Annotated in this window: 120 protein-coding genes (2 of these 120 only partly in view); 50 read left to right on the top strand and 70 right to left on the bottom strand. The window is 57.8% G+C overall.

Annotation, left to right across the window (positions count from 1 at the left end; all coding sequences use genetic code 11):
• Window positions 1-248 carry the 3' portion of a tetratricopeptide repeat protein gene (locus ACR3EG_RS21035; RefSeq protein WP_480498343.1) on the top strand. Its footprint begins 1,084 nt before the window's first position, so the window shows 248 of its 1,332 coding nt (coding positions 1,085-1,332); its start codon lies off the left edge, out of view; it ends in the stop codon at window positions 246-248.
• Window positions 249-740: 492 nt separating this feature from the next.
• On the opposite strand, the gene ACR3EG_RS21030 is transcribed toward ACR3EG_RS21035, so the two are convergent.
• Both ACR3EG_RS21030 and ACR3EG_RS21025 read right to left on the bottom strand, forming a co-directional pair.
• Window positions 741-1,397, bottom strand: a complete 657-nt coding sequence (locus ACR3EG_RS21030) for a helix-turn-helix domain-containing protein (RefSeq protein WP_480498345.1) — start codon at window positions 1,395-1,397, stop codon at window positions 741-743.
• Between the two features lie 22 nt (window positions 1,398-1,419).
• Window positions 1,420-1,602 carry a hypothetical protein gene (locus ACR3EG_RS21025; protein WP_480498347.1) on the bottom strand — a complete coding sequence of 61 codons (183 nt, stop codon included), beginning with the start codon at window positions 1,600-1,602 and terminating at the stop codon, window positions 1,420-1,422.
• A 182-nt stretch (window positions 1,603-1,784) separates the two neighbouring features.
• On the opposite strand from ACR3EG_RS21025, the gene ACR3EG_RS21020 reads away from it, so the two are divergent.
• The 4 genes from ACR3EG_RS21020 (at window position 1,785) to ACR3EG_RS21005 (ending at window position 5,856) form a co-directional block, all read left to right on the top strand.
• Window positions 1,785-2,342 (top strand): amidohydrolase family protein, encoded by a 558-nt coding sequence (locus ACR3EG_RS21020; protein WP_480498349.1) that lies wholly within the window; start codon window positions 1,785-1,787, stop codon window positions 2,340-2,342.
• Between the two features lie 42 nt (window positions 2,343-2,384).
• Entirely contained in the window at window positions 2,385-2,576 is a 192-nt protein-coding gene (locus tag ACR3EG_RS21015; protein WP_480498351.1) for a hypothetical protein, read from the top strand.
• On the top strand, window positions 2,563-3,003 hold the full coding sequence (locus ACR3EG_RS21010) for a DUF3299 domain-containing protein (protein ID WP_480498353.1): 441 nt from the start codon (window positions 2,563-2,565) through the stop codon (window positions 3,001-3,003). Before ACR3EG_RS21015 ends, ACR3EG_RS21010 begins: the two co-directional genes overlap by 14 nt.
• A gap of 210 nt (window positions 3,004-3,213) precedes the next feature.
• Window positions 3,214-5,856, top strand: coding sequence for an AsmA family protein (locus ACR3EG_RS21005; RefSeq protein ID WP_480501812.1), 2,643 nt, complete (start codon window positions 3,214-3,216; stop codon window positions 5,854-5,856).
• Between the two features lie 11 nt (window positions 5,857-5,867).
• Here the strand turns inward: ACR3EG_RS21005 and ACR3EG_RS21000 are convergent, their stop codons facing one another.
• The 4 genes from ACR3EG_RS21000 to ACR3EG_RS20985 form a co-directional block, all read right to left on the bottom strand.
• The gene (locus tag ACR3EG_RS21000) at window positions 5,868-6,368 is read right to left on the bottom strand and encodes a hypothetical protein (protein ID WP_480498356.1); all 501 of its coding nucleotides are present in this window, start codon (window positions 6,366-6,368) and stop codon (window positions 5,868-5,870) included.
• A 669-nt stretch (window positions 6,369-7,037) separates the two neighbouring features.
• Window positions 7,038-7,574 (bottom strand): hypothetical protein, encoded by a 537-nt coding sequence (locus tag ACR3EG_RS20995; RefSeq protein ID WP_480498358.1) that lies wholly within the window; start codon window positions 7,572-7,574, stop codon window positions 7,038-7,040.
• A complete protein-coding gene (locus ACR3EG_RS20990) occupies window positions 7,558-8,328 on the bottom strand; it encodes a hypothetical protein (protein WP_480498360.1) in 771 nt (256 codons plus the stop codon). Before ACR3EG_RS20990 ends, ACR3EG_RS20995 begins: the two co-directional genes overlap by 17 nt.
• A 73-nt stretch (window positions 8,329-8,401) precedes the next feature.
• A complete protein-coding gene (locus ACR3EG_RS20985; protein WP_480498362.1) occupies window positions 8,402-8,917 on the bottom strand; it encodes a DUF805 domain-containing protein in 516 nt (171 codons plus the stop codon).
• 570 nt (window positions 8,918-9,487) lie between these two features.
• Here ACR3EG_RS20985 and ACR3EG_RS20980 point away from each other — a divergent pair.
• Window positions 9,488-9,787, top strand: coding sequence for a hypothetical protein (locus tag ACR3EG_RS20980; RefSeq protein WP_170355748.1), 300 nt, complete (start codon window positions 9,488-9,490; stop codon window positions 9,785-9,787).
• A gap of 124 nt (window positions 9,788-9,911) precedes the next feature.
• Window positions 9,912-11,456, top strand: coding sequence for a ShlB/FhaC/HecB family hemolysin secretion/activation protein (locus tag ACR3EG_RS20975; protein WP_480498364.1), 1,545 nt, complete (start codon window positions 9,912-9,914; stop codon window positions 11,454-11,456).
• Window positions 11,457-13,135: 1,679 nt separating this feature from the next.
• On the opposite strand, the gene ACR3EG_RS20970 is transcribed toward ACR3EG_RS20975, so the two are convergent.
• A complete protein-coding gene (locus tag ACR3EG_RS20970) occupies window positions 13,136-13,408 on the bottom strand; it encodes a hypothetical protein (RefSeq protein WP_480498366.1) in 273 nt (90 codons plus the stop codon).
• A 25-nt stretch (window positions 13,409-13,433) separates the two neighbouring features.
• Here ACR3EG_RS20970 and ACR3EG_RS20965 point away from each other — a divergent pair, with 25 nt between their 5' ends.
• The gene (locus ACR3EG_RS20965) at window positions 13,434-13,976 is read left to right on the top strand and encodes a GlxA family transcriptional regulator (RefSeq protein ID WP_480498367.1); all 543 of its coding nucleotides are present in this window, start codon (window positions 13,434-13,436) and stop codon (window positions 13,974-13,976) included.
• Between the two features lie 128 nt (window positions 13,977-14,104).
• On the opposite strand, the gene ACR3EG_RS20960 is transcribed toward ACR3EG_RS20965, so the two are convergent.
• Both ACR3EG_RS20960 and ACR3EG_RS20955 read right to left on the bottom strand, forming a co-directional pair.
• A complete protein-coding gene (locus ACR3EG_RS20960) occupies window positions 14,105-14,548 on the bottom strand; it encodes a hypothetical protein (protein ID WP_480498369.1) in 444 nt (147 codons plus the stop codon).
• A 37-nt stretch (window positions 14,549-14,585) separates the two neighbouring features.
• Entirely contained in the window at window positions 14,586-14,981 is a 396-nt protein-coding gene (locus tag ACR3EG_RS20955) for an antibiotic biosynthesis monooxygenase family protein (protein WP_480501810.1), read from the bottom strand.
• 76 nt (window positions 14,982-15,057) lie between these two features.
• Here ACR3EG_RS20955 and ACR3EG_RS20950 point away from each other — a divergent pair, with 76 nt between their 5' ends.
• A complete protein-coding gene (locus ACR3EG_RS20950) occupies window positions 15,058-15,528 on the top strand; it encodes a MarR family winged helix-turn-helix transcriptional regulator (RefSeq protein WP_480498373.1) in 471 nt (156 codons plus the stop codon).
• Window positions 15,529-15,734: 206 nt separating this feature from the next.
• Entirely contained in the window at window positions 15,735-16,466 is a 732-nt protein-coding gene (locus ACR3EG_RS20945; protein ID WP_480498375.1) for an NAD-dependent epimerase/dehydratase family protein, read from the top strand.
• Between the two features lie 491 nt (window positions 16,467-16,957).
• Here ACR3EG_RS20945 and gyrB read toward each other — a convergent pair whose 3' ends face one another.
• Both gyrB and ACR3EG_RS20935 read right to left on the bottom strand, forming a co-directional pair.
• Window positions 16,958-19,375 carry a DNA topoisomerase (ATP-hydrolyzing) subunit B gene (gene gyrB, locus ACR3EG_RS20940; protein ID WP_480498377.1) on the bottom strand — a complete coding sequence of 806 codons (2,418 nt, stop codon included), beginning with the start codon at window positions 19,373-19,375 and terminating at the stop codon, window positions 16,958-16,960.
• 102 nt (window positions 19,376-19,477) lie between these two features.
• A complete protein-coding gene (locus ACR3EG_RS20935) occupies window positions 19,478-20,050 on the bottom strand; it encodes a TetR/AcrR family transcriptional regulator (protein ID WP_480498378.1) in 573 nt (190 codons plus the stop codon).
• 100 nt (window positions 20,051-20,150) lie between these two features.
• Between ACR3EG_RS20935 and ACR3EG_RS20930 the strand changes: the two genes are divergently transcribed.
• Window positions 20,151-20,717 carry a carboxymuconolactone decarboxylase family protein gene (locus ACR3EG_RS20930; protein ID WP_480498380.1) on the top strand — a complete coding sequence of 189 codons (567 nt, stop codon included), beginning with the start codon at window positions 20,151-20,153 and terminating at the stop codon, window positions 20,715-20,717.
• Here ACR3EG_RS20930 and recF read toward each other — a convergent pair.
• From recF to ACR3EG_RS20895, 7 genes are all read right to left on the bottom strand, one after another.
• The gene (gene recF / locus ACR3EG_RS20925) at window positions 20,714-21,808 is read right to left on the bottom strand and encodes a DNA replication/repair protein RecF (protein ID WP_480498382.1); all 1,095 of its coding nucleotides are present in this window, start codon (window positions 21,806-21,808) and stop codon (window positions 20,714-20,716) included. The two genes, ACR3EG_RS20930 and recF, sit on opposite strands and share 4 nt — an antisense overlap.
• A gap of 34 nt (window positions 21,809-21,842) precedes the next feature.
• On the bottom strand, window positions 21,843-22,964 hold the full coding sequence (gene dnaN / locus ACR3EG_RS20920) for a DNA polymerase III subunit beta (RefSeq protein WP_170743073.1): 1,122 nt from the start codon (window positions 22,962-22,964) through the stop codon (window positions 21,843-21,845).
• A 227-nt stretch (window positions 22,965-23,191) separates the two neighbouring features.
• Window positions 23,192-24,577: a chromosomal replication initiator protein DnaA gene (gene dnaA, locus ACR3EG_RS20915; protein WP_480498384.1), complete on the bottom strand. Its 1,386-nt coding sequence runs from the start codon at window positions 24,575-24,577 to the stop codon at window positions 23,192-23,194.
• 562 nt (window positions 24,578-25,139) lie between these two features.
• On the bottom strand, window positions 25,140-25,403 hold the full coding sequence (gene rpsT, locus ACR3EG_RS20910) for a 30S ribosomal protein S20 (protein ID WP_170351928.1): 264 nt from the start codon (window positions 25,401-25,403) through the stop codon (window positions 25,140-25,142).
• A 223-nt stretch (window positions 25,404-25,626) separates the two neighbouring features.
• The gene (locus tag ACR3EG_RS20905) at window positions 25,627-26,403 is read right to left on the bottom strand and encodes an enoyl-CoA hydratase (RefSeq protein ID WP_170353745.1); all 777 of its coding nucleotides are present in this window, start codon (window positions 26,401-26,403) and stop codon (window positions 25,627-25,629) included.
• A 66-nt stretch (window positions 26,404-26,469) separates the two neighbouring features.
• Window positions 26,470-27,321, bottom strand: a complete 852-nt coding sequence (gene mutM, locus ACR3EG_RS20900; protein WP_480498386.1) for a bifunctional DNA-formamidopyrimidine glycosylase/DNA-(apurinic or apyrimidinic site) lyase — start codon at window positions 27,319-27,321, stop codon at window positions 26,470-26,472.
• On the bottom strand, window positions 27,279-27,872 hold the full coding sequence (locus ACR3EG_RS20895) for a hypothetical protein (protein WP_480498388.1): 594 nt from the start codon (window positions 27,870-27,872) through the stop codon (window positions 27,279-27,281). Before ACR3EG_RS20895 ends, mutM begins: the two co-directional genes overlap by 43 nt.
• Window positions 27,873-28,124: 252 nt before the next feature.
• Between ACR3EG_RS20895 and ubiE the strand changes: the two genes are divergently transcribed.
• Window positions 28,125-28,877, top strand: coding sequence for a bifunctional demethylmenaquinone methyltransferase/2-methoxy-6-polyprenyl-1,4-benzoquinol methylase UbiE (gene ubiE, locus ACR3EG_RS20890; protein WP_480498390.1), 753 nt, complete (start codon window positions 28,125-28,127; stop codon window positions 28,875-28,877).
• Window positions 28,878-30,407: a 2-polyprenylphenol 6-hydroxylase gene (ubiB, locus tag ACR3EG_RS20885; protein ID WP_480498392.1), complete on the top strand. Its 1,530-nt coding sequence runs from the start codon at window positions 28,878-28,880 to the stop codon at window positions 30,405-30,407.
• A 96-nt stretch (window positions 30,408-30,503) separates the two neighbouring features.
• Here the strand turns inward: ubiB and ACR3EG_RS20880 are convergent, their stop codons facing one another.
• Complete coding sequence (locus ACR3EG_RS20880) at window positions 30,504-31,679, bottom strand: acetyl-CoA C-acyltransferase family protein (protein ID WP_480498394.1); 1,176 nt, start codon at window positions 31,677-31,679, stop codon at window positions 30,504-30,506.
• Between the two features lie 119 nt (window positions 31,680-31,798).
• Between ACR3EG_RS20880 and ACR3EG_RS20875 the strand changes: the two genes are divergently transcribed.
• Window positions 31,799-32,368 carry a helix-turn-helix domain-containing protein gene (locus tag ACR3EG_RS20875; RefSeq protein ID WP_480498396.1) on the top strand — a complete coding sequence of 190 codons (570 nt, stop codon included), beginning with the start codon at window positions 31,799-31,801 and terminating at the stop codon, window positions 32,366-32,368.
• A gap of 44 nt (window positions 32,369-32,412) precedes the next feature.
• Here ACR3EG_RS20875 and ACR3EG_RS20870 read toward each other — a convergent pair whose 3' ends face one another.
• Window positions 32,413-32,733, bottom strand: coding sequence for a hypothetical protein (locus ACR3EG_RS20870; protein WP_480497798.1), 321 nt, complete (start codon window positions 32,731-32,733; stop codon window positions 32,413-32,415).
• Window positions 32,734-32,927: 194 nt separating this feature from the next.
• Between ACR3EG_RS20870 and ACR3EG_RS20865 the strand changes: the two genes are divergently transcribed.
• The 5 genes from ACR3EG_RS20865 (at window position 32,928) to ACR3EG_RS20845 (ending at window position 37,886) form a co-directional block, all read left to right on the top strand.
• Window positions 32,928-34,115 carry a glycine C-acetyltransferase gene (locus ACR3EG_RS20865; protein ID WP_480497800.1) on the top strand — a complete coding sequence of 396 codons (1,188 nt, stop codon included), beginning with the start codon at window positions 32,928-32,930 and terminating at the stop codon, window positions 34,113-34,115.
• Window positions 34,112-35,062 (top strand): PLP-dependent cysteine synthase family protein, encoded by a 951-nt coding sequence (locus ACR3EG_RS20860; protein WP_480497802.1) that lies wholly within the window; start codon window positions 34,112-34,114, stop codon window positions 35,060-35,062. The genes ACR3EG_RS20865 and ACR3EG_RS20860 overlap by 4 nt, the downstream gene beginning before the upstream one ends.
• Window positions 35,063-35,081: 19 nt before the next feature.
• Entirely contained in the window at window positions 35,082-36,110 is a 1,029-nt protein-coding gene (tdh, locus tag ACR3EG_RS20855; RefSeq protein ID WP_480497990.1) for an L-threonine 3-dehydrogenase, read from the top strand.
• 63 nt (window positions 36,111-36,173) lie between these two features.
• Window positions 36,174-37,055, top strand: coding sequence for a tryptophan 2,3-dioxygenase (locus ACR3EG_RS20850; protein ID WP_480497804.1), 882 nt, complete (start codon window positions 36,174-36,176; stop codon window positions 37,053-37,055).
• Window positions 37,056-37,058: 3 nt separating this feature from the next.
• Window positions 37,059-37,886: an alpha/beta hydrolase gene (locus ACR3EG_RS20845; RefSeq protein ID WP_480497806.1), complete on the top strand. Its 828-nt coding sequence runs from the start codon at window positions 37,059-37,061 to the stop codon at window positions 37,884-37,886.
• Window positions 37,887-37,960: 74 nt separating this feature from the next.
• Here ACR3EG_RS20845 and ACR3EG_RS20840 read toward each other — a convergent pair whose 3' ends face one another.
• From ACR3EG_RS20840 to pip, 7 genes are all read right to left on the bottom strand, one after another.
• A complete protein-coding gene (locus ACR3EG_RS20840) occupies window positions 37,961-38,725 on the bottom strand; it encodes a caspase family protein (protein ID WP_480497808.1) in 765 nt (254 codons plus the stop codon).
• A 309-nt stretch (window positions 38,726-39,034) separates the two neighbouring features.
• Entirely contained in the window at window positions 39,035-41,509 is a 2,475-nt protein-coding gene (infB, locus tag ACR3EG_RS20835) for a translation initiation factor IF-2 (protein WP_480497810.1), read from the bottom strand.
• A gap of 8 nt (window positions 41,510-41,517) precedes the next feature.
• Window positions 41,518-42,141 (bottom strand): RNA-binding protein, encoded by a 624-nt coding sequence (locus ACR3EG_RS20830; protein ID WP_170353758.1) that lies wholly within the window; start codon window positions 42,139-42,141, stop codon window positions 41,518-41,520.
• Between the two features lie 24 nt (window positions 42,142-42,165).
• A complete protein-coding gene (gene nusA, locus ACR3EG_RS20825) occupies window positions 42,166-43,776 on the bottom strand; it encodes a transcription termination factor NusA (RefSeq protein ID WP_480497812.1) in 1,611 nt (536 codons plus the stop codon).
• On the bottom strand, window positions 43,776-44,366 hold the full coding sequence (gene rimP, locus ACR3EG_RS20820) for a ribosome maturation factor RimP (RefSeq protein WP_480497814.1): 591 nt from the start codon (window positions 44,364-44,366) through the stop codon (window positions 43,776-43,778). The genes nusA and rimP overlap by 1 nt, the downstream gene beginning before the upstream one ends.
• 158 nt (window positions 44,367-44,524) lie before the next feature.
• Window positions 44,525-45,343 (bottom strand): ABC transporter substrate-binding protein, encoded by an 819-nt coding sequence (locus ACR3EG_RS20815; RefSeq protein WP_480497816.1) that lies wholly within the window; start codon window positions 45,341-45,343, stop codon window positions 44,525-44,527.
• Window positions 45,340-46,317 carry a prolyl aminopeptidase gene (gene pip, locus ACR3EG_RS20810; protein WP_170755384.1) on the bottom strand — a complete coding sequence of 326 codons (978 nt, stop codon included), beginning with the start codon at window positions 46,315-46,317 and terminating at the stop codon, window positions 45,340-45,342. Before pip ends, ACR3EG_RS20815 begins: the two co-directional genes overlap by 4 nt.
• Before the next feature lie 48 nt (window positions 46,318-46,365).
• Here pip and ubiG point away from each other — a divergent pair, with 48 nt between their 5' ends.
• Together ubiG and ACR3EG_RS20800 are read left to right on the top strand one after the other, a co-directional pair.
• The gene (ubiG, locus tag ACR3EG_RS20805) at window positions 46,366-47,112 is read left to right on the top strand and encodes a bifunctional 2-polyprenyl-6-hydroxyphenol methylase/3-demethylubiquinol 3-O-methyltransferase UbiG (protein ID WP_480497818.1); all 747 of its coding nucleotides are present in this window, start codon (window positions 46,366-46,368) and stop codon (window positions 47,110-47,112) included.
• A gap of 1 nt (window position 47,113) precedes the next feature.
• Window positions 47,114-47,599: a hypothetical protein gene (locus tag ACR3EG_RS20800; RefSeq protein WP_480497820.1), complete on the top strand. Its 486-nt coding sequence runs from the start codon at window positions 47,114-47,116 to the stop codon at window positions 47,597-47,599.
• Window positions 47,600-47,608: 9 nt separating this feature from the next.
• Here ACR3EG_RS20800 and ACR3EG_RS20795 read toward each other — a convergent pair whose 3' ends face one another.
• Genes ACR3EG_RS20795 through ACR3EG_RS20780 form a run of 4 tightly spaced genes read right to left on the bottom strand, consistent with a single transcriptional unit; the run spans window position 47,609 to window position 49,886 of the window.
• Window positions 47,609-48,049, bottom strand: a complete 441-nt coding sequence (locus ACR3EG_RS20795) for a MarR family winged helix-turn-helix transcriptional regulator (RefSeq protein ID WP_170353764.1) — start codon at window positions 48,047-48,049, stop codon at window positions 47,609-47,611.
• Window positions 48,050-48,065: 16 nt separating this feature from the next.
• Complete coding sequence (locus ACR3EG_RS20790) at window positions 48,066-48,896, bottom strand: carbon-nitrogen hydrolase family protein (protein WP_480497822.1); 831 nt, start codon at window positions 48,894-48,896, stop codon at window positions 48,066-48,068.
• A complete protein-coding gene (gene grxC, locus ACR3EG_RS20785) occupies window positions 48,893-49,150 on the bottom strand; it encodes a glutaredoxin 3 (RefSeq protein WP_170353766.1) in 258 nt (85 codons plus the stop codon). The genes ACR3EG_RS20790 and grxC overlap by 4 nt, the downstream gene beginning before the upstream one ends.
• 37 nt (window positions 49,151-49,187) lie before the next feature.
• Window positions 49,188-49,886 carry a ComF family protein gene (locus tag ACR3EG_RS20780; RefSeq protein ID WP_480497824.1) on the bottom strand — a complete coding sequence of 233 codons (699 nt, stop codon included), beginning with the start codon at window positions 49,884-49,886 and terminating at the stop codon, window positions 49,188-49,190.
• Between the two features lie 46 nt (window positions 49,887-49,932).
• Here ACR3EG_RS20780 and ACR3EG_RS20775 point away from each other — a divergent pair, with 46 nt between their 5' ends.
• Entirely contained in the window at window positions 49,933-50,763 is an 831-nt protein-coding gene (locus ACR3EG_RS20775; RefSeq protein ID WP_480497826.1) for a methyltransferase domain-containing protein, read from the top strand.
• A gap of 56 nt (window positions 50,764-50,819) precedes the next feature.
• Entirely contained in the window at window positions 50,820-51,869 is a 1,050-nt protein-coding gene (gene hemH / locus ACR3EG_RS20770; RefSeq protein ID WP_480497828.1) for a ferrochelatase, read from the top strand.
• A gap of 83 nt (window positions 51,870-51,952) precedes the next feature.
• On the opposite strand, the gene ACR3EG_RS20765 is transcribed toward hemH, so the two are convergent.
• Window positions 51,953-52,135, bottom strand: coding sequence for a hypothetical protein (locus ACR3EG_RS20765; protein ID WP_037313128.1), 183 nt, complete (start codon window positions 52,133-52,135; stop codon window positions 51,953-51,955).
• Between the two features lie 139 nt (window positions 52,136-52,274).
• Window positions 52,275-52,871: a L,D-transpeptidase gene (locus ACR3EG_RS20760; protein WP_209195548.1), complete on the bottom strand. Its 597-nt coding sequence runs from the start codon at window positions 52,869-52,871 to the stop codon at window positions 52,275-52,277.
• A gap of 168 nt (window positions 52,872-53,039) precedes the next feature.
• Here ACR3EG_RS20760 and dalA point away from each other — a divergent pair, with 168 nt between their 5' ends.
• Entirely contained in the window at window positions 53,040-53,555 is a 516-nt protein-coding gene (gene dalA / locus ACR3EG_RS20755; protein ID WP_480497830.1) for a divisome-associated lipoprotein DalA, read from the top strand.
• Window positions 53,556-53,629: 74 nt separating this feature from the next.
• On the opposite strand, the gene ACR3EG_RS20750 is transcribed toward dalA, so the two are convergent.
• From ACR3EG_RS20750 to ACR3EG_RS20720, 7 genes are all read right to left on the bottom strand, one after another.
• Window positions 53,630-54,094: a PTS sugar transporter subunit IIA gene (locus ACR3EG_RS20750; protein WP_209195550.1), complete on the bottom strand. Its 465-nt coding sequence runs from the start codon at window positions 54,092-54,094 to the stop codon at window positions 53,630-53,632.
• 60 nt (window positions 54,095-54,154) lie between these two features.
• The gene (hpf, locus tag ACR3EG_RS20745) at window positions 54,155-54,718 is read right to left on the bottom strand and encodes a ribosome hibernation-promoting factor, HPF/YfiA family (RefSeq protein ID WP_209195551.1); all 564 of its coding nucleotides are present in this window, start codon (window positions 54,716-54,718) and stop codon (window positions 54,155-54,157) included.
• 252 nt (window positions 54,719-54,970) lie between these two features.
• Complete coding sequence (lptB, locus tag ACR3EG_RS20740) at window positions 54,971-55,729, bottom strand: LPS export ABC transporter ATP-binding protein (protein WP_170755376.1); 759 nt, start codon at window positions 55,727-55,729, stop codon at window positions 54,971-54,973.
• Window positions 55,729-56,163, bottom strand: a complete 435-nt coding sequence (locus ACR3EG_RS20735; protein WP_480545910.1) for an LptA/OstA family protein — start codon at window positions 56,161-56,163, stop codon at window positions 55,729-55,731. The genes lptB and ACR3EG_RS20735 overlap by 1 nt, the downstream gene beginning before the upstream one ends.
• Before the next feature lie 60 nt (window positions 56,164-56,223).
• Window positions 56,224-56,823, bottom strand: coding sequence for an LPS export ABC transporter periplasmic protein LptC (gene lptC / locus ACR3EG_RS20730; protein ID WP_170353775.1), 600 nt, complete (start codon window positions 56,821-56,823; stop codon window positions 56,224-56,226).
• 12 nt (window positions 56,824-56,835) lie between these two features.
• Window positions 56,836-57,804: a KpsF/GutQ family sugar-phosphate isomerase gene (locus ACR3EG_RS20725; RefSeq protein WP_480497833.1), complete on the bottom strand. Its 969-nt coding sequence runs from the start codon at window positions 57,802-57,804 to the stop codon at window positions 56,836-56,838.
• Entirely contained in the window at window positions 57,801-58,415 is a 615-nt protein-coding gene (locus ACR3EG_RS20720) for a ribonuclease D (protein WP_480497835.1), read from the bottom strand. The genes ACR3EG_RS20725 and ACR3EG_RS20720 overlap by 4 nt, the downstream gene beginning before the upstream one ends.
• A gap of 180 nt (window positions 58,416-58,595) precedes the next feature.
• Between ACR3EG_RS20720 and ACR3EG_RS20715 the strand changes: the two genes are divergently transcribed.
• The 7 genes from ACR3EG_RS20715 to ACR3EG_RS20685 all read left to right on the top strand — a co-directional run bounded on the left by ACR3EG_RS20715 (window position 58,596) and on the right by ACR3EG_RS20685 (window position 65,386).
• The gene (locus ACR3EG_RS20715) at window positions 58,596-59,828 is read left to right on the top strand and encodes an MFS transporter (RefSeq protein ID WP_480497992.1); all 1,233 of its coding nucleotides are present in this window, start codon (window positions 58,596-58,598) and stop codon (window positions 59,826-59,828) included.
• Between the two features lie 34 nt (window positions 59,829-59,862).
• Entirely contained in the window at window positions 59,863-60,291 is a 429-nt protein-coding gene (locus ACR3EG_RS20710) for an Lrp/AsnC family transcriptional regulator (protein ID WP_480497837.1), read from the top strand.
• 73 nt (window positions 60,292-60,364) lie between these two features.
• Window positions 60,365-61,054 (top strand): lytic transglycosylase domain-containing protein, encoded by a 690-nt coding sequence (locus tag ACR3EG_RS20705; protein ID WP_170724750.1) that lies wholly within the window; start codon window positions 60,365-60,367, stop codon window positions 61,052-61,054.
• A 69-nt stretch (window positions 61,055-61,123) separates the two neighbouring features.
• On the top strand, window positions 61,124-63,151 hold the full coding sequence (gene flhA / locus ACR3EG_RS20700; protein ID WP_480497993.1) for a flagellar biosynthesis protein FlhA: 2,028 nt from the start codon (window positions 61,124-61,126) through the stop codon (window positions 63,149-63,151).
• Window positions 63,148-63,921: a flagellar biosynthetic protein FliR gene (locus ACR3EG_RS20695; protein WP_480497839.1), complete on the top strand. Its 774-nt coding sequence runs from the start codon at window positions 63,148-63,150 to the stop codon at window positions 63,919-63,921. The genes flhA and ACR3EG_RS20695 overlap by 4 nt, the downstream gene beginning before the upstream one ends.
• Complete coding sequence (flhB, locus tag ACR3EG_RS20690) at window positions 63,918-65,006, top strand: flagellar type III secretion system protein FlhB (protein WP_480497841.1); 1,089 nt, start codon at window positions 63,918-63,920, stop codon at window positions 65,004-65,006. Before ACR3EG_RS20695 ends, flhB begins: the two co-directional genes overlap by 4 nt.
• A complete protein-coding gene (locus tag ACR3EG_RS20685; protein WP_480497843.1) occupies window positions 65,003-65,386 on the top strand; it encodes a hypothetical protein in 384 nt (127 codons plus the stop codon). The genes flhB and ACR3EG_RS20685 overlap by 4 nt, the downstream gene beginning before the upstream one ends.
• Before the next feature lie 7 nt (window positions 65,387-65,393).
• Here the strand turns inward: ACR3EG_RS20685 and ACR3EG_RS20680 are convergent, their stop codons facing one another.
• The 9 genes from ACR3EG_RS20680 to ACR3EG_RS20640 are packed head-to-tail and all read right to left on the bottom strand — an operon-like array spanning window position 65,394 to window position 69,944.
• Window positions 65,394-65,906: a flagellar basal body-associated FliL family protein gene (locus ACR3EG_RS20680; RefSeq protein WP_480497845.1), complete on the bottom strand. Its 513-nt coding sequence runs from the start codon at window positions 65,904-65,906 to the stop codon at window positions 65,394-65,396.
• Window positions 65,907-65,915: 9 nt separating this feature from the next.
• The gene (gene flgH / locus ACR3EG_RS20675; protein WP_480497846.1) at window positions 65,916-66,647 is read right to left on the bottom strand and encodes a flagellar basal body L-ring protein FlgH; all 732 of its coding nucleotides are present in this window, start codon (window positions 66,645-66,647) and stop codon (window positions 65,916-65,918) included.
• Complete coding sequence (gene flgA / locus ACR3EG_RS20670; protein ID WP_480497848.1) at window positions 66,647-67,063, bottom strand: flagellar basal body P-ring formation chaperone FlgA; 417 nt, start codon at window positions 67,061-67,063, stop codon at window positions 66,647-66,649. The genes flgH and flgA overlap by 1 nt, the downstream gene beginning before the upstream one ends.
• Window positions 67,063-67,848 carry a flagellar basal-body rod protein FlgG gene (gene flgG, locus ACR3EG_RS20665; RefSeq protein WP_170755363.1) on the bottom strand — a complete coding sequence of 262 codons (786 nt, stop codon included), beginning with the start codon at window positions 67,846-67,848 and terminating at the stop codon, window positions 67,063-67,065. The genes flgA and flgG overlap by 1 nt, the downstream gene beginning before the upstream one ends.
• A gap of 21 nt (window positions 67,849-67,869) precedes the next feature.
• A complete protein-coding gene (locus ACR3EG_RS20660; RefSeq protein ID WP_480497851.1) occupies window positions 67,870-68,580 on the bottom strand; it encodes a flagellar hook-basal body complex protein in 711 nt (236 codons plus the stop codon).
• On the bottom strand, window positions 68,580-68,852 hold the full coding sequence (locus ACR3EG_RS20655) for a flagellar biosynthetic protein FliQ (protein ID WP_170353788.1): 273 nt from the start codon (window positions 68,850-68,852) through the stop codon (window positions 68,580-68,582). The genes ACR3EG_RS20660 and ACR3EG_RS20655 overlap by 1 nt, the downstream gene beginning before the upstream one ends.
• Window positions 68,853-68,856: 4 nt before the next feature.
• A complete protein-coding gene (gene fliE / locus ACR3EG_RS20650; RefSeq protein ID WP_480497853.1) occupies window positions 68,857-69,147 on the bottom strand; it encodes a flagellar hook-basal body complex protein FliE in 291 nt (96 codons plus the stop codon).
• An 11-nt stretch (window positions 69,148-69,158) separates the two neighbouring features.
• Window positions 69,159-69,545 (bottom strand): flagellar basal body rod protein FlgC, encoded by a 387-nt coding sequence (gene flgC, locus ACR3EG_RS20645; RefSeq protein WP_209195564.1) that lies wholly within the window; start codon window positions 69,543-69,545, stop codon window positions 69,159-69,161.
• A 12-nt stretch (window positions 69,546-69,557) separates the two neighbouring features.
• On the bottom strand, window positions 69,558-69,944 hold the full coding sequence (locus ACR3EG_RS20640; protein ID WP_480497855.1) for a FlgB family protein: 387 nt from the start codon (window positions 69,942-69,944) through the stop codon (window positions 69,558-69,560).
• An 87-nt stretch (window positions 69,945-70,031) separates the two neighbouring features.
• Here ACR3EG_RS20640 and ACR3EG_RS20635 point away from each other — a divergent pair, with 87 nt between their 5' ends.
• From ACR3EG_RS20635 to ACR3EG_RS20610, 6 genes are all read left to right on the top strand, one after another.
• Window positions 70,032-71,372: a FliI/YscN family ATPase gene (locus tag ACR3EG_RS20635; RefSeq protein WP_480497857.1), complete on the top strand. Its 1,341-nt coding sequence runs from the start codon at window positions 70,032-70,034 to the stop codon at window positions 71,370-71,372.
• 83 nt (window positions 71,373-71,455) lie between these two features.
• Window positions 71,456-72,292 (top strand): flagellar motor protein MotB, encoded by an 837-nt coding sequence (locus ACR3EG_RS20630; protein ID WP_480497859.1) that lies wholly within the window; start codon window positions 71,456-71,458, stop codon window positions 72,290-72,292.
• Window positions 72,293-72,390: 98 nt separating this feature from the next.
• A complete protein-coding gene (locus ACR3EG_RS20625; RefSeq protein ID WP_209195567.1) occupies window positions 72,391-73,686 on the top strand; it encodes a flagellar hook protein FlgE in 1,296 nt (431 codons plus the stop codon).
• A gap of 33 nt (window positions 73,687-73,719) precedes the next feature.
• Complete coding sequence (flgK, locus tag ACR3EG_RS20620; RefSeq protein WP_480497861.1) at window positions 73,720-75,171, top strand: flagellar hook-associated protein FlgK; 1,452 nt, start codon at window positions 73,720-73,722, stop codon at window positions 75,169-75,171.
• Between the two features lie 2 nt (window positions 75,172-75,173).
• Window positions 75,174-76,181, top strand: coding sequence for a flagellin (locus ACR3EG_RS20615; protein ID WP_480497863.1), 1,008 nt, complete (start codon window positions 75,174-75,176; stop codon window positions 76,179-76,181).
• Window positions 76,178-77,272: a flagellar basal body P-ring protein FlgI gene (locus ACR3EG_RS20610; RefSeq protein WP_170755354.1), complete on the top strand. Its 1,095-nt coding sequence runs from the start codon at window positions 76,178-76,180 to the stop codon at window positions 77,270-77,272. Before ACR3EG_RS20615 ends, ACR3EG_RS20610 begins: the two co-directional genes overlap by 4 nt.
• 53 nt (window positions 77,273-77,325) lie before the next feature.
• Here the strand turns inward: ACR3EG_RS20610 and ACR3EG_RS20605 are convergent, their stop codons facing one another.
• The 8 genes from ACR3EG_RS20605 to ACR3EG_RS20570 form a co-directional block, all read right to left on the bottom strand.
• Window positions 77,326-77,973, bottom strand: coding sequence for a DUF1523 family protein (locus tag ACR3EG_RS20605; RefSeq protein ID WP_170353798.1), 648 nt, complete (start codon window positions 77,971-77,973; stop codon window positions 77,326-77,328).
• 11 nt (window positions 77,974-77,984) lie between these two features.
• On the bottom strand, window positions 77,985-78,251 hold the full coding sequence (locus ACR3EG_RS20600) for a hypothetical protein (protein ID WP_170353799.1): 267 nt from the start codon (window positions 78,249-78,251) through the stop codon (window positions 77,985-77,987).
• On the bottom strand, window positions 78,252-79,589 hold the full coding sequence (locus ACR3EG_RS20595; RefSeq protein WP_480497865.1) for a DUF6638 family protein: 1,338 nt from the start codon (window positions 79,587-79,589) through the stop codon (window positions 78,252-78,254).
• 241 nt (window positions 79,590-79,830) lie between these two features.
• Window positions 79,831-80,127, bottom strand: coding sequence for a hypothetical protein (locus tag ACR3EG_RS20590; protein WP_170353801.1), 297 nt, complete (start codon window positions 80,125-80,127; stop codon window positions 79,831-79,833).
• Window positions 80,124-80,459 carry a hypothetical protein gene (locus tag ACR3EG_RS20585; RefSeq protein WP_480497867.1) on the bottom strand — a complete coding sequence of 112 codons (336 nt, stop codon included), beginning with the start codon at window positions 80,457-80,459 and terminating at the stop codon, window positions 80,124-80,126. Before ACR3EG_RS20585 ends, ACR3EG_RS20590 begins: the two co-directional genes overlap by 4 nt.
• On the bottom strand, window positions 80,456-82,387 hold the full coding sequence (locus ACR3EG_RS20580) for an AAA family ATPase (RefSeq protein WP_480497869.1): 1,932 nt from the start codon (window positions 82,385-82,387) through the stop codon (window positions 80,456-80,458). Before ACR3EG_RS20580 ends, ACR3EG_RS20585 begins: the two co-directional genes overlap by 4 nt.
• Window positions 82,388-82,443: 56 nt before the next feature.
• A complete protein-coding gene (locus ACR3EG_RS20575) occupies window positions 82,444-83,568 on the bottom strand; it encodes a hypothetical protein (protein ID WP_480497871.1) in 1,125 nt (374 codons plus the stop codon).
• Between the two features lie 317 nt (window positions 83,569-83,885).
• On the bottom strand, window positions 83,886-84,965 hold the full coding sequence (locus tag ACR3EG_RS20570; RefSeq protein ID WP_480497873.1) for a hypothetical protein: 1,080 nt from the start codon (window positions 84,963-84,965) through the stop codon (window positions 83,886-83,888).
• A 249-nt stretch (window positions 84,966-85,214) separates the two neighbouring features.
• Between ACR3EG_RS20570 and ACR3EG_RS20565 the strand changes: the two genes are divergently transcribed.
• Complete coding sequence (locus tag ACR3EG_RS20565) at window positions 85,215-86,690, top strand: NAD-dependent succinate-semialdehyde dehydrogenase (protein WP_170353808.1); 1,476 nt, start codon at window positions 85,215-85,217, stop codon at window positions 86,688-86,690.
• A gap of 123 nt (window positions 86,691-86,813) precedes the next feature.
• Window positions 86,814-88,997, top strand: coding sequence for an esterase-like activity of phytase family protein (locus tag ACR3EG_RS20560; RefSeq protein ID WP_480497876.1), 2,184 nt, complete (start codon window positions 86,814-86,816; stop codon window positions 88,995-88,997).
• 124 nt (window positions 88,998-89,121) lie between these two features.
• Here ACR3EG_RS20560 and ACR3EG_RS20555 read toward each other — a convergent pair whose 3' ends face one another.
• The 7 genes from ACR3EG_RS20555 to ACR3EG_RS20525 form a co-directional block, all read right to left on the bottom strand.
• Window positions 89,122-90,222 (bottom strand): Hint domain-containing protein, encoded by a 1,101-nt coding sequence (locus ACR3EG_RS20555; RefSeq protein WP_480497878.1) that lies wholly within the window; start codon window positions 90,220-90,222, stop codon window positions 89,122-89,124.
• Window positions 90,223-90,530: 308 nt separating this feature from the next.
• Window positions 90,531-90,998 (bottom strand): Hsp20 family protein, encoded by a 468-nt coding sequence (locus ACR3EG_RS20550; protein ID WP_209195578.1) that lies wholly within the window; start codon window positions 90,996-90,998, stop codon window positions 90,531-90,533.
• 120 nt (window positions 90,999-91,118) lie between these two features.
• The gene (locus ACR3EG_RS20545; protein ID WP_480497880.1) at window positions 91,119-91,931 is read right to left on the bottom strand and encodes a trypsin-like serine peptidase; all 813 of its coding nucleotides are present in this window, start codon (window positions 91,929-91,931) and stop codon (window positions 91,119-91,121) included.
• Complete coding sequence (locus tag ACR3EG_RS20540) at window positions 91,928-92,719, bottom strand: trypsin-like serine peptidase (RefSeq protein ID WP_480497882.1); 792 nt, start codon at window positions 92,717-92,719, stop codon at window positions 91,928-91,930. Before ACR3EG_RS20540 ends, ACR3EG_RS20545 begins: the two co-directional genes overlap by 4 nt.
• A 118-nt stretch (window positions 92,720-92,837) precedes the next feature.
• Window positions 92,838-94,160 (bottom strand): glycolate oxidase subunit GlcF, encoded by a 1,323-nt coding sequence (gene glcF, locus ACR3EG_RS20535; RefSeq protein WP_480497884.1) that lies wholly within the window; start codon window positions 94,158-94,160, stop codon window positions 92,838-92,840.
• A gap of 4 nt (window positions 94,161-94,164) precedes the next feature.
• On the bottom strand, window positions 94,165-95,265 hold the full coding sequence (locus tag ACR3EG_RS20530) for an FAD-binding protein (protein WP_480497886.1): 1,101 nt from the start codon (window positions 95,263-95,265) through the stop codon (window positions 94,165-94,167).
• 22 nt (window positions 95,266-95,287) lie between these two features.
• The gene (locus ACR3EG_RS20525) at window positions 95,288-96,736 is read right to left on the bottom strand and encodes an FAD-linked oxidase C-terminal domain-containing protein (RefSeq protein ID WP_480497888.1); all 1,449 of its coding nucleotides are present in this window, start codon (window positions 96,734-96,736) and stop codon (window positions 95,288-95,290) included.
• Window positions 96,737-96,817: 81 nt separating this feature from the next.
• Here ACR3EG_RS20525 and ACR3EG_RS20520 point away from each other — a divergent pair, with 81 nt between their 5' ends.
• Window positions 96,818-97,516, top strand: coding sequence for a DUF599 domain-containing protein (locus tag ACR3EG_RS20520; RefSeq protein ID WP_480497890.1), 699 nt, complete (start codon window positions 96,818-96,820; stop codon window positions 97,514-97,516).
• A gap of 35 nt (window positions 97,517-97,551) precedes the next feature.
• The gene (locus ACR3EG_RS20515; protein ID WP_480497892.1) at window positions 97,552-97,899 is read left to right on the top strand and encodes a hypothetical protein; all 348 of its coding nucleotides are present in this window, start codon (window positions 97,552-97,554) and stop codon (window positions 97,897-97,899) included.
• A gap of 2 nt (window positions 97,900-97,901) precedes the next feature.
• Here ACR3EG_RS20515 and ACR3EG_RS20510 read toward each other — a convergent pair whose 3' ends face one another.
• The 4 genes from ACR3EG_RS20510 to ACR3EG_RS20495 all read right to left on the bottom strand — a co-directional run bounded on the left by ACR3EG_RS20510 (window position 97,902) and on the right by ACR3EG_RS20495 (window position 100,768).
• Window positions 97,902-98,387: a flavodoxin family protein gene (locus ACR3EG_RS20510; protein ID WP_480497894.1), complete on the bottom strand. Its 486-nt coding sequence runs from the start codon at window positions 98,385-98,387 to the stop codon at window positions 97,902-97,904.
• Between the two features lies 1 nt (window position 98,388).
• Window positions 98,389-98,859: a 23S rRNA (pseudouridine(1915)-N(3))-methyltransferase RlmH gene (gene rlmH / locus ACR3EG_RS20505; protein ID WP_480497896.1), complete on the bottom strand. Its 471-nt coding sequence runs from the start codon at window positions 98,857-98,859 to the stop codon at window positions 98,389-98,391.
• A 44-nt stretch (window positions 98,860-98,903) separates the two neighbouring features.
• Window positions 98,904-99,263 carry a ribosome silencing factor gene (rsfS, locus tag ACR3EG_RS20500; RefSeq protein ID WP_170353820.1) on the bottom strand — a complete coding sequence of 120 codons (360 nt, stop codon included), beginning with the start codon at window positions 99,261-99,263 and terminating at the stop codon, window positions 98,904-98,906.
• A gap of 155 nt (window positions 99,264-99,418) precedes the next feature.
• Complete coding sequence (locus ACR3EG_RS20495) at window positions 99,419-100,768, bottom strand: mechanosensitive ion channel family protein (RefSeq protein WP_480497898.1); 1,350 nt, start codon at window positions 100,766-100,768, stop codon at window positions 99,419-99,421.
• 90 nt (window positions 100,769-100,858) lie between these two features.
• Here ACR3EG_RS20495 and ACR3EG_RS20490 point away from each other — a divergent pair, with 90 nt between their 5' ends.
• The 6 genes from ACR3EG_RS20490 (at window position 100,859) to ACR3EG_RS20465 (ending at window position 105,850) form a co-directional block, all read left to right on the top strand.
• Entirely contained in the window at window positions 100,859-100,966 is a 108-nt protein-coding gene (locus ACR3EG_RS20490; protein ID WP_480497900.1) for an isopropylmalate isomerase, read from the top strand.
• A 43-nt stretch (window positions 100,967-101,009) separates the two neighbouring features.
• Window positions 101,010-102,413, top strand: a complete 1,404-nt coding sequence (leuC, locus tag ACR3EG_RS20485; protein ID WP_480497902.1) for a 3-isopropylmalate dehydratase large subunit — start codon at window positions 101,010-101,012, stop codon at window positions 102,411-102,413.
• A gap of 37 nt (window positions 102,414-102,450) precedes the next feature.
• A complete protein-coding gene (locus ACR3EG_RS20480; protein WP_209195589.1) occupies window positions 102,451-103,020 on the top strand; it encodes an HdeD family acid-resistance protein in 570 nt (189 codons plus the stop codon).
• A 42-nt stretch (window positions 103,021-103,062) separates the two neighbouring features.
• On the top strand, window positions 103,063-103,668 hold the full coding sequence (leuD, locus tag ACR3EG_RS20475; protein WP_353390852.1) for a 3-isopropylmalate dehydratase small subunit: 606 nt from the start codon (window positions 103,063-103,065) through the stop codon (window positions 103,666-103,668).
• A gap of 326 nt (window positions 103,669-103,994) precedes the next feature.
• A complete protein-coding gene (locus ACR3EG_RS20470) occupies window positions 103,995-104,825 on the top strand; it encodes a hypothetical protein (RefSeq protein WP_209195591.1) in 831 nt (276 codons plus the stop codon).
• Window positions 104,822-105,850 (top strand): endonuclease/exonuclease/phosphatase family protein, encoded by a 1,029-nt coding sequence (locus ACR3EG_RS20465; protein ID WP_480497905.1) that lies wholly within the window; start codon window positions 104,822-104,824, stop codon window positions 105,848-105,850. Before ACR3EG_RS20470 ends, ACR3EG_RS20465 begins: the two co-directional genes overlap by 4 nt.
• Before the next feature lie 91 nt (window positions 105,851-105,941).
• Here ACR3EG_RS20465 and ACR3EG_RS20460 read toward each other — a convergent pair whose 3' ends face one another.
• Window positions 105,942-106,469: a redoxin domain-containing protein gene (locus ACR3EG_RS20460; RefSeq protein ID WP_170755330.1), complete on the bottom strand. Its 528-nt coding sequence runs from the start codon at window positions 106,467-106,469 to the stop codon at window positions 105,942-105,944.
• Window positions 106,470-106,560: 91 nt separating this feature from the next.
• On the opposite strand from ACR3EG_RS20460, the gene leuB reads away from it, so the two are divergent.
• Window positions 106,561-107,664 (top strand): 3-isopropylmalate dehydrogenase, encoded by a 1,104-nt coding sequence (leuB, locus tag ACR3EG_RS20455; protein WP_480497907.1) that lies wholly within the window; start codon window positions 106,561-106,563, stop codon window positions 107,662-107,664.
• A gap of 60 nt (window positions 107,665-107,724) precedes the next feature.
• On the opposite strand, the gene ACR3EG_RS20450 is transcribed toward leuB, so the two are convergent.
• Window positions 107,725-109,911, bottom strand: coding sequence for a transglycosylase domain-containing protein (locus ACR3EG_RS20450; RefSeq protein WP_480497909.1), 2,187 nt, complete (start codon window positions 109,909-109,911; stop codon window positions 107,725-107,727).
• A 258-nt stretch (window positions 109,912-110,169) separates the two neighbouring features.
• Between ACR3EG_RS20450 and ACR3EG_RS20445 the strand changes: the two genes are divergently transcribed.
• Window positions 110,170-110,508: a P-II family nitrogen regulator gene (locus ACR3EG_RS20445; protein ID WP_058273036.1), complete on the top strand. Its 339-nt coding sequence runs from the start codon at window positions 110,170-110,172 to the stop codon at window positions 110,506-110,508.
• 32 nt (window positions 110,509-110,540) lie between these two features.
• Window positions 110,541-111,571: the 5' portion of an ammonium transporter gene (locus ACR3EG_RS20440; RefSeq protein ID WP_480497911.1), read on the top strand. The gene runs 274 nt beyond the window's last position; only the first 1,031 of its 1,305 coding nucleotides appear in the window; its start codon is at window positions 110,541-110,543; its stop codon lies beyond the right edge, outside the window.

The raw sequence follows: 111,571 nt of genomic DNA, 5'->3' as shown, positions 1-111,571 counted from the left end.
CAGTATCCACCTTCGAACACGTGGCCGAAAAGGGAGGCCCGGTTGGGCCCGTCTCGGTCGCTTACTTGATGGCGGCACATCAGATGCTGGGCAACGTCGCCGAAGCGCAGACCCTGTCAAAAAAGCTTTCGCGCGAATGGCCCGAAAGTCGCGTTGATTTGCTTTTTCAAAGACTGTTCGCTGATCCCAAACACGGCGAGGAACTCGGGCGGGCAATGAAAGACGCTGGTTGGGAGCCAAAAGGCTGACGGCTGAGTCCTAAACATTCAAGCGAATGTAGCCATGGTAAAATATTGGGCGGGAAAGGGAGCCAATTCGCTTGGATCCTCGTTCTATGCCGTTCGCTGCTGATGGCATGACAAGTCAGCCGCAGCAAAGCTGCGCCCCTGGCGATCTGCCACCCTAATCGTCCCTCGTTCTAATGTAGAGTTTGCTCAACCTTTTGAAGAATCAAACGGATGCGAAAGAGCTATTTCACGGAACCGCAGGCCGTCGGCACGATCAAAGAACAGGACGCTGGGAAGTCGACGGCGTCGTGCAAACCACTCAAATAAAATCGTTATTTTCCAATCAAAAGTGCACTTCGATCAACGAAATTCAAGCCCAACAAGAAGGATGCGAGGTTACTGACAATTGCTTGGGATTGGTTCAGCGATCTTCCTGCCGAGCATTTAAGACCACTAATTGGTGCAATCTTGTGGTGAGCACAAAAACCTCGATCAACATTGGCACCGAGATGGTCAGGCCCGCCCCTTCACCAAATTCCTATAAGCTGACGACGACATTCCAGACCATTTTCGGAAGGCCCTCGAAAACGCAGTGGAGTCTGCGTAGCCAAGCCGCAGTGCGGTCTCACCAACGGACCTCCCTACCGGACCCAGCAGCTTCTTTGCTTCTTCCAGTTTGACGCCAGATATGACCTGAGAGGCCGATTGCCCGTAAGGGGCTAGCCGATTGTTCAATGTCTCCCGGTGGAAACCGCATAGGCGCGACAGTTCGTTTACACCAAATCCCGGCTCGCCAAGATGAATTCGGATCAGGCCCTGAAGCCCGGTTAAGAAGTCTTGAGGCGCATGCTGGTCGAGGGTAACGCTTGTCAGGTTTGACGGGTTTTCCAACGTTCCCGAGAGCAACTGATGGCTCAGCCAGATTGAGGGAAACCGGATCGAAAAACCCTGTGGGCTGCACTTGATGGCTTGAACACCATGAAAGTGCCTAGGTAGCACGTCTGGTTCGCTTACCCGTAAATGATTTGGCTCGGATCCCACCTGAAATCCATAACCCGGTGCAGTAGTTATATCCAAATGCTCGCCAGAAATGCGTCGGTCTGTCCGGGGGAAACCGAACAAGGTCAATTGATTGACCAACTTGTGCGCAGAAGCCCGGTGCTGTTGCATCAGCAGCGGCTTTATGGATTTTTTAGATCGTCTCGTGTGGCAAGAAATTCTGGCGATCCATCACTTGGGATTCGCTTACGCCCAGAGAGGCCAGAACGAAGGAGGGTTCAACACCGGCGCCGCGCAAAGCAGCGGCCACGGGTGCAGCAACCGATGCCCGAACCAACGGCAAGGCCATCTTTGTGTTTTGGTCAAATGCGCCCATGTCGCCCTCAAATATCATGAAGGTAACGACAGAAAGACAGAAAACACACAAAAAGGCGCCAAAAGCTTGCAGAATGCCAAATCAGCTTGGCGGAACCTGCCATACTGTCAGGCAATACTCGGCGATCACTCTAAAATCACATTCAGAAATATCCATCTGTGATTCGCATTTGGAGAACTTCGATGACGCCGAAACTCAAACGCATGGTGGCCACGACAGCCTTTTCTGCAAGTCTGGCAATCGCGGGCCCAGGTTTGGCGCAGGAAGAGAGCTTTCCGATCCTCTTTACCAACATCCACGTGTTTAACGGTGTTGATGAACAGCGAATTGAGAACGCAAACGTTCTGGTCGTGGATAATCTGATCGCAGAAGTGACATCAGAACCGTTGGCCGTCGCCAATGCTCAGATCATTGACGGCGGAGGTCGAACACTGATGCCGGGCTTGATCGATGCTCACGTGCATATGGCAATCACCGAGCCCGTCGCAGATTTGAGGGACAACTTTGACTGGATGTACTGGGGCGCGGTTTCCACAATTGAAGCCGAGAAAATGCTGCGGCGTGGGTTCACAACCGTTCGGGACGCGGGCGGCCCGGCAATTGGTCTGCAAAAAGCTATAGACCGCGGTAAGGCCGTGGGGCCAAGGATTTATGCATCAGGTGAAGTCATTTCGCAGACTTCCGGACATGGCGAGCATCGGGTCTACACCGAACCCCACCCGAACTTCATGGGGGCGTAGCAGTCTTCCTTCAACCAGCACGTCGAGTTCCTGGCCGATGGCGTGCCCGAAGTACTGCGGGCAACGCGAGAAGCGCTGCGCATGGGCGCGGTGCAGATCAAGGTAATGGCAGGCGGTGGCGTGTCATCTTCGGTTGATCCGTTGCACACCGTTCAAGGATTGCCGGAAGAGTTAGTGGCATCGGTGCGCGCGGTGGCTGATTTCCCAACGCTGGGTTGTGATGGAAAGACGTGAGAAGGCGGGCACGGCCGACAACATCTACATCGATGGCATGACCGTTTCATTGGGCGGATTTGTTATCCCTAGGCCCCGCGACGATGATGGTTCCCAAATGGCAAATATCGTGCCGGAACGTGGAATGTGCAGCCACGTACCGCCTCCGCCACCAAACCAGATGGTGCGTTTGCACCTAAGCGTTTCATGGACGCCATCGACGTTCTACGAACCCATCGTTGTAACTGGTCAAATCAGGATCGAGCCGACGCAGAAGGAAATGTTGGTTGTTGATGGTACAGTCCTCATGAAGGCTGCGTTCACTTTAGAGGTCGATAACGTTCAAACTTTTGGACCAATCCAGACTTCCGAAGAGTCTTCGACAAATAGGGAACGTGTATTGATGGGAAGGATCAAGGCGACTGGCGGAGCTGCTAGAGACGATTAGTGACACGAACCAATTGATCAGAATATGTTTCAGAACGAGCGTTCAAGCTGGTGGGCTAAATTGCTGCTCGTGAAAGATTGAACGGCGAAAGCGACGATAGGGGAGCGCATGAGGGTTTGGCTTATTAGAATAATTGGGCTTGTCGCAATTCTCGCTTTCACAACGGTCGCATTTGTTTGGTTGTTGCTTGCTGCTCCGATGTTCTCGGACATGCGACGCGACCTTGTGGAAAGAGTTCTTTCGGAACAAATTGGTCGGCCACTTCTTGTCAACGATGATGTAAGCGTCGCACTTGGCCGTACGAGTTACATTTACGTCGGTGGTGTGGTCATCCCGAGCCTGACAATGCCGGAGTCACCTCTTGTAGAATTGGACCTGTTAGAACTGGAGCTCGATATTATTGCCTTGACCAACGGGCGTCTGCATTTTGACAATCTCGTCGTGGAAGGCCTCCAAGCAAATATTCTTACAGCCGAAAACGGCACCACAAGCTGGCGAAAAGACAGGCCAACACCCAAGCCAACTTCAGAGGAAACTGTATCAGCGGATGATCAAAAAGACGTCGCGAGCGCTGATGGTACCGATAAGACCGACACGGAAAGCAGTGGAATTCTGAACTTCCTGAGCGACAAGAACGTCAGCTTCAGGTCAATCGGGTTAAACATCGACGACAAGGTCTCGGGCTTCTCATTTGTGTTTGACCTTCAAGCCCTCACGCTCGAACAATTAGATAAGGGACAAAGAACAAAGGTCTCTGGTTCCGGCTCCGTCAACGGTCAGGTTTTCGAAATCGAAGGCGACTACCCACACGCCGCACCGTTTACGACGCGCGCCAGTTTCGGCGAAATGACCGTAAGCTACGATGGCGAGTCCTTCTCGGCAGATGAAGGGGGCGGCTATCGCGCAGTCTTGGAAATGGACACAGGTGAATTCGGTGATTTTCTGGACGTCATCGGGCTGGAACGCGTTCTGGAAGGCAATGGTCAGCTGCAAGCAGAACTCTTGTCTCAGGACGCTCTGAAGATCGAGGCGTTTACAACCATCATAAGTCTGGAGGATGGGCAGAAACTCGAAGCTGAAGGTTCAATAGATGACCTCTACACCGCTCAGGGCGTTGATCTGCTCTTCAACGCGCGACTTCATCCCGAAGGACAGCCGCCGCCTGCAGCAAAACGTATCCAAGAGCTGAAATTCACCGGCTTTGAAATGCATATGGTCGGATCCTTGGCTTCCTTCGAATTTGAGGAGTTGCTGTTCCAAACCAATGCATTTGACCAAGGGCTGGACGTAATCGGCCCAGCCTCAATCGAAAGTATTCGCCGCATGCCAGACGGACGGCTCGCCATGCTGGGCATTGCGCTGCAAGCCGGGCCAATGGAAGAGCCTGTCCTGACAGCCGAAGGGGAAATTCTCGATCTGCTTCAGCTTCAGGACGTGACTTTCGATGGGGAGCTAAACGGGCCCGCCAAGTTGATTTTGCCCAACCTCGATGAAGACTACGTTGACCAGTTTGGCGGCATCAAAGCCGACTTCAACGTATCCAATGCGGGCGGGCCGGTTGCTCTCAACAGGTTTAACGCGACCACTTACGACACCGATCTATGGGCGCTTGGTCTTGCACTATCCGTCAACGAGCTAAAAGGGCTGGCCGGTCTCGATTTTGATGTGGAATTGGATGTCGACGACAGCGTCGAGTTTCTGACCGCAGTGAATCTACAACCTGTCGAGCTCGGAGCACTAACTATCGATGCTGAAACCTCCAAACAGGGCGAAGACTTTGATGCCGCAATCCAGTTCGAAGCCGGGTCTTCGCATCTCCTTGCGGCTTTGAACGCAAGTTTCCCCAAGGGCACTTCTGTTGTTCGGGGCAACATCACGAGCGAAAAGCTCGATCTCAACGACCTGAAGAACCTGACTGCCGTGCTGAACCAGCTGAAAAGTCTGGTAGGGGAGACCTCAAAAGAACCTGAAGCCGAAGCGCAACCTTTAGTTTTACCGAAGGAGACAGACGTGCAGCCCTTGGTTTTGCCAAAGGAAAAAGGGAAACCTGCCGATCTTCTGGATGTGCAGCGCGTGCTACGAGAAGCTGACGTCGAGGTACAGATCGAATTCAAAGAGATTGTAGGCCAGCAAGGTGTAACGTCTGTTTCAAGCCAATTGTCAGCAAAAGAAGGAACCGTAGATTTCGGCCCCCTTCAGATGGCTTACGGTGGCGGAAACTTCAGCCTTCGGGCGGTCATGGATCTGGTTGATTCACCCGATTGGCTTTCATTGTCGGGATCAACCTCGGGATGGGAGTTCGGTGAGATCCTTGATGAATTGGGAATTGGTATTGATGCCTATGGCCGTTTGAGCGGAGAGTTCAACGTTTCTGGCAGCACCACCTCTGGCAAAGCCTTCATCAACTCGATGCGCGGCAACGCGTCTTTGTCGATGTCGCGGGGCTATATCAGCACCAGCCTATTGGAACTGGCGGGGCTGGGCATTTTCCCCTGGCTGTTTTCAGAGGAATTCAGACAAGGCTACACCGACATCACTTGCGTGGTTGCCCCGGTTGATATCCAAGCAGGGCGAGTCAGTTCAAACCCTATCGTCATTGAAACGGGATCGGTTCAATTGGTGGCCAGGGGACAAGTGGACTGGCTGAACGACAGCATTGCGATCAGAGCTGAGCCGCGGCGCGTTGGCAAACCCTTATCCAGAAGCGCTTGGCCCTTTGATGTGACTGGCCAGCTTTCGTCGCCAAAGTTCAAGCTGGATGTGGGCGGGTCCAGAAACAAGGCCCCAGTGGGCGCCGATGCTTTGCCTGTCGACAGGCAACCCTGCGTGCCTGATATCAACCAATTGCAGTGATCTGACGCGACCTAGTTCTTTAGTGGTTCCGGCTGTTCGGCCTGACACGTCAGAACGGCCTCAATGGCTTTGGCAGACCCGCTGAGATCTAGTTCAACCTCGGCCCCGCTTTCGCCAATAATCGTGACGCTTTGGCGTTTTCCAAACTCGGTTACAAATGCCGGGTTGTCGAAAAAGGCGTAACCACCGGGCACGCCATTCTTGTAGACACCCACCGCTTCGCCTTCGAATCTCGCATCACCAAAATCGAACTGTACGAGACCGGTCGCACCTTCTTCGATTTGCACCCAGGCCGGATTAAAAGCGGCAAAAAAGCCGCCGGCCTGATTAGGTGCTGCGCCGATTTCAACGGTCATGTCATTTTCAAAGGGCTTCCACGCAAGACAGCCATTGCCCCTTTCGACATCAATCAGGATTGTCCAGTCGCCGGATTCACCCCACCGTTCCATACCGGCGGCCCACACCGCGCCAGTGGAGATCAATGCCATACCTGCCAGCGCCCACTTTTTCATACAAAGCTCCACACATGTTCCGCCAATCCTTAGATGCAATCAAACTATCGCGCTGGTTCAGTCAAAGACAACCATTCGATTTCTGGAATGTTGACCCGCACCAACGCGCCTTTGCCTGAGAAAGAAATCATCATCGGCCTCCGCCAGATAAGCTGTGGCGCTCTACTCCTCTAGAAATTGCCAGAGTTGTTCCAGGTCTCTGTCGGGCCGATCTGTTCTTGCACATCCCAATGTTCGACGATCTTTCCACCCTTTAGCCTGAACAAGTCAAAGACGGCCCAATCGCCCTCGTCTTGTTTTACATGGCTTAGAGCAACCACGAAATTTCCCTGGCCGAGTAGTCGGTGAACTTTGACGTATTTCGCAGTTTACCCAAACAAATGCGTTGTCGCGAGGGCGATGGCAGACATGAAGATGATAAACTATTGGCAAACTACGCAAACTTATGAGGTGCGCGAAATACGATGCGCGCACCTACACTGCTGTAGGTGCGCTCATAACGCTGCATTCCCAACATTGATTTCATTGAAGAAAATCTTGGAAGATTGCCCATAACTCTGCGCAGTATTTGCGTATAACTTTGCACGATTTGCCCAAAAGTTTGCATGCTACAGAGAACCTATCGAACAAACCAGCTCCTATGGCTTATCTGCAATTCTCAAATGCAGCTTACTCCCAATCGCCAGCAGACGAGCGCCACGTTTTAGCTTCCGCATCCCAAACACTAGCCGTGACGCAAGGCGTTGGGTTTATTCCGTCGCAATTGGATCCATGAATATCTGCCACCACAACGCGTTGGCGCCCAAAATCAACGACCGCCCAGCCTTGATTGAGCAAGGAATGCACCTCTTCACCAACCCAAAAATGCGACATGCATCCGCCAGTTCCGCAATAAAGAGATGCGGCGCTTGAACACGCGAAACCAGACTCATTCAGAACCCAGTCGCGTCGTAGGTCTCCGTCGAGATCGACCCTCTCAACCGCACCCCAATCTAAGTCAAACTGACCGTTGTTGAACTCCGCGCAGGCCTGTGCCGCCAGATCAACCTTCGCCTGCAAACCGGGCGGAAGTTGCGATACAACAGCCGCGACAGCTGGTGAGTTCCATACTAGACCAGAGACCAGCACAAACCTGGAAACTAGACCTTTCAATTGACGCACTACTTGGGAAGGTGTTCGGAAGGCAGCATCAATTGCACTGATCATATCTGTAGTCCCCGTATTCCAGCCAGTTTACCGAGCCTTCGCTAAAAATCATAAACTCGGACCTGTCTTCCCCAAGTAGGGCTACGACAAATCCGGCCGGCGGCTCAGAGTTTCCGAAGTAACTGTAGGCCGTCATGGCTTTGATCGACTCGCCGTTGACCGTTACCCTTGCGTCCCACTCCCCCTCCGGATTGTCCAAAATTGCGGGTTCGATCACGCGTTTTTTCGCTCCACCACCACAATAGACGATACCTTCAGGTGCTTCGTATGACGCCCCCTGACTAGCATCCGAGTTGCACGCGGAACGAAGGGACCGAATTGCCGCGCCGGAACCTCTCAAGTCAAAGATTCCATAGCTGACATCTTGATCAATCATCGACAGATTAACCGATGCATTGGCCGCAAGCTGGTCCAGTACAAAACCATAGTCCTCTTGACTATTGAAACTGACCTCGACGGGATAGTTGTCGACGATCTGCACGGCAGCGTTTTCTGCGCCAACCTGAAATGCCCCAACTTCGGTGGTGCCGTTCTTTAAAAACCGAATGGAGAGCCCCTGCTTTTCCACAATGTCCTGGCTGTCCTCATATCCAGCCGGAGCAAAGCGGACACGGTCACACTGAAGTTCCAGCGTCATGTTTCCGGTTTGAATAAATGCATTGGGATTAGGGCCGGAGTTGATCGACCACTCCGCCGGTGCTGAGGTCGCCATTGCCATCATCAACGCTCCAATGGTGATCGCTTTAAACCTCATTTTTTCTCTCCATGGTGTTGCGGTTCGGACTTTCATCCAGCAGGGATTCCGGCTTGTTTCCGGGAAAATGAGGTCAGGAAACAGGTGCGCCGTATTGGTTTGCGCCTTCTTGGGAAGGCCGTGTCAGCCACCAAATCATCAGAATGGATAGAACCAATTGAAGAATTGAGACAACAACAATACCGGTCACGCCCAGGACGGCCGCAGGTCCTCGCAATGCATCGGGGTTTTCGGTCCCTTGCTCCAATACCGAGAAGAACGCCACCCCACCCAGCATAACAAAAAGCGTTGTAATGCTGAGCGCCATCGGCAGCAGCAAATACCAGCCAGGTCGTCCTGTATCATGCAGCCTCCGCCAACCGACGGCCAGCATGGGTATGAGAACGGCCAGTTGGAAAACAGAGGACAGAACCCGAGATCCCTGCCCCGTTTCAGGGTTGGTCCCGAATATGATCGTATCCAGCACAGCTAAACCAGCACTCACGAGAACCACAAACAAGAAGAACCACCAGTATTCGGAGCGAATAGCCCGACCGGAGAACTGGAAGTATTTCGAGAAACACGTTTTAACGGCTTCACCAAATCCCATTTTTCACTCCTTTGTTGACTTTCTGTACGCCGAAAAACGTTTCGCCGCTCAGAAGAACTCACGCGCCCTTATTGATGCGCCCACTAACCTTTTTGTTTGAGGGCAGACGCCTATCGTACGAGAGCGTAAAGAAGTTTACGCGCGGAAAAAATGTTGATTTATTAAAAATTAGATTCAAACATGTGAATTTGACACAACTTTCATTTTACCTCCGTTGTTGTCGTTGTTGCCCGATGTCTCGGGCCCTTCCGACTGCTAGAGTGAGTGCTGGCGGTCGGAAGGCACTTTACGCTGATTGAGCCTTGGGAGGACGCGATGCCCAGACTTAACGTACTCGCCCTCTCTCCAAAGCTAGCTCTAGCTCTTGCCATCGACATCATTCGACCATCACGCGTTATTGGCGACCCTAGTAGTGAACGAAATGTCGTTCCACCGACCAAGCCCCCCGCGGCAAGTTTCGGGAAAGGCAGTCACAGGATCAAGGTATGTTCTATTGGCTGCCCAGACGCGAGAGCTTCAAACTAGTGCACCCAATTTCACAAATTTTAAGGGAACCAGAGGGAGAAGAAAATGACCAACAAAATGGTGATGATTGCGAGCGCAACTTGTTTCGCACTGCTTGCGGCCTGCGACGATACGAGTACATCAAGCGCGTCCGCCGAACTCACGCCGGCTCAGCAAGCATGTTTGCGAGATGTAGCCAGCACGACGAACAATTCGCAAGTCGTGGTGCTCTCATCGGCATTCAGCGAGGCGGGAACACAGGTCACAGTCGGCGTTGGCGAGGATCGCGCTCCTTGGAATTGCATTGCTTACAGTGATGGCGCGACAGCTGGTATCGAGTTCCTGGGCGACGAAGGCGCATTGTAACCTGTTCGCTGTGTATCTCGAAAGCACCAGTCGTGATCAAACTCGAATATCGGCAAGCTCAGACATTCAAACATCGTAATAGTATTGGGCTTTAACATTCTCAATCATGCAAAGGTTGTAGAAAATGCCTGTAACCAACTCGGTTGTACTTGCGATTATTTGCACTTTTGTGGCCATTGTTTCGGTTCCAAAATACAGCATTGCTCAAACCTGGGACATAGCATCACAGCACTCTGTCAGCGGCGTAACAGTGTATGATACGGACGAGCTGCTAACTTTTGCCGGTCAGTTGGCCTTTGATCGGTCAGGGCGCATTACAGCGGTGGAGGTCGCATCAACGATCACTCAGATCTACCGAGAAGACGGCTACTTCTTGGCTGAGGCGTGGCCTGGTCCCGATGGGCAGAGCATAGTTGTTGATGAGGGGCGTATTCAAACCATCGAAATAGAAGGTGTAGATACGCGCACGTTCCAAACCCTAGAAAAGATCTTTCGCCCCCTCACCACCGCATATCCAATAACTCTCAAGCAATTTGAGCGGGCGGTTATGCTAGCCGAGGACATACCCGATTTGGACGTGTCGACCGAACTTGATTACCCGGATCAGGCTGGTGCTCGGCTGAGAGTATTGGGAGAGCCACTGCGCAAACAAGCCGGTAGTGCGACACTCGACAACCCTCCGCGTGAGCTTGGGGAAGCGCTCAGTTTCTATGTCGTACAAGAGTTTTATTCAACGCTGACCGTCGGGGATCTGCTGCGATTTGAGGGATCAGGCATTTACAATTGGGACAAAGACGATGAACACTCTTTATGGGGCGCTCTTACCTATCGCGCACCGTTGAACAGCAATGGCCTGTATGGTGAGATTTTCTACGGAAACATAAACGCAAAACGTGACCTCTCGGGGGATTTTGCGAGAACAGATGTTGATGGCGAGAACTTCACCGTCGCGTTGGGTTACCCAGTGATCCGCGATGTGGCCCGTTATGGATATCTTCTGCTGGACTATCGCCTTTCAAAAGCGGATTCAGTCAGTGGTGGCGTTCCACTATCCAGTGACGCGAGTGTCGTTGGCCTGACATATCTTTACGGGCAAAACTATCCAAAGGGACAAGCTCTGGAAGCGGGGCTAACCTTATCTTTTGGTGACAATGACAACGACACGACAGACGCGAATTTTGACGACGGGGACTCTTCGTTTTGGCATCTACGAGGCGGCGTCGGATACGAAAGCCCGCTAACGGGCTTGTCTCCCAACACAGCTTGGCGCACCGAGATCTGGGGGCAGTACACAACAGACCGGCTGCCCTCAGTCGAAGAGTACTTCCTTGGTGATCGTTATGCTTTGCGCGGATATCGGTTTGACGAAGTGGATGGTGATTCCGGAATTTCCGCGATTTTCGAAGTGTCTCATTCCTACTTCCCCAGTTCCCAGAGCATTCATCGCTTAACGCCCTTTGCCTTTTTCGACGTGGGTTACATCTCGAACAATGACCCTGCGAGTTTTGAAGTTGATAATACAACACTGGCGTCGACAGGTCTGGGTTTGGACATTGAGTTTAAGCAAAATCTATTCCTGTCCGGATATGTAGGGGTCCCTTTGAGAGACGGCCCTTTGACCGACTCTGGCGATCCTGGCGCGTATCTTGCTCTGACAACAAGTTGGTGAGGATGTTATGAAACTGAACCGAATTGCTGTACTTACCGCAACTTGTCTAATTGCAGAACTGGCCGCTACTCAGGTCTTTGCCCGCGGAAATCACTACGGGTGGTGCCGAGGCGTAGGGAACCCACACCAGTCGAGCCAAGGGTGCGGGCAGGCTGGTGGGCAAGGGGCAGGTAATCAAGTTACTGGCCCAACGCAGCCGGTGGCAAATCAGTTGCCGCCTAAGGGAACGCAGCAAACGCCCACGTCCGTTACTGTTCCAGTCCTTGCGCCGGGCGCGGTCCCGAACGCAATTCCCGGTCAGGTTCCTATTGCGACACCGATAGCGGTTCCTGGTCAGGTTCCCACGCCGGTAGTAGCGCCGAACCTAACTCCGCCTTTGGCACCAAACGCGACACCAAACCGGGTTCCGACAGCTGTTCCAAATCAGGTTCCGCCATTGGCTACTGGTCCCACCGCGGTGCCCCCGCAAGTCCCGACTGCAACTCCCAATCAAGTTCCGATAGCTATCCCTGGCCAGGTTCCGCCTCAACCTACCGGACCCACAGCGGTGCCGCCACTTGTGCCCACCGCAACACCAAACCAAATACCAGTCGCAGTTCCTGGTCAGGTCCCACCTCAGCCCACCGGTCAAACTGCTGTGCCACCGCTCGTCCCGACTGCAACACCAAACCAGATTCCAGTCGCAGTGCCCGGCCGTGTTCCGCAACCCAGCGGTAATACAGCGACACCACAGCTTGTCCCAACGGCAATCCCCAATCAGGTTCCCACGGCGGTTCCTGGCCAGGTTCCACAGTTGACACCAAAACCTACGGCAACTCACGTGGCAGTCCCAGGACATCCGAAACCTCAAGGCGTCGTGACAATCATGCGCCCCAAGCCGAGGCCGACAACCGGTTCTGTCCAGCAACCTGGCACAACACAAGTGACCCACCATTTAACCCACCAAAGCAATGCGAAGAAACACGATCACGTGGCAGCAACACCTGGGCGGCATGATCCGCACGACCTACCGAGGTTCCGCAACGAGGCCGCCAAGGAAAACTGGGAATGCGTTGCCAGCGGATTTGGACAGCGCCGTTATGATGCTGGGCGAGGCGTGTTGCTGAACAACGGAGCGTTGCGGCACCTCGGAAACGTGGACGCAATGGCACGGGATGTACCTGCTCGGCATCCAAAACATTCTGGATGCATTATTTCGGTTAAACGAAAGCAGCGCTGAAGCTCACTTGGTAGGTTTTGCTCGGACAATGAGATTAATTGACCAAAAGTTCCTCAATTGTCATCTGGATAATTGAAATTCGTATTGCCCTTATTCCCTGGTGTTTACGTTGGCTGACTTAGCCCGACAATGCTCCGCACCTAAATTTACTTAAAACAGGCCAACAATCTATACTGCCGCACTTCCACGAAGAGCCTCCGACCATCTGGGCCGGTCAGGTTAGGCACGCGAAACTTTGCAAAGTCAGCTTTCTGCGCATCTCTGACCTTCGCGAGAATCCAAGCAAAAAGGCCGCATGGAATCCAAGGGGCCTTGGGAGGCCCTTTGCGGGATTGAGCAATGCAAAGGGCCATAGCCGCGACGACTAAGCCATAAACTGATTGAATTCGTCGCTAATGCAGACAAGCGCGCAGCGCAAACCTATGGGCGAACTACGCAAACTTATGGGGTGCGCGAAGTGTTAACCCTTGTTGTCCAATGCACCCATTTGCCCGAAGAGTTCATCCAGATCTGCTCCATAGCCAGTGGCGCAGATCACTACGTCAGGGTAGATTTTTCGACCGCTGGCCAGTTCAACGGCGTGGGGCGAAAAGCCGCCGGTTTCGCTGGCGGCCGCAAACTGACCAGATTTCAGCGCAGAAACAAAACCATCATCCGGAGCGAAAGTACTCGCGGCGGCAGGCTTGCTGGATGGGCTTGATGCCACCAGCCATTGGAGTTTTTGTGATGTCATCGCCCGGAAATTCCCGGATGTCCGCGTGCGTCGTGAACGGATCCTGATACCTGCGGGTGAAGGGCATCGGATCGTGACGGCAGGCGGTGCGTCTGCGTGGGGTGATCTGGTACTGTATCTGGTCGGCCGAGTCGCTGGCCAGGATGAGGCCCGACGCCTCGCCAAGATTTACCTGCTCCAACCCCAAACTGAAGGACAGTTGCACTACGCTTCTTTGACTGCGGCGGCACAACATGAAGATGCGCTGGTTGCAGATGCCCTGGTTTGGGCGGCGGATAACTATGCCCTGCCAACCCCGGTTGCCGCCATGGCCGCCCGAAGCGGTCTGACCGAGAGAAGTCTGTTGCGGCGGTTTCGCAAAGCCACCGGGCAGACGCCGGTCGAGTTTATTCAGACGCTCAGGGTTGAGGAGGCTAAACAGATGCTGGAGACGACCGACATGCCTATCGACGAAATAGCCGCCGCAGTAGGTTACACAGAGCCATCAAGCTTCCGAAATGCGTTTCGAAGATACGTTGGCATGCCTGCACCAGCATACCGCAAGAAACGCTTACTATCCCATCAGTGATCAAGGGCAGCCCAAGGCGAACCTTCAAAATCGTACTTTGCAAACTTCGAGTTGCGGACATAGCACCAATTCGCCGCGTTTGCTCGAATGTCGGCAATTTAGCCAATGCTTGGGTTGGAACCACGTCTTCAGCGCGGCCTTCGAATTTTGCCGGTCATTCGCAAACCATCACGAATGTTCAGTCCCATCATCGTGAGGTTGGCCGCCCCGGCGACTAGTTCAATCACCTGAACCATGTAAAAGGTGTTGTCGAATTCGCCAGCGGCGGCTTTGCCTGCAAGAAACCAGGCGGCCGGTACGAGGATCAGCAAGCCGTTGAGCGCAATGATCGGCATACGGGTCTTCTTTGCTCTCGTCAGTGCATCTTTGCGTTTCCGACCCATTGCCATGCCCGATCCGCCAGCAATCGCCATTGCCGGGATGAGGATGAACATGCCTTTCAGGATCAATGCCTTGACGGTCGCGACTGTTTCATGGCTTGCAAAGAGTTCGCTGATGGCCGTTGATGTCCAGAAGAGGAGGATCATAACAAAGCCGATGCCGCCCGCGATGGCGTGAATCTTTGTTTTCATGGCGGTTCACTCAAATTGGCTTTTGGAAAGGATTTCGTCAGGCCGTGCAGCAATTCGGCACGGCAACCTTCTCGAACAGATGAGGGGCGGTCACAGCGCTTGAGGGATAGTGGCTGAGCTGCTGCTGAAACTCGGGGTTTGAAAACGCAGCGCGGAAGTCCGAAACAGACTCCCAGACCGCGTAGTTCAGATACATGCTGCCGTCACCAATTGCCTTATGCAGCTGAGTGCTGATGTAACCAGGCTGCATTTTCATCCATTGGGCATCGCTCTTCCAGGCTTCAACCAAGTCGACTTGGTCAACGGGATCGACTGTGAAGAGATTGACGAGAACGACGGGTCCAGCGTCGATGTCCAATTGCCGTTCAATGGGAAACTCCGGGTCGAGAGGTTTGAAACTTACCATTTCGGTGCTCCTTGAAAGTGGCTTCATTTTGGTGTCATGTTGTCATATTTGGGAAGCATCAAACATAATGACAACGCGTTGTCAAATGAAATGAGGAATCGACATGCCGGATGCGCGAAGGACTGAAGAAGGAGAAGCCGTGACAGCCTTGATACTGGATGTGTTTCGGTTGAACGGTCGATTGCAGCTTGCCGGTGATCGCCTCGTATCAGAACTCGGTCTAACAAGTGCCCGATGGCAGATTCTTGGTGCCATCGCCTATTCTGATCGACCGGAATCCGTTGCCTGGCATGCACGGACGATGGGCGTTCACCGGCAGGGCGTACAACGGATCATCAATGAATTGAGCAAAGAAGGCATGGTGGAGTTTCAGCCGAACCCACACCACAAGCGGGCGCACCTAGTCGTACTGACCCAAAAGGGGCAGGAGTTGTACGAAGCCGCGATTGCAAATCAAATCCCATGGGTGAATGAACTCTCGGAAGGTCTGTCGCCAGATGATATTGCGACAGCGCAAAACATTGTTGACCGTCTCAAAACACGCCTTGAAGAAGCCTCAACGCGACAAGATTAGAGTTCGACCCAAAACTGACACTCGTACAGGGTGCAGCATCGAACGTTCTGGGTTCGGAGCAGACATTCGAAGTTCACAATAAGGAGCCAACGTCTGCGTTGCGGACAAAGTTACCGAAAAGCAGACCGAACTGAATGTCTGCTTTCCTTCGGCTTACGGTCGCTTTAGAGCTAACCACCGTGTCGCAGAGGTTGGGGGGACAGACCATGCAGAAGGTGCTTGTAACTGGTTCGTCGGGTCGGATTGGGCGGGCATTTTTTGCCGCATATCAAGAGCGGTATCAGTTTGTGCTGACTGATTTGAATGAACCCACGTACCCTGTTTCAGATCAGCACCATTTCGTGCGCTCTGATCTTACGGACGCAAGTGCCGCTGCGGATTTGTGCCAAGGCGCGGATGCCGTTGTGCATCTCGCAGGCGTACCCGATCCGAACGCAGAATTTGACGATGTGCTGCCTGCCAACATATTGGCGACAACCTATTTGATCGAATCAGCTCGTCAGGCAAACGTCCGCCGCTTCGTCTTCGCCAGCAGCGCGCAAACCATCGAAGGATACCCCGTAGACCGGCAAGTCGTTCCGGGAATGGCTGTTGCCCCGGCCAATCTCTACGGCGTCTCCAAGTGCTATGGGGAAACCTTGTGTTCGCTTTATGCGACGCGGCACGGCATGTCCTGTGTCTCATTGAGAATAGGTGCGTTTGAGCCAGCGGACGGCCCGCCGCTTGAGACCCTGCGTGATCTCAGCGCGTGGCTCAGTCATCGCGATGCGACGCACTTGATTGACAGGGCGATTCAAGCCGAAATCAAAGGGAGCTTTATAGCGCACGGCATCTCTAACAATCGATTTAAGAGGCTTGATCTAACCGAGACTTGCAAAGTGCTTGGATACGCACCGCAGGACGACGCCTTTTCGACCTTTCCAATACCATCCGCCTAAAGCCGGCATCAGTTCGTATCGCAGCATCGAGTAGTTTGGGCTCGCTCCAGACCTTAGCTGCAAGGCCGATCAAAGCGGAAAGCGGGACTTTGCGGCCATCCGCATTTTTGCTCTAAAGGACCGTAGTCAGCCCAAACCGGACATCCATCGCTGGGCTTTGCAAACTCCCAAATGAGGTAAAAACCTGCCTCTTGACACTTGGTGCCCAATATCTGGTTCCTGCTTCTCGCGATGCTGCCAAAATTATTTCAGCGCTGAATCAAAGCTCTTCTTCGACGAGAGAATACAATTCGATTGGATGAACAAGGCCACGAACTTCGTGAAACCTTTACAAGAACTACGAAGTTGGCGTGGAGTCGGCCAAGATTTGGGCCTTTAGATAAGGAGATTCGAGGTCCAGAAACAATTGAGAGTTACTGCGCCCAAGGTTTTGGGCCAAAGATGCAAATCTTTAGGCGAAATGCAAAGCTATGGGCGCACCTACAACTGCTTTAGAAATCCAGATTTTCAACGCTCAGGGCGTTTTGCTGGATGAATTCGCGGCGCGGTTCGACCACATCACCCATCAGTTTGGTGAACAGATCATCCGCTTCGACCATGTCATCCACACGCACCTGCAATAGGGTACGCGCATCCGGGTCGAGCGTTGTTTCCCACAGCTGATCGGGGTTCATTTCACCCAGACCTTTGTAACGTTGTAGCGACAGGCCCTTTTCGCCCTCTTCCAGAATGGCGCGCAGCAGGTCCAGCGGGCCGTGGATCGCCTGCATCCGGTCGCGGCGCACCAGCGCGGCGGGGGTGTTGTAGACCTCTTGCAGGCTTTGCGTGAAGCTGCCGGTTTTGCGGGCCTCGCCCGAGCGTAACATGGGGCCGTCCAGAGTGCGGACTTCTTCCACACCGCGCAGGATGCGGGCCAGACGAATGCCGTGATCCTGTGTGATCCGGCCCTGCCAGCCGCGCTCATATTCCAGCGCGATCAGGTCCAGACGGGCAGCAACCTTGTCGGCCACGCCCTGCAGGTCGGCATCGACCGCACCCGGCACAAAGGCCCCCGCAACAGCGGCCTGTTCCAGAATGTGGCGCGGGTAATGCGTTGGGAAGGCGTCCAGAACGCGTTTCAACTGGCGCGCTTCGTCAACGACGCGCGTCAGGTCTTGCCCTATGATCTCTTCACCAGAGCCGAGCTTCAGCACCGCGCCCTCAACTCCCTGATTGATCAGGTAGTCGTCCAGCGCTGCCTGATCCTTCAGGTAAACCTCTGATTTTCCACGCGAAACCTTATAGAGCGGTGGCTGCGCGATATAGAGATACCCGCCCTCAATCAGCTCCGGCATCTGCCGGTAGAAGAAGGTCAGCAGCAGCGTCCGAATATGCGCGCCGTCCACATCCGCGTCGGTCATGATGACGATCTTGTGGTAGCGCAGCTTTTCGATGTTGAACTCATCCCGGCCAATCCCGGTGCCCAGCGCCATCACCAGATTGCCGATTTCCTGCGACGACAGCATCCGGTCAAACCGCGCCCGTTCGACGTTCAGGATTTTGCCGCGCAGCGGTAGAACCGCCTGTGTCAAACGATCCCGACCTGTTTGGGCCGACCCACCAGCCGAGTCCCCCTCGACCAGAAAGACTTCGGTCTTGGACGGGTCTTTCTCGGAACAGTCTTTCAGCTTGCCGGCCAGATAGTTCACATCCATTGCCGTCTTGCGGCGCGTCAGTTCGCGCGCCTTGCGGGCGGCCTCACGGGCCAAAGCGGCCTCGATGATCTTGCCGACGATCCCTTTGGCCTCGTTCGGGTTTTCCTCGAACCATTCGGCCAGCTTTTCGTTCATCAGACTTTCGACCGCCGGGCGCACTTCAGACGACACCAGCTTGTCCTTGGTCTGGGATGAGAATTTCGGGTCGGGCACTTTGACCGACAGAACACAGGTCAGACCTTCGCGCGCGTCATCGCCGGTAAAGCTGACCTTTTCTTTCTTCGCGATCCCGCTGGATTGCGCATAGTTGTTGATCGTCCGGGTCAGAGCGCCGCGGAAACCGGCAACATGCGTGCCGCCATCCCGCTGCGGGATGTTGTTGGTGAAGGGCAGAACCGTCTCATGATAGCTGTCATTCCACCACATCGCGATCTCGACCCCGATATCGTCGCGCTCGCCCCTGATATAGATCGGCTCGGGCATTGCGGGCGACTTGGATCGGTCGAGGTATTTGACGAATTCCTTAACACCACCCTCATAGAACAGCTCAGTCTCAAGCTGCTCAGCCGGGCGTTCGTCGATCAGGATAATCCGCACGCCCGAGTTCAGGAAGGCCAGCTCGCGCAGGCGCTTTTCCAGCGTATCGAATGAATATTCAAGGTTCGAGAACGTATCGGTCGAGGCCAGAAAGCGCACCTCGGTCCCCGTGCGGTCGCCGCAGTCCTGAACCACCTTCAGGTGTTCCGCCGTTTCACCGCCCTCAAAGCGCGCAACGTGTTCCTTACCACTACGCCAGACGCGTAGCTCCAGCCAATCAGACAGGGCGTTCACGACCGACACACCCACACCGTGCAGACCGCCGGACACCTTGTACGAGTTGCTGTCGAACTTACCGCCCGCGTGCAGCTGGGTCATGATGACCTCGGCGGCGGACACCCCCTCTTCGGGGTGAATATCCACCGGAATTCCGCGCCCGTTATCGCTGACCGAGACACTGGAATCGGCGTGGATTTTCACCGTCACATGGTCGGCGTGACCGGCCAGCGCCTCATCAATACCGTTGTCCACGACCTCATACACCATGTGGTGTAGACCCGAGCCATCATCCGTATCACCGATATACATACCGGGACGTTTGCGAACAGCCTCTAAGCCTTTGAGAACCTTAATAGAATCAGCGCCATATTCTTGTGGTGCCTGTGCGTCTTCGGACATGCGGTTAGTACCTATATTATTTTGGTAACTTATACGTTTTCTGGTGGGGAATGTCACGCCATCCCCCAACATTTTGTGCTGTCACGGGTTGTCTTCAGCTGATCAAAGCCGATCCAGATCCGCCGCGATATCCTCGGCAATTTCAGCCGCGTTCACATCCCTGCGTTCGGCCGACAAACGCAGGCCCAGAATGTCCGACTGATAGCGCGCAGCAAGACGGTCAGGGTCGTGATCCGGCCCGATCTCTCCGGCCTGTTGGGCGCGGCGAAAGAGGGTGGCGAAACAGTCCTTCATCTCGGCCATGTGGAACCCGGCTTTGTCGGCCAGATCATGCCCTTTGGACTGCAACTCGGCATAGGTTTTGGCCAGCATACAGGCCCGCGCGGGCATCTCGCGTTCATCAATCACCACATGGGGCTGCGCCTTCAGCGCCCGCAGCGGACCCATTTCATCGGCCATCGCCATCAGACGCGCCACGCCGTCCTGCGCGTATCGCTCCAATGTCAGCGCATAAAGCGCGTCCTTCGAGCCAAATGCCGCATAAAAACTGCCGGGCTTCAGATTCAGCGCGTGTTCGAGATCCTTCAACGAGGTTCCCGCCCAGCCTTGCTGCCAGAACAAATCCCGCGCCTGCGCGATCAGCGCGTCACGGTCATATGAGGGTTTGCGGGGCATCGGCTTCACCAATTCTTGAGCGTCCGCTCAAATATATACTTGAGTGATCGCTCAAGAAAGCCTAAATGTGATTCACCTCGCCAGAAACAGGAGTTTTGATATGGCAAACTTCCCGTCCCACGACCTCGAATCCGCCCCCGAAGGGTCCAAACCGCTGCTGGAAAAGTCGCAAGCCGCCTTTGGGCGTCTGCCCGGCCTGCACAAGGTGATGGCGGAAAGCCCGCAGCATCTGGAAGCCTATCAGGTTTTGCACGGCCTGTTCATGCAGACCGATTTCGACAATGACGAAAAGACCGTCGTCTGGCAGACCATCAACGTTGAAAACGAGTGCCACTACTGCGTGCCCGCCCATACCGGCATCGCCAAGATGATGAAGGTCTCGGACGAGATCACCGAGGCGCTGCGCAATGAAACCCCGCTGCCCTCGCCCAAGCTGGAGGCGCTGCGCACCTTCACCCTGCAAGTGATGGAAAGCCGCGGCAACCCGACCGAAGAACAGCTGCAGGCTTTCTTTGACGCCGGCTATTCGCACCGCGCGGTTCTGGATGTGGTGCTGGGTCTGGCGCAGAAAACCATGTCGAACTACGTCAACCACATGGCACACACGCCCGTTGACGAGGTGATGCGCGGCTTCCTGTGGGAGCGCAAAGTCGGCGAACCCGCCTAAGCCACGACCGAGCCCGCGTCGCTGTCGTTGACCGTCAGCGTCTGGGCCCGGTCCCCTAATTCGGAAAACAGCTCAGGCCCGGTGCCCGTCATCCAGGCCTGAGCGCCCAGCGCGCAAATCTCATCATAAAGCGCAGCCCGCCGCCCGGCATCCAGATGGGCGGCCACCTCATCCAGCAGCACAATCGGCGGCGCGCCCACCATCCCCGCCAGTGCCCGCGCATTCGACAGGATCAGGGACACCAGCAACGCCTTTTGCTCTCCGGTCGAGCAATCCTTGGCCGGGACACCCTTGGCTGCGAAAACGCCGTACAGGTCCGACCGATGCGGCCCGACCAAGGTCCGGCCCGCCGCCAGATCGCGAAACCGGCTTTCATTCAACGCCTCGCGCAAATCATCCGCCGTGTCGGGCATCGCGCCCTCAGATTGCACCAGTTCCAGATCAGCGGACGGAAACGCGGTTTCGGCCTGCTCCTGCGCCGCGCGCAAATGATCCAACGCCGCCAGACGCGCCGCGTGGATGCGGTGCCCGGTCTCGGCCATCTGCCCTTCCAACGCGGCATACCAATGGGCATCGCGCACCTGTTCTTTCAGCAGGCGGTTGCGTTCGCGCATTGCCTTTTCATAGGTCAGCGAAGCCTCGGCATGGGCGGGATCAAAACTCAGCGCGATACGGTCCAGAAACCGCCGCCGCCCCTCGGCCCCTTCGATCCACAGCCGGTCCATCGACGGGATCAGCCAGACCACCCGCGCCAGCTTGCCCAGATCAATCTGACTGGCCGCCTTGCCATCAATCCGAACCTGCCGCGCGGCGCCGCCTTCGGACCATGTCTCAATCTCGTAATTCTGCCCCTGCGCGTTCAGCAGGCCGGATAGCTTCCAGCCCAGCGCCTCGGGGCGGCGGGTCATCTCAGCCGCACTGGCCCGGCGCATGCCGCGACCGGGCGAGAACAGCGATACCGCCTCAAGAATGTTGGTCTTGCCCGCTCCGTTCGGCCCATGAATGGCCACGGGTCGCCCATCCAAAGCCAGCCGCGCCAGCTTGTGCGAGCGAAAATGCGAGACCGTCAGTTCGGTCAGGGCCAAACCCATGACCCCTCCCTTTCGTCAGAAGGTTTCCGCGCGATCAGACGCGCATCGGCATGACTACATAGACTGCGCTTTGGTCATTTCCTTCGCGCATCAGAGTCGGGTCACCGGCCGAGTTGAACAGGAATACCGCGTTCTCACGATCGACCTGAGACGCGATCTCCAGCAGGTATTTCGCGTTGAACCCGATCTCCAGCCGCTCATCGCCATAGGCTACGGCCAGCTCTTCCTCGGCGGCACCGCTGTCGGGCGCGTTGACCGACAGAACCAATTTATCCGCATCCAACTGCAGCTTCACCGCGCGCGAGCGTTCGGACGAAACAGTCGCCACCCGGTCCACGGCCTGCGCGAATTCGGCGGCATCCACTTCCAACTGGCGGGTGTTGCCCTGCGGAATAACACGGGTGTAGTCGGGGAAGGTGCCGTCGATCACCTTGGAGGTCAGCGTGATATCGGGCGTGGCAAAACGCACTTTGGTTTCGCTGACCGACACGGCGATGTCCATCTCGTCATCGTCCAGCAGCTTGCGCAGCTCACCCACGGTCTTGCGTGGCACGATCACGCCCGGCATATCCGCCGCGCCATCGGGCAGGTCCGCGTCGATGCGCGCCAGACGGTGCCCATCGGTGGCCACGCAGCGCAGCACCTTGCCGCCCTCGGACCCGTCGGCCACATGCATGTAGACGCCGTTCAGATAATAGCGCGTCTCTTCGGTCGAGATCGCGAATTTGGACTTGTCGAACAGCCGCCGCAGCAGTGCAGCCGACGCGGTAAAGTTCGACTGATATTCCGAGGACGCCATCACCGGAAAATCCTCTTTCGGCAGCGTCGCCAGCGAGAAGTTCGACCGCCCGGCCTCGACCGTCAGACGGCCCGCTGCACTGTCAGCAGTCAACGTGACCAGCGCACCATCGGGCAATTTGCGCACGATCTCATGCAGGGTCGTTGCAGCCACGGTGGTGGCACCGGCCTTTTCAACCTGCGCCGGGGCCTTGTCGACCACTTCGATATCCAGATCGGTGGCGCGGAACATGGCCTGATCGCCTTCGGCCTCGATCAGCACATTGGCCAGTATCGGAATGGTGTTGCGACGTTCAACAACAGATTGGGCCTGAGAGACGGCCTTGAGAAGGGTGCCGCGTTCGATGCTGATCTTCATACCCTCAATTCCTCTGACTTGCGTGCCGAAATGGGCGGGACTGGCACGTTAGCGGTTCCACCCTGAGGCACAAGGATTTTTTATGGATTTCTGAGTCGGATTGCCCAAGGCGTCAAGGGCCGCGTGGCCACGTGGGCACAGTTCATGGCCAACCGTGGAGATTTTCGCACAAGAAAACGCCCCGGGCGTGAGGATCCGGGGCGTTTTGATGTTCATGCAGATGTAACCTACGCTTCGAGTGACCGGCGCAGCATTTCCACGTCTTCGGCGATCTGGCCGTCGGTGGTTTTCAGCTCTTCGATGCGCTTCACACCATGCATAACGGTGGTGTGGTCACGCCCGCCAAAGCGACGACCAATCTCAGGCAGGGACCGGCTGGTCAGCTGTTTACACAGATACATCGCGACCTGACGCGGACGGGCGTAAGATCGCAGGCGCTTGGGGCCAATAATATCGCTCAGACGGATATTGTAGTAATCCGAAACCTTACGCTGAATTTCCTCGACGGTGATCTTGCGCTCGGACGCGCGCAGTACGTCGGCCAGGCAATCCTGCGTCAGCTCCATATCGATCTCGCGCCCTACGAGTGAGGCAAAGGCAAACAGACGAGTCAGCGCGCCTTCAAGCACCCGCACATTGGTCGAGATACGGTGGGCCAGAAACTCCAGCACGCCATCAGCGATCTGCAGATCGGGATAGGTGGTGCTGTAATGCTGAACCTTGTTCTGCAAAATGCCCAGACGCAGCTCATAGTCGGTGGGGTGCAGGTCAACGACCAGACCACATTGCAGTCGCGACTTCACGCGGTCTTCCAGATCCTTGATCTCACCCGGAGCGCGGTCGGCAGAGATAATGATCTGTTTGTTCTGATCCACCAACGCATTGAAGGTGTGAAAGAACTCTTCCTGCGTGGAATCCTTGCCCGCGATGAACTGCACGTCATCGACCATCAGCACATCGACCGAACGGAACAGATGTTTGAAATCCATCATTCGACGTTCACGCAGCGCCTGTACGAACCGGTACATGAACTGTTCCGCCGACAGGTACAGAACATTCAACTCGGGGCGTTTGGTTTTCAGTTCCCAGGCAATCGCATGCATCAGGTGCGTCTTACCCAGACCGACACCGCCATACAGAACCAGCGGGTTGAAAGTTACAGGCCCACCTTCCGAGACACGGCGCGCCGCTGCATGCGCCAACTCGTTGGGTTTGCCGACCACGAAGCTGTCAAAGGTGAATCGGGCATCCAAAGGCGCCGCTTGCAGTGATTCCAGTGCCTCGCTTGATCGCACGGACATTCGAGGTTCCGGTGTTTGTGCGATCTCTACCGAATTAGTTTCAGCAACATTCGCGGGCCGTGCGGTCGAATTGGCGGCAACCCGAAAGGCCAGTCGCTGGACGGTTTCCCCCGCAGTGTTCATCTCATACAGGATGAGATCTGCAAAATTCTGGCTCACGTAATTGCCCATGAAATTGGTCGGCACCGAGAAAACAGCGACACCGTCCTGGACCTCTTGGAACTGCAGAGGTTCAATCCATGTGGTGTAATTGTTCTTTCCGATCGCCTTGAGCAGTTTGTTTTGCAGTAGTCCCCATTTCTCTTGTGTCATTCAGCGCCTCACGCATCCCATTCTTTATTGGCCTGTCGGCCTTATTTCTGTGTCCGGTCCCCCGGTATGCGCGTTCACTCGGACAAAGGGATCCCACCCACCGAATCAAATAGATTCGGCGCTTTCGTCCTTGACGGCGTGCATAACCCGGCAATCAGATGCCCCACAGCAGGGCATCCCTTTTTCAGGTTGCGCAACGCAATCTCAATTTTCGACAGGGCTGGACTCCTGGTCGTGCCAGGTCCCACAGCAGATCAGCAAATCGGTTGTCCCCGAGTTACCAACATTCGCCTCCCGATCATCCTGATGCCCGTCAGTCTGACCAAGGAAACAGCCTGTCCCCCCAAGCGAGTGAATCGCTGAGTTAGTGGTAACAAGAGGTCGGCAGTCGCTTCAACGAAACTCTGATATTGACTCGGGTCTGAGCGCGAAAGAATCTCTCGGTTTCGTGAGGACGCGGTATTCTGGCAACAGCAAAAAGGGCGCCGCATTGCGCGACGCCCTTGAAAATAGATCAGCCTTGCTTACGTGACCCAAGGTCAATCAAGTCTCAATACGCGACTCAGCCCAGCGCTTTGACGCGAGCCGACAGACGCGACATTTTGCGCGATGCAGTGTTCTTGTGGAAAACGCCTTTGGTGACGCCGCGCATCAGTTCGGGCTGGGCAGCGCGCAGAGCTGCGGTTGCAGCGTCTTTGTCGCCGGATGCGATCGCTTCTTCGACTTTGCGCAGATAAGTGCGGATGCGCGAACGACGTGCTTTGTTGATTGCAAAACGCTTTTCGTTCTGACGTGCGCGTTTCTTTGCCTGGGGCGAGTTAGCCATGTGTCTCTGACCTTTGTTCGGTACGGTTATCTAGGGTTGCGCGCCACGGAATTATCCGCACCGGATCAGAAATCACGAGTGTGAGTCGGGCCAAGCGGGCCGCACGCGCATGTATAGCGGCGTGTACTATCCAAGTTGCAGGGGTTTGCCAAGCAGATTCTTAGCCGGGCACAGCAGGTATGAAACAGGCGGGCATACGCCCGCCTTTCCCCACCTTGATTGTTTATTTGTCGCGGAACTGCGCCGCGCGCTTTTCCAGAAAGGCTGCCATACCCTCTTTCTGGTCTTCCGTGGCGAACATCGAGTGAAAGACACGGCGTTCGAACAACAGCCCTTCGCTTAGCGACACTTCGTAGCTGCGGTTCACGGCCTCTTTCGCGGCGATCGCGCTCAGCTGTGATTTCTCGGCGATCTTTTGGGCTGCGGCCATTGCCTCTTCCAACAGCTTTTTGGCAGGCACGACGCGGCTGACAAGCCCGGCACGCTCTGCCTCTTCTGCGTCCATGAAGCGGCCGGTCAGGTTCATATCCATCGACTTGGACTTGCCCACAAAGCGCGTCAGGCGCTGGCTTCCGCCAAGGCCCGCAATAACGCCAAGATTGATTTCCGGCTGCCCGAACTTTGCGGTATCTGCCGCGATGATGAAATCGCAGATCATCGCCAATTCGCAACCGCCACCCAGCGCATAGCCCGCAACAGCCGCGATTACAGGCTTGCGGATGTCACTGACCCGGTCGTTGATATCCGCGAAAAGGTTCGTGGTGTAGACATCCACAAAACTCATCTCGGACATTTCCTTGATGTCCGCGCCAGCGGCAAAAGCCTTGTCCGAGCCCGTAATGACGATGCAGCGCACCTTGTCATTCTTGTCGGCGTCTTCCAGCGCTTCGCACAATTCAGCAATCAACTGGCTGTTCAGCGCATTCATTGCGTCCGGCCTGTTGAGTTTCACAAGCGCGACGTGGTCTTCGATTTCGACGATGATCGTCTCAAAAGCCATGAGGTGTAAGCTTCCGGTTGTTCCGTTCAGATACGATTCATTATCACGCGCAAAAGCTGGATCAAGTTATCTTTGGCATTGCGCGCAATAGAAGGATGAGCGACCGGACTGAGTGATTCTTTTTATGGCAGCACCGCAACCTTCGGTGCGGCAGGGTTCGCCTTCGCGGCCATAAACGTCAAAGCTGTGCTGAAAATATCCAAGTTCTCCATTGGCTTGACGGAAATCGCGCAAGGATGACCCCCCGGCCCGGATGGCGTCTTGCAGAACCTGCCGGATGATCGGAACAAGGGCCGCAACTCGGTTCGCCGAAATCTGCCCGGCTTTGCGACGTGGCGACACACCGGCGCGATAAAGCGCCTCGCACACGTAGATATTCCCCAATCCGGCAACGATTCCCTGATCCAGAAACGCTGATTTGACCGGCGTGTTCTTGCCTTTGAACGCATCAACCAGGTGCTGTTCGTGGAAGTCGTTGCCCAAGGGTTCCGGCCCCAGAACCGACAGCAACTTGTGGTCCTCGGCCGTTGCAGTGGGCAGCAGATCCATCGCACCGAACCGGCGCGGGTCATTAAATGTCACCCGTGCGCCATTGGCCATGTGAAATACAACATGATCATGCTTTTCCGGCATGGGATGATCGTGAACAAATTGTCCAAGCGGGTCTCCGGAAACTGTCATACGCCCGGACATCCCAAGATGGATCAACAGGGTTTCGCCACTGCCAAGATCAGCCAGAATGTACTTTGAACGCCGCCGCAACCTGTCCACGCGCTGGCCTGTCAAACGTTCGGCCATTCGATCCGGAAAAGGCCAGCGCAGGTCCGGACGGTTCACGTCCGCCCGTTCGATCACCACGCCTTCCATCGCGGGGCTCAGCCCACGGCGGACCGTTTCGACTTCGGGAAGTTCCGGCATGTGCTCTCCTGATTTGCTGCCAGCGCTTGTTCCAGCGCCTGCACCATTTCATCATGTCCGGTAACATATTTCAGAATACGCGCTGTCTTCCCATCTGAAAAACGCAGCACGTAGTTCCCATTGTGCCTCAATCTGATCTGGCAGAGCTTATTCAGGTCATAGGTCCGACGCTGAAACAGCGGACTCATAGTCGTCAGCTCGGCCCCATCGATCGAAGTCGAATTGGCCAGATGATAGATCAATGTGTAGATCACCAACCCAACAAGTCCCAGCTTGATCAGCACCGCAGTTTCAGCATCCTTGACGGGGATGAAGATCTCGTTCGGAGCCAGCTCGGGCCTGATGAACCCGATAAAGAACAAAACGGCCAACACCAAAATCGTAACAACGATAACGCCCGGCGTCGTGCGAAATGTCATACGGGTCAGAGAATGTTGTGCAGGTCTTTCGCTGCCGGCGCGCAGCATTGATTCTTCCAATATATCGTTGGGGAAATGACGTGCTGCGGCATCCATCTTGTCACCGAACCCTTTCGCCCGATGGAATCGCATGAAAGTTTGAAAAACGGCACGAACGCGCCAGATAATAAAGGCAAATGACAGGACCACGCCTGATACGGCTACTAAACTCGAATAATTCGACATTTGAATCTAACTTCTTCTAAAACTATCTGCATCTTACACCGCGACTAAGGAAAATATGTGGCACGCCGGACGGTTCCGTGCACCTGCTACCTTTTCGCGCGATTGTCTTCCCCGCCGCGCGGCCTATAAGGATGAGCAACACAGACAAAGGCGTCTTACATGTCCGACTCCAACGACAAAACCACACATTTTGGATTCGAAACCGTGCCCGAGGCGGAAAAAGCGGGCCGCGTGCAGGGCGTGTTCAATTCGGTCGCGTCGAAATACGATGTGATGAACGATGTCATGTCGATGGGCATCCACCGTGTCTGGAAAGACGCGATGATGGATTGGCTGGCCCCGCGCCCCGGTCAACGGCTGCTGGATGTGGCGGGCGGCACCGGAGACATCTCGTTCCGCTTCCTCAAACGCGCGGGCCACGGCCACGCCACCGTACTGGACCTGACCGAGCCGATGCTGGTCGAAGGCCGCCAGCGCGCCGAGGCTGATCAGATGTCGGACAGCCTGAACTGGGTGGTGGGCGACGCAATGTCCCTGCCCTTCGAGGATAACACCTTTGACGTCTACACGATTTCCTTCGGCATCCGGAACGTGACCCGCCCGCAAGAGGCGCTGAACGAAGCCTACCGCGTGCTGAAGCCCGGCGGTCGCTTGATGGTGCTGGAATTCAGCCAATTGCCCAATGACGGGCTGCAAAAGCTCTATGACCTCTACAGCTTCAACGTCATCCCGCGCATGGGCAAGCTGATCGCCAATGATTACGACAGCTATCAGTATCTGGTAGAATCAATCCGCAAATTCCCTGATCAGGAAACATTTCTGGGCATGGTCCGCGCCGCCGGGTTCGAAAACGCCAAATACCGCAATCTCAGCATGGGTATCGCCGCGCTGCATTCCGGCTGGAAGATCTAAATGCGTGGTCCTCACAACATTATTCGCCTGATCCGCACAGGCGCCACGCTAGAGCGCACGGGCGCCATGAACGTGGTTCTGGACGCGTTCGAAGCCCCACGCGCACTACGCTTTGTGGCCCACGCTCTGGGCAAGCCGTTCCAGTGGCTTGGATACAAGGGCGATCCGGATATGCCACCCGCCACCCGCGCCCTGACGGCGCTGGGTCCGGCCTATATCAAATTCGGTCAGGTGCTTTCGACCCGCCCCGACGTGGTCGGTAACGAGCTTGCAGAACAGCTGCGGGTTCTGCAAGACAAGCTGCCGCCTTTTTCCAAGGCCGAAGCCATGGCCGAGGTCGAAAAAGAACTGGGCCAGCCCGTATCCGAGATCTTCGACGATTTCAGCGACCCGATCGCCGCCGCCTCAATCGCGCAGGTCCACAAGGCGAAACTGTCCAGCACCGGCGAAGACGTCGCCGTCAAAGTCCTGCGCCCCGGCATCGAGCGTGCTTTCCGCAAGGACGTGGATGCGTTCTATTTCGCCGCCCGCATCGTACAGCTCTGCGCCCCCGGCGCGCGCCGCCTGCGCCCGATGGAGGTGGTCGAGCATTTCGACGGTGTCGTGCGCGGCGAACTGGACCTGCGACTGGAAAGCGCCGCCGCCTCAGAATACGCCGCCAACACCAAGGATGACGAAGGCTTCTGGTTGCCGCCGGTGGTGTGGTCCCTGTCCGCGCGCCGGGTGATGACGCTCAGCTGGGCCGACGGCATTGCTCTGGGCGACAATGACGCGCTAGATGCAGCCAGCCACAACCGCCGCGATCTGGCCGAACGCGTTCTGCGCCTGTTCCTGCTGCACGCGCTGCGCGATGGCTTTTTTCACGCCGATATGCACCAGGGCAACCTCAAGGTCGCCGCCAATGGGGATATCATCGCCTATGATTACGGCATCATGGGCCACATCGACGAATACACCCGCCGGGTCTACGCAGAGATCCTCTTTGGCTTCATTCGACGCGACTATAAGCGCGTAGCCGAGGTGCATTTCGAGGCCGGCTATGTCCCCGCCAACCAGGACGTCGACGAATTCGCCCGCGCCCTGCGCGCTGTAGGAGAACCCATCTTCGGCATGGATGCCACCCATATCTCGATGGGCCGCCTGCTGAATTACCTGTTCGAAGTGACCGAACGCTTCGGTATGGAAACCCGGACCGAGCTGATCCTTCTGCAACGCACAATGGTTGTGGTTGAAGGCGTCGCGCGGTCACTGGACCCGCATATCAATATCTGGGAAGTCGCCCGCCCCGTGGTCGAGGATTACATCAAGAAATCCATTGGCCCGCGCGCGGCCCTGCGCGATTTCGGCAAAACCGCAATGGTCTTGGCTCGTTTCGGCCCCCGTCTACCCGCTCTGGTCGAAAACGCGCTGATCGCGCAAACCCAGAAAGACGAGCCTAAAGGTTCACGCCTGTGGTCTGTCGCACTGCCCGTAACCCTCGGCGCAGCCGCAGGCGCGGGTCTTGTCCTGATCCTAACGGCGCTCAGCTAGACCTGATCCGCCTCTTCATCTGGCTAAAAATATCTTCGGGGGGAATCGTGCCAAAGGCGCGATGGGGGGCAGACAGCCCCCCACCAACATCTCAACTCAGAGACGCTCAAAGGCAATGGCGATACCCTGACCACCGCCGATGCACATGGTGACCAAACCTTTGGATCCACCAATCCGCTCCAGCTCGTACAGAGCTTTCAGCGTGATGATCGCCCCGGTTGCGCCAACAGGGTGACCCAACGCAATCGCGCCACCATTCGGATTCACCTTGGCAGCGTCCAGACCTAGCTCTTTGTTCACGGCCAGCGCCTGCGAGGCAAAGGCTTCGTTGCTTTCGATCACATCGAAATCTTCGACCGACAGACCAGTGCGGGCCAGCAGGTTCTGCACCGCAGGCACCGGACCAATGCCCATCACCTCGGGGCGCACTCCGGCGTGGCCGTACCCCAGAATACGCGCTTTCGGCTTCAACCCGGCCTTCTCGGCCGCGTCGGCCGTGGCCAGAACCATGGCCGCCGCCCCGTCATTGATGCCCGAGGCGTTGCCCGCCGTCACCCGACCGTCCTTTTTGAACGCAGGGCGCAGACCGGCCAGCGCCTCGATCGAGGTCGCCTTGGGATGCTCATCGACCATGAAATCGACCATGTCGCGCTTGACCTTGACCTGAACCGGCGTGATCTGGCTTTGGAAATACCCGGCCTCAATCGCCGCAGCAGCACGAGTCTGGCTGGTCATTGCGAACTCATCCATCTGCTCGCGCGTGACCTGATGCTCATCCGCGACATTCTCAGCCGTGACACCCATATGGCCAGTGCCAAACGGGCAGTTCAGCGCACCCAGCATCATGTCCAGCGATTTGATATCGCCCATCTTTGCACCCCAGCGCGCCTGCTGCAGGATGTAGGGGCTGCGCGACATGCTCTCGGCACCACCGGCAACGGCAAATTCCGCATCGCCCAGCATCAGCGACTGCACCGCTGACACAATCGCCTGCGCGCCAGAACCACACAGACGGTTCACGTTCATCGCAGGGGTTTCAACTGGGATACCCGCCTGTTTGGCTGCTGCGCGCGACAGGTACATGTCGCGCGGTTCGGTGTTGATCACATGGCCGAACACGACATTGCCGATCTGGCCGCCTTCAACACCCGACTTCTCCATCGCGGCTTCGGTCACCACGGTCGCCAGATCGATCGGCGCGGTCGAGGCCAGCGCCCCGCCAAATGTCCCAACAGCCGTGCGGGCCCCATTCAGAATGACGATATCTTTCATGTCTCTTCTCCCAATTGGATTTGGCGGCACTATGCATCTGTGCCGTCAGGCTGTCCCATTGGACGTCCCGTCACAAGCGGAATTGACAACCCATCGTGAAAGGCGCATCAGATTCCGCCATGACGGAAAACACAGACGATATCCTGACACGCCTGCCCGCCCGCCTGAAAGAGGCGCGCCGCTCCAAGGGCCTGTCTCTGGAAGCCGTGGCCAATCTGAGCGGCGTGTCCCGATCCATGGTCAGCCAGATCGAACGCGGCGAAAGCAGCCCCACCATTGCGACATTGTGGAACCTGACACGTGCGCTGAACGTAGACTTTGCAGGGCTTCTGGATGAAGAGGTTCAGGGCGACACAATCGAAGTACTGAAACAGTCCGATGTGCCCAGTATCGACAATATGGGGTATGGCTGTCGGATCGGAATCCTTTCCCCGCCAGAAGATGCTGGTGGGCACGAAGTGTACGATATCTGGTTCGAGCCGGACGGAAAACTGATCAGCCAACCGCATGCAAAAGGCTCTCGTGAACATTTGACTGTTTTGATGGGATCGGTCGAGATTGAATCCGGCACTGCAACTGAGGTTCTGCATCAAGGCGACACAGGGCGTTATGCAGCGGATGTTGCGCACTCGATCATTGCGCATAATGGAACGGCACGCGTTTTTTTAATTGTAAAAACAGGTCTATGAGACCGACCGGCCGCCTGAAAAGGCGGCCGGTCGGTATTTAGAAGCTATTCCTCGTCGGGAAGGTCGTTTGCGCCGCGGGTTCCTCCACGGTTGGAAACCTGACCGTCTGTACCGGTAATGCTGCTGAGGCTGCTTCCAACATTGCCCCAACCGCCGTTTCCGCCGCCGCTCACCGCCGAAGCGGTTCCTTTGCCTTTGCTTCCAAAGTCTCGACCGAGCGTGGCCGCGCCACCTGAAACAGCCCCGGCCATCGACTGAGCAAGCCCACTGTTACCACCACCGGTATTGCCTTTGCCAGGCCCCGCGAAAGCCGCTGTTGCACCGAACATCAGAGCCAGCGCTGCGGCTGTTGAAATCTTAATCATATCGTTTCCCTCCCAGTTGATATGCAAATGAATACGCCGCGTGGAAAAAAGTGGATCACATTGAGTTCAGCCAAAAGTTATCACTTAAAGCTCCGGCCTATCCGTAATGTAAGAAAATTTTCCGCAATACTGTATTTCTTCTATTTCGGAAATGTATCCGTTATGATAGACACTAGGGAGCTATGGAGGCCCAGATGGCAAATGCATTCCTATTACACATCACGGACACGCTTTCGCAGATCGAATCCGAGGGTCTGTATAAACGCGAACGCATGATCACCTCGCCTCAGGGCGGTGAGATTACGGTGGGCGAGCGGCAGGTTATCAACCTGTGCGCCAACAACTATCTGGGTCTGGCCGATCACCCGGCCCTGATTGCCGCGGCCAAAGGCGCGATGGAACCCAAAGGCTTTGGTATGGCCTCGGTTCGGTTCATCTGTGGCACGCAGGATATCCACCGTGAGCTGGAGCAGAAGCTGGCGCATTTCCTGAACAAGGATGACGCAATCCTGTTTGCTGCCTGTTTTGACGCCAATGGCGGGCTGTTCGAGCCGCTGCTGGGCCCCGAGGACGCGATTGTCTCGGACAGCTTGAACCATGCCTCGATCATTGATGGCGTGCGGCTGTGCAAGGCGAAACGCTATCGCTATGCCAACAATGACATGAAAGAGCTGGAAGAGACGCTGAAACACGCCCGTAACGAGGGCGCGCGCCATGTCATGATCGCCACCGACGGCGTGTTCTCCATGGACGGCTATCTGGCGAACCTGCCCGAAATCACACGGCTGGCCAAGGAATACGACGCGATTGTCATGGTGGATGACTGCCACTCGACCGGCTTCATGGGGCCAAATGGGGCGGGTACGCCGGATCATTTCGGTGTCGATGTGGACATTCTGACGGGAACTTTGGGCAAGGCACTTGGGGGGGCAATCGGCGGTTATATCGCTGCTCGCCAACCAGTGATCGACCTGCTGCGGCAGCGGGCGCGGCCCTATCTGTTCTCGAACTCGCTGCCGCCGTCGATTGTCGCTGCCGGGCTTGAGGCCATTCACCTTGTCGAAGAAGGTGCGGACCTGCGTACCCGGCTGTTTGAAAACGCAAATTACTGGCGGGAAGGACTGGAAAAACTGGGCTTTGACCTGCTGCCCGGCGAACACCCGATCATCCCGGTAATGCTGGGCGAGGCGACACTGGCGCAGGACATGGCCAACAGGCTGTTCGACGAAGGCGTCTATGTCTCGGGCTTTTTCTTCCCGGTTGTCCCGCGCGGACAGGCCCGGATCAGGACACAAATGAACGCAGCGCTGACCCGCGTCGAGTTGGACCGCGCCTTGGCCGCCTTTGGCAAGGTCGGCAAGGAACTGGGAGTGATTTCGTGATCCTGCCCTCAGTAATCGACGCGATTGGGAATACACCGCTTGTTGACCTGTCGCGGGTTTGTCAGCACCTAGGTCTGGAGGGCCACATTCTGGCCAAGCTGGATTATCTGTTGCCGGGGTTCTCGAAAAAGGACCGCGCGGCGCGATCCATCATCGAACTGGCCCGCGCCGACGGCACCCTGTCACCGGGGCAGACAGTGGTCGAGCTGACCTCGGGCAATATGGGCACCGGGTTGGCGATTGTCTGCGGTATTCTGGGTCATCCTTTTGTGGCGGTGATGAGCGCGGGAAACTCGGTCGAGCGCGCGCGGATGATGCGCGCCCTTGGGGCAGAAGTCGTGATCGTGCCGCAAGCCGAGGGCAGCAAACCCGGCGAGGTTTCGGGCGCGGATTTGGCGTTGGTGGATGAGGCCGCGCAGCGCATCACGGCCGAGCGTAACGCCTTTCGGGCCGATCAATTCGGCCATTCCGGCAATCCCAAATCCCACGCAACCGGCACTGGACCCGAAATCTGGGAGCAATCCGGCGGCACCGTCACGGCCTTTTGCGATTTTGCGGGCTCTGGCGGTACTCTGGCCGGGGCCGCGGCTTTTCTCGCACCACATGCCGTGCGCTGCTACGCCGTGGAACCCGAAGGCGCGCGGGCCATCGCAGGCGAGGCCATCACCAATCCCGAACACCCAATTCAGGGTGGCGGATACGCAATGGGTGATCTGGTTCATCTGAACGGCACCTCCCTGGCAGGGCATCTGTCCGTGTCCGGCGATGCGGCGCGGGATGGGGCGCGGCTATTGGCCCGGACCGAAGGCATTTTCGCGGGCTACTCGGCAGGTGCGAACCTCGCCGGCGCGATCCAGTTGCTGAGTGGCCCGGAAAAGGGCGGCTGCGTCGCAATTGTGATGTGTGACAGCGGGCTCAAATACCTGTCGACCGATTTGTGGGAGTGATCTGATGCGACCCAACACAATGAAAGCGCTTGAGAAATCCAAACCCGAAGAGGGCCTGTGGATGGTACAGGCCCCGGTGCCCGAGATCGGCCCGGATGAAGTTCTGATCCGCATCAACAAGACCGGCATCTGCGGCACCGACATTCACATCTGGAACTGGGATGAATGGGCCTCGGCCACGGTGCCGGTTCCGATGATCACTGGCCATGAATTCGCCGGTGAGATCGTGGAATTGGGGCGGAATGTAACCGGGCTGGAGGTCGGTCAAAGATGCTCGGGCGAGGGGCATCTGATCACCAATGACAGTCGCCAAAGCCGCGCGGGCAAGTTCCATCTGGACCCCGGCACGCGCGGGATCGGGGTGAATGAACAGGGCGCGTTCGCGCAATACCTGAAACTGCCCGCCTTTAACGTGGTGCCGCTGCCCGATGATATCCCGGATGAGATCGGGGCCATCCTCGATCCGTTGGGCAATGCTGTTCACACCGCGCTCAGCTTTGATTTGCTGGGCGAGGATGTTCTGATCACCGGCGCTGGCCCCATCGGCATAATGGCGGCAGCCGTGGCCCGCCATGCCGGTGCGCGCCATGTGGTGATCACCGATATCAATCCCGACCGCCTGAAACTGGCCGAACATGTGGTGCCAACCGTGCGCAGCGTTAATGTCTCGAAGGAAGGCCTGCAAGATGTCATCGCGGATCTCGGCATGACGCAGGGCTTTGATGTGGGGCTGGAAATGTCCGGTTCGCAAGCCGCGCTGGACCAGATGGTCGAAGCGCTTGTGATGGGCGGCAAGATCGCTCTGCTGGGGATTCCGCCGGGCAAATCGCCCGTCGACTGGTCGCGGATCGTGTTCAAGGCCATCACCATCAAGGGCGTCTATGGCCGTGAGATGTTCGAGACCTGGTACAAGATGATCGCCATGCTGCAGAACGGTTTGGATGTCAGTCGAGTGATTACGCACCAGATGAAAGTCGACGACTTTGCCAACGGCTTCGCCGCGATGAAATCCGGCCAATCGGGCAAGGTGGTGCTGGACTGGACCTGACGCGCTGGATAGTTGCAAAATGACGCCGTAGACAGGTGCGAAATACCGCATCAAGGGGGCGTCATGAGCGACAAGACTGACAGATATCTGGAACGTGGGATCGAACCATCCCTTGTGACCGATTTCACCCGGACCCACCGCAAAAGCTATGGCGACTTCCTTCAGCTCAAGACACTGCTGAACCTGCAGAAAACCTTTCAAGACCCGGCCCAACCCGATGAGATGCTTTTCATCATCATCCATCAGGTCAGCGAGTTGTGGCTGAAGCTGATGCACCACCAACTGGTCGAGGTGCGCCACTTTCTGCAACAGGACGACTTCGGCCCGGCAATGAAAAACCTTGACCGGGTGAAGGCAATCCAGCGGCAGTTGATCGCCGCGTGGGAAACCCTGCTGACCATGACCCCGGCCGATTACATGACCTTCCGGCAGGCCCTCGGCAGCTCGTCCGGGTTCCAAAGCTATGGCTACCGCCAGATCGAGTTCATTCTGGGCAACAAGGACGCCGCGACCCTGAAAGTGCACGCCCATGACCCCGAAGTGACGGAGATGTTGAACGCCGCGCTGACCAAACCTTCGCTCTATGACGAAGTGCTGCAGATGATGGCGCGGCAGGGATTTGATGTTCCCGATGACCTGCTGAACCGCGACTATGCGCAGCCCTATTCAGGTGATCCGCGTGTTGTGAAACTGTGGGTGCAAGTGTTCCGCGATACGGGCAAGCATTGGGATCTCTATGCGCTGGCCGAAAAACTGATGGACGTGGAATCCCTGTTCCAACGCTGGCGCTTTGACCATGTCACCGCGGTCGAGCGGGTGATCGGCGACCAGCCGGGTACCGGAGGCTCAAGCGGCGTGTCTTTCCTGCGCAAAGCCTTGGATTTGAGGTTTTTCCATGATCTCTACGATGTGCGCACCGAATTGATGTATGCGGATCAGGAGTAGCCCATGCTGTACCGAGGTTTCACCCAAGCCGAGTTGGATCGGGAATACTCTCCCCGGTCGATGATCGGCGGCGACTTGACACCCTATCTGAACAGTTACGCCGCGCTCAGTGCGCAGTACCGGGCGCAGATGGATGTTATCGGCAACGTTTCATACGGGGACAGTACCGCACAGGTTCTGGACTTCTTCCCCGCGAAAGGCGCAGGTGCGCCACTGCATGTGTTCATCCACGGAGGATACTGGCAAGCCCTCAGTCAGCGCGAATCGGCAATGATGGCCCCGTCGTTGGTTGAAGCCGAGTACTCTTTTGCGTCTCTCAATTACACGCTGGCCCCTGATGCGCGGATTGGCGACATGATCGAGGAATGCCGTAACGCCCTACTTTGGTTGGCCGCCAACGCGCCTGACTTGGGATTTGATCCGTCACGTGTCACCCTGTCCGGCCACAGTGCAGGGGCGCAACTGGCGAGTATGGTCATGGCCACCTCAGCCGATGCGCTGGCCCGCGCAGGGCTGCGGGTGCGCGACGTGATCCTAATCAGCGGCGTCTATGATCTGGAACCGATCAGTCTAACGTCTGTGAACGAACCCTTACAACTGACACCAGTTGAGGTGCACGACCTGTCGCCCATCCGGCACCTCCCGGCCCCCGGCCCCCGCTATCGCGTGACCGTGGGTGAGCGCGACACACCCGAATTCATCCGTCAAAGCCGAGACTATGCCGAGTTGCTTCGAAAGGCCGGGCATTCGGTCAGCTTCGATCTGCAAAACGGGGTGCAGCATTTTGACATCATCATGCATCCGGCAACGTTCTTGGCAGCACCGCGTTAGGGATACGGTCGGGGTTTGGGACAAATTCGGTATCTATCTGCCTTGCCCTGACGTGCTGATCACGGCTGTTTTCCCTATTGCGACGCTGTCGGGTCTTTCATACCGATCGTTATATTCAACGACGACCGTGCCCAAGGGGTCTGGATGCCATCCGTTTCACTGATCACATCCGTGCGCACCTGTTCGAAAATCTGTTCCAAAGGCCGGCCCGAGGTTCTGATGGCACGCGCAATCGCGGCGGTGTAAGGGCTGTTTGTTCCGGTCCCGTCCAAGGCAACTTCGCCGGGCCCTGTCGCATACGCGATCAGATTGTTGGTGCGCGCAGTCATACGTGCAAGCCCGTCACCCACATCCAGATTCACGTCCGATTGGCCACCAAACGGATTGTCGCGACAGGCATCCAAAATCATAACGCTAACCGCCTGTGGTGTATGAATGCGGTCCAGAACCCATTCTGCCGGAACAGCTTGGCCTGCAATGTCGGCCTCGGACTGAATGTTTACATCAAGGGGAAGAAGGTAGTTGAAACCATCACTGCGTACGCCGTGCCCCGCGAAGTAAAACACGGCCAACGCCTCGGAACCCGCCGCACGTACCTTGCTGGCAAACGTATCAACTTCACCCGTCATCTCATCAAGGCTCACATCCGTCAGCGTCGTGACCTCAAATCCTGCGCCCCGTAACTCATCGCTCATCAGGCGCGCATCGTTCACAGGATTATCAAGTGCCGGGACACTTGTGTAACCGGCATTGCCGATCACCAAAGCAAACCGTTCGTGCGCAGCAGACGGCCCAACGGACAGCGCGATGAAGAAGAGGAATACCGCAAGAAAACGCATCAATTAAATCTCCGAGTTATATCAAACCAAAGACGTCAACCGATCTCTTCCTGGCCGATAGCAGTTGCACGGTCTCCCGGTCTTTATGCGTAACAAATCAGACCCAAGCATCCAGTGTCTATATGTTTAGGCCAACTATGCCTCGCCCTGTCGAATTCAGGTGAGTGTTGATTGGAACGAGAGCAAGGATGCTTTGCTTGAGTGCATTAAATGTACCCAGAAAGCCCCGAATTTCTTCGCTGTAACCCCCCAAAAGAAAAACAGCGGCCCCAAAGGACCGCTGTTTTCTGATTTCTTTACCGTAGCGGATCAATCCAGCGTCCGCGTAACCTCTTCGCGCTCGAAGATTTCGATCACGTCGCCTGCGCGGATATCGTCGTAGTTTTCGAACGCCATACCGCATTCCTGACCTGACTGAACCTCGGCCACTTCGTCCTTGAAGCGCTTGAGCGTCTTCAGCGTACCTTCGTGGATCACTACGTTGTCGCGCAGCAGGCGGACGCCCGCGGAACGACGGGCCACGCCCTCGGTGACCAGACAGCCAGCAACCTTGCCGACGCCGGTGACCTTAAAGACTTCGCGGATCTCGGCGTAACCGATGAACTTCTCGCGGATCTCGGCGCTCAGCAGGCCCGAGGCTGCCGCTTTCACGTCATCCACGAGGTCATAGATCACCGAGTAATAGCGGATTTCCACACCCTTCTGGTTCGCAGTGTTCCGCGCCGAGGCGTTCGCACGGACGTTGAAGCCGAGGATAGGTGCACCGGATGCTTCGGCAAGGCCGACATCAGTCTCGGTAATCGCACCAACGCCAGAATGCAGCACGCGCACGCGTACCTCATCGTTGCCGATTTTCTCCATCGCCTGAACGATGGCCTCAGCCGAGCCCTGAACGTCTGCTTTCATCAGAATTGGCAGTTCGTTGACGTTCTCGTCTTCCTTGGCCTTCTGCATCAGCTGCTCAAGGGTCGTTGCGGCGCCAGCGGCGGCGCGTTTGTCCTTGGCGGCCTGTTCGCGGTATTCCGCGATCTCTCGGGCCTGTGCTTCGGTCTCGGTCACGTTCAGAACGTCGCCTGCTTCGGGTGTGCCGTTCAGACCCAGAACCTCGACCGGAACCGAGGGGCCAGCTTCCTTCACGCGGTCGCCCTTGTCGTTGATCAGCGCACGGACCTTACCGTATTGCTCACCCACAACGAAGATATCGCCCTGACGCAGCGTGCCGGTCTGAACCAGAACGGTGGCGACGGGGCCACGGCCCACATCCAGCTGCGCCTCGATCACGGCACCTTGGGCGGCGCGGTCGGGGTTTGCTTTCAGTTCCAGAATCTCGGATTGCAGCGCGATGGCCTCCAGCAGCTCATCCAGACCCTGACCGGTGATGGCGGAGACTTCGACGTCCTGAACCTCACCCGACATTTTCTCGACGATCACTTCATGCTGCAGCAGATCGGTCCGCACCTTGTCCGGATTGGCATCCGGCTTGTCGACCTTGTTGATCGCCACGATCATCGGCACTCCGGCCGCTTTGGCGTGGTTGATCGCCTCGATGGTCTGGGGCATCACGGCGTCATCCGCCGCAACCACCAGAACCACGATATCCGTGACCTGAGCCCCGCGCGAACGCATGGACGTAAACGCCGCGTGGCCCGGAGTGTCCAGGAAGGTCAGCGTGGTGCCGCCTTCGGTTTTCACCTGATAGGCGCCGATATGCTGGGTGATGCCACCAGCCTCACCGGCCACAACGCGCGCGTCGCGGATTGCATCCAGCAGCGAGGTTTTACCGTGGTCAACGTGACCCATGATGGTAATGACCGGCGGACGCGGCAGCAGATCATCATCACTGTCTTCGACCTCTTTGATGACGTCTTCTACGTCCGAGTCCGAAACACGAGTGACCTTGTGGCCAAACTCTTCGATGATCAGTTCCGCAGTGTCGGCGTCGATGGTTTGGTTCTGCGTGACCATCATACCCATCTGCATCAGCGATTTGACAACGTCAGCCACACGCTCGGCCATACGGTTGGCCAGTTCCGAGACCATGATCGCCTCGGGCAACTGAACGTCGCGGATCACCTTTTCGCGTTCAACCGAACCACCCATGGCTTTCTGACGCGCGCGCTCTTGCTTGCGCTTCATCGCGGCCATCGAGCGTTGGCGGTTGCCCTCGCCACCAGTGGCCTGACCCAGTGTCAGCTTGCCCGAACGGCGGTTGTCGTCGCGGCCTTTGCCACGACCACGCTGATCACGCTCGCGGTCCTGCTTGCGCGGAGCAGCCGCAGGCGCAGGCTTGCTGGCCGGGCTGCGGGCGGCTTTGGGTTCTTCCGGAGCAGGCGCGGCAGCGGCACGTTTGGCGGCTTCTTCCGCCTCTTTGCGCTTGCGCTCTTCCTCTTCGGCCTTGGCGCGGGCTTTCTCTTCGGCCTCGCGCTGTTCGCGTTCCTTGGCTTCCTGCTCGGCACGGCGACGGGCGCGTTCTTCTTCACGCGCTCTTTCAGCAGCCTCGCGGGCGGCGGCCTCTTCGGCCTCGCGCGCCTTGGCGGCCTGCAGCGCCTTCATCCGGCGTGCCATTTCGGCGTCGGAAATCCCGGCAGGACGGCGCGACGGATCGCCCGAGGGCGTTGCTCCGCCACCCGGCTTTCCGGCACCCGGCTTGGGGACCACCACGCGTTTGCGTTTGGTTTCCACCACGACATTCTTGGTGCGTCCGTGGCTGAAACTCTGTTTCACATTTCCGGGGCGTGCCCCGCCACGAAGACCCAATGTCTTTTTGCCGTCACTATCGCTCATAAAGCTTCTTACCCTTCCGTGCGGCCCTTGCCGCCGTCATCCGTTTCGCGCAAGCCACGCAGGCGCTGCGCTTCCTCTACAACACGTTTGGCGAGTCCGCCAGAGGCCAGCGCCGCATGAATCACGGTTTGGCGCCCAAATGCCGCCCCCAATTCGTCCGCTGTCAGCCATCCGATGTATTTTCCGAAGTGCGGCGTGCTGAGTTTCGACTTGCCGCGCCCCGATCCATCGCTGGCCTGAATCAGTACCTGAGCCTCTTCCCGGTCCAGCCACGTCTTGACCTTTTCATACCCGGCGACCGCGTCACCGGACTTGCGCGCCAGACTGATCAACTCGATCACCCGCCGCGCGACTTGCTTTTCAACCTCGTCCGCCAGGTCCGTTTGCGCAGTCGCCTGCGTTTTGAACCCGCGCGAGAACAGCTTTTTGCCAACGGCCTTGTCCAGCGCGGCGCGATCCGCCGCCACATAGACCCCGCGCCCCGGCAATTTCGCCGCAACATCGGGAAAGACCTGACCGTCCGGCCCCATCACAAAGCGGATCAGCCCGTATTTGGGCTGAACCTCGCCCGTGGCGATGCACTTGCGTTCGGGTCCGTCCGACCGATCCTTATGGACGCCACCGCGACCCATGTCAGCAACCCCGAGGCCCTGAGATCAGGCCTCGGCCTCCTCTTCGGTTTCGGCATCCTCGTCCGCCTGCTCCAGCTCGGCCGGATCAACCCAGCCCAGCATGATGCGTGCCGTCATGACCAGATCCTGCGCCTCTTCCAGCGTTACGCCGAAAGGTTCCAGAACACCATCATCCTTGATACGCTCGCCGTCGACCGTGGTCCAGCCACCGGCCAGTTCCCAGTCGGCGCAGGTGGCGAAGTCTTCCAAAGTCTTCACGTCATCCTTGGCCAGCGCCTCTACCATCTGGGGTGTGAGGCCTTCGAATTCAATAAGGCTGTCCTCGACGCCCAATGCACGGGCTGCGTCCAGAGCCGCCTTGGCCTGTGCTTCCAGGAATTCACGCGCGCGGGTCTGCAATTCCTGCGCGGTGCCTTCGTCAACACCGTCGATGACCAGCAGCTCGTCGATCTCGACATAGGCCACCTCTTCGAGGTTTGTGAAACCTTCCGAGACCAGCAATTGCGCGAAGAATTCGTCCAGATCCAGCGTCTCCATGAACAGCTGGGTGCGGGCTTCGAATTCTTTCTGACGACGTGCCGATTCTTCGGCCTCAGTCATGATGTCGATGTCCAGGTTGGTCAGTTGGCTGGCCAGACGCACGTTCTGACCGCGGCGACCGATTGCCAGCGAGAGCTGCTCCTCAGGCACCACAACTTCGATTTTGCCGGCTTCTTCGTCCAGAACCACCTTGGAAACCTCGGCGGGCTGCAGCGCGTTCACCAGGAAGGTCGGCTGATCTTCGTTCCACGGGATGATGTCGATCTTTTCGCCTTGCAGCTCGTTCACAACGGCCTGAACACGGCTTCCGCGCATACCGACGCAGGCACCAACCGGGTCGATCGAGCCGTCATACGAGATCACAGCGATCTTGGCACGCGAACCAGGGTCGCGGGCCACGGCCTTAACCTCGATGATGCCGTCATAGATTTCCGGCACTTCCATCTTGAACAGTTCAGCCATGAATTCCGGCGCGGTGCGCGACAGGAAGATCTGGTGGCCACGAACCTCGCGACGCACTTCTTTGATATACGCGCGCACGCGGTCATTCGGGCGATAGCTTTCGCGGCCGATCTTGTCATTGCGGCGCAGAACGGCCTCGGCCCCGCCCAGATCGACGATGACATTGCCGAATTCCTCGCGCTTGACTGCACCGTTGATGATGGTGCCTGCGCGATCCTTGAATTCTTCGTACTGGCGGTCACGCTCGGCTTCGCGGACCTTCTGCAGAATCACCTGTTTGGCGGATTGCGCCGCGATACGGCCCATTTCAACCGGGGGAACTTCTTCCACGAAGACGTCACCGACCTCTGGGTTTTCCATATACTGCTTGGCCTGCTCGACGGTGAACTCGGCCTGATAGTTTTCCAGCTCTTCATCCTCGACCACGGTGCGCACGCGGGTAAAGGTCGCCTTGCCGGTCTTGCGGTCGATGGACACGCGGATGTCCATTTCCGCGCCGTAGCGGCTCTTGGCGGCACGGGCGAGCGATTCCTCCATCGCTTCGACAACCAGACCGGGGTCGATCATCTTTTCGCGGGCCACGGCCTCGGCGGTCTGCAGCAGCTCCAGCTGGTTGGCTGAGGTGATTGCCATCAGTTCGTCTCCTCTTCGGACCCTTCGGTCTCAATCTCGTCGAAAGCGTTTTCGTTCAGGGCACCGGCGTCTTTGCGCTGGCGCAGCATTTCCTTGATCAGATCATCGGTCAGGACCAGCTTGGCGTCGCTCAGCCAGTCGAATTGCAGACCGATGGTGATCGTCTCAGACCCTTCGGGGATGTTGATCAGAACCTCGTCCCCTTCAATGCCGGCCAGCTCACCCTTGAACCTGCGGCGGCCGTCGATCAACTCGGCGGTCTCAACCTTGGCCTCATAGCCTTCGAACATCTCAAAATCCTTGAGACGGGTCAGAGGCCGGTCGATACCGGGGCTCGACACCTCAAGCGTATAGGCGTCCAGAATCGGGTCCTCGACATCCAGCGAGGCGCTGACGGCGTTGGAAATCTCGGCGCAGTCATCCACTTCGATGCCGCCATCGGGCTTATCGGCCATGATCTGCAGCGTGGTGGTCTTGCCGCTCATCAGGCGAATACGGACAAGCTCATACCCCAGATCCTCGATCACGGGGGTGATGATCTCGGCCAGTCGCCGGTCGATGGCAGCTTTGGCTATCAGGTCGTTTGTCATTCAGATCTCTACCCTTCAATCGGGCACAAAAAAACGGGCGCGCGGCCCGTCGAAATTTCCGGTGGAGCCTTGGACCAGAAGTCCAACGCGCCGCTGTTGCAACTGCATATACGCAGGCTTTCCCGAGTCTGCAACCCCCGGCGTGAAACGTGATCAGATCAGGCCAGCCACCATCGTTCGGCGATGCGCCCATCGTCCAGCGCGCGGCCCCCGATCTGGCGTGGCATACCCACCTGTCCGGCCACCGCCAGCGCCATATCGTCCTGACTGGGGTGGTACCGCAGGCCGCGCTGATCCTTCAGGCCATCGCTGTCGGGCAGCGCCGCCACGTCCACATAACCGTCGCGTAACGCCTCGGCTCGAACTTTGGCGTCAGGGATCACGATGATCTCAAGCGCATCGGCCCAACCTGCTTGTCCATCCTTGTAGTGATCCGCCACCCGGCGGCCAAGAAAATGCCGATCATCCTCGGCCCGTTCCACCCGGTAGCATCCGGTGCCATTGGCAGTGTGCAAGGGCGTCACGCCCTGCCCATCGCGCGTGATGACGAACCGCGTATCGGCCAACAGGAAAGGAAGGCCGGGATTCGCCTCGGCCAGCTCCAGCCGCACCGAATCCGGCGTCAGAGCTTCGGCCCGTCCGACCTGTTGCAGCACCGACACCACATCCGCCACATTCAGCGCCGCACCGTCATGAAATGCCACATCATCGCGCAGATCAAAGCTCCAGACCCGCGCATCCGCATCCGTGTGCCACCCGGTCGCCAATTCGCCGCGCAAGGTGCCATCGGGCGCTATCTCGGTCAGGGTATCAAAGACAGCCCCGCGCGCCACTTGTTCCAAACTGTCATCGCGCGGCACGGCAAGTCGCAGCGTTCCGCCCTTTTTGGGCGTATCCGCCAGCGAGGCCCCCGTGGCCGCCAGCAATGCCGCCGCAGCACCCGAGGCGAATAAAGCACGACGGTCCATCCGGGTCATGCGATCCCCTCCGCCACACGGTCCATGATCCGCACCAGCTCGGCGCTGATGCCGGGTTCGGACAAGGCATGACCTGCTTGGCGCACCATCTTCAGCTCGGCATTGGGCCAGCGTTCGGCCAAAGACCAAGCGGCCTGCGGCGGGCAGATCATGTCATAGCGCCCCTGCACGATATGTCCGGGGATATGGGCGATTCGGTCCATCTGATCCAGAATCTGCCCGTCTTTCTCAAGAAACGCGCCATGGGTGAAATAGTGATTCTCAAGCCGCGCAAAGGCGCGCGCGTATTCTCCGGGGCTTTCACCTGTAGACCCGTGCGAATGGATCGAGGCCAGCGCGTTCTCCCACGCCGACCAGGCCCGCGCATACAGGATTTCCGTCGCCCGATCGCCCGAGAACAGTCGTTTGTGATAGGCGCCTATCGTGTCCGACAGCTCATCCTCGGTCAGCAGAGCGGTGAATTTCGCCCATTGCTCGGGCCAGAACTTGCCCGCGCCGCCGCCATAGAACCAATCCAGCTCGGCCTGCGTGGCCAGAAACACGCCGCGCAGCACCAGCCGGTTCACCCGGTCGGGATGCGCCTGCGCATAGACCAACGCCAGCGTCGCGCCCCAGCTGCCGCCAAACACCGTCCAGTCGTCGATATCCAGCAACGTCCGCAGACGCTCGATGTCATCCACCAGATCCCACGTCGTGTTGTCCACCACCGAGGCATGCGGCCGCGACCGCCCGCACCCGCGCTGATCAAACAGAATCACCCGAAACACACGCGGATCAAAATAGCGCCGCATCGCCGGGCTACACCCGCCACCGGGGCCGCCATGCAGGATCACAACTGGCAGCCCTTCGGGATTGCCGCATTGCTCCATATAAATACGGTGCCCGTCGCCCACATCGACCATCCGCTGATCGAACGGGTCGATCGGCGGGTACAGATATTGAACTGCGCGCTTTTGGTCCGGGTACTTATCCATTAGGGCCCTATATAGTCTTTAAACGTAAAAGAGCACACGGAGACAGGAATGCAAGCGCATCCGAACACGGTGGACCCGTCCGAGATCGCAAAATTCGAGGCGATGGCCGCCGAATGGTGGGACCCCCATGGGAAATTCAAACCCTTGCACATGCTCAATCCGTGCCGTCTGGACTATATCACACAGCAGATTGCGGGGGAATTTGACCGCGATTTGACGGCCGCAAAACCGTTCGAGGGCCTGCGCCTGCTGGATATCGGCTGCGGTGGCGGCTTGCTGAGCGAACCGATGGCGCGCTTGGGCGCAACGGTCGTGGGTGCCGATGCCGCCGAGGGCAACCTGCCCGTCGCCCGCATCCATGCCGAGCAGTCGGGGCTTGAGATCGATTATCGCCACACCACCGCCGAGGACATGGCCGCCGCAGGCGAGCAATTCGACGTGGTGCTGAATATGGAGGTGGTCGAACACGTGGCCGACCCTCTGGGTTATCTCACCGCCACGCAGCAATTGCTGAAACCCGGCGGGCTACAGGTGTGTTCAACCATCAACCGCAACCCTAAATCCTACGCGATAGCCATTTTCGGGGCCGAAGTCGTCATGCGCTGGCTGCCGCGCGGCACGCATGAGTGGAACAAGTTCATCACCCCCGATGAGCTGTTCGACCTGCTGCGTCAGGCCGGGCTGGAGCCGGTGGACCGCAAGGGATTCGTGTTCAACCCGATCTTGTGGAGCTGGTCGATCTCGGACCGGGATTTGAGCGTGAATTATGTGACGGCGAGTGTGAAGCATTCTTGATATGAAGTACTTCTTTGACGTGCCCGTCTACCGGCTTCCAAAGGCGGAATATCAATCTGCGCTTGATGCAGAAAGAGACAGCGCGTTTGGTGACCCAATCTGGAACGAAGTGAGCTCAGAGATCATTGAGCGGTCGCGAAAGCAACGTGGTCAGCACTTGCACGACACATACGGGCCGTGGGTCTTTAATGAGATCGTCGGCTACATTCGGTTGTACTTTTTGGGCACTCAAGTTCGCGGAGAGTATTTCACTTCGGAGAAACGCCGAACGCGAAGAACCAGAAAAAAGGTGTTCGCTTTTCGAGACTACAAACTTGCCGCCGAAATTAATTTTCGGCACGACGCCGATAGCGCCGAGATTTACGAGAGCATTCTAGAATATGTCGATCGATGCAGACGTGAAATTCCATCTTCACGTTTCATTGACACCAGCCGTTTAACTACAATTGGCCCTCATACCGATTGGCGGGCGATTTGGGAAAGTTAGAGTTGCCATCTACTCCCCTTCCAACTGCAACCGCAAATCCCTCAACACGGGCAACGTGCTGCGAACGCGCTCCAGCCCCAGCTCTCCGACCACGCGGTTGATCAGCGGGGCAATCGAGGAAATCGCCTGATCGCGCGCGCGGCGACCGGCGGGGCTGATGGCGACCATTTTGCGGCGGGCGTCGTCCCAGTCGGGGCGGATGTGGATGTATCCGGCCCATTCCAGCTTGGCCAAAGTGTTGGTCATCGCCCCGCGCGTGACGTGGAAGGTACTGGCCAGTTGCGCGGGTGTGCGCTCATCGCCGACAAAAACCAGATGGTTCAGCACCGAGAAATGCGAGATTTCCATGCCCTTGGGCAGCACCCGGCTGAGCCGATTACGCAATAGCTGGTCGGCGGTCAGGATCTCGCTGAACAGCGTGACCGCAAGGGCATTGGTGTCGTCCGTCATTGGGTCCGGCTCTGGATCAGGGGCCGTCAAAAGCCCGCAGGTGCGTCAATGAGGGCACGCGGCGGCGTGCCTCTGTCACAGAACTATCATCCAAATCGAAAATGTGAATGCCCGGATCGGTGCCTGCGTCGATGACGACCTCTCCCCATGGGGCCACAACCATGCTGTGACCATGGGTGTGGCGGGTCTTGCCACGGGTTTTCGGATGCGCGCCGGTTTGCGCCGGGGCTAGTACCCAGGCTCCGTTTTCAATCGCCCGTGCGCGCAGAAGCGATTCCCAATGCGCCTTGCCCGTAACCGGCGAAAACGCCGCCGGAACGGTCAGAATCCGCGCCCCGCCCTGCGCCAAGGCGGCAAAGAGATGCGGAAAGCGGATGTCGTAGCAGATGGCCATGCCGACCTTGCCGAAATCGGTGTCAGCAATCACCGCCCGGTCGCCGGGGCGGTAGTTTTTCGATTCGCGGAAGGTCTCAGTCTCCGAGACCTGCACGTCGAACATGTGAATTTTGTCATAGCGCGCCACGATCTGGCCCTGCGGGTCGATTATGTAGGATCGGTTGGCAAAGCGCCCATCGGCGTCATGCGTCTTGATCCCAAGCGAGCCGATCAGCAGCCAAACGCCCAGCGCGGCGGCCTGATCGCGCAGGCCCGCCAGCGTCTGGTCATCTTCCTCGTGCTGCAGAACCTCGCGCTGGCGCGTGGTGGAATTGGACACGCAATTCGTCACCTCGGGCGTCAGAATGAACTGCGCGCCCTGCCCGGCGGCCTCGGCCATCAGGGCGCGCACCATGTTCAGATTGTCAGACGGATCATCCGACGAGGTGATCTGAAGCAGCGCAGTCTTCATGCCGCCAGCAGACGGTCCAGCTTGCCCTGACGGTCCAGTTCGTACAGGTCATCGCAGCCACCCACGTGCTGGGTGCCGATGAAGATTTGCGGCACGGTGCGTTTGCCGCCCGCACGTTTGATCATCTCGGGCTTGCGCTTGGGGTGCATCAGAACGTCGACCTCTTTGAACTCGACGCCTTTCTGTTTCAGCAGGCGTTTGGCGGCGTGGCAGAAGCCGCACAGAGGCGATGTGTAAATCTCAACCGGTTTCATAAGTCGTCCCTTCGGGTTTCGCGTAATCCTGCGCGAATTAGGTATCCTTGGCAACGCGCGCTAGGGTCAACACGAAAATATGATTTGCGCCCGACGCAAGACAGACTCGCGCACAAGCCGCCAGCGTCGCGCCCGAGGTCATCACGTCATCCACTAACAGCACATCCCGCCCGTGCATCCGGTTTAAGCGTTTGGGATGCGGCGCAATGGCGTTTTCCAGCGTCTCGGCCCGCTGCGCGGCGGTTTTTCCATCCAGAACCGGGGTTTTAATGCGTCGGATCAGCAGGTCGGGGCAGACCTCAAGCCCCGTGTGCCGCCCCAGATGCTGCGCCAGCAGGGCCGACTGGTTATAGCGCCGTTTCAACAATCGGGACCAATGCAGTGGCACCGGGGCCAGCAACATATCGTCGCGGAACAAATCTCGACCCGCCTGCGCCATCCACCGCGCCGCCGGACGTGCCAATTCCGGCCTGTCGCCATGTTTCAACGCAAGGATCAGCCCCCGTGCCTTACCATCATACAACAGCGCCGAGCGTCCATCCTGCCATGGCCGGGGCGTTTTCATACAGTCGTCGCATTCAATCCGGTGGCCATCCGCCTCACCGGGCAGAGGCATGCCGCAACTTTCGCAGACCACCCCTCCAATAAAGGGCGTGTCGCGCCAGCAGGGGCCGCAGAGGCCGAAATCGGACTCGGTCAGCTCTCCGCATCCCATGCAGCGGGGTGGATAGATCATCTGAAGGGCGGTTTGAATCCGCGGCCAGATGCGATACTTGCGCCCTATGAAACTGCCTGCTTCCAACGCACCCTCTCTGTTCGACCGCAAGGCCCTGACCCTGCATCGCGCCCGCGCGCGGGATGAAGCGCTGTTCCTGCACCGCGCCGCCGTGGACGAGGTTCAGGATCGACTCAGCATGGTTAACAAAACCTTTACGGCCCCGGCTGTGGTGACGCCGTTTGCCAATATCTGGCGGGATGTGATGCCAAAAGCGCAGATCGTGACGGATGATGAGGTGCTGAACCTGACCCCCGGCGCGCATGATCTGGTGATCCACGCGTTGGCGCTGCACTGGGCCAACGACCCTGTCGGCCAACTCATTCAATGCCACCGGGCCCTGCAGCCTGACGGGCTGTTGCTGGTGGTCTGTCTGGGCGGAGAAACCCTGCACGAGCTGCGCGCCGCATTGGGCCAGGCCGAGATCGAAATCTCTGGCGGGCTCAGCCCACGCATCGCACCGATGGGCGAACTGCGTGATCTGGGCGGCTTGCTGCAACGGGCCGGGCTGGCCTTACCGGTGGCAGATACGGCGCGGCTGACGGCGGAATACCGCGATCTGCGGCACCTGATGCAGGACTTGCGCGCCATGGGTGAAACCAACAGCCTAACCGATCGCATCAAACGCCCCACTCGGCGGCAGGTCTTTGACCGCGCCCAGCAGATATACGCCGATCACTTTGCAACGCCCGAAGGGCGGCTGAACGCCACCTATGAATTGATTTGCCTGACCGGCTGGTCCCCTGATGACAGTCAGCAAAAGCCCCTGCGCCCTGGATCGGCCCAAACCCGCCTTGCCGAAGCGCTGGGCACAAAAGAGGGCAAACTGACCGATTGACGACTGGACAAATCCGTTTATCTCAGCCCGGTACAAAGAAATTCAGGAAGCCCCTCATGTTTGACGCCACTCGCCCCGCCCATGCCCCTGCCGACCACCCGAAGGTGAAAATGGGCCGCGTCGGCATTCTGCTGGCCAATCTGGGCACGCCGGACGACTATACCTATTGGCCCATGCGCCGTTACCTGAACGAGTTCTTGTCGGATCAGCGCGTCATCGACTATCCGAAATGGAAATGGCAGCCGATCCTGCAGGGGATCATTCTGACCAAACGGCCCTTCAGCTCGGGCGAGGCGTACAAGTCGATCTGGAACCACGACAAGGGCGAAAGCCCGCTGATGACGATCACAAAGGACCAAACCGCTAAGATGCGCGATGCGATGCAGGCGCGCTATGGCGATCAGGTGATGGTCGATTTCTGTATGCGCTACGGCAACCCCTCAACCAAATCCAAAGTGCGCGAGATGGTGGCAGCGGGTTGTGATCGCATCTTGTTCTTTCCGCTCTACCCGCAATACGCGGGCGCAACGACCGCTACTGCCAATGACCAATTCTTCCGCGCCCTGATGGAGGAGGCTTGGCAACCCGCCAGCCGCACGGTTCCGGCTTATTTTGATGAGCCCGCCTATATCGACGCTTTGGCCGGGTCGGTGGAACAGGCCTACGCCGCGATGGAGACCAAGCCCGACATTCTGGTCTGCTCCTATCACGGAATGCCGGACCGCTATCTGCAGCAGGGCGATCCCTATCACTGCCAATGTGCAAAAACCTCTCGCCTGCTGAAAGAACGGCTGGGTTGGGCGGATAATCAACTTGTCTCAACCTTCCAGTCGCGATTCGGCCCCGAGGAATGGCTGAAGCCTTACACGGTCGATCACGTGGCAGAGCTGGCACGTCAGGGGAAAAAGAATATCGCGGTGATCGCGCCTGCGTTTTCGGCCGATTGCATCGAAACGCTGGAAGAGATCAACGAAGAGATCAAGGAAAGCTTTGAAGAGGCCGGCGGCGAGAGCTTTACCTATATTCCCTGCCTCAACGACGACGATTCGCACATTGCTGCTTTGGGCAAAGTAATCGAGGACAATTTGAAAGGCTGGCTGGACTGACCAGCTCTGTCAGGGCCGGCGAACAGACACAAAAAAGGCGGTGGATTTCTCCACCGCCTTTTTCTTGGATAATTCGTATCGAATTAGCTTGCTGCAACAGCTGCTGCAACAACAACCAGCAGGATCAGCGGCAGGATGATGCCCTGCGACGAACCCTGAGTTTCTTCGACAACAACAGGTGCTTCAACAACCGGCTCTTCCAGGTTGCCAGCAAAAGCGGTCGAAGCAGCAGCAGTCAGTGCAGCGGCGAGAACGAGTTTCTTCATATTAACCTCCAGAATAAGCACGGTTTCAGATAGCGAAACCGCACACCCAAGACTTACCTCGTGTTTTTTTCTAACCAGCTATCCAACTGGAATGCAAATGGAAGTTGCTTCGCAAGCGACTTCATGCGCGGATTTGTCGTCAAATTAGCAACACTTGAGTGCCAACCTTCGCCATCGAAAACAGTTCGGCGATATCTTCGTTGAAAAGACCGATGCATCCGTTCGAGGACCGACGCCCAATTTTGCGCGTATCGTGGGTTCCGTGGATTCGGTAGTACTTCCAGCTTAGATACAAAGCGTGCGTTCCCAACGGGTTATCTGGACCCGGCGGGATATAGTCCGGCCATTCGGGGTTTCGCTTCTTCATCGAAGGTGTCGGCGCCCAGCTGGGCCCTTCGACCTTGCGAATGACGCTTGTGCGACCGCGACGCGTGAGTTCTTCGGTCAGCGGAACCGATGATGGGTAGAGTTTATACACGCTTTGATCGTCTGACCAATAATGCAGCGCCCGTGAAACGGTATCGACCAGGATTGCGCCATTGCGCGTGTTGTCAAAATAGGGCTGCCACTCCAAAGCGCGGAACCCCGAAATGTTTCGCCGCACCTGTGGTTCGGGTTCGGGTGCCGGACGCAGAGGATCGCCCGGAATGTACTGAGCAATCGCCGGAGTAGACAGAAAGGCGGACGCACCGACCAGAAATCCGCGGCGCGAGGAAGGAATGAGTTTCTTGACCATTTGTGACGGCCCTTTGCTAAACCAGAAAAGGAATTTGACGCATTTTATTGCCTGAATACGTCAATCGCAAATCAAACCGGCAAAATCACGCGGGAATCAGCCATTGCAGGTTTGCCCAAGCCCGTTGGTCGCGCTATTGCGTAAGATGACACAAAAATCAGGTCGACCATGACGCGTATTATTACACTTCTGTTCTTATGTTTTGCTGCTGTGGCGGCTTGCACCCCAAGCTCAACCACAACGATTGGTGCGGATGGCCGTCCGCTGCCCACCGTTTACAAGATTCGCGGCAATCCCGAAAAGCTGCAGTTCCGCATGCTTGATTCGGTTAACGCACTGCGGCAGGCTTCGAGCCTGCAGCCTGTGCAACTGAATTCACAGCTCAATGCTACGGCCGCCACACATTCCAAGGATATGGCACGCCAGAACCGGCCATGGCATTTTGGGTCCGATGGATCATCCCCAATAGATCGGGCCGCCCGCGTTGGGTATTTCGGCACATTCCTGGGCGAAGCTATTTCGGAGACCTTCGAAACCGAAACCGAGACATTGGCTGCCTGGATGCAGGAACCCGGTCCACGATCAGTGATACTGGATCCTCAAGCCACGCAGATGGGATTTGCTTGGCATCAAGAATCGGGTGGAAAAATCTGGTGGACGTTGGAAATGGGAACGGGCGGCTGACCACCGCCGTAGCCTGGAAAAACAAAGCCCCCGATCATCGGGGGCTTTTTCGTTAGTACGCTTCAAGCGCAGGATCAGGCCGCTTGCATCGATTGCGCCTCGGTCAGGATCGCATAGAGCTTGACCGGGTCAGGGTTGGCCCGCAGCTTGGCGCAAACCGCCGTGTCACGCAGGGTACGAGACACCAGCGCGAGCGCTTTCAGATGGTCTACACCCGCTTCTTCCGGTGCAAAAAGCGCGAAGGCGATATCGACTGGCTGACGATCAACCGAGCCAAAATCGATGGGCTTTTCCAGCATGACAAACGCGCCAGCGACCTGTTCAATTTCGGTCAGACGCGCATGGGGAAGCGCAACGCCATGGCCCACACCCGTGGGTCCAAGGCTTTCACGTTCGAGCAGACCATCAACGACAGTTTGCACGTCCAGGCCCAGGGTTGCCGCAGCAACATCGCCAATTTCCTGAAACAGCCGCTTCTTGCTGGAAGCGGCTGACAATACACGTACTGCTTCGGGCTTCAGAATGCTCGAAAGCTCCATGATTTTGCTCCAATGGCAAGCCCCCGCTGATACAGGGGCACGCCTTTCTAGTCTTGCCTGTTATGGATCGATCCAGCCGATGTTACCGTCTTCCCGACGATACACGACATTCAATCCATCCTTGTTCTCATTCCGGAACACCAGCACCGGAGCACCAGCCAATTCCATCTGCATAACGGCTTCACCGACACTCAGCGATGGGATCTTGGTTTCCATCTCAGCCACGATCATCGGCTGCAGAGTTTCAGGCTCATCCGCCGACTCAGATTCGTCAGAGGCGAGGATATAAGAGGAAGCTCCGAAGAGTTCAACCGGCTCAACCCGATCCTTGTGGTGATCCTTGAGGCGGCGTTTATAGCGGCGCAATTGTGTTTCCATCTTGTCACAGCACCCCTCGAATGCCGCGTAAATCTCGGTTGCATGGGCTTTGGCCTGCGCCGTCAGACCGGTCGAAAGATGTACGGTGGTCTCGCACACATATTCATGCGCAGAACGGGAAAAGACGACATTGGCGTCGGTCGGTCGCTGGGCGTATTTGCCCACAACCTCGCCAAGTTCGGTCTGCACATGGGTCTGAAGTGCTTCACCGATGTCGATCTGTTTTCCGCTGATTTGGTAACGCATGTGATCTCCTTCACAATTCACACCCATTCTGACGCTGCGTAACACAGCGCGCTTCTTTTTATCGGGTGGGGGATATCGGCATGTTCCGCGGTAGCCGGAACTTGATCCCTTCCAAGAAGGGGCATCGTGATCCAGACTGGAACCGAAAAAATGCCATGACCCAATTGAGGCAAGAGACGGCGGAAGAGTCAATCAAAACAGGCGTGTATATACGAGATTTCCGCCATGCATTCGGCGCAATACCGCGCAAACCTATGAAATACGGAAGTTTTCACCCAGATAGACGCGCCGCACGTTTTCGTTTTCAACGACTTCGTCCGGTGTGCCGGACATAAGCACCTGACCATCATGCAAAATATAGGCGCGGTCCACGATCTCGAGCGTTTCACGTACATTGTGATCTGTGATCAGAACCCCAATCCCGCGCTTCTTCAAATCTGCGACCAGATGACGGATGTCACCCACACTGATCGGGTCGACCCCGGCAAAAGGTTCGTCGAGCAACAGGTACTTTGGATCGGCAGCCAGACAACGCGCAATCTCGACCCGGCGCCGTTCGCCACCTGACAAGGCCAACGCGGGCGCACGGCGCAGATGCTCAATCGAGAAATCGGACAGCAGCTCTTCCAGGCGCTCTTTGCGGCGATGGGCGTGACCCACCGTGATATCCAGAACAGCCGAGATATTGTCTTCAACGCTCATCCCGCGAAAAATGGACATCTCTTGCGGCAAATATCCGATCCCAAGCCGCGCCCGGCGATACATTGGTAGGGTCGTCACCACCTGCCCATCGATGGTTACGCGACCAGCTTCGGGAAAAACCAACCCTGCAACAGAATAGAAAGTGGTGGTCTTGCCGGACCCGTTCGGCCCCAGCAAAGCGACCACTTCAGATCGGTCCAACGTCATTGACACATCTCGGATGACGGTCTTTTTCCGATAAGACTTTCGCAGCTTTTCGATCCTGAGCCCCGAACTGCCCTGAGCCAGTTTTAGGTTCGGTCCAGCCATCAGTTGGCACCCTGCTGCAAAATGGTTTTAACGTTGCCCGTCATGGTCGCCGTCCCTGTCGTCAGGTTGGCGTTCATCTGATCCCCGCTGATCGTACTTGGCCCCTGCGTCAGCAGAACGTTGCCGCGCATGACGATCACGCCCGAATCGATGGTATATTCGGCCCAATCCCCTTCAGCTGCATCTGGCGGGCTGACCAGAACCACATCCTCGGTCGCTTCCATACGCTCGATGCCAGACCGATCCGCGTTGTAGATGACAAGCACGCGCTCGGCCGTCAGGCGCATTTCACCCTGAATGACAATTACATTGCCAATGAACTCGGCCGAGCCATCTTCCTGATTCACGTTCAACGATTCAGACGTGACTTCGACTGGCAGGCTGGGGTCAGCTTTTTGTGCGCCAAACGCCACTTGTGTTTCCTGAGCGGACACGGAAAAAGTGCTGCTCAACAAGGCAATTCCGACAAGGGCAATTCGAAAATCGAACACAGGCTATCTTTCTGCTCTTTTCGGCTCGTATATCAGTTTCACGCCGTCTGTAAAAATAATATGGACCGGGCCGTCCTTTTTTTCGGTCCCAAAGGTCATGCGACCTGCTGAAAAATTTCCGATAACCCCGGTCCCATTGACCTGACCCGGAGTGTCTCCGCGTATTTCGTCCAGCGCGGTGTTCAGCAAATTCGTGGTCACTTCGATTCCGTCAGTGGTCGTGATCACCACATCCCCGATGAAGGTCGCAGTGTTCTTGTCAGGACGGATCATGCCCGAGTTCGAATCCAGAGTGATGATACCCCCGTTAGACAGCCCCAGCCGCCCACGGAACTCGGATGCTGTAGGGACCGAGTTTTCGGTACCTTGTGTGGCCTGGATTGCTTCGATCTGAACTTCTTCGCCCTTGCGCGTGGTTCCGCGATAATTGGGCCGAGTCACGATCTGATCCGCCAGACGTTCTTCTATATCGCGTTGTGTGAAGGGAACTTTGACGTCGGTTTCGATGCTGCGGGACAGAAGGAACACGGTGGACAGCATCACGATGGCCACCAACGGCAGCAGCACTTTGAGGAATTGCACCATGCGTGAATGGCTGTCCACGGTCGCGCCCTCTTAACCCAGTCCAACGCGCAGGCAGTCGTGGATATGCAAGATCCCTTCGGCCTGCCGATCGGACTCAGGGTCAACTACGAAAAGGCATGTAATCTTGGGTGTTTGCATAGTCATCAACGCAACAGCACTTTCGGCCAGTTCATCTGGCCCAATGGTACGCGGGTCAGTGGTCATAACCTGATCGACTGAGTATCCCAGAAGCCCATCCATATTTCGTCGCAGATCGCCATCTGTCACGATACCCAATAGCCGCCCGTTATGATCGGTGACTCCGACCACACCGAAGCCTTTTTGGCTCATGACCAATAGCGCTTCGCCCATAGGTGTTCCTGATGAAACAACTGGCGTGTCAGTGTGCATCAGGTCGCGCACCTTGCTTAACTGCGCTCCAAGTTTGCCACCGGGGTGGAAGTCTCGAAAGTTCTCAGGCTTGAAATCTCGATATTTCATAAGCGCAATCGCCAGCGCGTCCCCCATCGCCAGCGTCAGCGTGGTCGAGATGGAAGGCACCATTCCAAACCCGCACGCCTCACCCATCGACGGGATCAGCAAATGCACGTCCGCTTGTTTCATCAGCGTGCTTTCGGGTTTACTGGACAAGCCGATCAGCGGAATGCCAAAGCGGCGCGTGAAAGCCAGAAGGTTTGCCAGTTCAGGCGCTTCGCCCGAATTCGAGATCGCAAGAACAACGTCCCCTTTGGACACCATTCCCAGATCGCCATGACTCGCCTCGGCCGGGTGAACAAAATAAGCGGGTGTTCCGGTGCTCGCCAATGTCGCCGCTATCTTATGGCCGATATGCCCCGATTTGCCGATGCCACTGATGATGATACGGCCCGTCGCCTGCAGGATCAGCTGCACGGCCTCGGCGAAATCTTCGTTCAGGCTATCGGCCAGCACGTCAAGCGCGCGGGCTTCGTCGGTGACGACCTGTCGGGCGGTTCTCAGGAAAGCTTCGGTATCGGTCATGAGTGCGCAAAAATATCCGTTTCGGGCCAACCGGCGAGGTCAAGTTTCGCACGCATCGGCAAGAAGTCAAAACAGGCCTGAGCCATTTCCGTTCGGCCTTCGCGGGCCAGCCGCTCGTCCAGCGCCTCGCGCAGGCGGTGCAGGTACAAAACGTCCGAGGCAGCATATTCCAACTGTGCGTCGGTCAGGGTTTCGGCGCCCCAATCGCTCATTTGTTGCTGTTTCGAGATGTCGACGCCGATCAGCTCCTGACACAGGTTTTTCAATCCGTGACGGTCGGTATAGGTGCGCACCAGACGGCTGGCGATCTTGGTGCAATAAACCGGCGCGGCCAGGGCACCAAAGGCATGGTACATCGCGGCGATGTCAAAACGGCCAAAGTGGAACAGTTTCAACACATTGGGATTTTCAAGCATCGCACACAGGTTCGGGGCGTTGGTCTGACCCTTTTCCACTTGCACGATGTGGCTGTTGCCGTCGCCACCCGACATCTGGATCACGCACAGGCGATCCCGATGTGGGTTCAGACCCATGGTTTCGCAGTCGATGGCCACGACAGGGCCAAGGTCCAACCCGTCCGGCAGGTCGTTTTTATAGAGATGGTTGGCCAACGAGCTTGTCCTTTTGTGCGATTTCGCCTCCGAGATAGGCGGTTTGATCCCTAAACTCAACGCCATCCGTGGAACGCGGCCTATATGCGCGGGTTTCTTGACCTCGCGTTCCAGTGCTGGAAAATGGCGGCCACCCCCGTGTCGTTGATATCGCGCTTAGGAAACCCCGAGGTATCGCAAATGCTGAGCGTGCTGCGCAACCGAACCTACCGCCACTTGCTGGCCGCACAAGTCGCGGCCTTGACCGGAACCGGGTTGGCAACAATTGCCTTGGGTTTGCTGGCCTATGACCTCGCACAAGACACTGCAGCATTGGTGCTTGGAACTGTTTTGACAATCAAAATGGTAGCCTATGTCACCGTAGCACCACTGGCTGCGGCCTTTGCCGAGCGCGTCGATCGGCGCAAAATGCTTGTTGTGCTGGATATCGTGCGCGCAGCCGTCGCGGTGTTCCTGCCCTTCGTAACCGAAGTCTGGCACGTCTATGTGCTGATCTTCATCCTGCAATCGGCGTCTGCCGGTTTCACTCCGGCCTTTCAGGCCACCATCCCCGACGTGTTGACCGACGAACAGGATTATACCAAGGCCCTTTCGCTGTCCCGGCTGGCCTATGATATGGAAAGTGTCCTGAGCCCATCCTTGGCTGCAGCTTTGCTGACTATCGTCAGCTTCGACAGCCTGTTCTGGGGCACCGCCTTGGGTTTTGTCGCTTCTGCTCTGCTGGTCGTTTCGGTCGCCTTGCCTTCGCCCACGCCGACACGGCCCCGCGGGATCTACGACCGCACAACCCGTGGCATTCGTATCTACCTGAACACTCCGCGTCTGCGGGCGCTACTGGCCCTGACGTGGACCGCTGCCGCCCTCAGCGCGATGGTCATCGTGAACACAGTCGTCATCGTGCGCACCGATATGGGGTTACCGGAAAGCGCAGTCGCACTGGCTTTGGCCGGATTCGGAGGGGGATCAATGCTGGCAGCCATCACTCTGCCCTCTTTGCTGAACAGGTTTCGGGACCGCTCGGTTATGCTGTTCGGGGCCACCACAGGCACAATTTTCATGGCCATGGCTGCTTATCTGTTTGCCAGTTTCCCGATGACACTCACTACACTCGCCTTGATCTGGGTCTGCGTTGGGTTTGGCTATTCGTCCACCCTGACACCGTCCGGGCGCTTATTGTCCCGGTCCGCGAAACCAGAAGACCGCCCGGCCGTTTTTGCCGCGCAGTTTACACTGTCACATCTATGCTGGCTGATGCTTTATCCATTGGCCGGTTGGCTGATGACAACGAAAGGCACGGCAGTGACGCTGACTTGGATGACTATTGCTGCGTTTTCCGGTCTTGTCATTGTCAGTGTGCTGTGGCCGGAAAAATCGCCCGAGGGGACCGCAGGTAAAGATGCGTCCAAGCCTTGAGGCTGTGCCCCACTCTGCCTTACACCTTGACGTTATGGATCAACTGGACCGTCGTATCATCGCTGCCCTGCAACACAACGCGCGGGAATCAACCACCAAGATCGCAGCCAAACTTGGGTTGGCACGCACAACCGTGCATGAGCGGATCAGGCGGATGGAGGAAAGCGGAGTCATCGCAGGGTATTCCGTTGTGCTGAACAAGGCTGAAGACACCCCGCGTGTTCAGGTCGTGGTGTTGCTGGAAGTCCAACAGAAAGAGACGACCCGCATCATCAAACGGCTTGAGGCTTACCCCGAGGTCAAGCGGTGTCTGTCAATCAATGGCGAGTTTGACCTACTTCTGTCCGCCGAAGCCCCCAGAATCGAGGACCTGGACATTCTGGTTGACGAATTGGCTAAGATCCCCGGTGTTCTGCGCACTAATACCAGCGTTGTTTTTGGCCGCAGGATCGACCGGAAATGATTGGGCGCTAACCCTCTGTAAACCCTGCCGCAGCTAACCTGACCCGGATTGATCAGAATCCCGGACCGGCAGAATGCCCCATCGAACGATATCAGGACTTTTGGCGCTTGCGCTTTGCGTGGGTCAACAGGCGCTCGCCATACCCAACCTCCGCACTGCAGACATATGCGACCGGGCCGCCCAGCGTGCGGCTACGTCCGAAGGCGTCCCGCTTGAGGTGTTGCACGCCATAACACGGGTTGAAACAGGCCGCGCCATTGACGGACAGCTTTCGCCTTGGCCGTGGGCCATCAATGTCGAAGGAAAGGGCTTTTGGTTCAAATCCGAGTTTGAGGCAAAGTCTTATGTTTTCAATATCTTCAAGGCAGGAAAACGCAGCTTTGACATCGGATGCTTCCAGATCAACTACCGCTGGCATGGCAAGGCGTTCCGGTCCATCGACGCAATGTTTGACCCCGATGAAAACGCCACTTACGCCGCACGATTCCTGAAAGATCTTTATGCTGAGCTCGGCTCGTGGACCGCGGCCGCGGGGGCATACCACTCGCGCACACCCCATTTGGCACAGACCTATTCTGATAGGTTCCAGCGTGTCTTGGCGCAGTTGGATCACAGCGAAACACGCGCCATCGCCTCACGCGATCCGTTTACCGGATCGGCGTCTCCGCTGATCCCGCTGCGGGCTGATCAAGCGCCCGCTGGCGCGCTTGGGTCGCTGATGCCGTCGACCGGATCTGCCTCTGCCTTCATTTCCTTCAACTAGGAGCCTCGCGTGCCCAAGATCGACGCCCGTTCCCTATTTTCCCCGACTGTTCTGCTGGCAGTGGCTCTGATGACGGTCATCGTGATGATGATCCTGCCGATGCCAGCCTGGGTGCTGGACGTTGGGTTGGCGGCCTCGTTCGCGTTGGCCATTTTGATTTTTACGCTGACCCTGTTTGTCGAGCGGCCGCTGGATTTCTCATCCTTCCCGACGATCCTGCTGACCTCACTTATGTTGCGGCTATCGCTGAACGTGTCCTCGACCAAGCTGATCATCGGTCAGGGCCATACCGGCCCCAACGCCGCGGGCGACGTGATTGAGGGGTTTGCCAACTTTGTCATGGGCGGCAGCATCTTTCTGGGTCTCGTGGTATTCGGCGTGCTGCTGATCGTGAATTTCATGGTCATCACCAAGGGCGCCGCCCGCATGGCCGAAGTCGGCGCGCGCTTTGCGCTGGATGGGATGCCGGGCAAGCAACTGGCCATCGACAGCGACATGTCCGCGGGTGCCATCGACCATCAACAGGCCAAGGAAAGGCGCGAACGGGAACAGCAAGAGACTACCTTTTTCGGCTCACTTGATGGTGCATCGAAATTCGTCAAAGGAGACGCGGTTGCGGGCCTGCTGATCACGTTGTTGAACCTTGTGATGGGACTGATCATGGGGGTGATCGTCCATGGAATGCCGATTTCTTCGGCGTTTGAAACCTATGCGATTCTCACCGTAGGCGATGGTCTGGTTACGCAGATTCCGGCCGTGATCATCTCGATCGCGTCCGCGCTGCTGCTGGCGCGTGGCGGAACGCATGGCGCAACCGACAGCGCGTTGTTCTCGCAGCTTGGCCGCCACCCGGCGGCGCTTGGCACCGTTGCAGTTCTGATGGTTCTGTTTGCGCTGGTGCCGGGGTTGCCGTTCCTGCCCTTCATCATAGGTGCCGGGGTTTTGGGGTACACCGCGTACAACGTCTACCGAAAGCAAAAAACGGCTGACGATGCGGCGATGGCTCCGACACCGGATACAGACGCACCCGTTTCACAGGCCATTGGGGACATTCTCGACCTGGACGATGTGCATTTGGAATTCGCGCCCGACCTTGTCAGCATGGTTCTGAACCCCGGTACCGGTCTTGATGCACGGATCGCCAATATGAGGACCTATGTCGCCTCGACCTTCGGGTTGATCCTTCCCGACATTCGGCTAACCGATCGGGCGGATCTGCCGATGGGGACCTATGTAGTGAAGGTTCAAGGCGTCGAACAGGCACGCGGGGTTCTGAACCCCGATCTGGTTTTGGCGCTGGTACAAGATGGACATGACCTGTTGCCCGACGGCAATGACGTGACCGAGCCGGTTTATGGCGCACCCGCCCGCTGGATTTTGCCCAAAGATCAAGAAGCCGCTGCAATGAGTGGTGCCACCATCGTCTCTCCACCCGAGATTCTGGCGACTCATTTGCTTGAGATCATCAAGCAGAATTTCTCGCGCCTGCTGACGCTGAAATCCCTGCGCCGCCTGCTGTCTGAAATGACCAAGCTAAGTGATCCTGTGCGGGCCGAGGCCAACCGCAAACTATTGGATGAGTTGATACCGGATAAAGTGCCCATCGACACGCTGCACGCGGTGTTGCGGCTGTTGCTGGACGAGCGGGTTTCGATCCGCAACATGGCCCTGATTTTGGAAAGCGTGGCCGAGGCGCGCCTGACCACCACCCAGCCCGAAGGTATCTGCGAACTGGTTCGGCAACGCTTGGGCTTTCAACTGGTCGCCGAAATGAAGCGCGAGGATGGATCGATTCCCCTGATTCAGCTGGCGCCAGAATGGGAGGACACGTTCGTCACCTACCAGATCGACGCACCCAATGCCGGTCTTGACGTAGCTTTGCCGCCAAACCTGTTCAACAAACTGGCCGATGGTGTCGTGGACAGCGTCGCGCAATCTGCCGATCACGGGCTGTTCCCAGCAGTTGTGACCTCGACCCGGCGACGCAGGCTATTGCGCACGATCATGCACGCCCGTGGCATATCCAACCCGGTCCTGTCTTTTGAAGAAATCGGTCTGGAAGCGCGACCGGCCCTTGTTGGAACGGTTCCCGCGTGATCGCCCTTCCGCCCGAGCTATTGCCCCAGTTGGGGGACGGGCTTTGGCACCTTTTTGCCGTGTTTCTTAGGGTATCGGCACTGGTCTCTTTGCTGCCGGCATTTGGAGAGCGAAGCATCCCAACCCGCGTAAAACTTGCCATCGCGGTTGCCTTTACATTGGTGGTCAGCCCAGCCGCGCCGTCCCCTGAAGGTGGAACAGGCTTGCTGCCTCTTGTCCGACTTATCGGAACGGAAATTCTGGTCGGCATGATTCTGGGGTTGGGGCTGCGTCTGTTCGTGCTGGCCCTGCAAACTGCGGGATCTATTGCAGCGCAGGCCACCTCCCTTTCCCAAATTCTTGGAGGAGCCGCAGCCGATCCTGTTCCGGCCATGGGATACATGCTGACGCTTGCCGGGTTGACCCTTGCGGTATTGCTTGGTCTGCATGTCCGTGTAGCCGAGTTTCTGATCCACAGCTACATGCTGTTTCCAATGGGCACCGCGCCTGCGGCATCGGATCTCTCGCACTGGGGCGTTCGCAACATCGCCCAGAGCTTTGCGCTGGCCTTTAGCCTGGCAATGCCATTTGTGATTGCATCGCTGATCTATAACCTCGCGCTTGGGGTCATCAACCGCGCCATGCCCCAACTCATGGTCGCTTTCGTCGGTGCGCCTGCGATCACATTTGCAGGCCTGTTTCTTCTTTTTGCCGGAACACCCTTGATCCTGTCTGTGTGGTCGGACGCCCTGTTTGCCTTCATTGCCAATCCGTTGGGGGCCACCAGATGAGCGCAGGTGACGACGAAAGCGACAAGTCCTTTGAACCAACCCCGCAAAAGCTGCAGAAGGCACGCGAAAAAGGCGAGGTTGCAAAATCCAATGACCTGTCCGTCGTTGCCGCATATTCCGGATTTCTTTTGGCAATGTTGGCCGCGGGCCAATACGGTGTGCAACAGCTTGGGACGGTCTTTGTCGTTCTGATTGATCAAGCAGACGACCTTTCAGGTCTGTTGGTCCAAGGCCCTTCCGTCAACCCTGTTGGCGGGATGCTCAAGACCACCCTCGCCGCAGTTTCCGTTCTGTTTGCGTTACCTGCTGCGGCCGTTCTACTTAGCCTGATCGCCCAACGCGCGCTGATCTTCGCACCGACCAAGCTCAAACCCAAACTGTCGCGCGTTTCGGTGCTGTCCAACGCCAAGAACAAGTTCGGGCGAGGAGGCCTGTTCGAATTCGCCAAGAGCTTTGTAAAACTGGCAATTTATGGAACCTGCCTTGCCTTGTTTTTGCGTGCAAACCTGGACGATATCCTGTCGGCAAGCGCTGCACCGGTGCAATCATCCTTACTGCTGATGATGAACCTGCTGCTTCGATTCCTTTTCATCGTCGTAGTGATCGCCCTTGTGATCGGAGCCGTAGACTATTTCTGGCAATATGCCGAGCACATCAGGAAGAACCGCATGTCGCGCAAGGAAATCCAGGACGAAACCAAAGATTCCGAAGGCGATCCCCATGTTAAACAACAACGGCGGCAGAGAGCTCAGGACATTGCCACAAACCAGATGATGGCTGACGTTCCGAAGGCAGATGTGGTGATCGTGAACCCAACCCACTTTGCGGTAGCGTTGAAATGGTCCCGCAAAACAGGATCTGCCCCCGTTTGTGTGGCCAAAGGTGTGGATGCGGTTGCGGCCTCGATCCGGTCGGCTGCCGGGACGGCAGGTGTTCCCATCCATTCTGATCCGCCAACCGCAAGGGCATTGCACGCCACCGTCGAGATCGGTCAGGAAATCCCGGAGGAACTCTACCGCCCGGTCGCCGCTGCCATTCGCTTTGCCGAAACCATGCGTAAACGCGCGAAGGAACAGATCAGATGAAATCAACGAAATATGCGGATATCAGCGCGGTGACCCAGGCCGCTTTTCAGAAGGAATACCAAAACCTGAAACCTGTGCTCGAAGAGGAAGCGCGGATCAAGCAACAGCTGTCACGGCTGGACGGTCAGATCCAGAAATCGCGCGTCGACGCGGGACAAACCAAAGGATACCAAGTGACCGGCACTGACGTCTTGTGGAGTGGATGGGAGTCCCGGACGCGGCGCCAACTGAACATGGAACTTGCTCGCGTCACGGCGCAAAAGCTTGCCTCGATGGATGCCTTGCGGTTGGCATTCGGGCGGCAACAAGCCGTAGAAAGACTTTCCGAGATGCAAAAAACCGAACGCCGTTTGGCGCTCGGCAAGAAGCAGACATACTAGTCCGGTTTCAGATGTCTTGTCGGTTGACGCTCGTAATCAGCACGTTTTGAACGCTTTTCCCAAGATCCTTCTGCGCCACCTCAAGCAAAGCCTTGCGCAATACATCAAGATTATCAGAGGTGGTGAAGTTGCCATCAAATCCACCCATGTTGGCGTGATCGAACAAGACCTGCAGGAAACGATCCCTCAGCTTGGGCTCAATCGCATAAAAATTGTCGGATATCCCGCCATCCGCTTCAAGGCTCAGTGACATCGTAACCATGCCCGAGATCCGTTCGGCTTCGACAACCGGAATTACGAATTGTTTGGTAAGCTTCAGATACTCCATCCCGCCTGACTTGTCTTTCTTGTCAGCCGATTTGGATTTGGCGTCTTTCTTTTTTTCTTTTGCTTCGGTCTTGTCCGCTTTTTTCGCGTCGCTTGGCTTTACCTCGTCCGACGGTGACAGAACAACGCCTGCGCCGATACCGCCACCGAGACCAACCAACAGAAAAATAACGGGAAGAAGTTTCTTAATCAAAGCGCGACCTCAGAACGGCAAAAGTGTATCAAGGACCTGCTGCCCGTAGCGGGGCTGCTGGACGTCGGTAATCTGGCCACGGCCCCCATAAGACACGCGCGCCGAGGCGATTTTGTCATAGGTAATTTCATTCTGTCGCGAGATATCCTGCGGGCGCACATAGCCTGTGACCAGCAGCTCTCGCAGTTCGAAATTCACTCGCAATTCTTGTGAACCGGAAATGGCCAGCACGCCGTTGGGGAGCGCATCGATAACAGTCGCGGCGACTCGCAATGTCAGCTTTTCCTTGCGCTTAACCGAGCCCTTCCCACGACTGGACGACGCCGAATCGATTGAAACCGCTTCATCCAGCGACGCCCCTTCGGGCAGTTGATCCAGCGCCCGCTGCGGCAGGCCAAACAGACCCGGTATCTCAAGATTTTCAGACCCGGATCGAGACCGGTTCGTGTCGTTCGAAATTTCAGCTTTTTCGTCAAGTTCGATGACAACAGTTAAAATATCGCCCTTTTTGATGGCGCGCTGATCCCCCAAAAGCGATTTCTGCCCCCCGGTCCAAAGCGATGATTGGTCAACAGGCCGCTGCGGTTGAGTATGCAGTGGCAAACCCGGCCAGAGCATCGCGACATGTTCCGGAGAATCCTCGTTCGGAGTAAAACTGGGCGGTTTGCCCAGATGATCCACGCGGCCACAGGCCGACAGAGCGAGCGCGCCCAAAAGAAGTGTTTTGGCAAGTCCTGACATCATTTTACCTCGATTTGACCGTCGAGCCGAATGAAACCGGTCACGGTGGTTCGGGACGACAGATTCATCACTCGGATCCGATCGCCGACAGCCCCACGCCCCAGCGCGCGTCCTTCGGCAGTGATTGACAGAGGCTGGCGGTCAAAAACTAGAACCACCAGGTCGTTGCGATCCACGAGTGCGGGTGGGCCGAAGTCACCCGCGCTAATAGGGCGACCGGGATAAAGCGCCACCCTCGCTTCCTGTCCCACCAGAATATCCGGGGTCGCAACCGCTCCGGGAACGTCCTGCTCCTTGGTGACAAGGTCGGTGGGCGCGATGATCTCTTTCGCGCGAATTGTGCGGGTTGGTACGACGATATCGGAAAGCGCCGCAGAGGGCCCTGCCAGGGCAAGGATCAAAAGAAATGTCCGCATCAGCGCACCTGTGTCGTCGCGCCCATCATCTGATCAACAGCAGAGATGACTTTGGCGTTCATTTCATAGCCCCGCTGGGCCTCGATCAGTTCGGTGACCTCACGCACGGCGTCCACCGAACTGTCCTCGAGGTAACCTTGCCGCAACGTGCCCAATCCGTCCTCACCCGGAGTGCCGACTACGGGCGCGCCCGAAGCCTCAGTTTCTTTGAACAGATTGCTGCCGATCGCCTCCAGACCTTTGGCGTTCGAAAAGCTGGCTAATGTGAATTCGCCCAACAACTGACCTTCGGGCGCGTCGTCGAAATAGGCATAGACCTCGCCCGATGCGTTAATCGAGATTGATCTTGCATCGTCTGGAATGGTAATTTCGGGCGCAACAGCGAACCCGTCCGAGGTGACGATCAGCCCCTCAGCTGATCGCTTCAAACTGCCATCGCGGGTAAATGCCGATTGGCCATTGGGCAACGTGACTTCTAGATAGCCGCGCCCTTCCACAGCCACATCGAGATCGCTGCCGGTCGCAGACAAAGCGCCCTGCGCCAATTGTACGGTGACGGCAGCAGGCCGCACGCCAAGGCCAAGTTGAATGCCCGTAGGCAGAACTGTGCCGTCATTAGCGTTCACAGACCCGGCGCGCGCCATCTGCTGATAGTGCAGATCGGCAAATTCAGCCCGCCGCGCGTTGTAGCCGGTGGTGTTCATATTAGCGAGGTTATTCGAGATCGTCTCAACCCGCATCTGCTGCGCGGTCATACCCGTCGCTGCGATTTTCAATGCCCGCATGTCAAATCCTCCGTTCTAAAGTCAGCGCATCAGCGCTTTGAGCGCGCCCCGCACCCGTTCGTCTTCGGTTTCAAGAAAGCTCTGGCCCAGCTCATAGGCGCGCTGGATTTCGACCAGCCGTGTCACTTGTTCGATCGCGTTGACGTTGGACCCTTCGAGAAAGCGATGAACGATCACAGGCTCTTCGACTGGCACTACGTCGCCGTCGCTACGGAACTGTGTGCTGCCTTCGCGCACAAGGGTCTTTGGGTCATCGACCCGGTAGACACCCAGCTGCCCCAGCAATTGCCCCTCAATACTGAGGGTGCCGTCACTGCCGACGTCGATCGAGGCCGCGTCGGGAGGTACAAAAACCGGCGCGCCGTTGCTATCCAGCACACGGTGGCCATCCATCGTGACCAAATCCCCCTCGGCACTGGGCGAGAAGGCCCCGGCGCGGGTCAAGCGATTGCCGTCCGGAGTTTCAATCATGAAGAATCCATCGCCTTCGATGGCGAAATCAAAATCCCCTCCGGTCTCAGTCAGAACCCCTTGCTGCAGAGACGTATTGCGCACCTCGGCCCGCGCCATCGACAGCGACGGATTGCCGGGCATGTCGCGCACGAATTCGGAAAACACCAACCCCTGCGCGCGGTATCCGGTGGTGTTGGCGTTGGCGATGTTATTCGCCACCAGTCGCATTTCATTCATCAGCCCCGACTGGCGGGATAAGGTGGTATAGGCGGTATCCATCAGCGACCTCCGGCGATCAGCGGGACAAGGGTTGTGGTGAAAAACGTCACCAGCGTCTGCGTCATGAAGCCCATGGAAATCCAGAACACGATGACGATGGCGATCAGCTTGGGCACAAAGGTCAGCGTCATCTCCTGCACCGAGGTCAGCGCCTGAAACAGGCCAACGATCAGGCCCGAAACCAGCGCCACCGCCAGGATCGGGACCGAGGTGATCACCGCGACCCACAGTGCCTGACGCACGATGTCATAGAAAAGACCTTCGCTGAGCATCGCGTCAGACCGGCATCCGCAGGATTTCCTGATAGGCCTCGACTACCTTGTTGCGCACGACCACGGCCGTCTCGACCGCCAGTTCGGTCTGCGCCAGTGCCTGCACCAGCGCATGCGGATCGGCCTGACCGGTCATCGCGGTTTGCGACACGGCCTCGGATTGTTTCAGCGTCGCGGCAAAATCCTGAAACGTGCTGCGCAATCCCTGCGCCATTCCGGCGTGATCGGGATCAGCCTGCGTTGCAGGGCGCGCGCCAGCATAGTTCTGTGCGGCATTCAGGGCTCGGATATCCATTCTGGTGTCCTTTATTTTCTGAGGAGTTCCATCAGGCTCGACGACATCTGACGTGTCTGGTCGAACATCTTGAGATTGGCTTCGTAACTGCGCTGCGCCTCGCGGGCATCGGCGATCTCGATCATCAGATCGACATTCGAGCCGCGATAATGGCCGGTCTCATCCGCCATCGGATGACCGGGGTCGTAAACACGTGACCCGTCGCGGCGGTCCAGCTTGACCCGACCGGCCTGCACCACCTCGCGCCCGTCTTTCTGCACGGTTTCAAACGGTACGGTCTTGCGGCGATACCCCGGCGTATCAGCGTTCGAAATATTCTCGGACACGTGTCGCAGACGCGCCGATTGCGCGCGCAGGGCGCTGGTCGAGGCGGCAAGGGAATGGGAAAAATCACTCATCTGGTTGCCTCCTTATGACCGACCGAGGCTGGTGCGCAGGATATTCATCGAGGATTTGTAGATGGTCAGTGCGCGGTCATGTTGGCGCTTGACCTCGACCGCTTTGAACATCTCTTCCTCGACAGAGACACCGTTGCCATTGGGATCACCCGAGGGCGCGACATCATATTCGGCCCAGGGCTGCGACGCGTTGTTACCGTTCAAATGCCCAGCGCGCGTGGCGGTCATCGCACTTTTGTGCCCGGTCATTTCAAATGCTTTTTGAAAGGCCTCAAGATCGCGGGGCTGGTAGCCCGGCGTATCCGCATTGGCCATGTTGCGCGCAATTACCGCCTGCCGTTGCCCGGCATGGGTTGCCATTGCGTGCGCTGTCTTAAAGACGTTCAGGTCATAGAACATCGGGGCTTCTCCCTCGATCAATTTCAATCAAGGCTTAACCCCGATTCCTTTAGAAACCGTTTTCAGAAACCCGTTGGAGAACCCAAGATGTCCGATCTCGACCCAAGCTTGCTGAAATGCGAATTCGACCGTCTTTCTGCGGTACGACATATGGGGCGTGTGTCCGGCGTGGCGCGTGGAGTCATTGAAATTCAAGGGCTTGAGGGGCAGGCGCGGATTGGCGACCACCTGACCCTGCGGCGGCGCAGCGGCCCCGATCTGGCCGGAGAGGTGCTGCATGTCGAATCAGATCTGATTCATATGATGCCTACCGCCGCGCCCGATGGTGTCTGTCTGGGCGATCAGGTGATTCTGGACCAGACCCCCGCTTTTGCGCCGGCAATGCATTGGCTTGGACGGGTGGTTGATCCGTTCGGGAAACCACTGGATGGCAAGCCTCTGCTGCCCGGCACACAGGATCGCGACATCATGCAGGCCCCGCCCCCTGCCGTCGCCCGCAAACCGCTGGGCGCGCGGATGGAGGCAGGGTTGGCCATGCTCAACACCATGCTGCCTGTGGTGCAGGGGCAGCGCGTTGGGCTGTTTGCGGGCTCGGGCGTGGGCAAGTCGACGCTGCTGGCCACGCTGGCCAAGTCGATGCAGGCGGATGCCGTTGTCGTCGCGTTGGTTGGGGAACGCGGGCGCGAGGTGAATGAATTCGTCGAACACGCGCTTGGGCACGAGGGGATGAAACGGTCGGTTGTGGTGGCCGCAACCTCGGACCAGTCCGCGCTGGCCCGCCGACGCTGCGCGTGGTCCGCGATGGCGGTGGCAGAATATCTGCGCGATCAGGGGGTGAACGTGTTGTTTCTGGCCGATTCGGTCACTCGCTTTGCCGAGGCGCATCGCGAAATCGCCGTCGCCATGGGCGAATCCCCGTCGTTGCGCGGTTTCCCTCCGTCGGTTACACCGCTGATCGCCGGTCTGTGCGAACGCGCCGGACCGGGCAAGGCGGATCAGGGCGATATCACCGCCGTGTTCAGTGTTCTGGTGGCCGGGTCGGATATGGATGAACCCGTGGCCGATATTCTGCGCGGCGTTCTGGACGGCCATATCGTCCTGAGCCGCGAGATTGCCGAGCGCGGGCGTTTCCCAGCCATCGACCTCAGCCGCTCGGTCTCGCGCAGCCTGCCGGGTGCGGCGTCCGAGGACGAAAACCGCATGATCGCCGAGGCCCGCAAGCTGGTCGGCAGCTATGAGCAATCCGAGGTGATGATCAAGGCGGGGCTGTATTCCGAGGGCGCGGACCCGCTGCTGGATCAGGCCGTGCGGGTGCATGAGGAACTGGATGCTTTCTTTGCCAAACCCGAACCGGATGGAATCAAGAACAGCTTCAACCACCTGCAACTGATCCTACGACGGGCCGGGTCCACGCTGGCACGGCAGTAAAATCCGGACAGTTTTAAGTGTTAAGCCCACCTTAAGAACTGCCCGGCTACCCCTGTAGTCGGGTGATAAAAAAGGTGGTGGAGATGGGTGCGCAATCCAATGCGGCGCCAATCATCATCAAGAAGAAACGTGTGTCAGGTGGCGATGGTCACCACGGTGGCGCGTGGAAAGTCGCATATGCCGACTTTGTCACGGCCATGATGGCGTTCTTCATGTTGATGTGGCTGCTGAATGCAACGACGGAAAAACAACGCAAAGGGCTGGCGGATTATTTCTCGCCAACGATTCCGGTGAATCCAGTCTCGGGCGGAGGCGACGGAGCCTTTGGCGGCAACAACATGTTTTCGGAATTGACCATGGTCATGGATGGCTCGGGTGCCAGTCAGCGCAGCCCCACCGCCGCCCGTCAGGCAAGGGGGTCGATCGGTGTCGCCAATGAAGGGGGCAAGCAAAGCACCGAGGAGTTCTCGACCCTTGAAGCGCGCCTTATGGGACGAACCGGAGAGAGCATGGTCTCAGACAAGGTGCTGAAACACATTGTCACGCGCGTGACCGATGAAGGGTTGGTGGTCGAACTGTTCGACACTGAGGATCAACCTCTTTTCGAATCGGGCAGCGACACACCGACTGCGATCATGCGTGCTCTGGCGCTATTGGTTGCCCGTTCTTCTGACCTTGTGACCAACGATATCGCGGTTGAGGGTCACGTTGGCTCGTCTCCGGTCGTGGTGGCCAGTAATCCGGTTTGGACAGTATCGACATCTCGGGCGCAGAAAGTGCGTCAGATGCTTCAGGATAAGGGTGTTCAACCTGTTCGACTGGATCGGGTTACCGGTCACGCGGATCGCGAACTACATGATGAGAACCCGATGGCGGCGCGAAATAACAGGATCGAGATCATCTTCCTGCGCAATTCCTGATAGGAAAAGGATAGGACGCATTTTACCTGTTAGCGCGCTGTTAAGGCCCAGCGCGTTAGCTGTTGCATCAAGGATTGACGCAACAGAAGGGCGTGCCCATGACTATTTCATCTTCATTGAATGCTGGCGTGGCTGCATTGAAGGCCAATGCAAATCGGTTGGCAACGATTTCCGACAACATCGCCAACTCGTCCACCTTTGGGTACAAGCGGGTTGAAACTGATTTTCATTCCATGGTCACGTCTGGCCAAGGCGGCAGCTATTCGGCGGGCGGTGTGCGCACCACCAGCCAGCGACTGATCGACCAGCGCGGCTCGCTGGTAACGACGAACAACTCGACCGATCTGGCAGTACGCGGGCGTGGAATGCTACCGGTGCGTCCCAGTTCCCAGATCGCGGGTGGTTCGAACGAGATGTTGTTGACCACAACCGGTTCGTTTCGCACCAATGAAGAAGGGTATCTGGTCACCGAATCCGGTTTGGTTTTGCTAGGCTGGCGGGCAAATCCTGACGGGTCCATCCCGGCAGTACCACGGGACACGCCCGCCGCGCTGGAGCCCATTCAACTGAGTGTCAATCAGTTGTCCGGTGCGCCAACCACGCAGATGAACTTGCGGATGAACTTGCCTGCTACCGCAACAGATGCAGGGGCATCTGGGGACAGCCAACCTCTGTCCGTCGAATATTTTGACAATCTGGGCAAATCGGAAAGCATCGATATCGAACTGGTGCCCACCGTTCCCGCAACAGGGTCCAGCAATGAATGGACCATGATCATGCGCGATTCGGCTTCGGGCGGCGCGGTGATCGGGGAATATACTTTGACCTTTACCGACAGCCGGACAGCAGGCGGCACCCTTGCCAGCGTCACGGCAGTTTCGGGCGGTGCTTATGACCCTGCCACCGGCAGCGTTGTGGTGAACGTGGCGGGCGGCCCGATGGAGGTTAATATCGGCCAGATCGGCGACGCAGATGGGATCACACAGTTGTCCGATACATTCGCGCCGGTTTCGATCACTCGGGATGGGTCAGCTGTGGGAACAATGACCAGTGTTCAGGTCGACGAGAACGGCTATGTCTACGCGTTTTATGACACTGGCGTCAGCCGCCGTATGTTCCAGATTCCATTGGCAGATGTTCCCAATCCCAACGGTTTGACGGCATTGGACAGCCAAACCTATGCACCGTCACGCGAAAGCGGCACGTTCTTTTTGTGGAATGCGGGTGAAGGCCCGACGGGTGATCTGGTTTCTTTCGCGCGCGAGGAATCCACCACCGATGTCGCGACCGAACTGACCTCGATGATCCAAACGCAGCGCGCTTACTCTTCAAGCGCGAAAGTCATCCAGACGGTCGATGAGATGCTGCAGGAAACCACCAATATCAAACGCTGATTTCGGCGCTAACCCAGCGAAAGGATCCGTGCCATGAACATGTCGACGGCCCTGAACAATGCCATTGGCGGTCTTACGGCCGCCAGCCGCGGCGCCTCGGTAGTGTCCGAAAACATCGCCAACGCGCTAACGCCCGGCTATGCACGCAGAAGTCTGGAACTGACGACGAATACGATTTCTGGCCATGGCGTTAGAACCGTCGGCGTGGTTCGAAACCAGGATCCTGTGCTGACAGCCAACCGCCGCACCGCAGATGCCGAACTGGCACGTCAATCGACCGTTTCAGGTTTTCACAGCAGATTGGAGGGACTTGTCGGCACCCCGGATGACGCCACATCCCTTGCAGCCCGTCTGGCCGATTTCGACGGCGCCTTGATCACCGCGTCCAGTCTGCCCGACTCGTCAGAGCGTCTGGATCAGGTTGCCCGCACGGGTCGCGATCTCGCAAACAGTCTGAATGCAGCCTCGGAAGGGCTGCGTGATCTGCGGTCGGACGCGGATCGGTCAATTGGTCGATTTGTCGACAGGCTAAACCAGACGTTGACCGACATTGAGACATTGAATGCCAAAATTCCCGCCGTCAAATACGCCGGTGGTGAGATTGGGGCCTTGCTGGACCAAAGGCAGGTTCTGATCGATCAAGTCAACGAGGTTATTCCAGTAAATGTTGTGCCTCGGGCCAATGATCAGGTGTCCATCTACTCGGATGGAGGGTTGATCTTGCTTGAAGGTACAGCAGCCGAGTTTACCTTCACAACAACTGGCGAGACCAAGCCCCATATGACTGTGGCAAACGGCTTGTTGTCGGGCCTGCAGATGAACGGAAACCCGGTTCGCACCAGCGGTGACAACGCGCAGATCAAAGGGGGTGCTCTTGCCGCTGAGTTCGAAATCCGCGATGAGCTTGCTGTTGAGGCCCAGGGTAATCTGGACACGGTCGCGCGCGATCTGATCGAGCGGTTTGAAACACCGGGTCTGGACCCTACGGCGCTGGCCACCGATCCGGGGTTGTTCACTGATGAAGGCGATCGTTTTGATCCGACCGCGCCAGCCGGTCTGGCCTCGCGGGTTAACCTGAATGCTGTTGTCGATCCTGACAACGGCGGCCAAAGCTGGAAATTGCGCGCAGGCCTAGGGGCGATAACCCCCGGAGACCCCGGAAACGCCACGCAATTGCAGGCGTTCGGGGCCGCTCTTTCGCAAGCGCGACCGGTAGCCGCGTCCCCTTTCGGGACCGGGGACATGCGCGCATCCGACCTGACAGAGGCGCTTCTATCCAGGACCGGTGCGAACGCGCACACGGCCAGTCAACGTCTGACTTTCGCCAATAGCGCCCAGCTTGAGATGACCAAGATCGAAGCAGAACAAGGCGTTGACACGGATCAGGAGCTTCAGCGTCTGATCCAAATTGAACAGATCTATTCAGCGAACGCGCGGCTTATCTCGGTCGTGGATGAGTTGATGGAAACATTGCTGAGGTTGTGATCATGACTTTGACATCTATAGGTGATTTGGCGCGCGGCCTCACTCTGAAAAGCCGCGCAACCGAAATCAAAACCCAGATCGAAACTCTGTCCTACGAAATGTCCACGGGCAAAGTGCAGGACGTCAGTGGCCGTCTGGACGGGGACTATTCTCATTTGCTTGATCTCGATCGCAGTCTGTCGCGGCTTGAGGCGTTCAAAGTCTCGACTGCCGAGGCCAGCTTGTTCACCGATGCCATGCAGCTAAGCCTGACAACGATTAACGACTCGGTCGGAGAGATAACCGCCGCACTTTTGTCTTTTGGAACGTCCAATCAAGCGGTTACCCACGAAAATGCCTCGGTTCAGGCAAGGAATGAGCTGGACACGATCATGTCAGCACTGAACACCCGTGCCGGGGGGCGCAGTCTGTTTTCAGGCACAGCAACGGATGTCTCACCCTTGCCAGCCGCAGATACCCTTCTGACAGCGCTTGAGGCCGAGTTGACCGGGTTGGTCACGGCAACAGATATTCGGCAGGCGGCGGAAGACTGGTTCAATGACCCCACGGGTTTTGATGCGGTTATTTACCAAGGTTCGGCTGCAACGCTTTCTCCGATGCAAATTTCTGAGAATGAAAGCGTCAACGTACCGGTAACTGCGACCGACCCGGCGCTGAAGGCCGCGATCAGGGACATCGCTGTCGCTGCTCTGGTCTCGGATAACGCATTGAACCTACCCCGCGATCAACGAACCGCGCTGTTCAAGCAGTTGGGTGTCGATCTGGCCAACACGCAAAATGAAACAGTAAACCTGCGCGCTCTGGTCGGTGCAGCAGAAGCCCGAATTGATCAGGCGGCGACACGCAACAGCGCAGCAATGACAAGCCTTGAATTCAGTCGAAACGAACTGATTACCGCGGACCCGTATCAAACCGCTGCGCAGTTGCAGACAGTCCAGTTTCAATTGGAAAGCCTGTATTCCGTAACCGTTCGCAACGCGAACCTGTCACTGGTGAACTTCCTGAGATGAGAGTTCTGGTTTTCATTTTGATGTTGCTGCCTGGTCTGGCCTCGGCTGGCGCGATCCGGTTGAAAGACCTCGTGGACTTTGATGGTGTTCGGGGAAATGACCTTGTCGGCTATGGCCTTGTGGTTGGCCTGAACGGAACAGGGGATGGGCTGCGCAATTCTCCATTTACCGAGGAAATCATGTCCAACATCCTCGAACGTTTGGGCGTGAACGTGAACGGTGAGGATTTTCGACCCAAAAACGTGGCCGCCGTGTTGGTAACCGCCAGCTTGCCGCCATTTGCCAGGGTCGGTGGCCAGATTGACGTGACGGTTTCAGCCATCGGGGATTCCAACAGTCTTTTAGGAGGCACCCTGATCATGACGCCCTTGAACGCAGCGGACGGTCAGATCTATGCGGTCGCCCAAGGCACCGTTCTGGCAGGTGGTGCCGCTGTCGAGGGCGAAGCCGCGTCTGTCGTGCGCGGGGTTCCGACCTCTGGCGTCATCCCCTCTGGGGCGAGGGTCGAGCGCGAGATTGATTTTGACCTTTCGTCACTGACGCAAATGCGGCTGGCGCTCAGAGAGCCGGATTTTACTACCGCTGGCCGGATTGAGTCTGCAATCAACACGGAGTTTAACCGCCCCGTTGCCATCATGCGAGATTCTGGCACGGTGGAGTTGAACATTGCCGCAACACAGTCGATCTCGACGGCGCATGCGTTGGGTCGGATCGAAAACATTCTGGTCGAGCCGGAAACCAAAGCGCGCGTCGTGGTGGATCAGCGCTCTGGCACGATTGTCATGGGTCAAGAAGTCCGCATTTCGCGCGTTGCAGTCTCGCAGGGGAACCTGACCCTCACGGTAGAAGAAGCCCCTATTGCAGTACAACCCAACCCGTTTGCGCGTGGTGAAACAGTTGTTGTCCCTAGAACGATAGCCGGGATCGAAGAAGAAGAAGGGACTGGTTTGGCTGAAATCCCCGAGGCAACAACCCTATCAGAGGTTGTTGCCGGCCTGAACGCATTAGGCGTTTCCCCCCGCGACATGATCGATATTCTGAAAACGATCAAAGCCGCTGGGGCATTGCACGCGGAATTTGTGGTGCGTTAAGGGTTCGGCGGGGCCATGGGCCCCATCCTGCCTTTCGCGAAATAAGAACGGGGTTATTTGGATTTCCAGCTGTCCAGCCACTTCCTGAACCTGCTGCTTTGCTCTCCAATCGCATCACCTGCGGCATATAACCCGTCTTCGACGTTTTCGATTACGGGATCGACCCGCGCTGCGCGGAACCTGCGCCAACGCACCCATATGGCCCAAACGATCGCGAAAAAGACGGTCAGGAAAATGATGTTGAACCAAGGGATCAACCGCACATCGGGGCTATCGACCGGGCGAACAGAAACAGCATTTGGAAAGATCGACATTAGCTGATTACGCCAGCCGTAATGGCGCAGCACCACCCATTGCGGATTATCCGCAGTCGAGACCAGATTGGTCAGTTCGGCCTGCAGGTTTGAACTATCGAGTTTGAAGTAAGGTGGCCATCCCCAGCCGGTGTCTTCATTGCGGTAAACACGCGGTTTGCCATTGGGGCGGAAGGTTTCAACAAACCGCACGTCGCGGTTCACGGTCTGCGCGCCCTCTTGCCCGGTATCCTGCTGCGCCCAGAAGATCGAGTTCTCACCGAAATCGACGCGCCGCACCTCGGTCTTGACGATCCGCACCACATCCTGCTGCGGCAGGGTGTATTCAAGAACCGAAGCAACCAGCCCCCAGAAGACGATGATGAATGCCCATTTGATATAGACCATCTATTCGGCCCTCACATGAAATTTGTTATATAGATCAGCAGGGCAATGCCCCCCAGCGGGATGACATAGACACCCAGCAGCAGTTTCTTTCGGAATGAGTTATCATACTGCCGCATCCCCCGCTGCAGAAATGCGTCACGATCGCCGTGCAGCCCTTTCTTTTCCCAATGTGCGATCAGTTTACGACGGCGTATCAGACGGGAATAGATCGACAACCCGACATAAATCACGGTCAGAATGACCAGTAAGGGGATCAGAAAACGGATTGCGACGATCATTCAGCTTCTCCCTACCGCGCCCCAAGGGCCGACCCGCGCGATGACCGCGTCGCTGACCCGGTCGGTGCCGCTCATGTCCGGTTCATGACCGAACAGCGCGGCGCGGGCACCGGCCTTGTCCACCTGATACTCGCGCGCGAGGAAGTCGGCAACATAGGCTTTCTTGGTGTCCGGCCAAGTGGAATAGGTCCGGTAGAACAGCTCTTTGTGGCAGATGAACATCTGGCGCGGGTCCAGCGGGGCCAGCTCGGCCAGTAGCATGTTGACCAGATCGCGGTTCGGCGTGTCGGCGGCGCGCAGCGTATAGAAATAAGCTGGGTGGTCCGAGGTGATCCGCGGCCACGGCCCTCCGTCACTGGCCCAACGCAGCAACTGGGTCAGGCCATGATAGGCCTCGGGCAGGTGATCGGCGTGGTTGCGGGCCAGACGGCGCATATCGCTGCGGTCTAGCCCGGTCAGGTCAACGCCAGCGTCAGCTGCGGCATGGATGGTCAGGAAATCCATCTTTTGCTGCAACACAGCAGCCGAGTTCACGCCGCGCGCCTCGATAATCGTTTCGACCAGAGAGTTATCGTTTAGGAAGACCGCAATCTGGTGCCGTTGCACCGGATCGAACACGTGGTTCAACGGCATATCATCAGCCCGGTCGCCCATGCATATCGCCGCCGGATAGTCCAGGTCGGGGAACAGGTAGAGCCCGCCGAAATGCGCCGTCCAGAAATTGCGCTGTTCAAACGCAGTGTGACGCAGGTGAACGGGGTTTCGGGTGACGTCCCCGGTTTCTTTGGCGGTTTCGATCATTTTGGCGATCAGTACATCGTCGAACCAGGCGTCCTCTTGGGTTTTGAACTGTTCGACCATGCCTGCAAGTTGTTCAGCCCTGCGCAGAGTGCCGCCCACCGTGTCGGCTTCAATCTCAATCTTGCGTAGGTTCAGAAGATCGGCGGGCGTGGTGAGTTTGAAGACCGAGTTCACCAGCTCTCCGGTCACCGCATCTGTGGCAGTCAGGGCAAACAGCTGCGCCTCATTCATCTCGATGAATTCGCGCAGAATATCACGCGAGGTCGAGAATTTGACGTTCAACAAAGGCGCGCGTTTCTGTTCGGTCGTCAGCAGGATGAATTGCCGGTTCACCCCGTTGGGATTGAGGTAAAGCGGGTCGTCCAATTCCTGCCCCACCTCGGGCGAGTAGCCCGAGATATCCACATGGAAATCTGTCAGATCAGTAGTCTTGCCCGCCAGATGCTGCAACGCGCGGTTATACCGCTCGACCAAGGCCGGGCTGGAGATGTGGACGAGATTGCCGAACATCAGGCCTTTTTCGATGAGGCGGATCATGGAAGATACCTTTCGAAAACCCATCGCCCCAGAAGAAGCAAAATTGATAAGATCACGCCGAGGAAACACCCAAATAGCAGGAAGCTCAGAAAAACTTCGCTTGGTGAATCCGTTGCGCCACAACTACGAATGACCCGGAAGTTTTCGGGCATCAACCCGTCCCAACCGCAAATAGTGGCGGTCATAAATACAGCCAAACTGACCGCAAATAAGACTGCGGCGATGATCACTCTCAAGTTCGTCACCTCATCATTCTATTCAGACGACCAACAACCACAACTGCCAGCACCAACAGTGGCAGCGCAAACGCCCGCGCAGTGATCTGCAAGTTGAACCCGATGTAAGACACCACGCTGCCTTCAAACAGGATCAGGGTCTCGTCCCACGACGCGCCTTCAAAGCCGCTGCCTGCATTCACACCGAACTGCGTCAGATACAGAACCGCTACGGCGCCCAGAAATCCGAACACACCCCAACGCAGGGGCAGGATCAGGCCCAGTACAAGCGCCAAACCAGAGATTGCGAGAGTTAAAGTCATGTCATTACGTCCTTTTTCCGGCGATGCGTGACTGCATACGCTCCGCCGGCCAAGATCATTGCGGGGACGAACCAGAACAACGCCTGCGCAAGAAAATGTGAAGTGGCCTGACCCGGACCGAAGGCGTGGACCAATGAGGCGGGGCGCAGGACCGAGGCACCGTTGATCCAGATTTCAAACAGGGCGCTCCAGATATAGGTGACTGCGAAAACGATCAGCACCAGCATCGCAAAAGCACGGCGGGAGGGTGACCGGCGGCGGGCGACCATGATGCCGAAAAACAGGCAAACGCCGATGAGCGAGCCGAAAATCAGGATCAGGCCACCGGTCATGTTTTGCCCTCCAAATACCGCCGCTTGGCCTCTTCCATCCGTCCCATCTCGCGCACGGCGTCCTCAATCGCGACTTCATCGCTCTTGTCGGCATAGCGGAACTCGCTGTCGGCGTAGCGGTTGATCTCCTGCATCACCATGTCCACCGTGATCGGCTGGCGCAGCTCCTCGATCATGGCTTTCTTGGTGTCGTAGTCGCGGAACAGGAACAGGTCGGGGTTTTCCATCCATTCGTCGGGCAGTTCGAAATCCATCGCGCGGACCTTGACCGCGTCGGTGATGTTCTTGATCGCGCGACCCGTGAAGCGCTCATCCGCCTGCTGGATCGCCTTGAGGTAGGTGCCCAGCTTGGCAATCGTGTCCATCTGGCCGATATCACCGGACACCCGGTCATAGACCTGCAGCAGAGCGTCCTCATGCGGGCGGGAGTGGCTTTCGAAACTGGCGGCGACGGCCTTTTTGATCTCCTGCGCGGCATAGGCTTCGTGCTCGCCCAGCGGGATGTCGTGGTTGCGGCCCATCAGCAGGTGCAGGATGTCGATGTAATCCTCGCGCGTTTGTGGCCCATCCACCAGGAACCGTGCGCCCGCCCGCTGGCGCAGGGCGTCGTCCACATTCTCGGGGTAGTTCGAGAACATGCCAAAGGTGCAGTTGCCGCGTACAACGGTGCTGGCGCCCGCAAAGCTCTCCATCAGCACGGCGGTGATTTCCAATTGCCCAGCGCTGGACTGCCGGTCGCCGCGTTTGCCTGCCAGTTGGTCGATATCGTCGATGGTGCCAAAGCCGATGACCGAGGGGTCGATGATCGTGTTTATAAACGCCTTGGCGTTCTGGCCGGACTTACCCTGATAGCTGTCGATATTGTCGGTGCTCAGGTTCTGATACCGGAACGGATAGCCCGCGTTCTGACAGTAATCATTGATCAGCCCGGCCATCATCTGAATCAGGGTGGTCTTGCCGGTGCCCGGTTTGCCGTCGCCCATGAAGGTAAAGATGAACCCGCCAAGCTCCGCAAACGGGTTCAGGCGACGGTCGAAATCATAGGCCATCACCATCTTGGCCAGCTTCATTGCCTGATATTTGGCGATGTGGTTGCCCACCACCTCGTTCGGCTTCTTGAACGTCATGGTCAGGGTGGTGGACTTGGCCTTGGAGGCGGGCTCGAACCCCCGAATTGTCAGGTCGTCGGCCTCAATATGCCACGCGGCGTTCTGGAACGGGGCCAGATGGCGCGCGGACTGCGCGCGCAGGGCGGCCTTGTCCATCAGTTGTTCTGCATAGGCGCTCGTGGCCGCGATCAGATGCGCATCATCGGGTGCGTGTTTTGCCAACACTTGATCCAGCTCCCACAGGGCACCATGCAGAGCAAGCTGGCCATTGTCGGTCAGGACCTCTTCGATCTCGCCGAGGTCGACGGTGGTCTCGCCCAGATGCGAAGACATCAGATAGGCCAGTGCATTGCCGAATGTATGCAAAGTGATCAGAGCCTCGGCCGTCAGCAATTCCGAGAATTCTGTTTTGCGCGCGGCGGGCAGATCCCCCGCCAGGTTGGCGCGTTTCAGATCGGCCAGCGGGGTCTGTTCCGCATAAGCCTCAGCCACGGCCAAAGCGATCGCGATCGCCCGGCGAATGGCTTGCTGCGTGGTGGCTTGCGGTGGCGAAACCAGCGTATCGCCGTCGTCCGATGCCTCGATCCGCTCAACCAGATGCACCCCGTCCGCACGCACGCTGCGCCGTGTCACCAACCCCGGTGTCGTCGACCGAAACCGCCGTCCCGTCGAAACACCCGGAGACCGCTCGACCGCCGCCTCAACCGGTTTGGCAATCCGCGGTGCGTGTTCGAACCCGTTCAGCAAAGCGGTCGCTGCTGAGTAATGTTTGCGAATATCGTCTTCGCGCAATTCCATCTGATCTGACGTCAAACTCATTTCAAAAACCGCCGTTGCTTCCTTTGTTCAAAATACTTCCGCCCGATGCGAAAAAACTAGTATCTCAACACCTGCCCGGTCTTGCTGACAACGAATTTGCGCACATCAGCAAACCCTGGCGGGCTGCGCTCGGCCAGAACCTGAAACGGGCGCTGAGGCAGAATAATCGAGCGCTGCGTGCGCGTGGCCCCGGTCTCAGCCCCCTGCCCGCCAAACGGGTCCAGCGCGAAAACCTCGCGCTCGACGGTCGAAAACCACCCGGCGCGCTCTTCGATGACCTCTTCGCTTTCCAATTCTTCTGTGGTCCAGGCCAGCGCCCAATCCTGACCTTGCGGAGATTGCGCATCCTCCAAAACCTGCCGCAACGGGCCGGATTGCTCGGTATAAGCCGACGAATACATCGGCCCGACATGGATGCGGCGCATGTGTTTGGGGTGCAGGTCGTGGAAATCCTGATCGAAGCCCTTGGCAATCGTCACCAGTTTCAGACCACCCAAAGACTGCGCCATCAGATGCGCCTGCACCTCGGGCCAGCGGCGTTGGTCCTTGGGCAGGGCGGTTTTGCCGCTATCCTCCAACTGCATCAGATAGATGACCGGCAGGTTGATCTGGCTGTCATAGACCGCCCAATGCAGCAGAAACTTGCGCCGCTCGCCCTCAGTCCCGATCCAGTGGCATTCGGGATCGTTACGGGCCCAGAACAGCTGTCCTTTCAGCAATTCCTCGTAGTAGAGCCTTTGCGACAGTGCGAATTGCAGCTTGGTCGGTATCTCGCGGTCACCAATGATGGTGCGCACCATGTCGGTTTTCAGGTCGTCGGCTGAGGGCATATTCGCCAGATGCACCTGCGCCTGCTGCGCATCGTTGGCCATGGTCAGCAACTCAGCCGCCACCGGAAACCCGCTGTCGCGCTTGTCCATGGCGAGGCTGCCAAAGAACCGCCCCGTATCACGCCCGACCAGCAGGTATTTCATGGACAGCGCCCGGAACGTATAGAGCAGCCCCGAGAGGTAGCGCGACACGATCCGCACCTCTTGCTTGCTGATCGCGCCCTCGGCCTCCATCGTCGCGGCCACGCGAAGGAGGTGGACGGTGATCACCTCGAATTTGCGGAAGTAGCGACGCGAGGCGAAGGTGTCGGTCAGGCCGACATGGTCTTGGGTGGGGCTAGTTTCGTTCATCTTGGAGTGTCCAAGTCCTTTCCATTCCTGTCGATGTGAAACCACCATCTATACAGAGGCGAACCAATGCTGTGCAGAACCACCTCGGGGTTAATTCCAACTCGGCGTTGAAAACGACGCCCTCTCTCGCTGCCCCAACTCAGCCAGCACAGAAGCCTAATAAGGCAAGCTGCTACGACCATTATCATCAGAGTCTGGACTGCTTCCGGATAAGCCGGTTTCTCGTCGATTATCCCCAATTGCTCCAGTAGCCTCGGCAGCTCTAACGGTCCAAGGCTTGCAGCTAGCAAAAGGAACTGCTGGCGAGCAAAACTCACTTAACCCCCATACAAATTCTTATCATGCTTCTCGACAATCGACGCAAAGCGGCGGGCAAAGCGTTCATCCGCCTTCGCCTTTTTCTCCAGCACGTCGCGAGCAAAGACCATGTGGTCCTCGTGCGCCTCAAGCATGTCGGCCATCTTCTGGTTGGTCGCGGTGCCTATAGCGGCCATGGCGGTTTGGGCCTCTTGGTCCGTTTGCACGCCGATCTCATTGATGCGGTGGGCCACGTCCTGCTGCTGTGCGGTTTTCAGCGATTTGGTCAGGGCGTCATACAGCACCACGCGCTGTTGCGTGTCCGTCTGCAACTTGTTGATCAGCACCATCTGCGTCGCCGCCTGGTTCTGCAGTGAATCGACCCAAGTCTTGCCTTTTTCGATATAGCGCTCCAGCGTTTGGGACTTGGCCAGCTTGACTTGTTCCTCCTGAACTTTGGCGTTGTATTGCTTGTTCAACTCAGCCAGTTCGGTTTCCAATTGGGTCCGCGCGGCGGCGTCCTGTTCGACGCTGATCTTGTTTTCCAGCGTAATGATGGTCGGGTCCATGCCCTGAATCTCGACCCGCAGAGCCTCCAGTTCGGCCACCGTCGCCTCACGGTCGTCCAGCGTGACGGTCAGGTTGTCCTCGACCTTCACGCGCTGGTCTTCCAGCACCGACAGCTGGCCTTCCAGCAGCTTTACGATCACGTCCGATTTGGCGATCAGGTCCTGCAGCTTGTCGTCGATATTGGCGGTGCGCATACGTTCCTGCCGCATCGACTCGGATTTGCCCTTGGCGAAGATGCCAACAAAACTCTCCCACCCGGTTTTCGAGCGCATCTCGTCGAAATCCTTGGAGAACGCGTTGGTGACGTCATCCAGCCCCATGATCAGCTCGGCAATATTGGCGTTCATCACTTCAGTATGGGCGTGCACATCCTCCAGCGTAGCGTTTTCGATGTCGATATCAGCCTCGGCCGTGCCAATCTTGGCCCGGGCGGCGTCAATGCGCGAGGTCAGGTTTTCGATCTGCGACTGGCTTTCGCGGACTTTCGTCTGCGTTTCTTCAATCAACGCGTCAAATTTATGGTTCGACATCTGCACTATCCCCTTTTTTGTTCAATTACCCAATAAGATAGGGAATGTTACACCTATTTACATCCCCCGAGAGACAAAATTCCTGCAAACTGTGGCAAACTCAGCCCGAAAAAGATAGGCGCGATCTTTCGCGCCCGAGTGCCGCTTTTGATCAAATCTGGATTGATCCCTGCCGGGTTGTGGACATAGACATTCCAGACCCCACCTGTTTGTGTGCGACAACTCTAAATTCCTGCCGGAGGCCAAGCTATGCTGGACACGACAACCGATCTGAAATCCATCCTGAAAAACCCCGATCTCCTAGCAACCAAGGCCTATATTGGCGGTCAGTGGGTGGACGGCGACAACGGCACTTTTGCCGTCACGAACCCCGCGCGCGGAGATGTCGTGGCCGAGGTCGCGGACCTAAGCCGCGCGCAGGTGGCAGGTGCGATTGCGCAGGCCGAGGCAGCGCAAAAGGAATGGGCCAAGCTGACTGGTAAAGAACGCGCAGTTATCCTGCGCCGCTGGTTCGACCTTATGATGGAAAACGCCGAGGATCTGGGCAAGATTCTGACCGCCGAACAGGGCAAACCGCTGGCTGAAGCGATTGGAGAAATCGGTTATGGTGCGTCCTTCATCGAATTCTTCGGCGAAGAGGCAAAGCGGGTTTACGGTGAGATGATCCCGGGCCATCAGCGCGACAAGCGGATCATGGTTCTGAAGCAACCCATTGGCGTTGCGGCGTCGATCACGCCGTGGAACTTTCCCAACGCGATGATTACGCGCAAAGCCGCCCCGGCACTGGCCGCCGGATGCGCCTTTGTTGCGCGCCCTGCTAAGGAAACACCTTTGTCTGCGCTGGTCATGGGCGTTCTGGCCGAACAGGCTGGCATTCCGGCGGGCGTGTTCAACGTGCTGCCGTCCTCCAGCGCTAGCGAGATCGGCAAGGAGTTCTGCGAAAACCCTGGCGTGCGCAAACTGACCTTTACCGGCTCGACCGAAGTGGGTCGCATCCTGCTGAAACAAGCGGCCGATCAGGTCATGAAATGCTCGATGGAGCTGGGCGGCAACGCGCCGTTCATTGTGTTTGACGACGCAGATCTGGATGCCGCGGTTGAGGGCGCAATGCTGTGCAAGTTCCGCAACAATGGTCAGACCTGTGTCTGCGCGAACCGTATCTACGTGCAGGCAGGTGTCTATGACGCTTTCGCGGCTAAACTGAAAGCCGCCGTTGAGGCGCTGAAGATTGGTGATGGCCTGTCCGAAGGCACGACCACGGGCCCGCTGATCAACGCAGAGGCGGTCGCCAAGGTCGAAGAGCATATCAAGGACGTCACCGACAAGGGCGGTGCAGTTCTGACTGGGGGTCTGCCGCATGATCTGGGTGGCACCTTCTTCCAGCCCACCATCGTAACTGGCGTGACGCAGGACATGATGGTCGCGCAGGATGAAACCTTCGGCCCGCTGGCCCCGCTGTTCAAATTCGAAGACGAAGATGACGTGATTGCCATGGCCAACGACACGATCTTTGGTCTGGCCTCTTACTTCTATGCCAAGGATCTGAGCCGCGTCTACAAGGTGGCCGAGGCATTGGAATATGGCATAGTCGGCGTGAACACGGGCATCATCTCGACCGAGGTGGGGCCTTTTGGCGGTGTCAAACAATCCGGCCTGGGTCGCGAAGGCAGCCATCACGGCATGGAAGACTACCTTGAGATGAAATACGTCTGTCTTTCGGTCTAACTCTTCGCGGCCACTGCCCCGGTAGTGGCCGCGTTTGTCACAAAACTGAAGCCAAACTGTCACAACACCGCAACGATCCCGGTCCATCCCCCTCGCATCCGTGTGAAAAGAGGAAACCCACCGATGTCGTTGCGCACTGTCTGCCTGACATCTGCCCTTGCTCTGACTGCTGGTCAGGCCTTGGCAGAGATGAATTTCAACCGAATTGCATCCTTCCCCGTGGTGAAAAACATGGCCGAAGGCGCGGACACCACCCGCGAAACCTCGCCCGAGATCATCGCGGCGACCGCAGATGGCATGACGCTGGTCTACACCGACAGCCCGCTGGGCGTGATCGGCATGGTCGACATCACCGATCCCGCGAACCCTGCGCCCTTGGGTGCGATGGAGGTTGGTGGCGAGCCGACCTCAGTCGGGATCGTTGGCGCAAATGCTTTTGTTGGCGTGAATACTTCGGACAGCTATACCGCCCCGTCGGGCAAGCTGATCTCGGTCGATATCGCGGGCAAGGCGCAGACCGGTGCCTGTGATCTGAGCGGTCAGCCTGACAGTGTTGCCATCGCACCCGATGCCAGCTTTGTCGCCGTGGCGATCGAAAACGAGCGTGACGAAGACCTGAACGACGGCATCATCCCGCAGCTGCCCGCGGGCGAGCTGGCGCTGGTGCCCCTGAAGGACGGCGCGCTGGATTGTGCGGGCATGAAAATGGCCGCGCTGACCGGTCTGGCCGAGGTTGCGCCGACCGATCCCGAGCCCGAGTTCGTGGATATAAACGGCCTTGGTGAAACGGTCGTCACCCTGCAGGAAAACAACCACATCGCGGTTGTTGCCAAAGATGGCAACGTGATCAGCCATTTCTCGGCTGGCTCGGTTGATCTGGAAGGCATCGACGCCACCGATGAGCGCGGCGCGCTGATCTTCACCGAAAGCCAGCCGGGCCGCCTGCGCGAGCCCGACGCGGTGAAATGGATCGACGACAACCACTTCGCCACCGCAAACGAAGGCGATTACAAAGGCGGCTCACGCGGCTGGACGATCTTCCACAAGGACGGCACCGTTGTTTACGAAAACGGCACCGATTTCGAAAAGGCCATCATCCAGATCGGCCACTACCCTGACAAACGTTCGGACAGCAAAGGGGTCGAGCCCGAAAGCGTGACCGCAGCCACCTTTGGCGGTACGCCGATGATCTTTGTGGGGGCCGAGCGCGCCTCGGTCGTGGGAGTCTATGACGCCACCGATCCGGCGAACCCGGTGCTGAAACAGTTGCTGCCCTCGGGCGTTGGCCCCGAAGGCTATGTGGCGATCCCGGAACGGAATCTGCTGATCTCGGCCAATGAAAAAGACCTGATCGAAGATGGCGGCCCGCGCGCGCATGTGTCGATTTTTGAGTATCAGGATGCCCCCGCCGCTTACCCGCATCTGACATCAGAAGGCGCGGATGAGCTGATCGGATGGGGGGCGCTGTCCGGTCTGGTGGCCGACGAGGACGGCATGATCTATGCGGTCAATGACAGCTTTTACGGCTTCCAACCCTCGATCTTCAAGATCGACCCCAGCCAGCAACCCGCCCGCATCGTGGACGTGATCCGCATCCATCGTCAGGATGGCAACCCAGCGCAGAAACTGGACCTTGAGGGCATCACGCTGGACGGCAAGGGTGGGTTCTATGTCGCTTCCGAAGGCCGTACCGACCGTGTTATCCCCCACGCGATTTACCACGTTTCCGCCGAGGGCAAGATCAAGGATCGCAAAGGCGAGATCGGCCTGCCTGCCGAATTGATGGCGGTCGAGAAACGCTTTGGCTTCGAGGGCATCACCCGCGTCGGTGACACTCTGTGGATGGCCGTTCAGCGTGAATGGAAGGACGATCCGGAAAACCACGTGAAACTGGTGGCCTATAACCTTGAGACCAAGGAATGGGGCGCGGTTCACTATCCCAAGGCAGACCCGGAAACCGGTTGGGTCGGCCTGTCGGAAATCGTGGCCTTTGGCGACCATGTCTATGTGATCGAGCGCGACAACCAGCACGACCACCGCGCGGTGACCAAAAAGGTCTACCGCATCCCGCTGTCCGAGATGGTGCCCGCCCCCTTGGGTGGCCCCTTGTCCGTGGTCAGCAAGCAAGAGGTCCGCGACCTGCTGCCCGACCTGACCTCGACCGGAGGCTATGTTCTGGACAAGATCGAAGGTCTGGCCATCCTGCCCTCGGGCGAGGCGTTTGTGATGACCGACAATGACGGCGTCGACGATGCCTCGGGTGAGACGATGTTCTGGTCGATCGGATCGGTGACGGCTGGGAATTAAGGCTTACACCTCAGTGGTATTGGGCCTCGCGCGACATGCGCGGGGCCTTTTTTCTTGGATTCAAGGATCAGATTGCAGGTCGACAACCCTCTGTGTCAGCAGAAACTGCCACTTTTGCCCGTGACTAAGTGTTCAGTGTGTGCGCGTAAATCTGCTTGCGGTTGGCCAGATGCCGTTGCGCAAAAGCTTTCAGTTGCTTGCCCGACGACGGTATGAACCGGGCGGTTTCAGGATGGAAATCTGGTGTCGAAACCTCGGGGAATAGGGCACAAATTTCGGCGCGTTGCTCCGAGGATAAGGATTTCAGGGCTTCTGGTCCGGTGAACAGGCTTTCAGTCGGCGTGCTATTGGCAAAAATCACTTCGTGCTGGTCAAACAGAATATGGAAGTATTCGACGCTGATAGCACCGTTCTCAACCGTGACCCCGTCCAGCGGCAACAGTTTCTTGGCAGGTATCAGCACCTCATCCACATCGAATATGCGCCGCGCGATCTTCGATCGTGCCAGAATTCGATGCTGTGGCGAGACCCTGAGATCTCGGGACGGCACCCCCTGGCCCAGCGACCCCGCTGAAATGCAAATCGGTCGGAGTTTCGGTTGAAGGGTCAGGTCGATCTGATCCAGCTTACGCGACCCGATCCAACGTATGCTTTGATAGCCGTGGTCGGCAGTGCGCACGAGGTCGCCCACAGACAGGTCTTCGACGGCGCAGGCCCCATTTTGAGTTTCAATCAAAACCCCCCGCGCAAAGCAGACAAAAGCATCAAATGCCAAAAGACCCGAACCGCCCGGCAGATAGTTCAGGTCGATCGTAGTGATCGGGATATTGAACTGAATTAGGAAGTTCTGGTTTTGCGCCCCATCAATCCCGTCCAATACAGTCCCGGTCACGTTATCAAGGCCGTTATTGGGCAGCGCCGCACCGTTGGCTCGGGTCAGAACCACATCGCCATTTGCGATCGCCTGTTCCAGATTGACCGTGACCCCGTTGATGACAAACGTCGCCTCTTCCCCAAAAGCCGCGTCCAGATCGCCGACCCTGATGACCAGACCCGGCAGCGGATCATCAAACGTGACCGTCACGGATTGGCCCGGGTTTAAAACTGCGGCGTCGTTGGAGTTTACTGCACCTGCCGTGGACACTGTATAATTGGTTGTTACGCCGTCATAGTTGATTGTACCGGTCGCACCATCGCTCCAGTCGTCAATTGCATCCCGTGCCATTTTCCTGTCCCGAATCTTGGAAATCGCTTACGCGATCAGAATTAGAGATCAGACGTAAACCATTTGTATTAAAAAGATAAAATGGGCCTGATCTTTGGACGCTGCCTACACCTCTGAGCATCAGGGTCAATCACGATTTCTTGTTCCGAGCAAAAATTCCACTGTTGTTTTTGTTAAGTGACCACTGTGTTTCCAAGGCCTGAACAGTCGATAAGAACACAAAAACAACGCCCCGCGTCTGGAGGAACGCGGGGCGTGCAGTTTGCGATAGCCCCGAGAGGCAGGTCTATCGCGGTGGTCGGACGGCCTCAGTTCACGGCTTTGGCGTCAACCACGTCCTTTTCGATGGCTTGACCAGACGAAATCTGAATCCGGCGCGGTTTCAGGGCCTCGGGCACCTCGCGCTTGAGGTCGATGTTCAGCATGCCGTTCTCATGGCTGGCACCGGTGACGCGGACGTGGTCGGCCAGCGCAAAGCGGCGCTCGAACGCACGGGTGGCAATGCCACGGTGCAGGTAGGAACGGTCCTTGTCCTCGGCGGCTTTCTTGCCGGCCACGATCAGGGCGTTTTCTTTTACTTCAACCGACAGATCGGCCTCGGCAAAACCGGCGACAGCGACGGAAATCCGATAGGTGTCGGCATCGGTTTTTTCGATGTTATAGGGCGGATAGCTGGGCTGGGCCACGTCATTGGTCAGAACGCGATCCATCATGTCGGCGATCTGGTCGAAGCCAATGGTGGCGCGGTGCAGCGGTGCAAAATCAAAACTACGCATGTGGTGTATCCTCATTTGAGCGATCTACGATATGCCCTCCGGTTTGGACGGGCGTTTGCTGTGTCAGGCCCCATCATTGGCGACCCGATACAGTTCAGATGGGTAACGATTTGACCGAGTTCAACCCCCGCCCGAGCTGATGAATTTCGCGCCGGAATTGGACTTGCCCGAACCGACCTGCAAGCGTCGGATCTCGGCTTTGGGTTGCGGGGCGTCCCGACGCAGCGCGGCCTTTAAATCCGACACTATTTCGGACAATTCCATCCCGAACCCGACCTTTTGCCGCCCGTCGCTGCCAACAGCGGACACGACGGAGAGAATCTGCCAGCGTGACCCGCTCCGGGCCAGCAAGGCAGAACCGGACGACCCAAAGGTGATATCGCAATTGAACGTGATCAATCCCTGATGGCGCTGCAGAATACGACAAGAGCGTTCCCGCGTTATCGCCTCGGACCGGCCGCGCCCGTACGAAGCAAGGCTGACCTCATTGCCCAAAACGCGCCCGCTGTGCAGGGCGAAAGGATTGGCCACCGAATACGGGATCGGCTGATCCAGCCGCATCAGCGCAACGTCAATCCGAACAGCCTCGGCCGATAGCCCACCGTGCTTGGTATAGTCGGGATGAATGGCGATCTGTTCGACTTTGCGCTCGGCCAGTGCCTCACCATCGCTCAGCCCGGCCCGAAAGGTTAACTGGCCGGGCGCGTACAGCTGCCCGGTCCCCCGATCCAGCGCGCAATGGGCAGCGGTCAGGACAATATCCTGCGCGATCAGAGTGCCGGTGCAAAACCCGCGGTTGCCGATATCCAGACGCCCCACAGCCTCCCAACCGTAAAGATCATCCCGGTCGGTCAGCTTTCGCTTTGCGCTCTGTGCAAAAGATGCGGTCGCTAGGCCGATAAGGCACAAGGCAGTCAGCAATGCACGGATCATGGTTTGACGAACCTTGCGCCAACATTATTGCGTGCGGCGCCCTGCGGGGTCTTGGCGATAAAGCCACGCCCCGCCGACAATTCCCTTTGCAGAATGGTCAGAGAATCTTCGACCGTTGTTCCGACCGCCACGCGCTGTCCGTCAAATTCTGCCTTTGCGGCGACCACGGACACAATGCGAGGGCGATCACCCTCGAAGGAAAATACTGGCGCACCAGAGGACCCGAACTCTACGTCACAAGACATGACAAGAACGTCGGACCTGCGGCTCATGACCGAGCACACCTCTTGCAGCGCCGGAGCTTCGGCCCTGTCTCGCGCGTAGGATACGACACCAACCTCTTCCCCTCGGGCAGGGCGATCACCTGTTTCAAAAGGAATAACCGTTGTGTTTCGGATCGGTTGCCACAACTCGATCAGCGCAATGTCATTGCCGATGCGGGCTGCGGTCGCATCTTCGCCATACTGGTATTTCGGATGCACAACCGCTCGACGCGCGGCGCGATAGGCAGATGCGCGCCCAAGTCGCCATGCGGCCAGAAACTCGACATCAGACAAATCCACACGCTGACCTGTGGCTTTGTCAAACAGGCAATGCGCAGCCGTCAGAACCAGCGTCGGCGAGATCAGAGTACCAGTACAGAACCCCGTTCCGCCAATATCCAGGCGTCCAACCGCCATCCACGCGCGGCCCGCATCAGTCGTATCCAGGCTTTTCAACCTGGAATCCTGCGCCACCGCAGCCATGGGCATCAAAGCCAGTGTCAGAACCTTCAACCAGTGTCGCAAGCGCTTCTCCGACGTTGCTTGGTACGTTTCCTCCTACGCGCCACGTGGGGCGAAATTAGGGCGCTTGCTTGTCGGGTCGAATCCGATCGCGACAGTCTAGCGCTGCCGCATCAGATACCTACCTTAAGATCGGCACCTCTCGGTCTGGCCTGCGGTCCTGCTGCATAGCCCGCGGCAGCGGACCTCCGGTCGCCCAATCAAGCAGTTCGACCGTATGCAGAATCGGAACCTCGGTGGCCGACCCTATTTGCATCATACATCCGATATTGCCTGCGGCAATAACGTCGGGGTTTTTGGCCTCCAACGTTCTGACCTTGCGTTGTTTCAGCTTGCCCGAGATTTCGGGCTGCATCAGATTGTACGTACCCGCGCTGCCGCAACACAGATGGCTGTCGGCGGGTTCAACCACTGAAAAACCCGCGCGTTTCAGAAGATCCTTTGGATAGGTCTTGATCTTTTGACCATGCTGCAGCGAACAGGCCGCGTGGTAGGCGACAGTCATGCCCTTATCCGCGCTCTCAGACAGGTCCAACTGCATCAGCACCTCGCTGATATCCATGGCGATATCCGACACTCGCGCCGCGTCCTTGGCCAAGGCGTCATTGCGGAACATATGCCCGTAATCCTTCACGGTCGTCCCACAACCCGATGTGTTAATGACGATGGCATCCAACCCGTCCCCGTCCATCTCGGCCACCCAAGCGCGGATATTGGCAGCGGCTGCTTTGTGGCTGTCATAGGACTTGCCCATGTGATGCGTCAGCGCCCCACAACAACCCGCGCCCTCGGCTACTACGACCTCGCAGCCCAGCCGGGTCAGCAGGCGGATCGTGGCATCGTTGATATCAGTGTTCAGCGCCTTTTGCGCACATCCCGTCATCAGCGCCACGCGTTTCTTGCGCGCACCCTCAGGGGCAAAACTCTGCGGATCATCATTGCGACTGACCGGAGGGATATGCTTCGGCGCCATATCCAACATTGCCCGCAGCCGCGCATCCGGCATCAGGAATTTGAACGGACGGCCCAGCTTGGCCCCGATCAGAGCCCAGCGGAACCGCATCGGATAAGGCAGGATCTGCGCCAGCACCCAGCGCAGGGCGCGGTCGGTGAAGGGGCGTTTGTACTTCTGCTCGATATATTCGCGCGCGTGATCAACCAAATGCATGTAATGCACACCGGATGGACAGGTGGTCATGCAGGCCAGACAGGACAGGCAGCGGTCGATATGCTTGACCGTTTTTTCATCCGGCACACGCTCATTCTCCAACATGTCCTTGATCAGGTAAATGCGCCCGCGGGGGCTGTCCAACTCGTCGCCCAGCACCTGATAGGTGGGGCATGTGGCGGTGCAAAAGCCGCAATGCACACAACTGCGCAGAATCTGGTTCGAGCGCTGGATCGCCGGGTCTTGCAGTTGTTTTTCGGTGAATGTCGTCTGCATCGGCCTACCCCATCAATCCCGGATTGAACAACCCGCGCGGGTCGAAACGCTGACGAATACCCTGTGTCAGAGCCTGAATCCCGGCACTTTCCGGCTGGAACCGCCCCAGGGCCTCAACCGTTTCGGCCGCTGCCCTGACCAGGGTCGCGTGGCCGTCAAATGCCCCAAGACGTGCCCGCAGGTCGTCCCCTTTGCGCACCAGCGCCCAGATCAGCCCGCCACCCCAATCATACAGAGTCTGATCCGCCCCAAGCCGCGCCGCGATCCCGGGCGCGTCCGAGGGTTTGACCGAGATCCGCCACACATCTCCTTCATGCCCGTGAAACGCCGATACGTCCCGAATGGCCTGCCAAATCTCGGCCGAACCGTCGCGCTCCGCGACATCCCCGTATTCCGCCAAAACCGACTTCAACTGCCCAACGCGATACGTCACAGATTCAGCGAAACCTTCAATTCTCAGCAACGCATGACCGGCTTGCGGATCAAAGGCCGCACCCGAGACCTCGAAAGGGGATTTCAAGGCCGCAGACAATGCCCCCACCGCACGGGATGCATCCGCAACTCGCACTGCCAACGTCGACACCGCCTGCGGCTTGGGCAGCACTTTCAGCGACACTTCGGTCAACACACCCAACGTGCCCCACGACCCGCCCATCAGCTTGACCAGATCATAGCCGGTGACGTTTTTCATCACCCGCCCGCCATTCTTGACCACTTGGCCCTTGCCATCGACATAGCGCACACCCAGCAGGAAATCGCGACAGGCCCCGGCCTGAATGCGGCGCGGACCCGAGATATTGGCGGCCACGACACCGCCAATCGTCGGTGCACCATTCGTACCCAGCAACCCGCGATGATCCATCGGTTCAAACGCGAGTTGCTGCCCTTCGGCCTCCAACGCCGCCTCGATCTCGGCCACGGGGGTGCCGGCCTGCGCCACAATTGTCAGCGCGCCCGGTTCGTACAGGGTGATCCCGCTAAGTCCCCCGGTTTCGATGGTCATTTCTGGCCCACCGATCCCGCGGGTAGCGCCACCGGAAATTCGCACGGGGTCCTGCAGCCCGGCTACTGTTTCGGCCAGCTCGGCCTCAGTCCTGGGTTTCATCACATTTCTTCTTTGCTAGAGCCTATTCTGCAGCGATCCGCGCATCGCGGCGGGGCTGAGACACATCCAATGGAAACACCTTGGCCGGGTTCAACAGCCAGTTCGGATCAAACACATCCTTGACAGCCATCTGCGCCTCAAGATCCGCAGGCGCGTATTGATGCGACATCAGATCCCGCTTTTCGATGCCCACACCATGCTCGCCGGTCAGGCAGCCGCCCACATCCACGCAGAGCTTTAGGATATCCGCCCCGAACGCTTCGCATTTCTCAAGATCGCCGGGTTTATTGGCATCGAACAGGATCAGCGGGTGCATATTGCCGTCACCCGCGTGGAACACGTTGCCCACGGGCAGGCCATACTCCTCGCTCAGCTCTCCGATACGGCGCAAAACCTGCGGCAATGCCGAAACCGGGATGGTCCCATCCAGACACATATAGTCGTTCATCTGACCCATCGCGCCGAAGGCCGATTTGCGCCCTAGCCAAATCTTGGCGCTTTCTTCTGCCGACTGACTTTCGCGCAGCTCGACAGGGTTATGCCGCTTGGCAATCTCAATGATCTTGGACAGCTGATAGTCGATTTCGGCCTCAGAGCCTTCGACCTCGACGATCAGCAACGCGTGGCAGTCGGGGTAGCCGGCCTGAGCAAAGTTCTCACACGCCTTGATACACAGCGTATCCATGAACTCGATCGCCACCGGCAGGATGCCAGATTTGATAATGTCAGAGACACATTGTCCGGCGACTTCGTTATCATCAAACCCCATCAGCACGGGCCGCGCGCCTTCGGGTTTGCGCAGGATGCGCAGGGTGGCCTCGGTCACGACACCCAACTGTCCCTCGGATCCGCAGATCACGCCCAGCAAGTCCAGCCCGCCCGCGTCCAGATGCGCGCCACCGATTTCGACCACACTGCCATCCATCATCACCATCGTGACGCCCAGCAAGTTGTTCGTGGTCACACCGTATTTCAGACAATGCGCCCCACCCGAATTCATCCCGATATTGCCCGCAATCGCGCAGGCCAGCTGCGACGACGGGTCGGGGGCATAGAAGAAATCATCTTCTTCCACGGCACCGGTTACACTCAGATTAGTACGGCCGGTCTGAACGCGGATGAAGCGGTTATCATAGTCGGTTTCCAAAACGTCATTCATTCGGGCGATGCCCAGAATGACGCTGTCCGCCGTGGGCAACGCCCCACCTGCCAGCGACGTGCCCGAGCCGCGCGGAACCACCGGCACGCCCTCTTCATTGCAGATGCGCAGCACGTCCGAGACCTCAGACGTCGTAGACGGTAGTACCGCCAACATCGGAGGGCAGCGATAAGCCGTCAGCGCGTCGCACTCGTACGCGCGCGTCTCGGCAGGATCGTGGATCACCGCATCTTCTGGCAAAACCTGCTGCAATCGACGCAGAACCACGTCCTTTCGACGCAGGATGTCGGGGTTTGGCTTTGGCATTTCCATGGCGGCCCTCCAGTTTGGTAAAATAATATTACCAATTTTCTGATCTGGCAAGTTCTAACGTCACAACCTAGTGTCACGCTTATGTCCTGGATTGATCAGTCTCTGCCCTTCGCGCCGCTCGATTTTGTCGGCATCGCCCTGCTGATCGGCGCGTGGCTGTGGATCGGCTGGCGGATCGAAAACCCGCCCCCTGAAAAACCCTCGGTTGGGATGATCATGGATGGCTATCGCCGGGACTGGATGAAGGAAATGGTCACGCGTCAGCCGCGTATGTTTGACGCGCAAGTGGTGGGCACGATGCGACAGGGTAGCACATTCTTCGCCTCGACTACGATGATCGCCATCGGGGGCGGGCTGGCCCTGTTGGGCAATACCGAACGGTTGGCAGGACTGGCGCAGGATCTGGCCCTGGGGACCGCACCCGCGATGGTGTGGGAGGTCAAGATCCTGATCATCCTGTTGTTTTTGGCCAATGCCTTTCTGAAATATGTCTGGGCGCACAGATTGTTTGGCTATTGCGCCGTGCTGATGGCCGCCGTCCCAAATGACCCTGATGACCTCACCGCTTATCCCCGTGCCGGGCAAGCAGCCGAGATCTGCGTCACCGCCGCCCGCGCCTTTAATCGCGGCCTGCGGGCAACGTATTTCGCACTGGCGGCCGTGGCGTGGATTCTGGGACCTGTAGCTTTGATTGCAGGGACCGTAGCAACACTGGCGATGCTGTATCGGCGCGAATTCGCATCGCATTCGCGCACGGTACTGCTTAACACCGGATCGTGATCACTACTCTGCATCAATGAGGTTAAGTTCACATCATGCGATATCTTGTTTTGACCGCCCTTCTGGCCACCCCCGCCCTTGCCGATGATCCCGTGATCGAGGCCGTCACTGCCAAACAGAGCGGCGCGACATGGCGATTCGATGTCACCGTCCTCCATCCCGAAACGGGTTGGGATGACTACGCAGATGGCTGGCGCGTGCTGGATATGGAGGGGAAAGAGCTAGGGATGCGCGTACTGCATCACCCGCATGAGAATGAACAACCCTTCACCCGATCGCTCAGTGGTGTGGCGATTCCCGAAGGAGTGGCGCAGGTTCAGGTGCAAGCCCGCACCAATACGGATGGCTGGGCCATAGAGACCTTTGTGGTCGATCTGAACTGAGGTCAGAAGACCCCCATCGCCAACCCAGCGGCCATAGCCAAGCCCAATTCGCGGCAGTTGTCCAACTGGGCGTCGGGGATGGTTTTCTCGGCCAATATCGCCTCGGGCGTTTGCGCATGGGTGCAGATGATCAAAGGCGGCTGCACCTCTTTCAACCGCCAGCCCGTTGCGATTCGGGCGGTTTGGCGTGCGGCGTTTTCGCCATCGGACCCGGCGCAAACCATTTGCGCATAGGGTCGGCCCTCAATGCGGCCCAGAACCGGGTAGTAGCTGCGATCGAAGAACTCTTTCATTAGACCCGAAATAGCGGCCAGATTCTCAGGCGCGCAGAAGATATAACCGTCGGCTTGCAGTAAGTCTTCGGGTCCGGCCTGATCCGCGGCTTTCAGAACCACATCCACCTCATCCCGCGCGGCCTGCGCTGCGGCTTCGGCCATCTGCCGGGCCCCGCCGGTACGCGAATGGTAGACGATCAACAGCTGCGCCATATCAGACCCGATGATAAGGGCCGCCCGAGAGAATGGTCGCGGCCCGATAGAGTTGCTCGGCCAGCATCACACGGACCAGCATATGGGGCCAGACCATCGACCCGAATGAGATAGAAAAATCCGCTTCATCCCGCAGATTAGGGTCTATTCCATCCGCCCCGCCGATGATCAGCGCCAAATCCTGCCGCCCGGCGTCGCGCCAGCCGCCCAGCTTTTTGGCAAAATCCGGCGAGGACATCACTCGCCCGCGTTCGTCCAGCGTACAGATCACCGCGCCCTTGGGCAGCGCCTTGCGTAGCAGCGTGGCCTCAGCCCCCATGCCGGCGTTTTTCTTGTCTTCAACCTCAATCACCCGCGCGGGACCTAGACCCAGCGCGCGGCCGGTCCGGTCAAATCGGGTCAGGTAATCGTCAAGCAGGGTCTTTTCGGGTCCGGCGCGCAATCGCCCGACCGCAACTATGCTGATCCGCATATCTCTCTCGCCTCCGGCCCTTCAATACAGGCCGGGATGGCGCCTCAGTTCGCCGAGGCGCTGCCGCCCGCAGGCAGCCACATCTTTTCCAGCTGGTAGAATTCACGCACTTCGGGGCGGAAGATATGGACGATCACGTCGCCCGTATCGATCAGCACCCAGTCGCCGGCATCCTTGCCTTCGACCTTCGAGGTGAAGCCGAATTCCTGCTTGATGCGATCCGTCAGCTTTTCCGCCATGGCCGCCACCTGACGGGTCGACCGACCCGAGGCAATCACCATGTGATCCGCAACAGAAGACTTTCCTTGCAGGTTGATCTGCACGACGTCTTCGGCCTTGTCATCGGAAAGTGAGGAAAGGATACGCTCAAGCAGCTTGTCGCTGATTGACTGAGAGTGGGCCATTACGCTGGCCCCGTCATCGGCGGGCAACCCCGCCTGGGTATGTAGAGACAGGACATAGTCCTCCTTTGCTGCACGCCATCAAATCCCGGCGCCGGGGTACTAATAAGGTAACAAGGGGAATGCAACATTTCAATGAACGCGCCATCAACGCCGCGTCAATCCTCTGCGATCTGTTGCGGGTCTGCGTCGGGCAGCAGGCGCACCTCGCGCTGCGGGAAGGGCAGTGAGATACCCTCGGCTTTAAACGCATCCCACAGCGCCAGATAGACATTGCCGCGGATATTGGTCAGCCCCTTGGTCGGGTCGCTGATCCAGAATCGAAGGATATAGTCGACGCTGCTGTCGCCGAATCCAGTGATATGACAAACCGGCTCGTGCGATCCGCCGCTTAGCACCCGGCCCACGGTTTTCACGGCCTTTATGGCAGTGGCGCGCACCTTGTGGGGGTCGTCGCCATAGCTGGTGCCGAATTCCAGATCCAGCCGCACGAATTTGTCGGAATGCGACCAGTTCACGACCTGACTGGTAATCAGATCTTCGTTCGGGATCAGATATTCCCGCCCATCCCGTGTCACGACCGAGACATAACGCGCGCCCAGCGCATTGATCCACCCAAATGTATCGCCCAGCGAGATCACATCGCCCGGCTTGATCGAGCGATCCATCAAGATGATAATCCCCGAGATCAGGTTCGACACCACCTTTTGCAGCCCAAACCCGATGCCCACACCGATGGCACCGGACAACAGCGCAATCCCGGTCAGGTCAAAGCCCAGCGTTCGAATGGCTGCCAAGAAAACCGCCCCATACAGAACCACCTGAATACCCTTGGCCAATAGCACCTGCATGGAAGGCGTAATGTCATCATTGTTTTTCAAACCACGTTCGGCTGCGCGCGTACCCACACGCGCCAAAGTCAGCAGAACACCGATCAACAGCGTCGCTTTGATGATCCCCAGCACCGAGATGTGCAAATCTCCGATAGAAATCGCGACTCCGTCCAAAAACTCGGCCACGTCATCAGTCAGATTCAGGGCAACAAGCGTTGCATAGACCCACATGGCCCATTTGAAGATCCGCCGCAGCGTCCGGTTGCGCACCAGTCGCGCCACCAGCGCTATGGCCAACCACGCCGTCGCCAAAGTCGCGATAACGCCAATGATATAGCTGCGGGACGGCCATGTGATCTGCTGCATTACCAGATACAGTGCCCAGGACAGCACTACGAAATAGACCAGCGTCAAACGCTGCATCAGCTGTACTAAAACGCGCAAACGCCATTTGGGCCACCCAGTGCGCGCCCGCGCCCACGTGTCCCATCGGCCTTGCGTGAAAAGCTTAAGACCAAATGCCAAAGCCCATAGCAATAGAATGATCACCAGCTGGTGCTGACGCCAGCCCGGCGTGACCACCAGTTCAAGAAGGTTTTCAAATTGCACGGAAAAGCCCGCGACCATGTTGTCATAAAGGTCCGACAGCGAGCTGGGGATCAGGTCTTGATTCATGCCCCCAGCTTGGACAGCACAGCCCCATGATGCAAGCCTGACGCAGTTTTGAACCTTGATTGACGGCAAGCCGCGATATATCTGGACGCCATGAGACTCACTGTAGCCCAAGTTCAGAACCTGGAAGACCGCGCGCGTCTGCGTGAACGGTTCTTTGGCGCTGCCCGCACGGTTCTGGCGCGGCTATCCGCGGCCTGAGCCATTTCGCCAGCCATTTCTCATTACATACGGGAGAGGACCGATGTCCCCCAAAACACTCTATGACAAGATCTGGGATGCCCATGTCGCGCACGAAGCCGATGATGGCACCTGCCTGCTGTATATCGACCGCCACCTGGTTCACGAAGTGACCAGCCCGCAGGCCTTTGAAGGGCTGCGTATGGCGGGCCGCAAAGTGCGCGCGCCGGAAAAAACCATCGCCGTGCCGGATCACAACGTGCCGACGACACCGGACCGTGTGAACGGGATCGAGAACCCGGAATCGCGCATTCAGGTCGAGGCGCTGGACAAGAACGCCAAGGATTTCGGCATTCACTACTACCCGGTGCATGACGTGCGTCAGGGCATCGTCCACATTGTCGGCCCCGAACAGGGCTGGACCCTGCCCGGCATGACCGTTGTTTGCGGCGACAGCCACACCGCCACCCACGGCGCGTTTGGCGCGCTGGCCCATGGCATCGGCACGTCCGAGGTTGAACACGTTCTGGCCACGCAGACCCTGATCCAGAAAAAATCCAAGAACATGAAGGTGGAAATCACCGGCAAATTGCAGCCGGGCGTGACCGCCAAGGATATCACTCTGGCCGTGATCGGTGAGACCGGTACCGCTGGCGGCACCGGCTATGTCATCGAATATTGCGGTGAAGCGATCCGCGATCTGTCGATGGAAGGCCGCATGACCGTCTGTAACATGGCGATCGAAGGCGGCGCCCGCGCGGGCCTGATCGCCCCCGACGAGACCACGTTCGATTATGTCAAAGGCCGCCCCCACGCCCCGAAAGGCGCACAATGGGAAGCCGCGATGGACTGGTGGAAAACGCTCTACACCGACGAAGGCGCGCATTTCGACAAAGTTATCACCCTGCGCGGTGAAGACATCGCGCCCGTCGTCACATGGGGCACCAGCCCCGAAGACGTGCTGCCAATCACCGCAACCGTGCCGAACCCCGAAGATTTCGAAGGTGGCAAGGTCGACGCGGCCCGCCGCTCGATCGAGTATATGGGTCTGGAAGCCGGTCAGAAGCTGAGCGACGTGGAAATCGACACCGTCTTTATCGGGTCGTGCACCAATGGCCGGATCGAAGATCTGCGCGCCGCGGCCGAAATCCTCAAGGGCAAAAAGGTCAAGGACGGCATGCGCGCCATGGTCGTGCCGGGCTCGGGCCTTGTGCGTCTGCAGGCCGAAGAAGAAGGTCTGGCCGACATCTTCAAAGAGGCCGGTTTCGAATGGCGTCTGGCGGGATGCTCCATGTGTCTGGCGATGAACCCTGACCAGTTGCAACCGGGCGAGCGCTGTGCCGCGACCTCGAACCGCAACTTCGAAGGCCGTCAGGGGCGCGGTGGGCGCACCCACCTGCTGAGCCCGGCAATGGCTGCCGCTGCGGCACTCACAGGACGGCTGACAGACGTCCGTGAATTGATGTAAGGTGCCCTCATATCTGAATATTTGAGGGATTGAACTGATGAGTGACTGGATCAAATGGCTGCTGTTGGGGCTTCTGTCCATCGCGTTTGGCATCTTTGTGCTGGGCGCGCCTGCGGTGGCGTCTATTGCAGTAACGGTGGTAACCGGTGTGTTACTGCTGATTTCGGGTGTGTTGCAGATTGTCGGCGGCTTTACGGTCGAGGGCACCGGTAACAAGATCCTGTCGCTTATTATGGGTGTGGTGATGGTGTTCCTTGGATGGTCCTTCTGGATGCATCCGCTTGAGGGCACGCTGACATTGGCAACCGTCTGCCTGATCCTGTTTCTGGCTGGCGGTATCGCCCGGGTTATCCTGTCGTTCCAAATGCGTGGCACACAGTATTTCTGGGCAACGCTGATCTCGGGCGTGATGTCGATTGTTCTGGCTGTCCTGATCTGGCGCTTTGCTGCTACCGACCCTGCGGTACTGTTCCAGTTGCTGGGCATTCTGCTGGGGATCGAGATGCTGTTCAACGGGCTTGGTCTGGTCTTCATGGCGTTCTTCGTCAAGAACAACCCCGATGCCACCCTATCACCTGACGAAACCACAGAAGCGAAACAAGCTTAAAAGCAGGGTACGGGCGCGGCCCTCCCCTGCAGGAGTGTAGAGATGGAAAAGTTCGAAAAAGTCCACGGGGTGGCCGCCCCAATGCCGCTGATCAATATCGACACCGATATGATCATCCCCAAAGTGCACCTGAAAACGATCAAACGGTCTGGCCTTGGCGTCGTGCTGTTTGACGAGATGCGCTATCACGACCACGGCGGTGAGAACGAAGATTTCGTTCTGAACAAACCCGCCTATCGCAATACCGAGATTCTGGTGGCCGGCGACAATTTCGGCTGCGGCTCGTCGCGCGAACACGCGCCCTGGGCGATCAAGGATTTCGGCATCAAGGTCGTGATCTCGACCAGCTTTGCCGACATCTTCTTCAACAACTGTTTCAAGAACGGTATCCTGCCCATCGTGGTCGAGGACGAGCACCATGCGATCCTGATGGATGACGCGCATAAGGGTGAAAACGCCCGCATGACCGTGCATCTGGAAGAGCAGAAGATCACCACTTCGGACGGCGTCGAGATCACGTTTGACATCGACCCGCACCGCAAACATTGCTTGCTGAACGGTCTGGACGACATTGGCCTGACCATGGAGAAAGATCACCACATCGACAAGTTCGAGGATCACGCAAGCCAGGCCCGCCCCTGGGTCTGATTCTTTCGATTCTGCAGACACTCAACTTATTGGGGTCGCGTCAGCGGCCCCTTTCGCATTCTTGGGGTCGAGATTAACGCAACCACAACATGTAGCGGGCATCTTAAATACCGCGTCGGATTTGCGACACGAATGATGCAAACCCGCACCAGTTTTGCCATCTTTTTGCCCAAAATTGCGTGTTTTCTGCACCTTGGCTTGAGCGAAGTGCCTCAGGGGGCCAGTGTTGGCGCTAAAGAGGCATCCGTCAGAATAATCAACGGCGGGCACAAGTTGGAAAGAAGTCGGCAAAGAATCGGCCTATCCAGTTTGAAAGGGTTCGGATAGTGATTGCGCGCACAACAGGGGCGGCAATTCGGGGGATATTGGTTGCGCTGATGGTGCTGACCCCCGCGTTGTATCTGCCCGTATCGTCAACGAATGGGACCGAGATCGTCGTGTTTCTCGCCATTCTCGCGTTTTTCCTGACGTTTGCCGAATATAACTCGGCCTTTCCCAGCTTTATCGAATTCCGAGATGCGCCGCCTGTAAACCGCCTGAGGTTCGTCGGACTTGTATCTATGATCATGTTCCTGACACTGATTTGCAAGAATGCCTACGCGCCGACCGCTCTGACCGAGGTATTCTACACAATAGGCGTTGGTGTCGCGAATGTCGTCGATTTCCCTTATTCGCCCGTTCGGCTGATCGTTCTTATGCTGCCCGTTGACGCAAGCATTCCACTGACCGAACTGGTTCGCATTTCAGCCAGCGTTGCATATGTGGCTGCGCTGGCCACGATCGGCAGCTTTGCATATGCGGTCAAACTGCGAGGGTGGCCTACAGGCAATGGCGCGTTCAATGTCTGGACCAACCTACCCCTGTTCGACCCCACCAAAGGCGGAGACGTCGTCACCCGCCTGCAGCGAGACGGTCGTCTGAATATCTCGATCGGAGTATTGCTGCCCTTCCTGATACCGGCGCTGATCAAACTGCTGACCGACTATGCGAATCCGATCTCGCTCAGTAACCCGCAGACGCTGATCTGGACCATGAGCGCCTGGGCCTTCCTGCCAGCTAGTATGATCATGCGCGGTATGGCCACCCTGCGCATTGCGAACCTGATCGTCGAAAAGCGCCGCGCATATTCAACAACCGAGTCCACACAGACCGCATGATCCGCGTCTTGCTTTTGCTGCTGCTTCCCTTTGCAGCGCAGGCAGAAACCATCCGTGTAGCCTCCTTCAACACCGAACTCAGCCGTGATGGCCCGGGCCTGCTGCTGCGCGATATTCGGCGCGGCGATCCGCAGGTACAGGCCGTGGTCGCGGTTCTGACACGAACCCGCCCCGATATCGTTGCGCTACAGGGTGTCGATTGGGACCTGAATGGCGAAGTGCTTGCTGCTCTGAAGTCCGAGCTGCGTTTGGCTGGGCTGGACTATCTGCACCACTTTTCCGCACAACCAAACGCAGGTTTGGAAACCGATCTGGATCTGGATGGCGACGGTCGCACACACGGTCCCGGAGACGCTCAGGGTTGGGGTCGCTTTACTGGTCAGGCGGGCATGGTCGTTCTGTCCCGCTATCCCATTGTGCGTAAAGGCGTTCAGGATTTCACGCCATTGCTGTGGCGCAATGCGCCCGATGCGCAGCTACCGGTCAAGGATGGTGCCCCCTTCCCATCCGACGCGGCGCACCACGTTCAGCGCTTGTCTTCCGTCGGGCATTGGGTTGTTCCGATCGAAACGCCCTTTGGGCCATTGGACCTACTAACCTTCCACGCGGCGCCGCCGGTGTTCGACGGGCCTGAAGACCGCAATGGCCTGCGCAACAAAGATGAAATCCTGTTGTGGCTTGCTCTTTTAGACGATCGGATCGGCACACCACCCCATGCGGCTTTCGTCATTGCCGGAGACGCAAACCTGGACCCGTCACGGGGCGAAGGGCGCAAAGAGGCCATTCGCATGCTGTTAGAAGACCAACGCCTGCAAGACCCTGAGCCTGCGGATCCGACCGGCAACACGGCCACGGTCAGTTGGAAAGCAGTTGGGGAAATGCGGGTCGACTACGTTCTGCCCTCGACGCATTTGCGTGTGGTGAACGCGGGCATTCATTGGCCCGACACGGACACTGACTTGCGAAAAGAGGCGCAAGCAGCAAGTCGCCACCGTTTGGTATGGGTCGACCTGGCCCAGCCATAGAGGCTCTAATAGCGATATCAGCAGGAATACAAACCCTGCACAGGGTATCAGCCCGGACCAGCAGACATCCGGGCTGTGTCACAGAATTCAATCAGAGCGGGCCGGTATAGGTGCCACGCGGCGGGTAATCATTGCCTAACGTGAATTTCAGGCCGCCGACGATATCAGAAATGGCCGGGCGGCCAAACGGCGTAGTCTGCTGCCACGCGTAGTATAACGTCCTGTCTGTCCCGATGTAGAAATGGCCGGGTTCGGCGAACATCGCGGGCTCGGTACTGCCCTCGCGCGCGGTTGAGATTTGCAGCCCCCAATCCTCACGCGCGGCGGCCAAAGGCAGGCTGTGACCCACACGCAGACGCGACACCCCTGCTTTTTCGGCAGTTTCCGCAGCACGTTCAGCAGTATCCGTGGTCACCATGATCACCTCGACACCCAGAGCGGCAAAATCGTCCAGCGCGGCCTCAACCTCGGTCATTTGCTTGATGCAGATGGGGCAATGCAGCCCGCGATATTGAATCACCAGCGTGCCGTTTTCACCCTTATCGGCATCCAGATCGAAACTTCCGTGGCTGACGGTATCGATTTTCAGGCCTGGAACAGGATTTCCCGGTGTTAACATGTGTTTTCCTCGTGATTTGGCTGGATCGTCTCATTGACCCGCTCGGGTCCAGACGCTAGGCCCTGTGCGACGAAACGCAAGGAGATCCTTCATGTCCAACCCTTCGCTCCTCATCCTGCCCGGAGACGGAATTGGCCCGGAAGTTATGGCCGAAGTGCGCAGAATCATCGGATGGTTCGGCGATAAGCGCGGCCTTCACTTTGACGTGAGCGAGGATCTGGTCGGCGGTGCCGCCTATGACGCGCATGGCAAGCCCCTGTCGGATGAAACCATGGCCAAGGCACAAGAGGTGGACGCGGTTCTGCTGGGCGCCGTGGGCGGCCCGAAATACGATGATCTGGATTTCAGCGTAAAACCCGAGCGCGGCCTGCTGCGCCTGCGCAAGGAAATGGACCTGTTTTCCAACCTGCGCCCGGCCCAGTGCTTTGACGCGCTGTCGGATTTCTCGTCGCTGAAGAAAGACATCGTAGCCGGTCTGGACATCATGATCGTGCGCGAGCTGACCTCGGGCGTCTATTTCGGCGAACCGCGCGGCATCTTCAACGAAGGCAATGAACGCGTGGGCATCAACACCCAGCGCTATACTGAATCCGAAATCGAACGCGCTGCGCGCTCGGCCTTTGAACTGGCGATGCGCCGGAACAAAAAGCTGTGCTCGATGGAAAAAGCCAACGTGATGGAATCGGGCATCCTGTGGCGCGAGGTCGTGGATCGTGTGGCCGCGGATTACCCCGAGGTCGAGCTGACACACATGTATGCTGACAACGGCGCGATGCAGTTGGTGCGCGCGCCCAAGCAGTTTGACGTGATCGTCACCGATAACCTGTTCGGCGATATCCTGTCGGATTGCGCGGCGATGCTGACCGGTTCGCTTGGGATGCTACCCTCTGCTTCGCTAGGTGCACCGATGGCCAATGGTCGTCCCAAGGCAATGTATGAACCCGTGCATGGCTCGGCCCCCGATATCGCGGGTCAGGGCAAGGCCAACCCGATTGCCTGTATCCTCAGCTTTGCTATGGCGCTGCGCTATAGCTTTGATCAAGGAGATGAGGCGGATCGTCTGGAAGCCGCGATTGAAAAAGTGCTGGCCGATGGTGTCCGCACCGCTGACCTGCTGGCCGAAGAAGGCGTACAGCCTGTGTCGACCACCGAGATGGGTGACGCGATTCTGGCGGCACTGGACGAAAGCGTCTAATCCCCTCGGCCCACGGCAAATTAAGGCGGTGCCCGGTGCGCCGCCTTTTTCTTTGGCCGGTCAATTCCCGAAAATGTTGTTCAGCAGGTTATTGATGGCCCGATCCAAACCGGTTTGCTTTTTACGACGCTGTTGCTGTGGCTGAGCGGTCCTGACGGGCGGGTCCGGTGCCAACATCGGCAGCGGTGTGGGCGTCATCCCCTCGGTCACGCGGACCATTGTTTCTTTCCATATCTCGGCGGGCAGACCACCTCCGGTAACGCCGGACAGTGGCGTGTTGTCATCATACCCCATCCATACACCAACCACGTAGTCCGCCGTGAAGCCAATAAACCACGCATCCCGAGCGGCCTGCGTTGTACCTGTCTTGCCTGCCACCTGCCAGCCCGGCAGTTTCGCGCGCCCGCCGGTCCCTTCGGACACCACACGCTCCATCATCCAGGTCAGCTGCTTGGCCGCCTTATCGTTGATCACACGCTCGCCGATACCAGTTGTCGTCACCATGACAGGCGTCTCATCGCCCAACAGCTTCAGTTCAGTCAGGCCATAAGGCTCGACTGACGAACCGCCGTTCAGGATACCCGCATAAGCGCCCGTCATCTCGATCAGCGTGCTCTCGGACGCGCCCAGCGCCAGAGCTGGCCCCTCGGCCAGGTCGTTTGCGATGCCAAACCCGGTGGCAACAGTGCGCACGTTTTCAAGCCCCGATATCTCGGCCACCTTCACCGCCGGGATATTCAGCGAGTTCATCAGTGCGTCTGCCAATGTCACCCGGCCATAAAACTTGTTGGTATAGTTCTTGGGACACCATGGTCCCGAACCGGGAATATCGATGCAGTAGGGTTCGTCCACCACCGTATCCAGCGGCGAATAGCCCAGTTCCAGCGCCGTGGCATAGACGAACGGCTTGAACGATGACCCGGTCTGTCGCAGCGCCTGCGTGGCACGGTTGAACGCGCCTGATACGCGGGTCTTACGCCCTCCCACCATGGCACGCACCGCCCCGTCAGCCGACATCACGACAATCGCCGCCTGCGCCTTGGATCCTTCACGCACCTTTTCCTGAAAGATATATTGCAATGCTTCTTCCGCCGACTTCTGCAGCCGCTGATCCAGAGTTGTGCGGATCACCACATCCTCAGTGGTGTTTCGGGTAAAGAACTCGGGTCCGCTGGCCATGACCCAATCGGCGAAATACCCGCCTGCACGCGCAGCCGCTGCCTCGGACAGTTGTGCGGGCCGTGCGCGCGCCTCGCTGGCCTGTGCGGTGGACAGGTACCCCTGATCCTCCATCAAACCAACAACAAGCCGCGCCCGGTCCTGCGATCGTTGCAGGTTATTGGTCGGCGCATAGCGGGTGGGGGCGACCAGCAAGCCCGCCAGCATCGCCGCCTCGGACGGTGAAACCTCGGCCGCTGAAATACCGAAATAACGCTGGCTGGCGGCTTCGAACCCGCGGGCTCCGGCGCCAAGGAAAGCACGATTGAGGTAGATCGTCAGAATCTCGTCCTTGGAGTATTTCACCTCCATCGCCATCGCATAGACGGCCTCTTTTGCCTTGCGCCAAAGCGAGCCTTGTCGGCAATCGGACTCGTATGCGGCCTCTGACTCCCACTCGGCCGGATCATAGGGCACACCCAGACACAGCAACTTGGCCGTCTGCTGCGTGATGGTCGAGCCACCATGACCAGATAACGGCCCCCGCCCCTCGCTAAGGTTGATACGCACGGCACTTGCCACACCACGGGGGCTGACACCAAAATGACGGTAGAACCGTTTATCCTCGGTTGCGATGACCGCGTGTTTCAGATGCGGTGAAACGGTATCTGCTGTGATCACGCCGCCGAATTGGTCGCCGCGCCATGCAAAGACCTTACCCTCGCGGTCCAGCATCGTCACGGAACCCCGCGCGCGTCCGTCCAACAGCGAATCAACATCAGGCAGTGAGGTGTAGACAACACCGATCGCCAACGCGAGCAACAGCGCGCACACGGCCCCCACGCGCCAGGTCACACCCCAGACCATACGCCAGAGCCAACGGAACATGCGGCGGAAAATCCCGCCCCCTTTGCCACCGGATTTCTTACGTGTTTTCTTACGGGTGGACTTTCGGGTGGTTGTCTTGCGTGCGACAGCCTTCTTGCCCGCAGGTTTCGCGGTGCGCTTGGTCGCCTTGGATTTACGACCCTTGGACGGGTATCTTTTGTCCGCAACCAAAGGGGATTTGCGACGCCTGGAATCTGTCATTTCCGAACTCTGCCCGGTTATCGTTTTGAGCCACCATACCTTGCCCGACCAATGAAGTTGAGGTCTGAATTTCAGGTAAATCGCTTCCTTATTGTGCACAATTTTTAGGCGTTTTCGTCATTCTGTGCAAAAATTGTGCACCTCGCCGCAAATTTCCCCAGCGTTTGGCTGCTCTCGGCGTTCCTAAACGCGGCCAGTCAGGCTTTTTTGCTGCGAGTGCAAACAAGCCGGACAGACCGGGAAGCAGAGGGGATCAACGTGAAACTGATCATTGCGACAATCAAGCCGTTCAAGCTGGAGGAGGTGCGCGAGGCACTGACCGAGGCCGGTGTGCGCGGCATGATGGTGACCGAAATCAAGGGCTTCGGCTCGCAGTCCGGTCACACCGAGATTTACCGTGGCGCCGAATACGCCGTGAACTTCGTACCCAAGATCAAGCTGGAAATCGTGGTGCCCGCCACGATGGCCGACCAGATCGTCGAAACCATCACCAAAACCGCCAAGACCGGCAAGATCGGTGACGGCAAGATTTTCGTCCTTGATGTCGAGCAGGCCCTGCGCGTGCGGACCGGGGAAACGAACGAAGAGGCGCTGTAAGGCGCCCCCATCCGTAAAAGGACAGATATCAGATGAAACTAAACCGAATTCTCACCACAGCCGCTGTGCTGGTCGCCTTTCCTGCGGCCGCCTTCGCTAATGACCCGCCTTCGTCGATGGAGGACGTGGGCTATATCTTCACCACTCTGCTGTTCCTGATGGCCGGTTTCCTGGTCTTCTTCATGGCGGCTGGCTTTGCCATGCTGGAAGGCGGTCTGGTGCGGTCCAAGAACGTAGCCATGCAGATGATCAAAAACATCGCGCTGTTTTCGATTGCGGCTATCATGTATTGGCTGGTTGGCTTCAACACGATGTATCCCGGCGACTTTAACGGCTTCTTCTCCCTTGGTGGTCAGACCGTTCTTGATCCGGTTGGCATTGCGTCTGCGGATGCGGCGCTGGATTATGCGTCGATCGGATCGGACTTCTTCTTCCAGCTGGTCTTCGTTGCCGCAACCGCCTCGATCGTATCGGGTGCTGTGGCCGAGCGTATCAAGCTGTGGCCCTTCCTGATCTTCGTCGTTGTTCTGACCGGCATCCTGTACCCGATCTCTGGTTCGTGGCAGTGGGGCGGCGGCTGGCTGTCTGAAGCTGGCTTCTCGGACTTCGCTGGTTCGACCGTTGTACACTCTGTCGGCGGCTGGGCAGCTCTGGCAGGCGTGATCGTTCTGGGCCCGCGTATCGGCAAGTACAAAGACGGTAAAGTCCACCCGATGCCCGGTTCGAACCTGGCGCTGGCAACCCTGGGTACGTTCATCCTGTGGCTGGGTTGGTTCGGCTTCAACGGCGGCTCGCAGCTGGCGATGGGCACCGTGGGTGACGTATCTGACGTGTCACGCATCTTTGCCAACACCAACATGGCCGCTGCATCCGGTGCCGTAACCGCGCTGATCCTGACGCAACTGCTGTACAAAAAGCCTGACCTGACCATGGTGCTGAACGGCGCGCTGGCCGGTCTGGTCTCGATCACGGCTGAACCGCTGGCCCCGACCCTGTTCGGTGCGCTGTGGATTGGCGCTGTGGGCGGTGTCATCGTGGTCTTCGCGGTTCCGCTGCTGGACAA

This window comes from Ruegeria sp. AM7 (assembly GCF_056535965.1).
The sequence above is the reverse complement of the archived record's forward strand: the minus strand, read 5'-3'. Positions and strand labels throughout refer to the sequence as shown.

Coding starts and splice junctions, on each gene's coding strand:
- ACR3EG_RS20585 (WP_480497867.1), bottom strand. CDS start 80,459: ATGACCGGTGGCCTGATCCTGATTTTCGGCTCGCTCATCGGCGTTTGC.
- ACR3EG_RS20795 (WP_170353764.1), bottom strand. CDS start 48,049: ATGACGGACGACACCAATGCCCTTGCGGTCACGCTGTTCAGCGAGATC.
- gyrB (WP_480498377.1), bottom strand. CDS start 19,375: ATGTCCGAAGACGCACAGGCACCACAAGAATATGGCGCTGATTCTATT.
- leuC (WP_480497902.1), top strand. CDS start 101,010: ATGTCCCCCAAAACACTCTATGACAAGATCTGGGATGCCCATGTCGCG.
- fliE (WP_480497853.1), bottom strand. CDS start 69,147: ATGGATATCCGAGCCCTGAATGCCGCACAGAACTATGCTGGCGCGCGC.
- mutM (WP_480498386.1), bottom strand. CDS start 27,321: ATGCCGGAACTTCCCGAAGTCGAAACGGTCCGCCGTGGGCTGAGCCCC.
- ACR3EG_RS20905 (WP_170353745.1), bottom strand. CDS start 26,403: ATGGCTTTTGAGACGATCATCGTCGAAATCGAAGACCACGTCGCGCTT.
- ACR3EG_RS20575 (WP_480497871.1), bottom strand. CDS start 83,568: ATGAACGAAACTAGCCCCACCCAAGACCATGTCGGCCTGACCGACACC.
- ACR3EG_RS20605 (WP_170353798.1), bottom strand. CDS start 77,973: ATGGTCTATATCAAATGGGCATTCATCATCGTCTTCTGGGGGCTGGTT.
- ACR3EG_RS20545 (WP_480497880.1), bottom strand. CDS start 91,931: ATGATCCGTGCATTGCTGACTGCCTTGTGCCTTATCGGCCTAGCGACC.
- ACR3EG_RS20715 (WP_480497992.1), top strand. CDS start 58,596: ATGCTGAGCGTGCTGCGCAACCGAACCTACCGCCACTTGCTGGCCGCA.
- ACR3EG_RS20465 (WP_480497905.1), top strand. CDS start 104,822: ATGATCCGCGTCTTGCTTTTGCTGCTGCTTCCCTTTGCAGCGCAGGCA.
- ACR3EG_RS20945 (WP_480498375.1), top strand. CDS start 15,735: ATGCAGAAGGTGCTTGTAACTGGTTCGTCGGGTCGGATTGGGCGGGCA.
- ACR3EG_RS20980 (WP_170355748.1), top strand. CDS start 9,488: ATGACCAACAAAATGGTGATGATTGCGAGCGCAACTTGTTTCGCACTG.
- hpf (WP_209195551.1), bottom strand. CDS start 54,718: ATGCGTTACCAAATCAGCGGAAAACAGATCGACATCGGTGAAGCACTT.
- ACR3EG_RS20975 (WP_480498364.1), top strand. CDS start 9,912: ATGCCTGTAACCAACTCGGTTGTACTTGCGATTATTTGCACTTTTGTG.
- ACR3EG_RS20560 (WP_480497876.1), top strand. CDS start 86,814: ATGTCGTTGCGCACTGTCTGCCTGACATCTGCCCTTGCTCTGACTGCT.
- dnaN (WP_170743073.1), bottom strand. CDS start 22,964: ATGAAGATCAGCATCGAACGCGGCACCCTTCTCAAGGCCGTCTCTCAG.
- ACR3EG_RS20705 (WP_170724750.1), top strand. CDS start 60,365: ATGCCCCATCGAACGATATCAGGACTTTTGGCGCTTGCGCTTTGCGTG.
- ACR3EG_RS21010 (WP_480498353.1), top strand. CDS start 2,563: ATGGAAAGACGTGAGAAGGCGGGCACGGCCGACAACATCTACATCGAT.
- ACR3EG_RS20525 (WP_480497888.1), bottom strand. CDS start 96,736: ATGGAAATGCCAAAGCCAAACCCCGACATCCTGCGTCGAAAGGACGTG.
- flgG (WP_170755363.1), bottom strand. CDS start 67,848: ATGCGGGCATTGAAAATCGCAGCGACGGGTATGACCGCGCAGCAGATG.
- ACR3EG_RS20610 (WP_170755354.1), top strand. CDS start 76,178: ATGAGAGTTCTGGTTTTCATTTTGATGTTGCTGCCTGGTCTGGCCTCG.
- ACR3EG_RS20960 (WP_480498369.1), bottom strand. CDS start 14,548: ATGAAAACAAAGATTCACGCCATCGCGGGCGGCATCGGCTTTGTTATG.
- ACR3EG_RS20955 (WP_480501810.1), bottom strand. CDS start 14,981: ATGAAGCCACTTTCAAGGAGCACCGAAATGGTAAGTTTCAAACCTCTC.
- leuB (WP_480497907.1), top strand. CDS start 106,561: ATGTCCAACCCTTCGCTCCTCATCCTGCCCGGAGACGGAATTGGCCCG.
- ACR3EG_RS20750 (WP_209195550.1), bottom strand. CDS start 54,094: ATGGAGCTTTCGAGCATTCTGAAGCCCGAAGCAGTACGTGTATTGTCA.
- flhA (WP_480497993.1), top strand. CDS start 61,124: ATGACGGTCATCGTGATGATGATCCTGCCGATGCCAGCCTGGGTGCTG.
- ACR3EG_RS21005 (WP_480501812.1), top strand. CDS start 3,214: ATGCGACGCGACCTTGTGGAAAGAGTTCTTTCGGAACAAATTGGTCGG.
- ACR3EG_RS21020 (WP_480498349.1), top strand. CDS start 1,785: ATGACGCCGAAACTCAAACGCATGGTGGCCACGACAGCCTTTTCTGCA.
- ACR3EG_RS20555 (WP_480497878.1), bottom strand. CDS start 90,222: ATGGCACGGGATGCAATTGACGACTGGAGCGATGGTGCGACCGGTACA.
- ACR3EG_RS20480 (WP_209195589.1), top strand. CDS start 102,451: ATGAGTGACTGGATCAAATGGCTGCTGTTGGGGCTTCTGTCCATCGCG.
- ACR3EG_RS20870 (WP_480497798.1), bottom strand. CDS start 32,733: ATGATTAAGATTTCAACAGCCGCAGCGCTGGCTCTGATGTTCGGTGCA.
- rsfS (WP_170353820.1), bottom strand. CDS start 99,263: ATGGCCCACTCTCAGTCAATCAGCGACAAGCTGCTTGAGCGTATCCTT.
- ACR3EG_RS20815 (WP_480497816.1), bottom strand. CDS start 45,343: ATGACCCGGATGGACCGTCGTGCTTTATTCGCCTCGGGTGCTGCGGCG.
- ACR3EG_RS20595 (WP_480497865.1), bottom strand. CDS start 79,589: ATGATCCGCCTCATCGAAAAAGGCCTGATGTTCGGCAATCTCGTCCAC.
- ACR3EG_RS20930 (WP_480498380.1), top strand. CDS start 20,151: ATGGCAAACTTCCCGTCCCACGACCTCGAATCCGCCCCCGAAGGGTCC.
- ACR3EG_RS20530 (WP_480497886.1), bottom strand. CDS start 95,265: ATGAAACCCAGGACTGAGGCCGAGCTGGCCGAAACAGTAGCCGGGCTG.
- ACR3EG_RS20990 (WP_480498360.1), bottom strand. CDS start 8,328: ATGAGGTTTAAAGCGATCACCATTGGAGCGTTGATGATGGCAATGGCG.
- infB (WP_480497810.1), bottom strand. CDS start 41,509: ATGAGCGATAGTGACGGCAAAAAGACATTGGGTCTTCGTGGCGGGGCA.
- ACR3EG_RS20495 (WP_480497898.1), bottom strand. CDS start 100,768: ATGAATCAAGACCTGATCCCCAGCTCGCTGTCGGACCTTTATGACAAC.
- hemH (WP_480497828.1), top strand. CDS start 50,820: ATGTTTGACGCCACTCGCCCCGCCCATGCCCCTGCCGACCACCCGAAG.
- ACR3EG_RS20995 (WP_480498358.1), bottom strand. CDS start 7,574: ATGATCAGTGCAATTGATGCTGCCTTCCGAACACCTTCCCAAGTAGTG.
- ACR3EG_RS20935 (WP_480498378.1), bottom strand. CDS start 20,050: ATGCCCCGCAAACCCTCATATGACCGTGACGCGCTGATCGCGCAGGCG.
- ACR3EG_RS20615 (WP_480497863.1), top strand. CDS start 75,174: ATGACTTTGACATCTATAGGTGATTTGGCGCGCGGCCTCACTCTGAAA.
- ACR3EG_RS20800 (WP_480497820.1), top strand. CDS start 47,114: ATGAAGTACTTCTTTGACGTGCCCGTCTACCGGCTTCCAAAGGCGGAA.
- ACR3EG_RS20850 (WP_480497804.1), top strand. CDS start 36,174: ATGAGCGACAAGACTGACAGATATCTGGAACGTGGGATCGAACCATCC.
- ACR3EG_RS20950 (WP_480498373.1), top strand. CDS start 15,058: ATGCCGGATGCGCGAAGGACTGAAGAAGGAGAAGCCGTGACAGCCTTG.
- ACR3EG_RS20840 (WP_480497808.1), bottom strand. CDS start 38,725: ATGCGTTTTCTTGCGGTATTCCTCTTCTTCATCGCGCTGTCCGTTGGG.
- ubiE (WP_480498390.1), top strand. CDS start 28,125: ATGTCCGACTCCAACGACAAAACCACACATTTTGGATTCGAAACCGTG.
- ACR3EG_RS20625 (WP_209195567.1), top strand. CDS start 72,391: ATGACTATTTCATCTTCATTGAATGCTGGCGTGGCTGCATTGAAGGCC.
- ACR3EG_RS20970 (WP_480498366.1), bottom strand. CDS start 13,408: ATGACATCACAAAAACTCCAATGGCTGGTGGCATCAAGCCCATCCAGC.
- ACR3EG_RS20570 (WP_480497873.1), bottom strand. CDS start 84,965: ATGTCGAACCATAAATTTGACGCGTTGATTGAAGAAACGCAGACGAAA.
- ubiG (WP_480497818.1), top strand. CDS start 46,366: ATGCAAGCGCATCCGAACACGGTGGACCCGTCCGAGATCGCAAAATTC.
- ACR3EG_RS21030 (WP_480498345.1), bottom strand. CDS start 1,397: ATGCAACAGCACCGGGCTTCTGCGCACAAGTTGGTCAATCAATTGACC.
- ACR3EG_RS20460 (WP_170755330.1), bottom strand. CDS start 106,469: ATGTTAACACCGGGAAATCCTGTTCCAGGCCTGAAAATCGATACCGTC.
- ACR3EG_RS20845 (WP_480497806.1), top strand. CDS start 37,059: ATGCTGTACCGAGGTTTCACCCAAGCCGAGTTGGATCGGGAATACTCT.
- ACR3EG_RS20760 (WP_209195548.1), bottom strand. CDS start 52,871: ATGGTCAAGAAACTCATTCCTTCCTCGCGCCGCGGATTTCTGGTCGGT.
- ACR3EG_RS20830 (WP_170353758.1), bottom strand. CDS start 42,141: ATGGGTCGCGGTGGCGTCCATAAGGATCGGTCGGACGGACCCGAACGC.
- ACR3EG_RS20725 (WP_480497833.1), bottom strand. CDS start 57,804: ATGACCGATACCGAAGCTTTCCTGAGAACCGCCCGACAGGTCGTCACC.
- ACR3EG_RS20590 (WP_170353801.1), bottom strand. CDS start 80,127: ATGACTTTAACTCTCGCAATCTCTGGTTTGGCGCTTGTACTGGGCCTG.
- ACR3EG_RS20660 (WP_480497851.1), bottom strand. CDS start 68,580: ATGGATACCGCCTATACCACCTTATCCCGCCAGTCGGGGCTGATGAAT.
- ACR3EG_RS20550 (WP_209195578.1), bottom strand. CDS start 90,998: ATGCGTAGTTTTGATTTTGCACCGCTGCACCGCGCCACCATTGGCTTC.
- ACR3EG_RS20880 (WP_480498394.1), bottom strand. CDS start 31,679: ATGAAAGATATCGTCATTCTGAATGGGGCCCGCACGGCTGTTGGGACA.
- flgK (WP_480497861.1), top strand. CDS start 73,720: ATGAACATGTCGACGGCCCTGAACAATGCCATTGGCGGTCTTACGGCC.
- ACR3EG_RS20710 (WP_480497837.1), top strand. CDS start 59,863: ATGGATCAACTGGACCGTCGTATCATCGCTGCCCTGCAACACAACGCG.
- ACR3EG_RS20450 (WP_480497909.1), bottom strand. CDS start 109,911: ATGACAGATTCCAGGCGTCGCAAATCCCCTTTGGTTGCGGACAAAAGA.
- ACR3EG_RS20865 (WP_480497800.1), top strand. CDS start 32,928: ATGGCAAATGCATTCCTATTACACATCACGGACACGCTTTCGCAGATC.
- grxC (WP_170353766.1), bottom strand. CDS start 49,150: ATGAAACCGGTTGAGATTTACACATCGCCTCTGTGCGGCTTCTGCCAC.
- ACR3EG_RS20790 (WP_480497822.1), bottom strand. CDS start 48,896: ATGAAGACTGCGCTGCTTCAGATCACCTCGTCGGATGATCCGTCTGAC.
- recF (WP_480498382.1), bottom strand. CDS start 21,808: ATGGGTTTGGCCCTGACCGAACTGACGGTCTCGCATTTTCGCTCGCAC.
- ACR3EG_RS20780 (WP_480497824.1), bottom strand. CDS start 49,886: ATGATCTATCCACCCCGCTGCATGGGATGCGGAGAGCTGACCGAGTCC.
- ACR3EG_RS20520 (WP_480497890.1), top strand. CDS start 96,818: ATGTCCTGGATTGATCAGTCTCTGCCCTTCGCGCCGCTCGATTTTGTC.
- pip (WP_170755384.1), bottom strand. CDS start 46,317: ATGGATAAGTACCCGGACCAAAAGCGCGCAGTTCAATATCTGTACCCG.
- leuD (WP_353390852.1), top strand. CDS start 103,063: ATGGAAAAGTTCGAAAAAGTCCACGGGGTGGCCGCCCCAATGCCGCTG.
- glcF (WP_480497884.1), bottom strand. CDS start 94,160: ATGCAGACGACATTCACCGAAAAACAACTGCAAGACCCGGCGATCCAG.
- rlmH (WP_480497896.1), bottom strand. CDS start 98,859: ATGCGGATCAGCATAGTTGCGGTCGGGCGATTGCGCGCCGGACCCGAA.
- ACR3EG_RS20635 (WP_480497857.1), top strand. CDS start 70,032: ATGTCCGATCTCGACCCAAGCTTGCTGAAATGCGAATTCGACCGTCTT.
- ACR3EG_RS20580 (WP_480497869.1), bottom strand. CDS start 82,387: ATGAGTTTGACGTCAGATCAGATGGAATTGCGCGAAGACGATATTCGC.
- flgH (WP_480497846.1), bottom strand. CDS start 66,647: ATGTCAGGACTTGCCAAAACACTTCTTTTGGGCGCGCTCGCTCTGTCG.
- ACR3EG_RS20875 (WP_480498396.1), top strand. CDS start 31,799: ATGACGGAAAACACAGACGATATCCTGACACGCCTGCCCGCCCGCCTG.
- flhB (WP_480497841.1), top strand. CDS start 63,918: ATGAGCGCAGGTGACGACGAAAGCGACAAGTCCTTTGAACCAACCCCG.
- ACR3EG_RS20765 (WP_037313128.1), bottom strand. CDS start 52,135: ATGAAGAAACTCGTTCTCGCCGCTGCACTGACTGCTGCTGCTTCGACC.
- lptB (WP_170755376.1), bottom strand. CDS start 55,729: ATGGCTGGACCGAACCTAAAACTGGCTCAGGGCAGTTCGGGGCTCAGG.
- ACR3EG_RS20515 (WP_480497892.1), top strand. CDS start 97,552: ATGCGATATCTTGTTTTGACCGCCCTTCTGGCCACCCCCGCCCTTGCC.
- ACR3EG_RS20775 (WP_480497826.1), top strand. CDS start 49,933: ATGAAACTGCCTGCTTCCAACGCACCCTCTCTGTTCGACCGCAAGGCC.
- ubiB (WP_480498392.1), top strand. CDS start 28,878: ATGCGTGGTCCTCACAACATTATTCGCCTGATCCGCACAGGCGCCACG.
- ACR3EG_RS20565 (WP_170353808.1), top strand. CDS start 85,215: ATGCTGGACACGACAACCGATCTGAAATCCATCCTGAAAAACCCCGAT.
- ACR3EG_RS20685 (WP_480497843.1), top strand. CDS start 65,003: ATGAAATCAACGAAATATGCGGATATCAGCGCGGTGACCCAGGCCGCT.
- dnaA (WP_480498384.1), bottom strand. CDS start 24,577: ATGACACAAGAGAAATGGGGACTACTGCAAAACAAACTGCTCAAGGCG.
- ACR3EG_RS20985 (WP_480498362.1), bottom strand. CDS start 8,917: ATGGGATTTGGTGAAGCCGTTAAAACGTGTTTCTCGAAATACTTCCAG.
- ACR3EG_RS21000 (WP_480498356.1), bottom strand. CDS start 6,368: ATGAAAAAGTGGGCGCTGGCAGGTATGGCATTGATCTCCACTGGCGCG.
- flgA (WP_480497848.1), bottom strand. CDS start 67,063: ATGCGGACATTTCTTTTGATCCTTGCCCTGGCAGGGCCCTCTGCGGCG.
- ACR3EG_RS20655 (WP_170353788.1), bottom strand. CDS start 68,852: ATGCTCAGCGAAGGTCTTTTCTATGACATCGTGCGTCAGGCACTGTGG.
- ACR3EG_RS20490 (WP_480497900.1), top strand. CDS start 100,859: ATGAGACTCACTGTAGCCCAAGTTCAGAACCTGGAAGACCGCGCGCGT.
- ACR3EG_RS20510 (WP_480497894.1), bottom strand. CDS start 98,387: ATGGCGCAGCTGTTGATCGTCTACCATTCGCGTACCGGCGGGGCCCGG.
- flgC (WP_209195564.1), bottom strand. CDS start 69,545: ATGAGTGATTTTTCCCATTCCCTTGCCGCCTCGACCAGCGCCCTGCGC.
- rpsT (WP_170351928.1), bottom strand. CDS start 25,403: ATGGCTAACTCGCCCCAGGCAAAGAAACGCGCACGTCAGAACGAAAAG.
- rimP (WP_480497814.1), bottom strand. CDS start 44,366: ATGACAAACGACCTGATAGCCAAAGCTGCCATCGACCGGCGACTGGCC.
- dalA (WP_480497830.1), top strand. CDS start 53,040: ATGACGCGTATTATTACACTTCTGTTCTTATGTTTTGCTGCTGTGGCG.
- ACR3EG_RS20600 (WP_170353799.1), bottom strand. CDS start 78,251: ATGATCGTCGCAATCCGTTTTCTGATCCCCTTACTGGTCATTCTGACC.
- ACR3EG_RS21025 (WP_480498347.1), bottom strand. CDS start 1,602: ATGGGCGCATTTGACCAAAACACAAAGATGGCCTTGCCGTTGGTTCGG.
- ACR3EG_RS20640 (WP_480497855.1), bottom strand. CDS start 69,944: ATGTTCTATGACCTGAACGTCTTTAAGACAGCGCACGCAATGGCAACC.
- ACR3EG_RS20895 (WP_480498388.1), bottom strand. CDS start 27,872: ATGCGATTCCATCGGGCGAAAGGGTTCGGTGACAAGATGGATGCCGCA.
- tdh (WP_480497990.1), top strand. CDS start 35,082: ATGAAAGCGCTTGAGAAATCCAAACCCGAAGAGGGCCTGTGGATGGTA.
- ACR3EG_RS20630 (WP_480497859.1), top strand. CDS start 71,456: ATGGGTGCGCAATCCAATGCGGCGCCAATCATCATCAAGAAGAAACGT.
- nusA (WP_480497812.1), bottom strand. CDS start 43,776: ATGGCAATCACCTCAGCCAACCAGCTGGAGCTGCTGCAGACCGCCGAG.